100 protein-coding genes and 2 tRNA genes (2 of these 102 running past the window's edge) are annotated in these 115,343 nt (G+C 68.9%); 22 read left to right on the plus strand and 80 right to left on the minus strand.

Annotated elements, in window-relative coordinates; translation table 11 throughout:
* The 8 genes from dprA to AC1C2R_RS18295 form a co-directional block, all read right to left on the minus strand.
* A protein-coding gene (gene dprA, locus AC1C2R_RS18260) for a DNA-processing protein DprA (protein WP_495380840.1) crosses the window boundary here: on the minus strand, nt 1-536 show its 5' end (the start). It extends 751 nt beyond the left edge of the window; only the first 536 of its 1,287 coding nucleotides appear in the window; it begins with the start codon at nt 534-536; its stop codon lies beyond the left edge, outside the window.
* Entirely contained in the window at nt 533-2,074 is a 1,542-nt protein-coding gene (locus tag AC1C2R_RS18265; RefSeq protein ID WP_495353676.1) for a YifB family Mg chelatase-like AAA ATPase, read from the minus strand. The genes dprA and AC1C2R_RS18265 overlap by 4 nt, the downstream gene beginning before the upstream one ends.
* Entirely contained in the window at nt 2,074-2,430 is a 357-nt protein-coding gene (locus tag AC1C2R_RS18270; protein ID WP_495353675.1) for a YraN family protein, read from the minus strand. Before AC1C2R_RS18270 ends, AC1C2R_RS18265 begins: the two co-directional genes overlap by 1 nt.
* Before the next feature lie 105 nt (nt 2,431-2,535).
* Nucleotides 2,536-2,859 (minus strand): DUF2469 family protein, encoded by a 324-nt coding sequence (locus AC1C2R_RS18275; RefSeq protein ID WP_495353674.1) that lies wholly within the window; start codon nt 2,857-2,859, stop codon nt 2,536-2,538.
* 5 nt (nt 2,860-2,864) lie between these two features.
* Nucleotides 2,865-3,545 carry a ribonuclease HII gene (gene rnhB / locus AC1C2R_RS18280; protein ID WP_495353673.1) on the minus strand — a complete coding sequence of 227 codons (681 nt, stop codon included), beginning with the start codon at nt 3,543-3,545 and terminating at the stop codon, nt 2,865-2,867.
* Nucleotide 3,546: 1 nt separating this feature from the next.
* Nucleotides 3,547-4,290, minus strand: a complete 744-nt coding sequence (gene lepB, locus AC1C2R_RS18285) for a signal peptidase I (protein WP_495380841.1) — start codon at nt 4,288-4,290, stop codon at nt 3,547-3,549.
* A gap of 81 nt (nt 4,291-4,371) precedes the next feature.
* Nucleotides 4,372-4,719: a 50S ribosomal protein L19 gene (gene rplS, locus AC1C2R_RS18290; RefSeq protein WP_495353671.1), complete on the minus strand. Its 348-nt coding sequence runs from the start codon at nt 4,717-4,719 to the stop codon at nt 4,372-4,374.
* Nucleotides 4,720-4,929: 210 nt separating this feature from the next.
* On the minus strand, nt 4,930-5,454 hold the full coding sequence (locus AC1C2R_RS18295; protein ID WP_495353670.1) for a hypothetical protein: 525 nt from the start codon (nt 5,452-5,454) through the stop codon (nt 4,930-4,932).
* Between the two features lie 86 nt (nt 5,455-5,540).
* On the opposite strand from AC1C2R_RS18295, the gene map reads away from it, so the two are divergent.
* Nucleotides 5,541-6,308 carry a type I methionyl aminopeptidase gene (gene map, locus AC1C2R_RS18300; protein WP_495380842.1) on the plus strand — a complete coding sequence of 256 codons (768 nt, stop codon included), beginning with the start codon at nt 5,541-5,543 and terminating at the stop codon, nt 6,306-6,308.
* A gap of 21 nt (nt 6,309-6,329) precedes the next feature.
* Here the strand turns inward: map and nirD are convergent, their stop codons facing one another.
* Nucleotides 6,330-6,680, minus strand: coding sequence for a nitrite reductase small subunit NirD (nirD, locus tag AC1C2R_RS18305; RefSeq protein WP_495380843.1), 351 nt, complete (start codon nt 6,678-6,680; stop codon nt 6,330-6,332).
* A gap of 196 nt (nt 6,681-6,876) precedes the next feature.
* Between nirD and nirB the strand changes: the two genes are divergently transcribed.
* From nirB to AC1C2R_RS18335, 6 genes are all read left to right on the plus strand, one after another.
* Nucleotides 6,877-9,504: a nitrite reductase large subunit NirB gene (gene nirB, locus AC1C2R_RS18310; protein WP_495380844.1), complete on the plus strand. Its 2,628-nt coding sequence runs from the start codon at nt 6,877-6,879 to the stop codon at nt 9,502-9,504.
* Nucleotides 9,501-10,274: a uroporphyrinogen-III C-methyltransferase gene (gene cobA, locus AC1C2R_RS18315; protein ID WP_495353666.1), complete on the plus strand. Its 774-nt coding sequence runs from the start codon at nt 9,501-9,503 to the stop codon at nt 10,272-10,274. The genes nirB and cobA overlap by 4 nt, the downstream gene beginning before the upstream one ends.
* Entirely contained in the window at nt 10,274-11,404 is a 1,131-nt protein-coding gene (locus AC1C2R_RS18320) for a uroporphyrinogen-III synthase (RefSeq protein ID WP_495380845.1), read from the plus strand. The genes cobA and AC1C2R_RS18320 overlap by 1 nt, the downstream gene beginning before the upstream one ends.
* 138 nt (nt 11,405-11,542) lie before the next feature.
* Entirely contained in the window at nt 11,543-12,949 is a 1,407-nt protein-coding gene (locus AC1C2R_RS18325) for an MFS transporter (protein WP_495380846.1), read from the plus strand.
* 71 nt (nt 12,950-13,020) lie between these two features.
* Nucleotides 13,021-15,132 carry a molybdopterin oxidoreductase family protein gene (locus AC1C2R_RS18330; RefSeq protein ID WP_495380847.1) on the plus strand — a complete coding sequence of 704 codons (2,112 nt, stop codon included), beginning with the start codon at nt 13,021-13,023 and terminating at the stop codon, nt 15,130-15,132.
* A complete protein-coding gene (locus AC1C2R_RS18335; protein ID WP_495380848.1) occupies nt 15,129-16,760 on the plus strand; it encodes an FAD-dependent oxidoreductase in 1,632 nt (543 codons plus the stop codon). The genes AC1C2R_RS18330 and AC1C2R_RS18335 overlap by 4 nt, the downstream gene beginning before the upstream one ends.
* A 6-nt stretch (nt 16,761-16,766) precedes the next feature.
* On the opposite strand, the gene AC1C2R_RS18340 is transcribed toward AC1C2R_RS18335, so the two are convergent.
* The 8 genes from AC1C2R_RS18340 to rpsP all read right to left on the minus strand — a co-directional run bounded on the left by AC1C2R_RS18340 (nt 16,767) and on the right by rpsP (nt 21,758).
* A complete protein-coding gene (locus AC1C2R_RS18340; protein WP_495380849.1) occupies nt 16,767-17,927 on the minus strand; it encodes a molybdopterin-binding protein in 1,161 nt (386 codons plus the stop codon).
* On the minus strand, nt 17,924-18,160 hold the full coding sequence (locus AC1C2R_RS18345; protein ID WP_495353660.1) for a DUF6457 domain-containing protein: 237 nt from the start codon (nt 18,158-18,160) through the stop codon (nt 17,924-17,926). The genes AC1C2R_RS18340 and AC1C2R_RS18345 overlap by 4 nt, the downstream gene beginning before the upstream one ends.
* Complete coding sequence (locus tag AC1C2R_RS18350) at nt 18,144-18,845, minus strand: NTP transferase domain-containing protein (RefSeq protein ID WP_495380850.1); 702 nt, start codon at nt 18,843-18,845, stop codon at nt 18,144-18,146. The genes AC1C2R_RS18345 and AC1C2R_RS18350 overlap by 17 nt, the downstream gene beginning before the upstream one ends.
* Complete coding sequence (locus tag AC1C2R_RS18355; RefSeq protein WP_495380851.1) at nt 18,842-19,600, minus strand: sirohydrochlorin chelatase; 759 nt, start codon at nt 19,598-19,600, stop codon at nt 18,842-18,844. The genes AC1C2R_RS18350 and AC1C2R_RS18355 overlap by 4 nt, the downstream gene beginning before the upstream one ends.
* Nucleotides 19,601-19,743: 143 nt before the next feature.
* A complete protein-coding gene (gene trmD, locus AC1C2R_RS18360; RefSeq protein WP_495380852.1) occupies nt 19,744-20,433 on the minus strand; it encodes a tRNA (guanosine(37)-N1)-methyltransferase TrmD in 690 nt (229 codons plus the stop codon).
* Between the two features lie 7 nt (nt 20,434-20,440).
* On the minus strand, nt 20,441-21,154 hold the full coding sequence (gene rimM / locus AC1C2R_RS18365; protein WP_495353656.1) for a ribosome maturation factor RimM: 714 nt from the start codon (nt 21,152-21,154) through the stop codon (nt 20,441-20,443).
* Complete coding sequence (locus tag AC1C2R_RS18370; protein WP_022891825.1) at nt 21,111-21,347, minus strand: RNA-binding protein; 237 nt, start codon at nt 21,345-21,347, stop codon at nt 21,111-21,113. Before AC1C2R_RS18370 ends, rimM begins: the two co-directional genes overlap by 44 nt.
* 3 nt (nt 21,348-21,350) lie before the next feature.
* The gene (gene rpsP / locus AC1C2R_RS18375) at nt 21,351-21,758 is read right to left on the minus strand and encodes a 30S ribosomal protein S16 (protein WP_495353655.1); all 408 of its coding nucleotides are present in this window, start codon (nt 21,756-21,758) and stop codon (nt 21,351-21,353) included.
* A 287-nt stretch (nt 21,759-22,045) separates the two neighbouring features.
* On the opposite strand from rpsP, the gene AC1C2R_RS18380 reads away from it, so the two are divergent.
* Nucleotides 22,046-23,215, plus strand: a complete 1,170-nt coding sequence (locus AC1C2R_RS18380; protein WP_495380853.1) for a glutamate--cysteine ligase — start codon at nt 22,046-22,048, stop codon at nt 23,213-23,215.
* A gap of 28 nt (nt 23,216-23,243) precedes the next feature.
* On the opposite strand, the gene AC1C2R_RS18385 is transcribed toward AC1C2R_RS18380, so the two are convergent.
* On the minus strand, nt 23,244-24,677 hold the full coding sequence (locus tag AC1C2R_RS18385) for a GH1 family beta-glucosidase (protein ID WP_495380854.1): 1,434 nt from the start codon (nt 24,675-24,677) through the stop codon (nt 23,244-23,246).
* 126 nt (nt 24,678-24,803) lie between these two features.
* Between AC1C2R_RS18385 and AC1C2R_RS18390 the strand changes: the two genes are divergently transcribed.
* On the plus strand, nt 24,804-25,607 hold the full coding sequence (locus AC1C2R_RS18390) for a spermidine synthase (protein WP_495380855.1): 804 nt from the start codon (nt 24,804-24,806) through the stop codon (nt 25,605-25,607).
* Between the two features lie 28 nt (nt 25,608-25,635).
* On the opposite strand, the gene AC1C2R_RS18395 is transcribed toward AC1C2R_RS18390, so the two are convergent.
* From AC1C2R_RS18395 to ftsY, 7 genes are all read right to left on the minus strand, one after another.
* Entirely contained in the window at nt 25,636-26,196 is a 561-nt protein-coding gene (locus AC1C2R_RS18395) for a hypothetical protein (RefSeq protein WP_495380856.1), read from the minus strand.
* Nucleotides 26,197-26,378: 182 nt separating this feature from the next.
* On the minus strand, nt 26,379-27,956 hold the full coding sequence (ffh, locus tag AC1C2R_RS18400; protein ID WP_495380857.1) for a signal recognition particle protein: 1,578 nt from the start codon (nt 27,954-27,956) through the stop codon (nt 26,379-26,381).
* A 123-nt stretch (nt 27,957-28,079) separates the two neighbouring features.
* Nucleotides 28,080-28,490 (minus strand): hypothetical protein, encoded by a 411-nt coding sequence (locus AC1C2R_RS18405; protein ID WP_495380858.1) that lies wholly within the window; start codon nt 28,488-28,490, stop codon nt 28,080-28,082.
* A gap of 309 nt (nt 28,491-28,799) precedes the next feature.
* Entirely contained in the window at nt 28,800-29,417 is a 618-nt protein-coding gene (locus AC1C2R_RS18410) for a response regulator transcription factor (protein WP_495380859.1), read from the minus strand.
* Nucleotide 29,418: 1 nt separating this feature from the next.
* Nucleotides 29,419-30,492: a sensor histidine kinase gene (locus AC1C2R_RS18415; protein ID WP_495380860.1), complete on the minus strand. Its 1,074-nt coding sequence runs from the start codon at nt 30,490-30,492 to the stop codon at nt 29,419-29,421.
* Nucleotides 30,493-30,679: 187 nt separating this feature from the next.
* The gene (locus tag AC1C2R_RS18420; protein WP_495353646.1) at nt 30,680-31,162 is read right to left on the minus strand and encodes a hypothetical protein; all 483 of its coding nucleotides are present in this window, start codon (nt 31,160-31,162) and stop codon (nt 30,680-30,682) included.
* 13 nt (nt 31,163-31,175) lie between these two features.
* Nucleotides 31,176-32,051 (minus strand): signal recognition particle-docking protein FtsY, encoded by an 876-nt coding sequence (ftsY, locus tag AC1C2R_RS18425; RefSeq protein ID WP_495353645.1) that lies wholly within the window; start codon nt 32,049-32,051, stop codon nt 31,176-31,178.
* Between the two features lie 104 nt (nt 32,052-32,155).
* Between ftsY and AC1C2R_RS18430 the strand changes: the two genes are divergently transcribed.
* Both AC1C2R_RS18430 and AC1C2R_RS18435 read left to right on the plus strand, forming a co-directional pair.
* Nucleotides 32,156-33,124 (plus strand): TIGR03885 family FMN-dependent LLM class oxidoreductase, encoded by a 969-nt coding sequence (locus AC1C2R_RS18430; protein ID WP_495380861.1) that lies wholly within the window; start codon nt 32,156-32,158, stop codon nt 33,122-33,124.
* Nucleotides 33,121-34,785 carry an alpha-amylase family protein gene (locus tag AC1C2R_RS18435; protein ID WP_495380862.1) on the plus strand — a complete coding sequence of 555 codons (1,665 nt, stop codon included), beginning with the start codon at nt 33,121-33,123 and terminating at the stop codon, nt 34,783-34,785. The genes AC1C2R_RS18430 and AC1C2R_RS18435 overlap by 4 nt, the downstream gene beginning before the upstream one ends.
* A gap of 40 nt (nt 34,786-34,825) precedes the next feature.
* Here AC1C2R_RS18435 and smc read toward each other — a convergent pair whose 3' ends face one another.
* Nucleotides 34,826-38,344, minus strand: a complete 3,519-nt coding sequence (gene smc / locus AC1C2R_RS18440) for a chromosome segregation protein SMC (protein ID WP_495380863.1) — start codon at nt 38,342-38,344, stop codon at nt 34,826-34,828.
* A 172-nt stretch (nt 38,345-38,516) separates the two neighbouring features.
* Here smc and AC1C2R_RS18445 point away from each other — a divergent pair, with 172 nt between their 5' ends.
* On the plus strand, nt 38,517-39,587 hold the full coding sequence (locus AC1C2R_RS18445; protein WP_495353641.1) for a GNAT family N-acetyltransferase: 1,071 nt from the start codon (nt 38,517-38,519) through the stop codon (nt 39,585-39,587).
* A 15-nt stretch (nt 39,588-39,602) separates the two neighbouring features.
* Complete coding sequence (locus AC1C2R_RS18450; RefSeq protein ID WP_495380864.1) at nt 39,603-40,688, plus strand: GNAT family N-acetyltransferase; 1,086 nt, start codon at nt 39,603-39,605, stop codon at nt 40,686-40,688.
* A gap of 4 nt (nt 40,689-40,692) precedes the next feature.
* Here AC1C2R_RS18450 and AC1C2R_RS18455 read toward each other — a convergent pair whose 3' ends face one another.
* Complete coding sequence (locus AC1C2R_RS18455) at nt 40,693-41,316, minus strand: TetR/AcrR family transcriptional regulator (protein ID WP_495380865.1); 624 nt, start codon at nt 41,314-41,316, stop codon at nt 40,693-40,695.
* Between the two features lie 102 nt (nt 41,317-41,418).
* On the opposite strand from AC1C2R_RS18455, the gene AC1C2R_RS18460 reads away from it, so the two are divergent.
* The gene (locus AC1C2R_RS18460) at nt 41,419-41,976 is read left to right on the plus strand and encodes a dihydrofolate reductase family protein (RefSeq protein WP_495380866.1); all 558 of its coding nucleotides are present in this window, start codon (nt 41,419-41,421) and stop codon (nt 41,974-41,976) included.
* Between the two features lie 206 nt (nt 41,977-42,182).
* On the opposite strand, the gene AC1C2R_RS18465 is transcribed toward AC1C2R_RS18460, so the two are convergent.
* From AC1C2R_RS18465 to AC1C2R_RS18545, 17 genes are all read right to left on the minus strand, one after another.
* Complete coding sequence (locus AC1C2R_RS18465) at nt 42,183-42,563, minus strand: hypothetical protein (RefSeq protein ID WP_495380867.1); 381 nt, start codon at nt 42,561-42,563, stop codon at nt 42,183-42,185.
* Between the two features lie 57 nt (nt 42,564-42,620).
* Nucleotides 42,621-43,544 (minus strand): bifunctional DNA-formamidopyrimidine glycosylase/DNA-(apurinic or apyrimidinic site) lyase, encoded by a 924-nt coding sequence (gene mutM, locus AC1C2R_RS18470; RefSeq protein WP_495380868.1) that lies wholly within the window; start codon nt 43,542-43,544, stop codon nt 42,621-42,623.
* A gap of 40 nt (nt 43,545-43,584) precedes the next feature.
* The gene (locus AC1C2R_RS18475) at nt 43,585-46,629 is read right to left on the minus strand and encodes an alpha-mannosidase (protein WP_495380869.1); all 3,045 of its coding nucleotides are present in this window, start codon (nt 46,627-46,629) and stop codon (nt 43,585-43,587) included.
* 29 nt (nt 46,630-46,658) lie between these two features.
* Nucleotides 46,659-47,495 (minus strand): carbohydrate ABC transporter permease, encoded by an 837-nt coding sequence (locus AC1C2R_RS18480; RefSeq protein WP_495353634.1) that lies wholly within the window; start codon nt 47,493-47,495, stop codon nt 46,659-46,661.
* Between the two features lies 1 nt (nt 47,496).
* Nucleotides 47,497-48,444: a carbohydrate ABC transporter permease gene (locus tag AC1C2R_RS18485; protein WP_495353633.1), complete on the minus strand. Its 948-nt coding sequence runs from the start codon at nt 48,442-48,444 to the stop codon at nt 47,497-47,499.
* A gap of 3 nt (nt 48,445-48,447) precedes the next feature.
* Nucleotides 48,448-49,800 carry an extracellular solute-binding protein gene (locus AC1C2R_RS18490; RefSeq protein WP_495380870.1) on the minus strand — a complete coding sequence of 451 codons (1,353 nt, stop codon included), beginning with the start codon at nt 49,798-49,800 and terminating at the stop codon, nt 48,448-48,450.
* Between the two features lie 107 nt (nt 49,801-49,907).
* Entirely contained in the window at nt 49,908-51,116 is a 1,209-nt protein-coding gene (locus AC1C2R_RS18495; RefSeq protein WP_495380871.1) for a glycoside hydrolase family 76 protein, read from the minus strand.
* Nucleotides 51,117-51,271: 155 nt separating this feature from the next.
* Nucleotides 51,272-52,501: an ROK family transcriptional regulator gene (locus AC1C2R_RS18500; RefSeq protein ID WP_495380872.1), complete on the minus strand. Its 1,230-nt coding sequence runs from the start codon at nt 52,499-52,501 to the stop codon at nt 51,272-51,274.
* 85 nt (nt 52,502-52,586) lie between these two features.
* The gene (rnc, locus tag AC1C2R_RS18505; protein WP_495353629.1) at nt 52,587-53,297 is read right to left on the minus strand and encodes a ribonuclease III; all 711 of its coding nucleotides are present in this window, start codon (nt 53,295-53,297) and stop codon (nt 52,587-52,589) included.
* Between the two features lie 28 nt (nt 53,298-53,325).
* Nucleotides 53,326-53,529 (minus strand): 50S ribosomal protein L32, encoded by a 204-nt coding sequence (gene rpmF, locus AC1C2R_RS18510; protein WP_495353628.1) that lies wholly within the window; start codon nt 53,527-53,529, stop codon nt 53,326-53,328.
* 2 nt (nt 53,530-53,531) lie between these two features.
* Nucleotides 53,532-54,101 (minus strand): YceD family protein, encoded by a 570-nt coding sequence (locus tag AC1C2R_RS18515; protein WP_495353627.1) that lies wholly within the window; start codon nt 54,099-54,101, stop codon nt 53,532-53,534.
* Between the two features lie 11 nt (nt 54,102-54,112).
* Complete coding sequence (locus AC1C2R_RS18520; protein ID WP_495380873.1) at nt 54,113-56,440, minus strand: transglutaminase TgpA family protein; 2,328 nt, start codon at nt 56,438-56,440, stop codon at nt 54,113-54,115.
* A 3-nt stretch (nt 56,441-56,443) separates the two neighbouring features.
* On the minus strand, nt 56,444-57,811 hold the full coding sequence (locus AC1C2R_RS18525; protein ID WP_495380874.1) for a DUF58 domain-containing protein: 1,368 nt from the start codon (nt 57,809-57,811) through the stop codon (nt 56,444-56,446).
* A 1-nt stretch (nt 57,812) separates the two neighbouring features.
* Entirely contained in the window at nt 57,813-58,817 is a 1,005-nt protein-coding gene (locus AC1C2R_RS18530; RefSeq protein ID WP_495353624.1) for an AAA family ATPase, read from the minus strand.
* The gene (gene coaD, locus AC1C2R_RS18535; protein WP_495353623.1) at nt 58,814-59,305 is read right to left on the minus strand and encodes a pantetheine-phosphate adenylyltransferase; all 492 of its coding nucleotides are present in this window, start codon (nt 59,303-59,305) and stop codon (nt 58,814-58,816) included. Before coaD ends, AC1C2R_RS18530 begins: the two co-directional genes overlap by 4 nt.
* Before the next feature lie 51 nt (nt 59,306-59,356).
* A complete protein-coding gene (locus AC1C2R_RS18540; protein WP_495380875.1) occupies nt 59,357-61,582 on the minus strand; it encodes an ATP-dependent DNA helicase RecG in 2,226 nt (741 codons plus the stop codon).
* A complete protein-coding gene (locus AC1C2R_RS18545; protein ID WP_495380876.1) occupies nt 61,579-62,388 on the minus strand; it encodes a tetratricopeptide repeat protein in 810 nt (269 codons plus the stop codon). Before AC1C2R_RS18545 ends, AC1C2R_RS18540 begins: the two co-directional genes overlap by 4 nt.
* A gap of 48 nt (nt 62,389-62,436) precedes the next feature.
* Here AC1C2R_RS18545 and AC1C2R_RS18550 point away from each other — a divergent pair, with 48 nt between their 5' ends.
* Nucleotides 62,437-63,084: an RsmD family RNA methyltransferase gene (locus tag AC1C2R_RS18550; RefSeq protein WP_495380877.1), complete on the plus strand. Its 648-nt coding sequence runs from the start codon at nt 62,437-62,439 to the stop codon at nt 63,082-63,084.
* Here AC1C2R_RS18550 and thiL read toward each other — a convergent pair.
* Nucleotides 63,054-64,064, minus strand: coding sequence for a thiamine-phosphate kinase (thiL, locus tag AC1C2R_RS18555; RefSeq protein WP_495380878.1), 1,011 nt, complete (start codon nt 64,062-64,064; stop codon nt 63,054-63,056). The genes AC1C2R_RS18550 and thiL overlap by 31 nt on opposite strands.
* A gap of 25 nt (nt 64,065-64,089) precedes the next feature.
* Nucleotides 64,090-65,826 carry a VWA domain-containing protein gene (locus tag AC1C2R_RS18560; RefSeq protein WP_495380879.1) on the minus strand — a complete coding sequence of 579 codons (1,737 nt, stop codon included), beginning with the start codon at nt 65,824-65,826 and terminating at the stop codon, nt 64,090-64,092.
* A 204-nt stretch (nt 65,827-66,030) separates the two neighbouring features.
* Between AC1C2R_RS18560 and AC1C2R_RS18565 the strand changes: the two genes are divergently transcribed.
* Nucleotides 66,031-66,549, plus strand: a complete 519-nt coding sequence (locus tag AC1C2R_RS18565; protein ID WP_495380880.1) for a DUF3515 family protein — start codon at nt 66,031-66,033, stop codon at nt 66,547-66,549.
* A 39-nt stretch (nt 66,550-66,588) separates the two neighbouring features.
* Here AC1C2R_RS18565 and AC1C2R_RS18570 read toward each other — a convergent pair whose 3' ends face one another.
* The 16 genes from AC1C2R_RS18570 to AC1C2R_RS18645 all read right to left on the minus strand — a co-directional run bounded on the left by AC1C2R_RS18570 (nt 66,589) and on the right by AC1C2R_RS18645 (nt 89,743).
* On the minus strand, nt 66,589-67,707 hold the full coding sequence (locus tag AC1C2R_RS18570; RefSeq protein ID WP_495380881.1) for a D-alanine--D-alanine ligase family protein: 1,119 nt from the start codon (nt 67,705-67,707) through the stop codon (nt 66,589-66,591).
* Entirely contained in the window at nt 67,607-68,746 is a 1,140-nt protein-coding gene (locus AC1C2R_RS18575; protein WP_495380882.1) for an NAD(P)H-dependent glycerol-3-phosphate dehydrogenase, read from the minus strand. The genes AC1C2R_RS18570 and AC1C2R_RS18575 overlap by 101 nt, the downstream gene beginning before the upstream one ends.
* Nucleotides 68,736-69,512 carry a lysophospholipid acyltransferase family protein gene (locus tag AC1C2R_RS18580; protein ID WP_495380883.1) on the minus strand — a complete coding sequence of 259 codons (777 nt, stop codon included), beginning with the start codon at nt 69,510-69,512 and terminating at the stop codon, nt 68,736-68,738. Before AC1C2R_RS18580 ends, AC1C2R_RS18575 begins: the two co-directional genes overlap by 11 nt.
* A gap of 7 nt (nt 69,513-69,519) precedes the next feature.
* Entirely contained in the window at nt 69,520-70,890 is a 1,371-nt protein-coding gene (gene murA / locus AC1C2R_RS18585; protein WP_495353613.1) for a UDP-N-acetylglucosamine 1-carboxyvinyltransferase, read from the minus strand.
* Entirely contained in the window at nt 70,887-71,507 is a 621-nt protein-coding gene (gene leuD / locus AC1C2R_RS18590; protein WP_495353612.1) for a 3-isopropylmalate dehydratase small subunit, read from the minus strand. Before leuD ends, murA begins: the two co-directional genes overlap by 4 nt.
* A 2-nt stretch (nt 71,508-71,509) precedes the next feature.
* Nucleotides 71,510-72,973 (minus strand): 3-isopropylmalate dehydratase large subunit, encoded by a 1,464-nt coding sequence (leuC, locus tag AC1C2R_RS18595; protein WP_495353611.1) that lies wholly within the window; start codon nt 72,971-72,973, stop codon nt 71,510-71,512.
* A gap of 164 nt (nt 72,974-73,137) precedes the next feature.
* Nucleotides 73,138-73,641, minus strand: coding sequence for an FHA domain-containing protein (locus tag AC1C2R_RS18600; protein ID WP_495353610.1), 504 nt, complete (start codon nt 73,639-73,641; stop codon nt 73,138-73,140).
* A gap of 43 nt (nt 73,642-73,684) precedes the next feature.
* Nucleotides 73,685-76,198, minus strand: coding sequence for a transglutaminase TgpA family protein (locus tag AC1C2R_RS18605; RefSeq protein ID WP_495353609.1), 2,514 nt, complete (start codon nt 76,196-76,198; stop codon nt 73,685-73,687).
* Nucleotides 76,195-77,511 carry a DUF58 domain-containing protein gene (locus AC1C2R_RS18610; protein ID WP_495380884.1) on the minus strand — a complete coding sequence of 439 codons (1,317 nt, stop codon included), beginning with the start codon at nt 77,509-77,511 and terminating at the stop codon, nt 76,195-76,197. Before AC1C2R_RS18610 ends, AC1C2R_RS18605 begins: the two co-directional genes overlap by 4 nt.
* The gene (locus AC1C2R_RS18615) at nt 77,508-78,476 is read right to left on the minus strand and encodes an AAA family ATPase (RefSeq protein WP_495380885.1); all 969 of its coding nucleotides are present in this window, start codon (nt 78,474-78,476) and stop codon (nt 77,508-77,510) included. Before AC1C2R_RS18615 ends, AC1C2R_RS18610 begins: the two co-directional genes overlap by 4 nt.
* A 25-nt stretch (nt 78,477-78,501) precedes the next feature.
* Nucleotides 78,502-83,817 carry an Ig-like domain-containing protein gene (locus AC1C2R_RS18620; RefSeq protein ID WP_495380886.1) on the minus strand — a complete coding sequence of 1,772 codons (5,316 nt, stop codon included), beginning with the start codon at nt 83,815-83,817 and terminating at the stop codon, nt 78,502-78,504.
* Nucleotides 83,818-83,984: 167 nt separating this feature from the next.
* Nucleotides 83,985-84,701, minus strand: coding sequence for a hypothetical protein (locus AC1C2R_RS18625; protein ID WP_495353605.1), 717 nt, complete (start codon nt 84,699-84,701; stop codon nt 83,985-83,987).
* Nucleotides 84,698-86,446, minus strand: coding sequence for a serine/threonine-protein kinase (locus AC1C2R_RS18630; protein ID WP_495380887.1), 1,749 nt, complete (start codon nt 86,444-86,446; stop codon nt 84,698-84,700). Before AC1C2R_RS18630 ends, AC1C2R_RS18625 begins: the two co-directional genes overlap by 4 nt.
* Entirely contained in the window at nt 86,446-87,690 is a 1,245-nt protein-coding gene (locus AC1C2R_RS18635) for an FHA domain-containing protein (RefSeq protein ID WP_495380888.1), read from the minus strand. Before AC1C2R_RS18635 ends, AC1C2R_RS18630 begins: the two co-directional genes overlap by 1 nt.
* Nucleotides 87,671-88,564, minus strand: a complete 894-nt coding sequence (locus AC1C2R_RS18640; protein ID WP_495380889.1) for a PP2C family protein-serine/threonine phosphatase — start codon at nt 88,562-88,564, stop codon at nt 87,671-87,673. The genes AC1C2R_RS18635 and AC1C2R_RS18640 overlap by 20 nt, the downstream gene beginning before the upstream one ends.
* Nucleotides 88,565-88,705: 141 nt before the next feature.
* A complete protein-coding gene (locus tag AC1C2R_RS18645) occupies nt 88,706-89,743 on the minus strand; it encodes a TerC family protein (RefSeq protein ID WP_495353601.1) in 1,038 nt (345 codons plus the stop codon).
* Between the two features lie 209 nt (nt 89,744-89,952).
* On the opposite strand from AC1C2R_RS18645, the gene AC1C2R_RS18650 reads away from it, so the two are divergent.
* Nucleotides 89,953-90,666 carry a TIGR00645 family protein gene (locus tag AC1C2R_RS18650; protein ID WP_495380890.1) on the plus strand — a complete coding sequence of 238 codons (714 nt, stop codon included), beginning with the start codon at nt 89,953-89,955 and terminating at the stop codon, nt 90,664-90,666.
* 158 nt (nt 90,667-90,824) lie between these two features.
* On the opposite strand, the gene AC1C2R_RS18655 is transcribed toward AC1C2R_RS18650, so the two are convergent.
* Together AC1C2R_RS18655 and AC1C2R_RS18660 are read right to left on the minus strand one after the other, a co-directional pair.
* Nucleotides 90,825-90,897 (minus strand) — tRNA-Glu (locus AC1C2R_RS18655).
* A 98-nt stretch (nt 90,898-90,995) separates the two neighbouring features.
* Nucleotides 90,996-91,898 (minus strand): diacylglycerol/lipid kinase family protein, encoded by a 903-nt coding sequence (locus AC1C2R_RS18660; RefSeq protein ID WP_495353599.1) that lies wholly within the window; start codon nt 91,896-91,898, stop codon nt 90,996-90,998.
* A 60-nt stretch (nt 91,899-91,958) separates the two neighbouring features.
* Between AC1C2R_RS18660 and AC1C2R_RS18665 the strand changes: the two genes are divergently transcribed.
* A complete protein-coding gene (locus tag AC1C2R_RS18665; RefSeq protein WP_495353598.1) occupies nt 91,959-92,594 on the plus strand; it encodes an MBL fold metallo-hydrolase in 636 nt (211 codons plus the stop codon).
* Here AC1C2R_RS18665 and AC1C2R_RS18670 read toward each other — a convergent pair whose 3' ends face one another.
* The 5 genes from AC1C2R_RS18670 to AC1C2R_RS18690 form a co-directional block, all read right to left on the minus strand.
* Nucleotides 92,595-94,064: a serine hydrolase domain-containing protein gene (locus AC1C2R_RS18670; protein WP_495380891.1), complete on the minus strand. Its 1,470-nt coding sequence runs from the start codon at nt 94,062-94,064 to the stop codon at nt 92,595-92,597.
* Between the two features lie 98 nt (nt 94,065-94,162).
* Nucleotides 94,163-96,535, minus strand: a complete 2,373-nt coding sequence (locus tag AC1C2R_RS18675; protein WP_495380892.1) for a transglycosylase domain-containing protein — start codon at nt 96,533-96,535, stop codon at nt 94,163-94,165.
* Nucleotides 96,536-96,735: 200 nt separating this feature from the next.
* Nucleotides 96,736-96,810 (minus strand) — tRNA-Gln (locus tag AC1C2R_RS18680).
* Between the two features lie 96 nt (nt 96,811-96,906).
* Entirely contained in the window at nt 96,907-98,421 is a 1,515-nt protein-coding gene (gene gltX, locus AC1C2R_RS18685; protein WP_495380893.1) for a glutamate--tRNA ligase, read from the minus strand.
* Between the two features lie 11 nt (nt 98,422-98,432).
* Entirely contained in the window at nt 98,433-99,374 is a 942-nt protein-coding gene (locus tag AC1C2R_RS18690) for a LysR family transcriptional regulator (protein WP_495380894.1), read from the minus strand.
* Nucleotides 99,375-99,456: 82 nt separating this feature from the next.
* Here AC1C2R_RS18690 and AC1C2R_RS18695 point away from each other — a divergent pair, with 82 nt between their 5' ends.
* Complete coding sequence (locus AC1C2R_RS18695) at nt 99,457-100,530, plus strand: aminotransferase class V-fold PLP-dependent enzyme (RefSeq protein WP_495380895.1); 1,074 nt, start codon at nt 99,457-99,459, stop codon at nt 100,528-100,530.
* Between the two features lie 109 nt (nt 100,531-100,639).
* Here the strand turns inward: AC1C2R_RS18695 and AC1C2R_RS18700 are convergent, their stop codons facing one another.
* On the minus strand, nt 100,640-101,359 hold the full coding sequence (locus AC1C2R_RS18700) for a helix-turn-helix transcriptional regulator (protein WP_495380896.1): 720 nt from the start codon (nt 101,357-101,359) through the stop codon (nt 100,640-100,642).
* A complete protein-coding gene (locus AC1C2R_RS18705; RefSeq protein WP_495353591.1) occupies nt 101,340-101,810 on the minus strand; it encodes a group III truncated hemoglobin in 471 nt (156 codons plus the stop codon). The genes AC1C2R_RS18700 and AC1C2R_RS18705 overlap by 20 nt, the downstream gene beginning before the upstream one ends.
* Nucleotides 101,811-101,916: 106 nt before the next feature.
* Here AC1C2R_RS18705 and AC1C2R_RS18710 point away from each other — a divergent pair, with 106 nt between their 5' ends.
* Complete coding sequence (locus tag AC1C2R_RS18710) at nt 101,917-102,420, plus strand: hypothetical protein (protein ID WP_495380897.1); 504 nt, start codon at nt 101,917-101,919, stop codon at nt 102,418-102,420.
* Nucleotides 102,421-102,474: 54 nt separating this feature from the next.
* Here the strand turns inward: AC1C2R_RS18710 and AC1C2R_RS18715 are convergent, their stop codons facing one another.
* The 5 genes from AC1C2R_RS18715 to AC1C2R_RS18735 are packed head-to-tail and all read right to left on the minus strand — an operon-like array spanning nt 102,475 to nt 107,601.
* On the minus strand, nt 102,475-103,245 hold the full coding sequence (locus AC1C2R_RS18715) for a fumarylacetoacetate hydrolase family protein (RefSeq protein WP_495353589.1): 771 nt from the start codon (nt 103,243-103,245) through the stop codon (nt 102,475-102,477).
* On the minus strand, nt 103,242-103,769 hold the full coding sequence (locus tag AC1C2R_RS18720; RefSeq protein WP_495353588.1) for a GNAT family acetyltransferase: 528 nt from the start codon (nt 103,767-103,769) through the stop codon (nt 103,242-103,244). Before AC1C2R_RS18720 ends, AC1C2R_RS18715 begins: the two co-directional genes overlap by 4 nt.
* Nucleotides 103,766-104,881 (minus strand): branched-chain amino acid aminotransferase, encoded by a 1,116-nt coding sequence (locus AC1C2R_RS18725; protein ID WP_495353587.1) that lies wholly within the window; start codon nt 104,879-104,881, stop codon nt 103,766-103,768. The genes AC1C2R_RS18720 and AC1C2R_RS18725 overlap by 4 nt, the downstream gene beginning before the upstream one ends.
* Nucleotides 104,882-104,906: 25 nt before the next feature.
* Nucleotides 104,907-105,968: a 3-isopropylmalate dehydrogenase gene (locus tag AC1C2R_RS18730; protein ID WP_495380898.1), complete on the minus strand. Its 1,062-nt coding sequence runs from the start codon at nt 105,966-105,968 to the stop codon at nt 104,907-104,909.
* Nucleotides 105,931-107,601 carry an MFS transporter gene (locus AC1C2R_RS18735; RefSeq protein ID WP_495380899.1) on the minus strand — a complete coding sequence of 557 codons (1,671 nt, stop codon included), beginning with the start codon at nt 107,599-107,601 and terminating at the stop codon, nt 105,931-105,933. The genes AC1C2R_RS18730 and AC1C2R_RS18735 overlap by 38 nt, the downstream gene beginning before the upstream one ends.
* 104 nt (nt 107,602-107,705) lie before the next feature.
* On the opposite strand from AC1C2R_RS18735, the gene AC1C2R_RS18740 reads away from it, so the two are divergent.
* Nucleotides 107,706-108,281, plus strand: coding sequence for a TetR/AcrR family transcriptional regulator (locus AC1C2R_RS18740; RefSeq protein ID WP_495380900.1), 576 nt, complete (start codon nt 107,706-107,708; stop codon nt 108,279-108,281).
* Nucleotides 108,282-108,352: 71 nt separating this feature from the next.
* Here AC1C2R_RS18740 and serA read toward each other — a convergent pair whose 3' ends face one another.
* The 4 genes from serA to AC1C2R_RS18760 form a co-directional block, all read right to left on the minus strand.
* Entirely contained in the window at nt 108,353-109,942 is a 1,590-nt protein-coding gene (serA, locus tag AC1C2R_RS18745; RefSeq protein WP_495380901.1) for a phosphoglycerate dehydrogenase, read from the minus strand.
* Between the two features lie 121 nt (nt 109,943-110,063).
* Nucleotides 110,064-110,435, minus strand: a complete 372-nt coding sequence (locus AC1C2R_RS18750) for a hypothetical protein (protein ID WP_495353582.1) — start codon at nt 110,433-110,435, stop codon at nt 110,064-110,066.
* Complete coding sequence (locus AC1C2R_RS18755; RefSeq protein WP_495380902.1) at nt 110,432-110,893, minus strand: hypothetical protein; 462 nt, start codon at nt 110,891-110,893, stop codon at nt 110,432-110,434. The genes AC1C2R_RS18750 and AC1C2R_RS18755 overlap by 4 nt, the downstream gene beginning before the upstream one ends.
* A 62-nt stretch (nt 110,894-110,955) precedes the next feature.
* Complete coding sequence (locus AC1C2R_RS18760; RefSeq protein ID WP_495380903.1) at nt 110,956-111,279, minus strand: hypothetical protein; 324 nt, start codon at nt 111,277-111,279, stop codon at nt 110,956-110,958.
* Between the two features lie 113 nt (nt 111,280-111,392).
* Between AC1C2R_RS18760 and AC1C2R_RS18765 the strand changes: the two genes are divergently transcribed.
* A protein-coding gene (locus AC1C2R_RS18765) for an nSTAND1 domain-containing NTPase (RefSeq protein WP_495380904.1) crosses the window boundary here: on the plus strand, nt 111,393-115,343 show its 5' portion. The gene runs 285 nt beyond the window's last position; 3,951 of the gene's 4,236 nt are visible here — the first part of the coding sequence; it begins with the start codon at nt 111,393-111,395; its stop codon lies off the right edge, out of view.

Consider the following 115,343-nt stretch of genomic DNA (forward strand, 5'->3'; position numbering starts at 1 on the left):
GATGCCTCCATCGTCACGTGCTCGCCGTAGCCGGTCGCTGCTCGCGCACCCACGAGCGAGATCGAAGCGCTCGCGCTCGCGAGTGCGGCTGCCCGGCCGCGCACCCACAGGCCGATCGGCGCGTGCACGCCGAGTTCATCGACGCCTCGCGGCCAGACCGCGTCGGATGGGAGCACCAGGCGGGCTCCCACGCGCACCGCCTGCCCCAGCGATCGCACGAACGCGTCGTGATCGAGGCGGGGCAGCCAACGCTCGAGCCCGGCGGTCGCCTCACGTTCGTCGATCGCTCCCCCGGCTTGCGCGACCTCGTCGATGAAGCGAGCTGGGCTTGCCCCGCCGAGCAGCAGCTCGGCCGTCGGCGCAGCACCGAGCACTTCGATCGCGCGCCCGAGCACGCCATCGCCGGGTTCGGCCAAGGTGCCGAGCAACGCCCTGGCGAAGACGTCGTCGAGCGCAGTCGCGTCGTCTGGCGCGACGGACCGCACGGCGGAGAGTTCGATGCGCAGCTGGGTTGCCGAGCGGCGGACGATGCTCATTGTGGGAGCCCCTTTCGGAGGAAGAGCGCCCGCCCGACATGTTCGAGTCCGGGCGAGTCCGCGCCGTCGAGGTCGGCGAGCGTCCACGCGACCTTGAGGATGCGGTCGTAGCCGCGCATCGTGATTCCGCCGAGCTCGAGCGAGCGGTCGAGATCGGCCGTCGCGCGGCCGCCTGGGTGCAGCCCGCCGGCGCCCCGGAGCCACGGGCCGGGCATCTGCGCGTTGGTACGCCATGGTGTGTTGCGCAATCGCCTGGCGGCCCGCCCCCGGGCTTCGAGAACCCGCTCACGCGCCACGGCCGTCGATACTCCCGGCTGCTCGGCCGCGATTCGCAGCCCGGCGGCCGTGATGCGCGGTACGAAGAGCTGCAGGTCGAGCCGATCGCGGAGCGGCCCCGACACGCGGGCCATGTAGCGCCGACGGGCCGCAGGCGGGCAGATGCAGTCGCCGACCTTGGAGCCGTGGTTGCCGCAGGGGCAGGGGTTGGCCGCCAGCACGAGTTGGAAGCGGCCGGGAAACGACGCGACGGCGTTCGCACGATGGATCGCGATGGTGCCGGACTCGAGCGGTTGGCGGAGCACGTCGAGCACCGCCGACGGGAACTCCGGCGCCTCGTCGAGGAAGAGCACCCCGTGGGAAGCGCGGGCTGCAGCACCCGGGCGGATCAGCCGGCTGCCGCCACCGACCATCGCCGCCGCCGTCGCCGTGTGGTGGGGTGCCTCGAATGGCGGTCGCAGCGAGAGCCCGGCATTGAGGGGTTGTCCGGCAAGGGATCTGAGGGAGGCGACCTCGAGCGCCTCTTCGGCCTCGAGGTCGGGGAGGAGGCCCGGCAACCGCGAGGCGAGCATCGTCTTGCCCGCCCCCGGCGGCCCGAGGAGGAACATGTGGTGCCCTCCGGCCGCGGCGGCGATGAGAGCGTCGACCGCGCCATCGTTGCCTGCGATGTCGGCGAGATCGCCGGGCGACTCGTCGGCCTGCTCAGCGCGTTCGGGAGCCGGGACTGGCTCGAACACCCGCTCGTCGAATGCCCCGCCGTGCGAGATCGCCGCATCGATGAGCGAAGCGACCCCGATGACCGTGACCCCGGGCACGAGGCTCGCTTCACCCGCATTCGCGGCCGGCACCATGACCGTGTCGTACCCGGCCCGCACCGCGGCGAGAACGGCGGGCAGGATGCCGTCGATCGGGCGGAGCCGACCGTCGAGGCCGAGCTCGCCGAGGTGCACGACATGCTCGATCGACTCGGGCGAGATCTCGCCCGACGCGGCGAGACAGGCGATCGCGATCGCGAGATCGAAGCCCGAGCCGTGCTTCGGCAGCGCCGCCGGCGACAGGTTCACCGTGAGCCGCCGCTGCGGAAGGGGGCAGCCGGCGTTGACGGCAGCGGCGCGCACCCGATCGCGTGCCTCGCCGAGCGCCGCATCGGGCAGCCCGATGATGATGAATGCCGGCAGCTGCGACGAGAGATCGGCCTCGACCTCGACGATCGAGCCCGTCAATCCGAGCAGCGCAACCGAGCGCGTGCGAGCGACGGGCATCAGTTGATCCCCTCGAGGTGCTCGATGAGCGCGGGCGCCTCGGTCGGGGCGAGCACCGCGACGGCGTCGATGCGAATGCGCGAGACCGGGGCATCCGTCGCCTCGCACCAAGCGATCGCAAGCCGCCTCATGCGCGCGAGCTTCAGGGGCGTGATCGCCTCGAACGGATGCCCGTAGTCACCCGACGTTCGTGTCTTGACCTCGACGAATACCGTGTCTCGGCCGTCGCGCGCCACGATGTCGATCTCGCCGATGCGGCAGCGCCAGTTGCGCTCGAGCACCTCCATACCGCGTGCCTCGAGATGCTCCACCGCGAGCTGTTCGCCGTGCCTGCCGAGTTCTGCGTTGTGCGCCATCCGCACCACCTCCGCGTCCAGCGTGGCGGTCGGCCGCACCTGCGGAGGCCCGGAACGGCGAAGTCACGAAGGTCGATCGAGAAGCGCAGCTGTGGAGGAACAGTGCTATTCGTCGAGTGCGAGTTCTTTCGGCAGCTCGAACTCGCGCGAGGCGAGCTCTTCGACGTTGACGTCTTTGAAGGTGAGCACGCGCACCGACTTCACGAAGCGGTCGGCGCGGTAGACATCCCAGACCCAGACGTCTTTCATCGTCAGCTCGAAGTAGAAGTCGTGCTCGGTGTCGCGGCGCACGAGTTCGACCTCGTTGGCGAGGTAGAACCGTCGCTCGGTCTCGACCACGTATTTGAACTGCGACACGATGTCGCGGTACTCCCGATACAGGGCCAGCTCGACCTCGCGGTCGTAGTCTTCGAACTCGTCCTCATCCATCGCACTCATCCTACGCCGAGGTCGAACAGAGTCGGTGCCGCCGCCACCCGATCGTGCAGCCAGGTCGTGCGGTGCAGCTCGCTCGGCCCGTGCTCGTCGATCGCCGCGAAGTGCGCCCGGCTCGAATACCCCTTGTTCTCGTCCCAGGCGTAGAGCGGCCGCTCGTCGTGCGCACGGCGCATGCCACGGTCGCGATGCACCTTCGCGATGACGGATGCCGCGGCCACCGAGGCGCAGTCGCGGTCGGCCTTGATTCGGGTGACGACGCGTGCCCGATGCTCGATCGAGACGCTGAGCCAGTCGTGGTTGCCGTCGAGGAGCAGCGGCACCTCGACGGCGAGCTCGTTGGCCGCCGACAGTTCGGCGAACGCCCGCGCACCGGCGAGCCCCAGGCAGGCCATGATGCCGAGCTCGTCGATCTCGGCGGCGCTCGCCTCGCCGACGGCGGATGCCCGCACCCAGGTGGATGCCTTCGGCGCCATCGCCTCGCGGCGCGGTTCGCTCAGCAGCTTCGAGTCGCGCAGGCCCGCCGGCATGCGTCGCACGCCCGAGTCGATCAGCACCAAGCCGACGGAGACCGGGCCGGCGAGCGCACCGCGACCGACCTCGTCGCAAGCGAGCAGCATGGGCGCACCGGCGAGGAACTCGCGTTCGGTTCGCAGGGTCGGCACGGCGACGGGCGTCATGTCAGTGATCCGCTTCGCCGACGCCGTCGAAGACCTGCGGGTAGTTGTCGAGCCACGCCCAGTGATCGATGGGCCAGCTGACCACGAATGCACGCCCGACGACGTTGTCGATCGGCACGAAGCCCTTCAGCGGAGTGTCGCCGTTGTAGCGCGAGTCTTTCGAGTTGTAGCGATTGTCACCCATGACCCACAGCGAGCCATCGGGTACCACAACGTCGAAGTCGTCGCGTGAGACCTTCGTCTCGCCCGGGGGCAGGGCGACGTACGGTTCGTCGAGCGGAACGTCGTTGACGCTCATCTGGCCGAGCGCGTTGCAGCACACGACATGATCGCCGGGCAGGCCGATCAGGCGCTTGACGAGGTGGTCGTTCGAGTCGGGCGCCGAGAGCCCGACGAATGCGAGGAACCAATCGACGGCGGCCACGAGGGGCGGCTGCTCGGTCTCGACGCGAGCCGGCAGCCATCCGCCCGGATCTTTGAACACGACGACGTCGCCGCGGGTGAGCGGTGTGACCTCGGGAACCAGCTCGTTCACGATGATGCGGTCGTCTTTGACGAGCGTCTCCTCCATCGACTGCGACGGGATGAAGAACGATCGGATGAGGAACGTCTTGATGAGGAATGAGACGAGCACCGCCACCACGAAGATGATGAGCAGATCCCGTAGGAACAGCAGGACGCTGCGTCTTCTGCTCGGCGATGCCGAATCCACGCGATCTGATCGCGTGTCTGTGTCTTCTGTCATTTAACCGCCCGAGCTCCCCACCCAGTCTAGGGGTGAGGAGCTCGTGGAAGAGTTCGCGTGGCACGCGATCCGCAGAGCGGATCAGGCGTCGCGCTTCTCCTTGATCTTCGCCTTCTTGCCGCGGAGCTTGCGCAGGTAGTACAGCTTCGCGCGACGCACGTCACCGCGGGTGACGACCTCGATGTGGTCGATCACGGGCGAGTGCACCGGGAACTTGCGCTCGACCCCGACCTGGAAGCTCACCTTGCGGACCGTGAAGGTCTCGCGCACGCCTTCGCCCTGGCGGCCGATGACGACGCCCTGGAAGACCTGGACACGCGCACGCGTGCCTTCGATGATGTTGACGTGCACCTTGACGGTGTCGCCGGGGCGGAAGTCGGGGATATCCGACCTCAGGCTCGCGGCGTCGACATGGTCGAGGATGTGCATGATGGTTCGCTCTCTGCGCCCGCAACCGGTCGAACGCTGATCATTGAATGGAAGTGTCTGGTGCCGCCTCGCACGATCACTCGTGCGTGCGCGCTCCCCGGAGGCAGAGTCCTACGGCGGCACAATCCTCTATTGTGCCATGCCGGTGGGCAGTGGGCAAAAGCGGGCGACGGATGCCCCGTGCCGGCACGCTGCCCGCAGCCGCCTGCGTTACTCGTGCACCTCGTGGATGATGATCACGTCGTCGCCGCCGTCGTCGAAGGGCGGACGTCGTGCACCCGGTGCGGCCGATCGGGGCGGGCCGCTCTGGGCACCGCCTTGCTGCTCGGCCGCGAGCCGTTCGAACTCGGCCATCGAGGCCTTCACCCGGCTGGCGCCGTCGGTGATCAGCTGCCATACGGCGAGCCAGAAGGCGGCGATGGCGAGCAAGATGGCGAGGACGCCGAAGAGCGTCGCCGACGCACCGTAGAACCCGGTCGCGATGATCGCGAGGTGCCATGCGGTGAGCACGCCGAAGTCGGTCCACGAGACGGCTTGCTGCTGGCGCACGGTCGGGCGAACGCTCGTGAGGAGTGCGACGATGCCGAGCACGACGAATGCGACGGGGACGACGACGACCAACCCGAGCGTGCCCCAGCCACCGCCACCGAAGATCGCCCAGCCGACTGCGAGCCAGACGGGCAGCACGACGAACGCGATCATCTGCCATCGATAGAACACGCGCCGCAGGAGCATGTTCTCAGCGTAATCCGCCGATGCTGCGCGCGCGCCGGGTGTTCACTCAGGGCGGAGCCGCCAGAATGGACGCGGAGAGGATGAGCGTGATTGAACTTCGAACCCCTGCCGAGATCGAGGAGATGCGGCCCGCCGGCCGTTTCGTGGCGAGTGTGCTGGAGGCGACCTCGGCTGCAGCAGCCGTCGGTGTGAACCTGCTCGAACTCGATGCCCTCGCCCACGAGATGATCCGTGCGGCCGGCGCTGAGAGCTGCTACATCGACTATCACCCGTCGTTCGGCGCGAGTCCGTTCGGCAAGGTCATCTGCACCTCTGTCAACGACGCGGTGCTGCACGGACTCCCCCACGACTACCGACTCCGCGACGGCGACCTGCTGAGTCTCGACTTCGCAGCGTCGGTGAACGGATGGGTCGCTGATTCCGCCATCTCGATCGTCGTCGGCACGCCCCGCGCCGAAGACCTGCGCCTCATCGACACGACCTCTCGCGCGCTCGACGCCGGCATCGCTGCTGCGCGCACCGGCAATCGCATCGGCGACATCTCACGAGCCATCGCGGATGTCGCGAAGGCCGAGGGCTACTCGATCAACACCGACTTCGGCGGCCACGGCGTCGGCCGCACCATGCACGGTGACCCGCACATCCCGAACAACGGCCGCCCAGGCCGTGGACTGCCGTTGAAGCCCGGCCTCGTGGTCGCGATCGAACCGTGGTTCCTCGCGACGACCGATCGGATCTTCACCGATCCCGACGGCTGGACCCTGCGCAGCGCCGACGGTTCGCGTGGCGCGCACTCGGAACACACGATCGCGGTCACCGAGGGCGACCCGATCGTCTTGACGCAGCGCGACTGAGCGCCGAGGCGCCCTTCTCGGTCAGCGCTCGAGCTCGACCTCGATCATTCCGCCGACGATGCGGGTGCGGTAGGTGCGCAGCGCGAGGGCGGCGTCGGTGAAGCACTCGCCCGTGCCGAGGTCGTAGACCTCCTTGTGCAGGGGCGAGGCGATCGTCGGGCGATCGCCGCGCGAGCCGACGATGCCCCTCGCCATCACGGGGGCGCCTGTATGCGGGTCGCGGTGGTCCACGGCGTACACCTCTTCCTCGTCGAGCCGAACGAGCGCGACCTGGCGTTGCCCGATGAGGGCGACCTCGCCCCAGCCCGGTTCGAGTTCGGCGACCTCGCACGTGCGCACCCAGATCGTGGTCTGCTCCATCGTCAGCGACATGCCGGCTCCTCTCAAGTGCTTCGAAGTTACGTTCGGGGTGTTTCCCCTCTGGCCCCCGCGTGTTTCGAGAGCGTGAAAGTGTCCTCACAACGGAGGAGACGGATCGTGCGGCAGAGGACGGTTGCGGTTACCCGCACGAAACAGGGCGGAAACCGGCCGGTCGTACGCTCGCCTCATTCGAGTCCCGGAGGCAGCCATGACCCTGACCACTCATGCCGAAGGCGTGCGCGACGTCGTGATCGTCGGCGGAGGGCCGGCAGCGCACCGACTTGCCGACAGCCTGCACGCTCGCGATGCCGAGCGCACCCTGCGCGTGACCGTCGTCGGCGAGGAGATCCACGAGCCCTACGATCGCGTCGCGCTCAGCACGAGACTCGCGGATGCCGCGGCCGACCTCACCCTCGAGCCCTCTTCGATGTGGGACGACGGTCACATCCGCCTCATCACCGGCGAGCGCGTCGTCACCATCGACCCCGCCGCGCACACCGCGACGACCTCGGGAGGCCAGGCGCTGCACTGGGACGAGCTCGTGCTCGCCACCGGTTCGAGCGCGCCCGTCCCCGAGATCCCCGGCCGCGAGCACGGCCGTGTCTACCGCACGATCGACGATGTCGACGCGCTCGTCGCCGAGACCCGTGAACTCGCCGAACGGCACGGTCGCCCCGCGCAGGTCGTCGTCGCCGGAGGCGGCCTCCTCGGCCTCGAGGCGGCGGGCGGGCTGGCGAAGCTCGGTGCCCACGCCGCGGTCGTGCACTCGGGCGGCTGGCTCATGTCGGCGCAGCTCGACGAGGGCGCAGGACGCGCCCTCGGTCGCATCATCACGGGGCAGGGCATCGGATTGCACCTCGGTACTCGCCCCGCCGCGGTACTGACAGGGCACGACACACGCACCGAGCGCGAGGCGGTCGTGGGCGTCGAGCTCGCGAACGGCCGCCGCATCGACGCCGACCTCGTCGTCTTCGCAATCGGCATCAGCCCTCGCGACGAGCTCGCACGGGCGCTCGAACTCGAGCTCGGACCGCGCGGCGGCGTGGCGATCGGCACGAGCTGCGCGACATCCGCCGACCATATCTGGGCGATCGGCGAGGTGGCGAGCTTCGAGGGCCGCTGCACCGGTCTCGTCGCCCCGGCCAACGCCATGGCCGAAGTGGTGGCCGATCGACTGCTCGGCGGTGCAGCCGAGTTCACGAGCGTCGACGACGCCACCAAGCTGAAGCTCTCGGGCGTCGACGTCGCGAGCTTCGGCGACGCACTCGCCCGAACCGAGCAGGCGCTCGAGATCGTCTACGCCGACCCGGCACGCGGGCTTTACCAGAAGCTCGTCGTGACCTCCGACGCGAAAACCCTCCTCGGTGGAATCTTCGTCGGCGACGCCTCGCCGTACGCCTCACTTCGCCCGCTGCTCGGCACGCAACTGTCGAGCGAGCCCGCCGCATACCTCTCGGCTTCGGGCATGGAGGCGCCAGCCGGTGACGAGCTGCCGGCCGGCGCACTCGTCTGCGCGTGCAACAACGTCAGCGCCGGCACGATCCGCGACGCGGTCGCAGGCGGGCACGCCGACCATGCAGAGGGCTGCACCGAGCTCGGCGCGCTGAAGGCCTGCACCCGCGCCGGCACCCAATGCGGCTCGTGCGTGCCGCTCGTGAAGAAACTGCTCGAGGCCGAGCTGACGAAGTCGGGCATCACCCCCTCGCGGGCGTTGTGCGAGCACTTCGAACTCTCGCGGCAGGAGCTCTTCGAATCGGTGCGCGTGCTCGAGCTCACCTCGTTCGACGCGATCATCGCCCGCCTCGGCACCGGCCGCGGCTGCGACGTGTGCAAGCCCGTGATCGGTTCGATCCTCGCGACGCAGCACGGCTCGTACATCCTCGACGGCGGCCGCGGCGGCCTGCAGGACACGAACGACCGAGCCATGGCGAACATGCAGAAGGACGGCACCTACTCGGTCGTGCCCCGCATCCCCGCGGGCGAGATCACACCGGCCAAACTCGCCGTGATCGCGCAGGTCGCGACCGACTACGGGCTCTACACGAAGATCACGGGCGGCCAGCGCATCGACCTGTTCGGCGCGCGTCTCGACCAGCTCCCCGAGATCTGGAAGCGACTGGTCGACGCCGGATTCGAGTCCGGACAGGCCTACGGCAAGGCCCTTCGCAACGTGAAGAGCTGCGTCGGCTCGACCTGGTGCCGCTTCGGGGTGCAGGACTCGGTCTCGATGGCCGTGCAGCTCGAGCTGCGCTACCGCGGCCTCCGCTCGCCGCACAAGTTGAAGTTCGGCGTCTCGGGGTGCGCCCGCGAGTGCGCAGAGGCGCGCGCGAAGGACGTCGGCGTGATCGCCACCGAGCAGGGCTGGAACATGTACGTCGGCGGCAACGGCGGTTTCCAGCCCGCGCACGCCCAGTTGCTCGCGAGCGACCTCGACGACGAGACGCTCTTGCGCTACATCGACCGCTACATCATGTACTACGTCCGCACCGCCGACCGCCTGCAGCGCACGGCCCGCTGGATCGAGGACATCGAGGGCGGCCTCGACCATGTGCGCGACGTCGTCGTGCACGACTCCCTCGGCCTCGCCGAGGAGCTCGAGCAGGCCATGGCCACGCACGTCGACACCTACGAAGACGAGTGGGCCGCGACGCTCGCCGACCCCGAGCGGCTCCGGCGCTTCCGCTCCTTCGTGAACGCACCGAATGTTCCCGACCCCTCGATCGCCCGGGTGCCCGAGCGCGAGCAGTTCCGGCCGGCGACCGCCGAAGAACGCGAACGGGGCGAGGCCGTGCTCGTCTCCGGCCCCACCATCCCGGTGCGCGGAGCCGACGCATGATCGGCCGCGTCACGCTCGTCGGTGGCGGGCCGGGCCGCGAAGACCTCCTGACCCTCGCGGCTGTTCGCGCGCTCGGCGAGGCCGATGTCGTGCTCTACGACCGCCTCGCACCGCACGAGGGGCTTCCCGCGCTCGCCCCGAACGCCGAGCTCGTCGACGTCGGCAAACGGCCGGGCCACCACGCCGTGCCGCAGTCCGAGATCGAGGCGCTCCTCGTCGAGCACGCGCGCGCCGGCCGTCACGTCGTGCGCCTGAAGGGCGGCGACCCGTACGTGCTCGGGCGCGGCAGCGAAGAAGTGCTCGCCTGCCACGCTGCCGGCGTGCACGTCGAGGTGATCCCCGGGGTCACGAGCGCGGTCGCGGTGCCCGGCGCTGCCGGCATCCCCCTCACTCATCGTGGTGTCAGCCACCTCTTCACCGTCGTTTCGGGTCACGCACCGCTCACCGACGCCGAGCTCGTGCACTTGGCCGGCCTCGGCGGCACGATCGTCGTACTCATGGGCGTGAACTCGCTGCCCTCGCTCACCGCCGGGCTCGCGCGTCACGGCATGTCCGCGCAGATGCCCGTCGCGATCATCGAGCGCGGATTCGGCGCCGAGCAGCGCACGACGATCGCCGACCTCGACGGAATCGTGCTCGCCGCAGGCCGCGCACACGTCACCTCCCCGGCGGTCGTCGTGGTCGGCGAGGTGGTGCGGCTGGCGCACGACGGCGACGCGAGCGCTGCCGAGCTCATGACGCGCGCGGCGGTCGTCGGGGCGGTGAGCTGATGACGGATGCCTCGGAGCTGCCACCCGGCTTCCGGCCGGATCAGCTCGAGGGCTTCCGCATCGGCGTGACGAGTGATCGCCGCTCAGCCGACCTGATCGACGCCCTCGCGCGTCGCGGCGCGCAGGTGCTGCACGCGCCGACGCTGCGCATGGCCAACGCGGTCTCCGACGATCCCGTCATCGACGACACCCGCGCGATCATCGCCGCCCGGCCCGACGTGCTGCTCGCCACGACGGCATACGGGGTGCGCCGCTGGTTCGAGGTCGCCGATTCCGCAGGGCTCGGTGAAGACCTCGTCGACGCGCTCTCCGGCACGGCGATCCTCGTTCGCGGGCCGAAGGCACGCGGAGGCATCCGTGCCGCGGGGCTCAACGACGTCGGCATGAGTGCCGAGGAGACCACCGAGTCGCTCATCGACGAGGTGCTCAGGAGCATGCCCGGCGGCCTCACGGTGGCGGTGCAACTGCACGGATTCCTGAACCATTCGCAACTGGATCGACTGCGAGACGCGCACGACCGGGTGCTCACGGTCGAGCCGTACCGATGGATCGAACCCGACGAGGGCGATGAACGGGTCGACCGGCTCATCGAGGCGGCCTGCACGGGCGGTCTCGACGCCATCACCTTCACGAGTGCCCCCGCGGCGCACGCGCTCTTCGCCGCCGCCGAGGTGCGCGGGCGATACGACGACCTCGTCGATGCGATGTGCGGCCCCGTCGTGGCCGCGGTCGTGGGCCCGGTGACCGCTGCTCCCCTGATCGCCGCCGGGATCACTCCGATCCAGCCCGAACGCTTCCGCATGGGCGCGCTCATCCGGCTCGTCTGCGAGCACCTCGAATCGACGCGCGTGCTGCGCCTCGATACCCGGCACGGCCCGCTCGAACTTCGAGGCGCCGTCGTCGACGTCGATGCGCGTCGCGTCGCGCTCGCCCCCGTCGCTCTCATGATCCTTCGCGCGCTCGTGCTCGCGCGCGGTTCCGTCGTCGGCCGCGAACGCCTCGCGGCGGGGCTGCCCGGAACGAACGACGAGCACGCCCTCGAGGTCGCGCTCAGCCGGTTGCGCCAGACGATCGGCGTCCCCGGTCTCATCGCGACCGTCGTCAAGCGCGGGTACCGGATCGATGTCTGATGCGACCTCACACGCGCTGCCGCGGCGGGTGAGCAGGTGGAGACGCAGGGTTTACGACCGGCACGTTCCGCGGAAACACGTCGCGAATAGCGTCGGGTGGACCAGCTCGACCCCGTGATCGACACCCCGGAGGCACCGATGACCGATACCGTGAGCGCCGCTCCCCCGCACGTCGCAGCACCCGCCGGCACCGAGACTTCGGCCGCGCCGCCGCTCGCCACGAGGCCCGGCCGATGGATCGAAAACTGGAACCCCGAAGACGACGACCAGTGGGAGACCGAGGGCCGGGCGATCGCCCGGCGCAATTTGAAGTGGTCGATCTTCGCCGAATTCCTCGGCTTCATCGTCTGGCAGCTCTGGTCGATCGTCGCCGTGACCCTCCCGGCCGCGGGCTTCGACCTCGACACCGGCGAGGTCTTCTGGCTCATCTCGATCCCGAGCCTCGTGGGCGCGACGCTCCGCATCCCGTACTCCTTCCTCGTGCCGAAGTTCGGCGGCCGCAACTGGACGATCATCTCGGCCGGCCTGCTGCTCATCCCTGCGATCACGCTCGCAGTGTGCGTCTCGAACCCCGAGACGCCGTTCGGCGTGCTGCTCTTCGCCGCGGCGCTCGCGGGCTTCGGCGGCGGCAACTTCGCCAGCTCCATGTCGAACATCACGTTCTTCTACCCGCAGCGGGAGAAGGGCTGGGCATTGGGCCTCAATGCCGCCGGCGGCAACCTCGGGGCATCCGTCGCGCAGTTCGTCGTGCCGATCGTCATCACGATCGGGGCCGGCGCCACGTTGAACCTCCCGCTCGCCGGCTGGATCTGGGTTCCGTTCATCCTGCTCGCGATGTTCGGCGCGTTCCGCTACATGGACAACATCTCGAGCGCGAAGGCCGACTTCGCGGGCTCCGCCGCCGCGCTGCGCGAGCCGCACCTCTGGGTGCTGTCGCTGCTCTACATCGGCACGTTCGGCTCGTTCATCGGGTTCGCGAGCGTCTTCCCGAAGCTCATCGCCGATCAGTTCCCCGAGTTCTCCGCCATCGCGATCGGCGGCGCCTCGATCTCGCTCGCGTTCCTCGGAGCGCTCGTGGGTTCGCTCGCCCGCCCATACGGAGGCCGACTGTCCGACCGCTTCGGTGGGGCGCGCATCACGATGCTCGCCTTCGCCGCGATGGGCGCGATCACCCTCGGGGTGCTGTTCACCCTGCCGCTCGGCAACTTCTGGCTGTTCCTCGGCCTGTTCCTGCTGCTGTTCGCGGCGGCGGGCATCGGCAACGGTTCGACCTACCGCATGGTCCCGGTCGTCTTCGCCGTGCGTGCCGGAACCGAGGCCGGCGACGTCTCGACGCAGCGCAAGTCGGCCGCGGCGCTCGGCCTGATCTCGGCGATCGGCGCGTACGGCGGGTTCCTCATCCCGCAGGTGCTGAACCTGTCGTTCCAGTCGACCGGCGGGTACGCGGGCGCATTCCTCGGCTTCGTCGGCGGTTACGCCGCCCTCCTCGTGCTCACCTACGTCGTGTACGTGCGCTCGGGCCGCCTCGGCGAACACAAGATCTGAATCATGCTCACCGATGCCGTCGACGTGCGCTCGGGCCGTCTCGGCGAACACAAGATCTGAATCGAGACCAGATGAGTCGCTCCGCCGCCACGCATTGCCCGTACTGCGCTCTGCAGTGCGCGATGACCCTCACCCCGATACCGGCTCCGGATGCCGCGGCCGCACCGGTGGCCGTCACCGGACGTGACTTCCCGACGAATCGCGGCGGGCTCTGCAAGAAGGGCTGGACGTCTGCGGAGCTCCTCCGCGCGCCGTCACGCCTCGGCGCTCCGCTGCTGCGGGGCGCCGACGGGGCGTTGCACGAGGTGAGTTGGCAGGAAGCGCTCGATCACGTGGCGACGTCGCTGCGCGGCATCCGTTCGACCCACGGCGCCGACGCCGTCGGCGTGTTCGGCGGCGGGGGCCTCACGAACGAGAAGGCGTACCTGCTGGGCAAGTTCGCGAGGCTCGCGCTCGGCAGCAGCCGAATCGACTACAACGGGCGGTACTGCATGTCGTCGGCCGCGGCTGCCGGCAACCGCGCCTTCGGCCTCGATCGCGGCCTCCCGTTCCCGTTGGAGGACCTCGACGAGGCGGCAACGGTCCTCCTGCTCGGCACGAATGTCGCCGAGACGATGCCGCCGTTCATCGGTCATCTGACCGGCGCGCAGGCCGCGGGCGGGCTCGTCGTCGTCGACCCGCGGCGTACCGCGACCGCCCGGCTCACCGAGGAAGGCCGCGGCCTGCACGTGCAGCCGATGCCCGGCACCGACCTCGCGCTGCTCCTCGGGCTCATCCACATCGTGATCGCCGAGCGGCTCGTCGACCTCGACTACATCGCGACCCGCACCGTCGGATTCGAGTCGGTGCGGCGCAGCGTCGCAGCCTGGTGGCCGGAGCGGGCGGCGTCGGTCACGGGCGTCGCGGCCCTCACCCTGCGCCGCCTCGCCCGGCGACTCGCCTCGGGCGGCAACACCTACATCCTCACGGGCCGAGGCGTCGAGCAGCACGTCGACGGCACCGACACCGCAACCGCGGCGATCAACCTCGCACTGCTGCTGGGCCTGCCCGGGCGGTCCGGCAGCGGCTACGGCACGCTCACGGGGCAGGGGAACGGCCAGGGCGGCCGCGAGCACGGCCAGAAGTGCGACCAACTGCCCGGCTATCGCAAGATCACCGATCCCGATGCTCGAGCGCACGTCGCCCGCGTGTGGGGTGTCTCGCCGTCCGAGATCCCCGGTCCGGGCATCCCCGCCGTCGAACTGCTCCAGTCGCTCGGCGAACCGGGTGGCGTGCGCGCACTGCTCGTGCACGGATCGAACCTCGTCGTCTCCTCGCCGAACGTCACTGCGGTGCGCGAGCGACTGGCCGCGCTCGACCTGCTCGTCGTGTGCGACTTCTTCCTCTCCGAGACGGCGGCACTCGCCGACGTCGTGCTGCCGGTCACGCAATGGGCCGAGGAGGAGGGCACGATGACGTCGCTCGAGGGCCGCGTCCTCCGTCGCCGCCGCGCGATCACCCCGCCCGACGGCGTGCGCGACGAGCTCTGGATCCTCGCCGAACTCGCCCGGCGACTCGAGTGCACCGCGACGTTCGACACCGACCCCGAGCTCGTCTTCGAGGAGTTGCGGCTCGCCTCCGAAGGCGGCATCGCCGACTATTCGGGCATCGACTACGCCCTGCTCGACCGTGGCGAGGCCGCGTTCTGGCCGTACCCGCGTGGAAGCGAGGGCACACCGAGACTCTTCGCCGAACGATTCGCCCACCCCGACGGGCTCGCGCGACTCGTGGCCGTGTCGGTGCGGGAGTCCGCGCATCCGAACCCGCAGCCAGGCGAGCTGACGCTCGTCACGGGCCGGCTCCTCGAGCACTACCAGAGCGGCGCGCAGACTCGTCGAGTGCCCGAGCTCGACGAGGCGCAACCCGAGGCGCTCGCCTCGATGCATCCGTCGACCGCCGATCGTCTGGGGGTCGCCGACGGCGATGTCGTCGAAGTCTCGAACGCGCGGGGCCGGGTGCGTTGCCGGGCGCGGCTGACCGCCGACATCCGTCCCGATGCGGTGTTCCTGCCGTTCCACTACGGCGACGAACAGGCCGCGAACCTGCTGACCGGAGGCGCGGTCGACCCCATCTCGTCGATGCCCGAGTTCAAGACCAACATCGTGCGCGTCGAACGCCTCGTCGAGGCCGGGGCGCTCGCATGAACGCCGACCCGAACGCGCGCATGAACGTGCTCAGGGTCGTCCTCGTCGGCTACGGACCGGTCGGCGCCCGCTTCGTCGAAGAACTGCTGCCCGCCGTGCAGAGTGGGTCGGTCGAGCTGACCGTCATCGCCGGTGAAGACGTCGAGGCGTACAACCGCGTGCTCGTCGCCGAATACGCGGTCGGCAACACCGAGCTCGACTCGATGATCGTCGGTGACCGCGCGGCTGCAGAAGCTGCGGGTGCACGAGTGCTCCTCGGCGTCGCGGCGACCTCGATCGACCGCGCGGCCCGACTCGTGCACCTCAGCACCGGCGAGGAACTCGGGTACGACCGGCTCGTGCTCGCGACCGGCTCCCGAGCGAACGTGCCGACCCTCGACGGCGTGGAGCGGAATCGCCGCGACCTCGCCTCGCTCGAGAAGTACTCGCGGCAGCTCGTCGCCAGAGACGATGAGCTGCCCGAGGGCATCACCGCGCTCCGCGATCTCGCCGACGCCGAACGCGTGCTCGGGGCGGTTCGCGATCGCAAGCGCATCGTCGTGCTCGGCGCCGGCGTGCTGGGGCTCGAGCTCGCACTCGCCGCCGCCCATGCAGGCGCCCAGGTGTGCGTCGTGCACCACGGCCCGCACCCGATGCCGCGCAATCTCGATCGCGGCGGCGGGCAGGTGCTGCGAGCCGCTCTGCGCCGCACGGGCATCACGGTCATCGCACACAGCCGGGCCGAGGCCGTCGCGTTCCGCACCGGCGCCGACGGCACGCGCCGGTTCGACATGCTCGTCACAGCCGACGGCAAGCAACTGCGGGGCGACCTGCTCGTGCTCTCGTGCGGGGTGAGCCCGCGCAACGAGCTCGCGACGCTCGCGGGTCTCCGCACGGCCGTCGGCGTCGTCGTGCACCCGGGTCTCGCGAGCTGGACGGACCCGCAGGTCTACGCCATCGGCGACTGCGCCCAGGTCGTCGAGCGCACCGACGAGCTCGCGGGCAAGCGAGTGCTGCCGGGCGCCCCTTCTGGTCTCGTCGGGCCGGGCTGGCGTCAGGCGTCCTGGCTGGCCGCCGCGTTCACGACCGAGGCCGAAGGTGCGGTGACGGATGCCGCGGCCCCCGCCGAACGCGACGCCATCGTGATGCTGAAGGCCGAGCACATCGATGTCGTGGCGGTCGGCGAGATCGCCGCCGATCCGTGGGAGGACGACGCCGTGCACCCCCGGCGACGGGTGTCGCAGTGGGCCGACCCCGAGCACCTCCGGTACGTCAAGATGGTGACCGAAGACGGCGCGTTGACCGGGTTCGTCAGCGTCGGGATGCCGCGCACCGCTGCTGAACTCACGCTGCTGTTCGAGCGACGCGGTGAACTGCCGGCCGACCGGTCGTTACTGCTGCGCTTCGATGGGCCCGACTACGACCCGAGCGCCGACGCCGACGCATTCGCCCCGGGCTCGACCGTGTGCTGGTGCAACGGGGTGACCGTCGGGCGCATCGAGGAGTCGGCCGCGTGCGGGATCACGACCGTCGAGGGTGTGGGGCGAGACACTCGCGCCGGCACCGGCTGCGGCGGCTGCAAGGGGCGGATCGCCGAGATCCTCGCCCGGGCCGCTGAGGCCGACGGGACGCCGACGCTCACCACGTGAGGGGTCTCACCACGGGAACCGCAGTACCCGTGCGGCGCCCTCGCCGATCGGGGAGACGAGCAGGCCGTCGGCGCCGGCGAGTCCTCGCAGCATCGCCGAACCACGCCAGCGGCTCGGCTCCGGCACGCCGTCGTGCCACTCGAACGGCGTCAGCAGGCGCTCCCGGGTGCGACGCGGGGGCACGGGAGCCGCGACCTCCTCGAGCGCGGCCAGGGGGCGGCCCGACGCCCCATCGAGCCAGGGCGGGAAGAAGCTGAGCAGGCAGGTGAATGTCGCGAGCGGATTGCCCGGTAGGCCGAGCACCGGCACCCCCGCGCTCGTACGGGCGAACAGCACCGGATGACCCGGGCGCATCGCGACGCCGGCGAACTCGACGGTGCCGCCCTCCGCGACGATCGCGCGCCGCAGGAGGTCGCCGCGGCCTCCGGCCGTGCCGCCGGTCGTGACGAAGACATCGGGACGACCGTCGGCGAGCACTTCGATGAATGGCCCGAGCTGATCGGGGATGCGTCGCGTCGCAGCATCCGCCCCCAATCGATCGAACAGCGCCGGCAACGACGGCCCGAACGCGTCGCGGACGGTTCCGGGTGCCGGGAGTCCGGCCGACGTCACTTCGTCACCGGTCACGACGAGGTCGACCCGCGGCTTCGCGAGCACCTCGAGGGTGTCGTGGCCCGCCGCCGCAGCGAGGGCCAGCTTCGGCGGCGTCAGGAGCACGCCCGCGCGGACGAGGGGATCCCCCCTGCGCAATTCTTCGCCGCGCCGGCGGATGTCCCGGCCCTCGTCGAGCGGTCGTTGCGAGACGGTTCGCAGCAGCTCGGGATCGCCGGGGAGCGGCACGCCGTGTTCGGCCCGCAGCACGCCGAGCGTTCCAGGGGGCACGGCTGCCCCCGTCGTGATGACTCGCGCGGTGCCGGCACGCAAGAGCTCAGTCGGCGGCGCGCCCATCGTGACGGAGCCGTCGAGCCGCCACGGCCCGTTGCCCGCCACCGCCCAGCCGTCCATCGCGCTGACATCGGCGGTCGGCAGGTCGACGAGGGCGTGCACCGCCGCGGCGAGCCGGCGTCCGTCGGCATGTTCGACGCGAACCGCCTCGACAGCGAGCGGCCGGGCGGCACCGGCCATCCAGGCGACACGGCGCGCTTCGTCCCAGCGGGTTGCGCTCACCCGTCGTCCCCGGCGAGGCGGCGTTCGACGTCGGCGACGATGTCAGCGAGCGGGATGCCTCGAGCGACCGCGTACCCCGCGATGAAGGTCGTCAACGGAGCCGCCGGGCGCGCGACGCCATGCGCGGCGATGCGTGCCAGGTCGAGCACTGCGGCCACGTCGGGCTCGAAATCAAGACCGAGCGCTGCAGCGAGCTCGCGAGACCAACTCTCGACGTCACGCGACGCGGACACGGCGCACCTCCCCGATCGGCAACACGATGCCGTGTCGGGCGGCATCGGCCGGGGTGTCGACGTCGGCGCACCAGGTCCGGCGAAGCGCCAGCCCGCGCACGTCGAGCCGTTCGAGTACCGCGCGCATCGACGCCCCTCGTCCGCGCGGCTCACGTCGCGCAGCCTCGATCGCGGCATTGACGGCGCTCGTGAGCGAGGATGTGCGGTAGACGGCGAGCAGTGGTTGGTTGACGCCGTCGGGGTCGACCCCGACGAGGCCGTCGTGGGCGTCCGTCACTCGGGCGAGCAGCGCGGCGACGGCCGGCGCCGCATTGACAAGATCACCGGCGAGCACGACGGTGAACGGCTGCGGGTCGTCGGCGAGGCCATCGAGACCGGCGGCGATCGCCGCGACCGGACCGCTCCAGCGCGGCTCTTCGGCGGCGACCCGGATGCGCCGATCTGCGTCGACCCATCGCGGAGCGGCCGCATGCGAGACGTAGGCGACCGCGCGGGCGCCAGCCGCAGCCCGAATCGTGAGCGAGGCGAGGCTCACCCCGTCGATCGTGAGCGTCGTCTTGTCGACGCCGCCGAGCCGCGAGCCGCGGCCACCCGCAAGCACGATCGCATCGTGCGCGACGACCGGTACAGCACTCGTCACGGCCGATGCACGCGTCACGCCCGATGCACGCGTCACGGCCGTCACGCCCGCTCCAGGCGAGCCACGTCGACATCGCCGTATCGCTCGAGCACGAGTTCGACGAGGGTACCGGGCGCGGCTTCGTCGGGAAGCAGCAGCGGCTCGGCGATGGCATCCGCGCCGGCCGCGGCCGCTGCGTCGTAGAACGCTCCGGGCGCAAGAAGGTACGTGCCGACGACGACCCGCGCTCCGGGATGCACCTCGCGCACCATCTCGATCGCGTCGGGCAGGCGCGGGATCCCAGCGGCGATGAATCCGACCGTCACCGATCGGCCGAGGCGTTGCCCGAGCCGACGGGCGGTCTCGAAGCACTCCCTCACGGCCCGCGGATCGTTGGATCCGGCCGCGGCGAGCAGTACCGCATCGCCTTCGGCCAGCAGCGGGTCGAGCCGCGTCGCGAGCACGTCGACGATCCGATCGTCGGGTCCGAGCTCCGCTGCCAGGCGTGCGCCTCCGCCGAGATGTTCCAGCCCGAGCGAGAGACCGGTGCGCACGTGGAACCCGGCGGAGAGCACGAGCGGCACGATGATCGCATCCTCTTCGGCATCCGAAGCGAGTGCGGCCGTAACCTCCGACCGACTCGCATCGACGAAGCTGATCGTCACGTCGAGGTCGGGCCGGGCCGAAGCCACACCGTCGACGAGGCGGATCACCGCCTCGCGGTTCGCGCTCGACGGCGCTCCGTGCGTGACTGCGACGAGGCGGAGCGGATGCGCCACGATGTCTTCCGCCGAGGTGCCGGCACCTCTGGACCCGACCATCTGCAGACCCGCGCTTTCCGGCGGAATCCGGTCTCACCCGCCGGTTCGACGCTAGGCAGAGCGTGTTTCGCGCACCGCACCCGCGTGTTTCCGGCAGGTGAAGAACGGCTCACGCCCCGAGATCTGGGTGCGGCGCGGGCCGGCTACTCGCCGAGCAGTTCGGGTCGAACGCGCCGGGTGCGCTCCAGCTGCTGCTCACGGCGCCACGCGGCGATCGCCCCGTGGTTGCCCGAAAGCAGCACCGGCGGCACCTCGAGTCCGCGCCACGCGGCGGGCTTGGTGTAGCTCGGATACTCGAGCAGGCCGTCTTCGTGGGACTCTTCGACGAGGCTCTCGGGGTTGCCGACGACCCCGGGCACGAGGCGTGCGGCGGCCTCGATCATGGCCATGACGGCGACCTCGCCGCCGTTCAGCACGTAGTCGCCGAGGCTGATGAGTCGTACACGCATACGCGTCTCGTAGTGGTCGACCACGCGCTGGTCGATGCCCTCGTAGCGACCGCAGGCGAACACGAGGTGCTCTTCAGCGGCGAGCTCACGGGCGATCTGCTGGGTGAAGGGCTCGCCTGCGGGCGACGGCACGATGAGCAGGGCATCGGATGTCCCGGTGCCCACGATGCCGTCGAGCGCTTCACCCCATGGCTCGGGCTTCATGACCATGCCCGCCCCGCCGCCGTAGGGGGTGTCGTCCACCGTGCGGTGCCGGTCGTGCGTGGCGTCGCGGAGGTCGTGCGCCGTCACCTCGAGGAGTCCGGACTGGCGGGCCTTGCCGAGGAGTGACAGATCGAGCACCGAGAAGAACTCGGGGAAGATCGTGACGATGTCGACGCGCATCGGCCGATTACTCGTCGCGGTCGGCCTCGGCGGGTGCCGCGGCATCCGCTTCGGCAGCTTCGACCGGCGACTCGGATGCGACCTCGGCCGTCTCGGCCACCTCGACCTCGGCCACCTCGACCTCGGCCACCTCGACCTCAGCCACCTCCTCGAAGAGTCCGGGAGGCGGCGTCACCGTCAGTGTGCCGGACGCGAGGTCGACTTCGGGCACGATCGCGGACACGAACGGCACCATGACCTCGCCGCCCGGCGTCTTGACGATGAGCAGGTCTTGCGCGGGGAAGTGGTCGACATGTGCGACCTCGCCGACATGTTCGCCGTCACGGATCACCGCGAGGCCGATGAGCTGGTGGTCGTACCAGGCGTCGTCTTCGGGCGCCTCTTCTTCGACGTGCGTGACCCAGAGGATCGCCTTAGCGAGGCCCTCGGCTGCGGTGCGGTCGTCGACGCCGTCGAAGAACCCGACCGCATGCCCGTTGTACCAGCGGAGTTCACGGAGCGTGAGGTTCTTGCCGTGCCACGGCGACGTGTCGGGCACCTGCAGCGAGAACTCCGCCCCCGGCACGAAGCGCCGGTCGGGGTCGTCGGTGTAGAGCTCGACCTTGATGGCGCCTTTGAGGCCGTGCGCCTTCAGCAGGCGACCGACCCGAAGCTGCGTGCCTGCGGTGTCGGCCACGTCAGTCGTCGGTGTCGACGACGTCGACGCGAACGCGTCGACCATCGGCGAGCGCGGTGACGAGGGTGCGCAGCGCCTTCGCGGTGCGGCCGGCGCGACCGATCACGCGACCGAGGTCCTCGGGGTTCACATGAACCTCGAGGACCTCGCCGCGTGCGCTCGACGCGGAAACGACCTTGACCTCGTCAGGGTGATCGACGATCCCTTTGACGAGGTGTTCGAGCGCGGACTGGAGCAAGGTTTACGCCTCGTCCGTCGCGGTTTCGGCGGGAGCCTCTTCGACCTTCGGCGCGGGCTTGTCGGCCTTGGGCTTCAGCACCGGCTTCTTCTTCTCGTCGGCGACGAAGGCGGCCTTCGGCTCGGCGACCTGAACGGTCGAGACGGCATTCTTGTCGCCCTTGAACTTGCCCCAGTCGCCCGTGAGCTTGAGGATCGCGGCGACCTGCTCGGTCGGCTGGGCGCCGACGGAGAGCCAGTACTGCGCGCGGTCCGAGTCGACCTCGATGAACGAGGGGTTCTGGGTGGGGTGGTACTTGCCGATCTCCTCGATCACACGACCATCGCGCTTGGTGCGCGAGTCGGCGACGACGATGCGGTAGTACGGCGCACGGATCTTGCCGAGGCGCTTGAGACGGATCTTGACAGCCACAATTCTCCTGAAATGTTGTGAGTTGGCGAACTGACAGCCGTGAGCGTGGGGTGCACACTCGGCGGAAGCTCAATAGGTTCTGCGCGTCGGATAGAGGGTCGGACGATACAGAACTCGACTGACCATTCTTGCAGATCTCACGTCGCAACGGTAATCGCCCGGATGTCGGCGTCATCGATTGCACCATCGCCTGCGACATCGGATGACGCGGCGACCTCACCGACCGCGGCCATCATGTCATGATGTCTCCACGCCGGCGCACGCGCCGCAGGAACGGGGGCGCTCACATGGACATCGCATTCGCGGACTCGCCGCGGTCGAGCGTGGGCCTCGAGTGGGAGATCGCGATCGTCGATCGGGTCACCGGTGAACTCGCCTCGGTCGCCGACCGGGTGCTCGAGGTGCTCGACTCGTCGAGCGAGGGCCCGGCACATCCGTTCATCACCTCGGAGCTCCTCACGAACACCGTCGAGCTCGTGAGCGGCCCGCACGCGCGGGTCGCCGACGCCGTCGCCGACCTCGAGACCCAGCTCGACGAGGTGCGCGGCGTCATCGACGGCCTCGGCGACTACGAGCTGGTCTGCGCGGGCTCCCATCCGTTCAGCCAGTGGTACGACCAGCACCTCACCGACAAGCCGAGGTACCACAAGCTCATCGAACGCACCCGTTGGTGGGGCCGCAACATGATGATCTGGGGCGTGCACGTGCACGTCGGCATCGAGGAGCGCGACAAGGCGCTGCCGATCCTCGACGGCCTGCTCGCCTACCTCCCCCACCTGCAGGCGCTCTCGGCGTCGAGCCCGTTCTGGGCCGGCGTCGATACCGGGTACGCCTCGAACCGTGCCCTCATGTTCCAGCAGCTCCCGACGGCAGGACTCCCCTATCCCCTCGCCGATTGGCCGGCTTACGAGCGCTACGTCGACGACCTCGTTCGCACGGGCGTCATCGAGGATCACAGCGAGGTGCGCTGGGACATCCGCCCCTCGCCGAAATGGGGCACGGTCGAGGTGCGGGTCTGCGACGGCCTCTCGACGGCAGCCGAGATCGCCGCGATCGGTGCGCTCGTGCAGTGCCTCGTCGAGTGGATGAGCACGACGCTCGACGAGGGCGGCACACTGACGGTGCTGCAGCCCTGGTACGTGCGCGAGAACAAGTGGCGGGCGGCGCGATACGGGCTCGCGGCCGAGGTGATCACGGATGTCGCGGGCACCGAGCGCCCCGTCGCCGACGACCTTCGTGCACTCATCACGACGCTCGTGCCGATCGCGGAGCGCCTCGGCTGCGCTGTCGAGCTGCAGGGTGTGCGCGGCATGCTCGACTCAGGAGCGAGCTACGCCCGCCAGCTGCGTGTCGCCGAGGCCGCCGGCGGCGACCTCAGGGCTGTGGTGGCACACCTCGCCCGCGAATTGCGCGACGGTATCGAGAGCGGGCTGCCTGCGGCATCCGCTGGGCCCTGAACCTGCCGGTTGCGCGACCCACCACCCGCTACCCCGGGATGCGCCTCGTGCGGATCAGCTCGGCGTACCAGAGCGCACTGTCTTTCAGCACGCGCTCGAACGAGTCGTAGTCGACCCGCACGATGCCGAATCGCTTGGAGTAGCCGTAGCCCCACTCGAAGTTGTCCATGAGCGACCACACCTGATAGCCGCGCAGGTCGACGCCGCGCTCGATCGCCCGGTGCGCGGCCGTGAAGTGGCGGCGCAAGTAGTCGATGCGGTCGACGTCGTGCACGGCGGGGCCGTCGGGCTCCTGCACGAGCACGTCGTCGAACGCTGCCCCGTTCTCGGTGACCATGAGCGGGAGATCGGGGTAGCGCTCGCTCAGCGAGACGAGCAGGTCTTCGAGGCCCGAGGGGTCGATGTTCCACCCCATCGCCGTGTACGGCCCCGGCTGCTCGAGGAACTCGACATGCTCGGAACCCGGCCACGGCGTGCCGCCCATGTCTTTGTGGCCGTCGGCGTTGGAGCGTGACGAGACGCCGTCCCACATGTCGACGGTCACGGTCGAGTAGTAGTTCACGCCGAGCAGGTCGATCGGCTGGGCGATCAGCTCGGTGTCGCCCGGCAGCAGGAACGACCAGTCGGTGACGGCCGCCGTATCGGCGATCACGTCGGCCGGGTAGCCATCGCCGAGCAACGGCCCGAGGAAGACGCGGTTCGCGAGCCCGTCGATGCGCCGAGCCGCTTCGGCACCGCCCTCGCCAGAGGGTCTGATCACGTGCAGATTCAGGGTGATCGAGTAGCCCGGGTCGTTGGTCACGACCTCGCGCAGGGCGGCGACCGCAAGCCCGTGCGCGAGATTCAGGTGGTGCACCGCGGCGAGCGCCTTCGCGCCGTCCATGAGCCCTGGGGCGTGAGCGCCGGAGCCGTAGCCGAGGTACGCGCTGCACCACGGCTCGTTGAGCGTCGTCCACACTGCGACGCGGTCGCCGAGCCGCTCGCCGACGAGGCGCGCGTAGTCGGCGAAGGCGAACGCCGTCTCGCGGTTCGTCCAGCCGCCCTCGTCTTCGAGCGCCTGCGGCAGATCCCAGTGGTAGAGCGTCGCAATGGGCCGGATGCCGCGGGCGATGAGCCCGTCGACGAGACGCTCGTAGAACGCGAGCCCGGCCTCGTTGGCTGCGCCCCGCCCGGTCGGCTGGATGCGCGGCCAGGCGATCGAGAACCGGTACGCCTCGAGACCAAGCCGGGCCATGAGGTCGAGGTCTTCGTCGAGGCGGTGGTAGTGATCGCACGCGGTGTCGCCGGTGTCGCCGTTCCACACCTTGCCCGGGGTGTGGCTGAAGGTGTCCCAGATCGACGGGCCTCGGCCGTCTTCGTGCACCGCACCCTCGATCTGGTACGAGGCAGTGGCCGAACCGAAGAGGAAGTCATCACCGAATTCGAGGCCGCCGTCGCGGTAGTCGGGGGTGCCGATCGTCATCTTCAGTGCTCCAAGTCGTCTCGCGCGTTTGCCGCCGAATCACTGTATCGCGGTCGCCGAACCGTTCACTGACCGCTCGGTGAGCGACCCGCGGGTCTGCGCGACCGGATCGCCTAGGGTCGAGGGATGGACACGTCGCCGACACTCGAGACCGCCGCGTTCAGGGCCGAGCTCCAGCCCGACCGCGGCTCGAACGGCGGCTACTCGCTCGTCATCGACGACGTCACGCAATCGCACGTGAACCCCGACGACCCCCGCGACCTGCAACTTCCGTACGTGCGCCGCATCGCCGCCGTGCTCGCGACGCTTCCGGGCGAGTCGCCGTCGGTGCTGCACCTCGGCGCGGGAGCCCTCACGCTCCCCCGCTACGTGCACGCCCTGCACCCGTCGAGCCGTCAGCGCGTCGTCGAGCTGTATCCCGAGCTGCTCGAGTTCGTCACGCAGCACGTGCCGCTGCCCCCCGACGCACCGATCGAACTCGCGATCGGCGATGCCCGCGCCGAGGTGCAGCGACTCACGGGCGACGGCGACGACCAGTGGGACCTCGTGCTCGTCGACGTCTTCTCAGGTGGCGCCGTGCCGCGCCACGTCACGACGATCGAGTTCTTCACCGAGCTCGTCTCGCTCCTGTCACCGGGCGGCGTGCTCATCGTCAACTGCCTGAACGGCGCCGAGCCGCAGGTGACGGGCGACACCCTCGCCGCGGTGCTCGAACTCCTGCCCGACGTACTCGTGATCGGCTCCGAGGCCGTGCTCAGGCGGGTGGCGCCCGGCAACACGATCATCGTGGCGTCGCGGCATCCGCTCGACCCGGAATCGGTCGCGCAGTGGCTCTCGACCGACCCGCTCTCGGTCGCGACCGGCGCGACGGTCGTCGACGGGCCAGCCCTCGAAGAGCTCTCGGGAACGGTGCGTCACGACGCTCGGTAGGAACCCGGAGAGTAGCAGCTAGCAGCCATCAGCCGGGTGAGCGCGTCGACCGATCCTCGCGGAGCACGGCTGCGAGCTTGATCCGGTAGACCGCGAGCACTGCGAAGAACGCGCTCAGGTCGACCTTCTCGGAGTTGGGATCCTCGAGCTCCTTGAGCCGGATCGGACGGATCTTCGCGACCTCGGCGACCTGCTTGTGCGTCGCATTACCGCGGCTCTTGACGAGGAAGTCCGCGAGCGCCGCCCGGTCGCCGAGGACGCGATGCGTCTCGGTCGCGAGGTCGATGCGACTGTGGCCGATGTGGAGGTGGCCGCAGTGCTGGCAGGTGTACCAACTCGTCGACGGGTCCTCACGGAGCTTGCCCGGAATCTCGATCTCGCTCCGATACCGGCGCTTGAACTCCCACCGTCCGCCCCGCTCGGTCTTGCACTCGCGGGGCGCGTTCGCAGCATCGAGCACCAGCTCTGCCATTCCTGCGCACCGAGGCGTGCAGTACAGCCCCTGGTAGACCGGAACCCCGGGTCCGCCGAGCTTCTGCGCGCACTTCCTGCAGCGCTGCCGCTCGGGGAAGAGCTTCTCCTGGACCATGGCCCTCCTTGGATCTCGCCGCCGGGCATGGGACCTACCGGTGCGGCCGGCCCATCGTCGGACAGCACCCGCTCGACGGCGACGGGTTCTCGCCCCACGTCGGTTCGGTTAGGACACCCGGAAGGAATCGGCGGAGGACGAGATCGACCAGCCCCATCCAGGATCTGACGGGCGAGCCGACGCTAGCGGCGCAGCATCTTCTGCAGGGCCGCGAGCTCTTCCTCGCTCGGTGCGGCCTTCGCCCCGCCACCGCCCAGGCCGAAGCCCGAGCCCGCAGGTGCGGTCGACTCGCTCGGCGTCGCCCCTGACGCGATCGCCGCGTTCTCTGCAGCGCGCTTGGCCGGGTTGCCCGAGCGCGACGAAGTGGACTTCTTGCCCTTGCCCGCCTGTCGCTTGCCGCCGCCGTGGCCGCCGCCACCGGGGATCGGCCCCATGCCGGGGATCTGCGGCATTCCGCCACGAGCCACCGTCTTCATCATCTTCGCCGCCTGTTCGAAGCGGGAGACGAGTTGATTCACGTCGGTGACGGTCATGCCGGAGCCCTTCGCGATGCGGACCCGCCGCGATCCGTTCAGGAGCTTCGTGTTCGTTCGCTCGGCGGGCGTCATCGACTGGATGATCGCCTCGGTGCGCACGATCTCGCGCTCGTCGAAGTTCTCGAGCTGCTGCTTCATGCCGCCCGCACCCGGCAGCATGCCGAGCATCTTCTTGATCGAGCCGGCGCCGCGCAGCTGCTGCATCTGCCCGAGGAAGTCGTTGAGGGTGAACTGGTCGGTCGCGAACTTCTCGGCGACCTTCATCGCCTCGTCTTCGTCGAAGGCCGACTGCGCCTGCTCGATGAGGGTGAGGATGTCACCGAGGTCGAGGATGCGGCTCGCCATGCGGTCGGGGTGGAAGGGCTCGAAGTCGTCGAGCCCTTCACCCGTGGAGGCGAAGATGATGGGGCGACCGGTGATGGATGCCACGCTGAGCGCCGCGCCGCCTCGCGCGTCGCCGTCGAGCTTGGTGAGCACGACGCCCGTGAAGTCGACGCCCTCTTGGAAGGCCTTCGCGGTCGTGACCGCGTCTTGGCCGATCATGGCGTCGATGACGAAGAGCACCTCGTCGGGGTTCGTCGCGTTGCGGATGTTCGACGCCTGCTTCATGAGCTCGGCGTCGACGCCGAGCCGGCCGGCGGTGTCGATGATGACGACGTCGTGCTGGGCTCGCTCGGCTTGCTTCACGGCGTCTCTCGCGACCTTGACCGGGTCGCCGGTGCCGTTGCCCGGCTCGGGGGCGTAGACCGGCACACCGGCCTGCGCACCGACGACCTGCAGCTGGTTCACGGCGTTCGGGCGCTGGAGGTCGGCCGCGACGAGGAGCGGGGTGTGCCCGTCTTTCACGAGCCACTTCGCGAGCTTGCCGGCGAGCGTCGTCTTACCGGCGCCCTGGAGGCCGGCCAGCATGATGACCGTCGGCGGGTTCTTCGCGAACTGCAGGCGCCGCTGCTCGCCGCCGAGGATCGCGATGAGCTCGTCGTTGACGATCTGCACGACCTGCTGCGCCGGGTTCAGCGCCTTGTTGACCTCGTCGCCCAGCGCGCGCTCGCGCACATGCGCGGTGAACTGCTTGACGACGTCGAGGGCGACGTCGGCGTCGAGCAGCGCGCGACGGATCTCACGAACGGTGCCGTCGACGTCGGACGCCGAAAGCTTGCCCTTGGTGCGGAGACTCTTGAAGGTCTCGGCGAGGCGGTCAGACAGGTTTCCGAAGGTAGCCATGGTGCCTTCGATTCTAAGCGATGCCGGATGCCTCGGCCCGCGCGCTTGCGAACGCTACAGCGGTCGCGATGACCGTGAACGTCGTCGGCCGGTGCAGGAGATCTCTGGAGCAGAGACTCGTTGTCACCCGACCGGGCCGACCGGGCCGACCGGGCCGACCACGATCGTCCAGGTGACGATGAATGCGACCACGACGGTCACGGCACCCAGTCCGCCCATCGCGATGCGACCGAACGACTTGGACGAGTGGCGACCGATCGCCTGACCGGCGAAGGCGATTCCCACCAGCAGGGCCGCGATCACCAGTCCCGAGAGCAGCGCGCCCAGTGGGTTCCCGCCGGTGCACTCGGTGGATTCTGGACCGCAGGAACGGAACGGCCCGCCCTGGCCGCTCGAATCGTAGTTCCTCAGGCTGGTGCTCAACATGAAGGCGGCGAGCCCGAAGGCCGGTAACGCGAGCACCGAGAGTACGAGCGTCGCAACACTCGCCCAGACGGGATGCCTCCATCCGTCAGGTTCTGCCTCGCTCGCCACGCTCACGCGGTCGGTTCGCTTTCCGCCGATGGCAGGTACGCGGTGATGTCGATCGACGTGAGCGGCACAGAGATGTCCGCCGGGTCCACGCGCGGCCGATCCTCGTCGGGAACTCGGGGGTCGTGATGGTTCACGTCGCCTCATCTCAGATCAGGTGCCAGAAGGGAGTACAGGCAACGTATGTCGCAGCCGGTGTGGGTGGCGATACGACCTTCGGGGCATTCTCGTGCGTCTCACTGCTGTGCTGGCGGATTCCGCCGCGAACACGCCCCGGTGGCCCTCCGCGCGCGACCCCTCCAGGCCGCTCGCTCATGCGCGCGGCGCTTCGATCTCGCCGAGCCGTGTCGCGTTCCGCACGGCGCCGGTGCGCGACGTCGCTCCGAGCTTGGCGAAGATGTTGGTGTTGTGGCGTTTGACTGTGCCGACCGAGATCGACAGCGCCCGACCGATCTCATCGTTGGACAGACCCTCGGCGATCAACGCCATCACCTCCTTCTCGCGCAGCGACAGGATCGATGCGACGAGCTCCGGTCGGCCACGACCGTCGTGCGCCCCGATCGCTGAATGGATCGCTTCGACGAGCTCGCTCGCCGGAGCCGACTTCGACACGAACCCGGCGGCGCCGGCCGCCAGCAGGTGATTCGCGAGAATCCGGTCGCGGTGCATCGTGACGACGAGGATCCGCGTGTTCGGGGCCTCAGCTCGGACCCGGCTGATCGTCGACAATATTGGAATCCCAGGCATTTCGACATCGAGCAGCAGTACATCTGGTCTCGTCGCGATCGCCTGCTCGTACGCCTCGTCGTGCGTCGCGGCCTCGCCGACCACCCGCACCCGCCCGGAGGCGATGAGCATTGCCCGCAGACCGTCCCTGAAGAGCTCGTGGTCGTCCGCGATGACGACGGTGACGGATGTCGCGATCGTCATGTCATGGCCCGCCGATGAACGGCAGCGTCACCCGGATACCGACGGCACCAGGGGTCCTGAGGAACTCCACGGTTGCTCGGATTACCCCGGCTCGCTCCGCAATGCCTCTCAGCCCGAGCGAGGTCAGACCTCGCTCGGCGTCGTCGTAGCCCTGTCCGTCGTCGGTGACTGTGACCTGCAACTCGGTCAGCGACCACTCCAGCCGCACTTCCACCGAGGTCGGATGCCGTGCATGGGTGCGTGCGTTCCTGGTCGCTTCGGTGACGATCGTGAACAGCTCCTCCCGGGCGAGGTCGCTCAAGGGCCTCACCGCCCCGACCTGCACGACATGGACGGGGAGCGTGTCTCGTCCACCCGTCGCGTAGGCGTACTCCTCGAGGGCTTCTGCCAGTTCGCTGTCCCCGACCTGTGCCCTGAGGTCAACGGCGATGTCTTGCGTATCGCGGAGCGAATCACGCAGAATCGCGATCGCCCTGGCGACCTCCTCATCCGGTCGACGAATCTGGGCCGCCTCCAACCGCTGGACGCTGGCAGCGATGCCGTGCGCGATCCGATCGTGCAGCTCACGTGCGAGCCCCAGCCGCACCTCACGGTCGGACGACCGGAGCTGATCCCGGAGCACCGCCACATAGGCCAAGGCGCCGGGCGGGAATCGCCGCCAGATCGCATGATGCAACGCCCGTGCGACGTCAAGATCCCGCCGTCGATCCCCTGCCTCGGCGACCGCATCGGCAACGATCGGCAACGCCACGTCGAACAGCACCTCTGCCGCCATCAGCGGTTCCGATGGATCGATGTCCATCGCTGCGGCACGCTGCCCGTGCGCCATCAGCATCTCGGGGTCGCCATATTCGACCTCGACGAGTCGCGAAGCGAAGGTATCACCGCCCAATTGCGAGATGGTCTCGGCGAGGATGGACCGGGCCTGGATCTCCAATCCACCGTCGAGCGCTTCGGCGGTCGCCAACGCACTGCCGCGCTGCACCAGCCGCGCGTGCAGCTCGCCGACCACCGCGCCGGCCACCGCGGACCCTTCACTGCGCATATCGGTTCCCCACTTGCCGTTCTCCTGCATCGGCCTTCGAGATGCAGCGCTCTCAGAGCGCCTCGGCGGCTCACTCGATCGGCTGCACGTGACGCGCGGGATCGCGCACCTCTGGACGGTACCCCGAACTCGACCACGAATCGATACGACTTCGGGCACATTCCACGCCCGATCCCCTCAACGATCGGAAGGCCCTGCCCGGCTCCGTGCGGAGTGCTCAGGCGTCGAAGCGGAGGTCGACGACGTCGCGGCCGATGTCGATGGACGCGACGAGCCGCGTGTCGATGTCTTCGGGTGCGAGCCCGTATTCGAACTCGGCGAACGTCTCGCCGTCGCCGTCGGCGTCGGGCCTCAAGTCGACGCGCACGAGGCTCAGTGAGCGGAGCGCATCGATGTGCCGGTCGCCCGAGTCGCGAGTGATCGCCTCGCTCGCGGCCTCTGCATCGTCACCATCGAGCACCGCGACGAGGAACTGCGAGACGACGCTGCTGCCCGAATCGAGCTGGCCGACGAAGACGCCGCGGATCTCATCGTCGATGAGCTCGAGCTCGCCGACCATCGTCGCCGCCGCGTCGAGCGACGGGGTGGAGACCTCGTCGGCGTCGGCATCGAGCACGACCTCGACATCTTGGTCGCCGTATTCCTTTCGCTCGGCCCAGTAGTCGCCGATGAGTCCGAAGTAGTCGTGTTCGATCGCCATGTCGTTCTCCTTCTCAGCCGACGAGCTTCTGCGCGAAGACGTGCGGCGTGAATCCTGTGAGGTCGCCAATGGCCTCGCCTTGGCCGATGAGTTTGATGGGCAGCCCGGTCTTCTCCTGCACGGCGAGCACGAAACCGCCCTTGGCACTGCCGTCGAGCTTCGTGAGCACGAGGCCGGTCACCCCGCCGTGCTCGATGAACGCCTCAGCCTGCGCGAGCCCGTTCTGACCGGTCGTCGCGTCGAGCACGAGCAGCACCTCGCTGATCGGTGCGAGTTTCTCGACGACACGCTTGATCTTGCCGAGCTCGTCCATGAGCCCGCCTTTGGTGTGCAGGCGCCCGGCCGTGTCGATGATGACGATCTCGGTGCCGTCGCGCTTGGCCTGCTCGACCGTCTGGAACGCGACGGAGGCAGGGTCTTGCCCCTCGCGCTCGGGCCGCACGATGCCCACGCCCGCGCGTTCGGCCCATGTCGCGAGTTGGTCGACGGCTGCCGCGCGGAACGTGTCGGCTGCGCCGACGACGACGCTGCGGTCGTAGCTGCGCAGAAATCTCGCGAACTTGCCGATCGTCGTGGTCTTGCCGACGCCGTTCACCCCGACGACGAGCACGACCGCGGGGCGCTCGGTGAGCTTCAGGGTCGGGTCGTACTTCGCGAGCCGCTCCTCGACGATCTCACGGAGCATCCGCTGCACGTCTTTCGGGTCGGTGGTCTTGTACCGCTCGACCTGCGCCCTGATCTGCGCGACGATCTCCTCGGTCACCGAGGGGCCGAAGTCCGCACGGATGAGCGCCGACTCGAGATCGTCCCATGTGTCGTCGTCGATCGTCTTCGCGCCGAAGACCCCGCGAAGGGCCGCGCCGAGGGACCACGATGCACGTTCTGCCATGCATCCAGCCTACGGCGCGCGAGTACAACCGATCTGCGCGCGCCTGCAAGGGGTTGCCGCCGAGCCAGCTCCGGGGCACGGTCGAAGAGTTGGAAGGAGCACAGATGACGATCGTGGGATTCCACGCCTCGCACGAACAACTCCCACCGAGCCGCCTGCTCGAGGCGGTCAAGCATGCGGAGCGGGCCGGCTTCGACGCCGCGATGTGCAGCGACCACTTCGAGCCGTGGAGCGTGCGCCAGGGCCATTCGGGATACGCATGGAGCTGGCTCGCCGCCGCGCTCGAGGCCACCCGGTTCTCGCTCGGTGTCGTCACGGCGCCAGGTCAGCGCTACCACCCGGCGATCGCCGCACAGAAGATCGCGACCCTCGCCGAGATGTACCCGCGGCGATTCTGGGCGGCGATCGGCAGCGGCGAAGCGATCAACGAGCACGTGACCGGAGACCCGTGGCCCGAGAAGGACGAACGAGACGCACGGCTCGCTGCGACCGTCGACGTCATCCGTCGGCTGCTCGATGGCGACGAGGTCTCGACCGATGGACTGATCCGAGTCGACCGGGCGCGCGTGTGGAGTCTTCCAGCCACTCCCCCGCCGCTGTTCGCCGCCGCCGTGAGCACCGAGACGGCACACGAGGTCGCGACGTGGGCCGACGGCGTGATCACGATCGATCGACCCGACGACGCGCTCCGCGAGTTCATCGACGCCTACCGCGATGCCGGTGGTCGCGGGCCGGTCGCCGTGCAGGTCCATCTGAGCTGGGCAACGACGGATGCGGAGGCCCTCGCGATCGCGCACGACCAGTGGCGCCAGAGCCTCGTGCCGGCGAATGTCGCGTGGGAGCTCGACCGACCGCAAGACTTCGACGAACGGACCGCCGACGTCACACCGGGACAGGTGTCCGAGACCCTGCTGTGCTCCGCCGACCTCGCCCGCCACCTCGCGCACCTCGCCGCCATCGCCGAGCTCGGTGTCGATCGCATCTACCTCCACCACGTCGGCACAGAACAGGACGCCTTCATCGACACATTCGGCGAGCACGTGCTGCCGGCCCTGAAGGAGGTGGGCAGATGAGGATCACCGACCGCAGCGATCTCTGGTGGAAGACCGCCGTCGTCTACTGCCTCGACGTCGAGACGTACATGGACTGGAACGATGACGGCTTGGGCGACTTCGAGGGCCTCGCGCACCGGCTCGATCACCTCGCCGAGCTCGGCGTGACGTGCATCTGGCTCATGCCCTTCCAGCCGACCCCCGACCGCGACGACGGGTACGACATCACCGACTTCACCGGCGTCGATTCCCGGCTCGGCTCGCTCGGCGACGTGGCTGAGTTCACCCGCACCGCCCGCGATCGCGGCATGCGGGTGATCATCGACTTCGTCATGAACCACACCTCCGACCGGCACCCTTGGTTCACGGCTGCGCGCCGGAGCCGCAACTCGCCGTACCGCGACTACTACGTCTGGCGTGACGAGCCGCCGAAGAAGCAGGCGAAGACGGTCTTCCCCGGCGAGGAGGACAGCGTCTGGGAGCTCGACGAGCGCAGCGGCCAGTACTACCTGCACAGCTTCTACCGCCACCAGCCCGACCTCAACATCGCCAACCCGGCCGTGCGCGACGAGATCGCGAAGACCGTCGGCTACTGGCTCGAGCTCGGCATCTCGGGGTTCCGGGTCGACGCGGTGCCGTTCCTGATCGAGCCGCCGGAAGGGGTCGACATCGGCGACCCGCACGAGTTCCTCCGAGACATCCGCCGCTTCCTGCAGCGCCGCTCGAGCGAAGCCGTGCTGCTCGGCGAGGTGAACCTGCCGTACGACCAGCAGGTCGAGTTCTTCGGCCGGCCCGGCAATCCGCCCGAGCTCACGATGCAGTTCGACTTCCTCGGCATGCAGGCGCTCTACCTCTCACTTGCGAGGGAGGACGCCCGGCCCTTCGCCGCGTCTCTCGCGAAACGGCCCCAGCTCGAACCCGAGGCCCAGTGGGCGAACTTCGTGCGCAACCACGACGAGCTCACGCTCGACAAGCTGAGCGACGCCGAACGCGAAGAGGTCTTCGACGCCTTCGCCCCCGAGGAGTGGATGCGCGTCTACGATCGCGGCATCGCGCGGCGGCTGCCGACCATGCTCGACGGCGACCCGCGCCGAATCCGAATGGTGTACAGCCTGCTCTTCTCGCTGCCGGGAACCCCAGTGCTCTTCTACGGCGAGGAGATCGGCATGGGTGAGAACCGCGATGAGGGCGGCCGGATGACCGTTCGCACCCCCATGCAGTGGACCGGTGGAAAGAACGGCGGCTTCTCGCGCGCCGCCGCGGGCCGGCTTCCCGCGGCACCGCCCGGCGACGGCTACGCGCCTGAACATGTCAACGTCGAGGCGCAGATGCACGACCCCGATTCGCTGCTCAGTGTCATCCGAAGCTTCGCGGTGCGCTACCGCAGCTCGCCCGAGATCGGCTGGGGCCGCCACGAGGTGCTGTCGAGCGGGCAGGACGCCGTGCTCGCACACCGCATCACCGCGGATGTCGGCCGGTTCGTCGCGGTGCACAACTTCGCCCCCACCCCGACGGTCGTCTCGCTCGAACTCGGCGCTGTCGCAGCCGACTCGGTGCTCTCCGACCTGTTCGCGCCCGACAGGTTCGACCTCGACGAGCGCGGGCGCATCGACGTGCACCTCGACGCGTACGGCTACCGTTGGTTCCGCATCGTCGAGTCCGACGATCGCCGGCTCACCTGAACGACACGGCGCCGACGACGAGCGGATGCCGCGGCATCCGTCAGCTCGCCTTCGCCTCACGCTCCTCGCGCACGCGCTGTCCGACGACCGCTGAGACGCCGTCTTGCCGCATCGAGACGCCGTAGAGCGCGTCGGCGATCTCCATGGTGCGTTTCTGGTGCGTGATGACGATGAGCTGCGAGTCTTCGCGCAGCGACTCGAGCGTCGTGAGCAGTCGACCGAGGTTCGCGTCATCGAGCGCCGCCTCGACCTCGTCCATGATGTAGAACGGGCTGGGCCGGGCCTTGAAGATCGCGATCAGCAGCGCGACTGCTGCGAGTGAACGCTCACCGCCCGAGAGCAGCGAGAGGCGCTCGATCTTCTTGCCCGCGGGCTTCACGCTCACCTCGATGCCCGTGGTGAGCATGTTCTCGGGGTCGGTGAGCGTGATGTTTCCTGCGCCACCCGGGAAGAGCACCGGGAAGACCTCGGCGAACGCCGCCTTGGTGTCTTCGAAGGCGCTGCGGAAGATGGACTCCATCTTGCCGTCGATCTCTTCGATGATCGTCAGCAGGTCTTTCCGTGTGTTCGCGAGATCGGTCAGCTGCTCGGTGAGGAACTGGTGGCGCTGCTCGAGCGCCGCGAACTCCTCGAGCGCGAGCGGATTCACCCGGCCGAGCTGGGCGATCTTGCGTTCGGCTTGCGCGAGCCGACGCTGCTGCTCCTCGCGCCGGTACGGGCGGGGCTCGCCGTCTTCGTCTTCAGCGGGGATCTCCTGGTCGGGGCCGTACTCGTCGACGAGCACCTCTTCGGTCAGGCCGAGCTCGGACTCGGCGCGCTCGACGAGCCCGCCGACGTGAAGCTTCTTCTCGTAGATGCGCAGTTCGAGCCCGTGCACGTCTTCGGTGACCGAGTGCAGGCGCTCACGCACGGCGGCCTCGTCGCGGCGCACCGCCTGCAGCTCTTCGTTGCGGCTCGCCCGCTCGGCTTCGGCACGTCCGAGTGCGACACGCGCCTCGGCGACCGAGGCGTCGACCGAGGCGAGTGCCGCGGGCAGCACGTCGGCGACCCTGGTGGCCGCCTCGAGCTGGGCACGACGGATCACGGCCCGCCGCGCGGCATCCGCTGCAGCCTGCCGTTCTGCTTCGAACTGCGCTTCCATGGCGCGGATGCGGGCCTCTTCGGCACGCACACGCTCTTTCGCCGTCTCGAGGCGCAGCTTCGCCTCGACCTCGGCTTCGCGTGCCGACTCGAGCGCGGCGAGCGCCCCATCGCGCGCGCTCGTCTCGAGCACCGGCCGCGCCTCGGCACGTGCTGCCTCGAGCGCCGTCTTCGCCGCGGCGGCGAACTGCTCGGCCTCGACCACGCGCTCTTCGGCGTTCGCTGCGGCCTGCCGCAAGCGTTCGCTCTCTGCGTCGGCGGCTTCGGCCTGCACGCGTGCACGATTCAAGCGCTCGGTGCGCTGGGCGAGCTGGGCGTCGAACTCGCGCAGCGCGGCGAGCGCACGCTTCGCCTGGTCTTTGGACTGCTCGACGATCTGCCGCTGCTCGGTGAGCTCGAACCGCGCCCGCTCGATCTCGGCGCGCACCTCGTCGAGTCGAGCAGCAGCCCGATCGCGTTCGGCGATGAGTTCGATGCGGCTCTGCTTGCGGCCGGAGCCCCCACGCAGCACGAATCGGCCGACGACGGTGCCGTCTTTCGTGATGACGGTGGCCGGTGTCGCCCGCTTCGCGAGGGCGGATTCGGCGGCGCGCACGGCGTCGAGGTCGTCGGCGATCAGCACGTCGGCGAGCAAGCCGAGCACGCCGGCGGGTGCGGTGACGATGTCGGATGCCGCGGTGAGCCCCGCGATCGACGATGAGGCCGGGGGCGTGACACCGGCGTCGGCGAGCGTGAGCGCGACCCGGCCGAGTTCGCCGCGCTCGGCATGCTCGAGGGCGCGGAACGCCGCGTCGCGGTCGTCGACGAGCACCGCGTCGCTCAGCGAGCCGAGGGCGGCGGCGATGGCCGGCTCGTAGCCGGGCTCGACCTGGAGGGCCTCGGCGAGGAGACCGCGCACGCCGCGCACGCCAGCGGCGACGAGTGCCGCCGAGCCGTCCTTCTGGTCGAGTGCGAGCGAGAGCGCCTGGGTGCGGGCGCCGAGTGCGCCGTGTTCGCGTTCGCGTCCGTGCAGCTCTTCACGGATGCGCTCGATCTCGGCCTCGGCCTCGAACACCGCCGCCTGAGCAAGCTCGTACGCCTCGTCGAGGTCGGTCTCCGCGGTCTCGCCGCTGTCGGCGTCGGCTTCGGCCGACGCGAGCGCGGTGGCGGCGGCAGCACGGCGTTCAGCCGATGCCTCGAGCGCATTCGCATGGCGCAGCACCTCGCCGCGCGCGCCTGCGAGCTTCGACGCGGCGGTGTCGGCCTGGCCGGTGAGCTTGGAGAGCTCGAGGTCGTACGCGGAGACCAACGCGCTCTGGCGCGCGATGCCCTCGTCGACGGTGTCGAGCTCGGTCCGCCGTCGCATCGTGGTCTCGTGAGCGTCGTCGAGTGCGGATGCCGCGGCGCCGACGCCGTCGCGAATGCCAGTGAGCTCGGCCACGGCCTCGTCGATCATCGCGCGGGTCACGCTCGGCGAGGCATCCGTCTGCTCTGCTGCACTGCCGAGCAGGGCGATGCGCTGGCTGGCGAGCGAATCGAGGGAGCGAAGGCCGCTCTGGGCCTGCTCGAGGGCGAAGGTCGTCGACCTGGCCCGGTCGACGGCGTCGCCGATCTGCGCCTGCTCGAGCCGGGTCATCTTCGCCTGGTGCTGTTCGAGCTGGTCTTGCAGCACGAGACGCTCGGCGTGGCGCTCGTGCTCGCTCTTGCCGTGCTCGTCGAGCGCCCTGCGGAGGCCGACGACCTCGTCGGCGAGAAGTCTCGCCTTCGCATCGCGTACGACGGCAGCGATGGTCGCGGCCTCGCGCGCGACCTCGGCCTGACGACCGAGCGGTTTCAGCTGTCGACGGATCTCGCCCGCGAGGTCGGAGAGGCGCGTGAGGTTCGCCTGCATGGCATCGAGCTTGCGCAGCGTCTTCTCTTTGCGCCGACGGTGCTTCAGGATGCCGGCGGCCTCCTCGATGAAGCCGCGCCGATCTTCGGGGGTCGCGCGCAGCACCTGGTCGAGCTGGCCCTGCCCGACGATGACGTGCATCTCACGGCCGAGCCCCGAGTCGCTGAGGAGCTCCTGCACGTCGAGCAGCCGGCAGTTCTCACCGTTGATCGCGTATTCGCTCGCGCCGTTGCGGAAGAGCGTGCGCGAGATCGTGACCTCGCTGTACTCGATCGGCAGTGCGCCGTCGCTGTTGTCGATCGTGAGACTGACCTCTGCACGGCCGAGCGGACCTCGCGTCGAGGTTCCCGCGAAGATGACGTCTTCCATCTTGCCGCCGCGAAGCGTCTTCGCCCCCTGCTCGCCCATCACCCAGGCGAGCGCGTCGACGACGTTGGACTTGCCGGAGCCGTTGGGACCGACGATGCAGGTCACGCCGGGCTCGAACGCGAACGTCGTCGGCTGCGCGAAGGACTTGAAGCCCTTGAGCGTCAGGCTCTTCAGGTACATGGCCCCCCGTGCGGCTCAATGGTGCGGATACCTCGGAAAGCGTACCCGAGCGGATGCCCCGCGCCGTGTCGCCCTCGCCGCCGATGGGCGATCGCGGTTGCGGCCGAAACAGCGCACCGATAGCCTGATCGGCTGCCCGCGCGGATGCGGGCCGGAAAGTGCAGTTCTTCAGATGAACGTCGAGATCCGTCAGATCCCCGTGCCCGAGGCCCTCGGGACCCCTGAATCAGCCGACTTCGAGGCATTCGCAGCGTTCGCCGAGACGTTGGTGGTCGAGGTGCACGACACCGATGACCTCAGCTACGGCGCCGATGAGTTGCTCGTGTTCTCCAGCGACGGACAGTACACCCGACGGCGCGCGTTCGGCGCGTGGGACGGCGACCGTCTGATCGGTGCGGCGAACGTGATGTGGGAAGTGGATCCCGACGCGACCACTGCATTCTCGACGGTGCTCGGGGTCTCGCCGGAGCAGCGCCGCAGTGGTCTCGGCAGCCGGTTGCTCGCCGAACTCGAGCAGACTGCTCGCGATGCAGGCCGGCCCACGCTCGTGCTGCGCGCGACCCATCGCTTCGGCGATGAGCACGAGGGCGAACGGCTGCGTGCACCGCAAGGCGATACGAGTATCGCGGCAGACGAGCCGGCCGCTCGCTTCGCGCTCGCTCACGGCTACGAGCTCGGCCAACTCGACCGGATGAGCGCGATGCCGGTGACCGGGAGAGCAACGGAGTTCCGCGAGCGGCTGGCACGCCACGAGACGTCGTCTCCCGACTACCGGCTCGTGAGCTGGCACGATCGCACTCCCGAAGAACTCGTCGAGGCCATGGCCCACGCGCGCGAACGGATGTCGGTCGACGCACCGAGCGGCGAGATCGACTACGAGCAGGAGACCTGGGACGCCGACCGGGTCCGATCCGAGGAGCAGCGCACGCTCGACGCCGGACGACGCACGATCTTCACGGCCGCGCTCACCGATGACGGCGCAGTGGCGGGCTACACGCAGTTCGTGCTCGCACCGCGGAAGCACGTCGCCTACCAGGACGACACGCTCGTGCTCGCCGACCACCGCGGCCACGGGCTCGGCATGCGCATGAAACTCGCGAACCTGATCGAGCTCGGTGATGCCGCCCCCGAGCGTGAGCGCGTGATCACCTGGAACGCCGACGAGAACGCGCACATGCTCGCGATCAACATCGCCCTCGGATTCGAGCCGGACGCGGTCGATTCGGTGTGGCAGAACGGCTGAGCGAGGAGCAGGATGATGGCCGTGGACATCCGCCCGGTGCTCGTGCCGAGTGCGCTCGGCACGGTCGAATCGGTCGAGTTCGAGGCGTACGCCGAGCTCGGCTTCCGACTCGAGCGGGCGAACTGGGGTCACGATCATTTCGCGGAGACCGCGTCGATGCTGCTCGGGCAGCACCGGAACGATGCTCATCGCGGACATGCGCTCTTCGGCGCCTGGGACGGCGAGACGATGGTGGGCAGGGCGGGTCTCGGTTGGGAGCGGCATGCACGAGCGGCGACGATCGAGCTCAGCCTCGGCGTGCTCCCCTCGCACCGCCGACGACGCATCGGGTCGCGGCTCCTCGCCACTGCCGAGGACGCGGCTCGCGACCTCGGACGCTCCACGGTGGTCGCGTACTCCGACCATCCGGATGCGCCGGCACCTCCCGCCGACGAGCGGATGCTGCACGCCCCCGACGGAGACGCCGGGCTCTCGGCATCCACCCCTGCCGCCGGGTTCGCCTCGGCCCACGGCTACTCGCTCGAACAACTCGAACGGGTGAGCAGCCTCACCGTGGCCGGCCGCGCCGACGAGTTCCATCGTGAGCTCGAGTCGCGTGCGGCTCGTGCGATTGCCCGCGGCTACCGGGTCGCGTGCTGGACCGATCGCACCCCGGCCGAGCTCGTCGACGCCTACGCGGCCGCTCGAGAGCGCATGGTGCTCGACGTGCCCGCGGGCGGCGTCATCATCGATGAGGAGCGATGGGATGCGGCTCGAGTGCGCGATCGCGAGACCGAGTCGCTGGGCGGCGGCACGAGCCTGCTCGTGGCGGCGGCCGTGACCGGCGACGGCGACGTCGCGGGCTACACGGAGCTCGAACTCCCGATCGGGCGCGAGTTCGCCTACCAGTACGACACCCTCGTCGTCGGTGCACATCGCGGCAACGGGCTCGGCATGCTCGTGAAGCTCGCGAACCTGGTGCGGCTCGCCGAGACCGCACCCGAGCGCACCGTCGTCTACACGTGGAACGCCGACGAGAACGAGCACATGCTCGCGATCAACATCGCCCTCGGTTTCCAGCGGTGCGGCCTCGAGGCGATCTGGCAGCGCGAGCTCCGATAGGGCGTCAGGCCACGCCGTACCGTGCGACGATCGTCTGCACGGCTTCGTCCACCACGTTGCGCGTCTCGTCCTCGCTGAGCGACCAACCGCCATGGATGAGGCGAGGCCAGAAGACGATGGTGGAGATCATGCCGAGAAACTGCGCTGCCGCGGCATCCGGATCATCGATGTGTGCGGATCCAGTGGCGTCCTCCGCGCGGAGGTACCGCCCCAGTGCCGCGAACACGGGCAATGTGCCGAAATCGAACGTGCGCTCGCGCAGCTCGGGGAACCTCTGGGACTCGCCGATCAGGGTGCGGATCAACTGCTCCATGCGGGGGCGGTTCAGCAGCTCCACGTACGCGCTGCCCAAGGCGGTCAGGCCCGCGCTGAAGTCCCCGGTCGGCGGGTCGACGACCTCTCCGGCAGGTGCATCGCCGGCCGCGAGCACCATCGCCTCGAAGAGCTCGGCCTTCGTCGGGAACTGCTTGAACAGGGTCGCCTTGGAGACCCCGGCGCGCTCGGCCACGCGCGTGAGCGAGGTGCGGTCGTAGCCGTGCTCGAGGAACAGGCCTGTGGCCGCGTCGACGATGGCCGCACGGTTCGCTGCGGCGATCCGGCGGTGATACGCGGAGAGTTCGCGGGGCATGCGCCCAGTATGCCAGAGAGGTGAGTCGCTTGACTCATGACTTGGTTTGGATTACTTTGCTAGTGGTGAGCCGCTTGACTCACCTCAAGCAAAGGAGCTGAAATGGGCAAGCTCATCTACTCGATGATCACCTCGCTCGACGGGTACGCCAAGGCGGCCGAGGGCGACCTCGGCAAGGGAGCCGAAGACGAAGCGGTGCACACCTTCATCGGGGAGACCTTTCGCAACGTCGGCACCTTCCTCTACGGCCGGCGCATGTACGAGACGATGGTCTTCTGGGAGACCGCCGACGCATTGCCCGACGTGCCGCCGTACATTCTGCAGTACGCCGAGGAATGGAAGGCCGCGGAGAAGGTCGTGTACTCCACGACGCTCGAGGCGGTGTCGAGCGCGAAGACCAGAATCGAGCGCACGTTCGACCCCGACGCGATTCGCAGGCTCAAAGCCGAATCCGACCACGACCTCAGCGTCGACGGCCCGAACCTCGCGGCCCAGGCGATCGCCGCCGGGCTCGTCGACGAGTATCACCTCTTCATCACCACGAGCGTGGTCGGCGGCGGCACCCGATTCTTCCCCGACGGCGTGCGTCTCGATCTTGAGCTGGTCGCGGAGCGGGTGTTCGACAACGGACTGATCTATGCGGGCTACCGCGCCCGGTGAGCCCGCCCCACCCGCTGGCACTTCGGGCAGAAATGCGACCCCCGGTTCATGAACTGCTCGCCCACCCTGCCCGGCTGGGCACCGAAGCTATTCAGCAAGTCCCTATCACCGGCATCGTCCGCGCGCTGCTGTTATGTCTCAGGACATCGGTGACAGTTCGTCGGCGCTTCGGGCAGAAGCGTCCGCGGCCTGCGAGTTCGACAATCTCAAGGGGATGATCGGTCGTCTTCCTCGGGCTCGACGGCGTCGAAGAGGCTCCATCCATCGACTTCGCGCTCTCCCTCGGCCGGGAACATTTCGCGGAGCAGCGCCTGATCGAGGAGCGATCGCACCACTCCGGGCTCGTGAAGGTTGAGATAGGCGCGATCCGGCAACCGGATCACGGCACCGGACTCGTAGACACCATCAGAAACGACTCGATCGTTCGCCGGCGAGAAGACCATCCGCAACCTCGCTGCACGGTCGGAACGTCGCACGGCCACTTCGCTTGGGCCGCCGTCGCTGCGCCCTTCGTCATATCGGTGCCTGAAGGTCCAGAAATAGACGGTTTCACCAACCGTAAGTTGACGGAGCCTGCGACGCGTCATTTCCAGATCCTCACTCCAGAGCCACAGGCCCTCGCCGACGGGCAGGTGGCCCCGACCTCACCGCCGCCGCTGGCACCGCGGGCAGAAATGCGACCCCCGGTTCATGAACTGCTCGCGCACCATGGGGGTACCGCACCGCGGGCACGGCAGTCCGGCGCGCCCGTACGCGTTCAACGAGTGCTCGAAGTAGCCGGAGGCCCCGTTGACGTTGACGTACTGGGCGTCGAAGCTCGTGCCGCCCTCGGCGAGCGCCTTGCCGAGCACCTCTCGCACCGCGCCGAGGAGTTCGCGGGCGCGCGGCCGGCTGAGCGACGACGCCGGTTGCTCGCCGTGCAGGCGCACGGCCCAGAGTGATTCGTCGGCATAGATGTTGCCGATTCCACTGACGACGCCCTGGTCGAGCAGCACGCGCTTGATGGCTGTGTCGCGTTTCGCGAGTGCCGCGAAGAAGGCGCGCTCGGAGAACGCAGGGTCGATCGGGTCGCGCGCAATGTGAGCGACCTGGGCGGGCACCTGCCGCGCCCACTCCCCCGACACTCCGTCGGAGAACCCGCCGACCTCGCCGTCGATGGTCGGTACGAGCCGATCGACGGCGAGCGAGCCGAAGATGCGCTGGTCGACGAAATCGACCCGCAGCTCGCCGAGCTCGGGATGCTCGAGATGCAAACGCACTCGGGCGTGGGCGTCGTCGCCGGGGTGGTCTGGCGTGCGCAGCAGCATCTGCCCGCTCATGCCGAGGTGCCCGACGATGGCGCGTCCGTCACGTAGACCATCGCCGGCGAGCGGCAGCCAGAGGAACTTGCCCCGGCGCACGGCCGCCTCGATGCGAGCTCCGGTGACGAGCGCTTCGAAATCGCCGGATGCCGCGTCGTGCCGTCTCAGCGATCGAGGCTCGAGCACCTCGATCGCCGAGACGACGGCGCCGGTCACGGCCGGAGCGAGTCCGGCCCGCACGACCTCGACTTCGGGCAGTTCAGGCATCCCTCGAGACTACTGCGGCCAGCTCCTCCGGCCGCCGTGATCAGCCGCGCGCGAACCGGAGCGTCACGAGCTGGAAGGGGCGGAGTCGGAGCTCGGCGCTCGCGCCGCGGGCCTCGGCCAGCGCCGACGGCTCGGCGATCGCCCGCTCGAGCAGGTCGGCCTCCACGATGCCTTCGACGGCGCACTCGGCCGTCACCATTCCCTGTGCTCGAGCGCCACGCGCCTCGTAGAGTCGCACGATGAGGTCGCCTGAACGATCTTCAGCCAGCTTGACCGATTCGATGACGATGCTCGGCGAATCGCTGCGCACGAGCGCGGGCACCGCGTGCGCGCCGTCGATGGTTCGGAGCGGAAGGTTCAGCCGATACCCCTCCTCCGCCGCGTCGAGCACATCCGTGCCGATCGCAACCGAAGTGCGCAGCCGGTGGCGCCCCTGGTCGCTCTGAGGGTCGGGGAAGAGCGGGGCGCGCAACAGCGACTGGCGAACGAGGGTCGTCGTGCCGCCACGCGGCCCGACGATGCGCGTGATGTCGTGACCGTAGGTGGAGTCGTTGGCGACCGTCACGCCGAAGCCCGGCTCGGCGACGTGCACCCAGCGATGCGCGCACGTCTCGAAACGGGCCGCATCCCAGGAGGTGTTGACATGAGTCGGCCGGTGCACGTGACCGAACTGCACCTCCGACGCCGCGCGTTCGGCGTGCACATCGAGCGGGAACGCGAGTTTCAGCAGTTTCTGCTTCTCGTGCCAATCGACCGTCGTCTCGATCTCGAGCGCCGTGGCGTCTCCGGTCAGCGTGAGCAGTTGCGACACCGTCGAGGCACCGAAGCGACGCTCGACTCGCACGGCCGCCCGCTCCGGGGCATCCGTCACCAGTTCGACCGACTCCGCTTCACGCAACTCGGTGCCGGATCGCTGGTAGTGCTCGTCGATGTCCCAAGCGTCCCACTGGGTCGGAGTGTCCCGGAACAACTGCAGGAGGTTGCCGGGCTGCCCGGCCGGGATCGCGTCGCGGCCCGTCGCGACGTCGACGAGCGAGGTGAGCAGACCATCGGCGTCGATGACGACGCGTACGCGAGCGTTCTCGAGCACGAAGCCGTCGAGTGTCCGCTCGGCACGCACCGCCTGCGACGAGTCGACCGGCCCGGCAGACAATGCCGCGATGCCGGATACGGCGAACGGCGAGGCGTTGAATGCAACCCTGCCGCCGTCGACGGACTCGGCGCTGGCATCATCGCCGCCGAGCGCCGCGATCGCTGCGCCGATGATCTCTTCGAGCTCGGCCGCGACGCGCGCGTAGCTCGCCTCTGCCTCACGATGCACCCAGGCGATCGAACTGCCGGGCAGGATGTCGTGGAACTGCAGCAGCAGCACCGTGTGCCAGAGCTCGGTGAGTCGCTCGTACGGATACTCGGCCCCCGTACGCACCGCCGCGGTCGCCGACCAGAGTTCGGCCTCGCGCAGCAGATGCTCGCTGCGCCGATTGCCCGACTTCGTCCTGGCCTGCGAGGTGTAGGTGCCGCGGTGGAACTCGAGGTAGAGCTCGCCCGACCAGACCGGCGGGTTCGGATAGTCCCGCTCGGCTTCCTCGAAGAACGCGAGCGGCGAGGCGACGCGCACCGTGGGCGAGCCCTCGAGCGATGCGGTCCGCGCAGCGGCCGCGAGCATCTCGCGCGTCGGCCCGCCACCGCCGTCGCCGAAGCCGAACGGCACGAGCGACACGTTCGATGCGCCCTTCTCCGCGTACTGCCGTTGCGCCCTGGCCAACTCCTCCCCCGAGAGCAACGAGTTGTACGTGTCGACCGGCGGGAAGTGAGTGAAGATGCGCGAACCGTCGATGCCCTCCCACGAGAACGTGTGATGCGGCATCGTGTTGGTCTCGTTCCAACTCGTCTTCTGGGTGAGGAAATAACGGGAGCCTGCGGCGGCCGCGATCTGCGGCAAAGCGGCAGAGTAGCCGAATGAATCGGGCAGCCAGACCTCGAGCGGCTCGATGCCGAACTCGCGCATGAAGAACGCCTTGCCCGCGAGGAACTGTCGCACGAGCGCTTCACCGCCCGGCATGTTCGTGTCCGACTCGACCCACATGCCGCCGACGGGCACGAACCGGCCTTCGACTGCGCGCACCCGGATTCGTTCGAACAGGTCGGGGTAGAACGCCTTCATCCACGCGTACTGCTGGGCCGAGGAGGCGGCGAAGACGAAGCCCGGGTCCCGATCCATCAGGTCGAGCACGTTCGAGAAGGTGCGGGCGCACTTGCGGATGGTCTCCCGCACGGGCCACAGCCACGCCGAGTCGATGTGGGCGTGACCGACCGCGACCACCCGGTGCGCACTCGCGTACGCGGGTTGCGCGAGCACCGGGGCGAGAAGAGCCCGGCCGAGCGGTGCGGTTCCCGCCACGTCGTCGGGGTCCATCCGGTCGACGACCGACTCGAGCGCCCGCAAGATGTCGGCGGTGCGCGGCAGGTCGCTGCTGAGCTCATTCATGAGGCCCGTCAGCGTCCAGATGTCCATCTGGAGTTCCCACACCTCCGTGTCGCGCAGGGCGACATCAACCCGTCGAAGCCGATAGATCGGCTCGATGCCTGCCGTGGCCTTGTCGCCGACCGGGGTCGGCCGGAAGCTCCAGTCACTACCGACATCCGGATTCGACGCCGCCTCGATGTAGACGTCGATGCGACCGCCCGGCTGGGCCTCGACCGGCACGTGATCGTTGAGCGGCTCGATCGCCTTGACGATGTGCCCCGCGGGATCGAACACGAGCCCCTCTGCCTGGAATCCGGCCTGGCCCGAGAGGAAGCCGAGATCGACGACGAGTTCGATGGCGCCGGCGCGCCCGGCCCACTCGACGGGAACCTCACCCGTGACGTGGAACCAGGTCGTGCCCCACGGCTTGCCCCACGGCGAGCCGACGTCGAACGGTTCGAAGGTCTGCGCCACGGCCTCCGCGAACGGCACCGGCTCGTCGGGCACCTCCCATGCGGTGAGCGTGAGTGGAGTGCTCGCGGCGTGGATGGCGGGCTTCACACGTTCTTCCACGAACCGGGTGATCCTGGCGCGGACGAGGGTGGAGTTGTCGTGCATGGAGCGTGTTTCCTATCGAATCGGTGCGGTCAGCCCTTGACGGCGCCCGCGAGTGCGGACGAGCCGCCCAGCACTCGAGAGACGAGCACGTACAGGGTGATCACGGGAACGGAATAGAGCAGAGAGAACGCGGCGAGCTGGCCATAGGCGACCGACCCGTACTGGCCGAAGAACGCGAAGATGCTCACTGCGGCGGGCAGCTTGTCGGGCGAGAGCAGCAGCACGAACGGCACGAAGAAGTTGCCCCACGCTCCGATGAACACGAAGATGAACACCACCGCGAGGCCGGGCCGCATGAGCGGCACGACGATGCGGGTGAGTGTCGTCATCATCGAGGCGCCGTCCATCCAGGCCGCCTCCTCGAGCGTGACGGGCACGCTGTCCATGAAGCTCTTCGTCATGTAGATCGCCATCGGCAGACTCGTCGCGGCGAGGAAGAGGATGGTGCCGCCCATCGAGTCGATCAGGTTGAACGCGACGAAGAGGCTGTAGACGGGCACCATCATCGCGGTGATCGGCAGGCAGGTGCCGAAGAGCACCCCGTAGAGGAACGGCTTGTTGATGCGCATGCGGTACCGCGACAACGGGTACGCCGCGAGCACTGCGACCACGACGGTGATGATCGCGCAGCCGGCAGAGAGGATCAGGCTGTTCAGGAGCGGGATGAAGGCTTTCTCGGGCGTCATCACGTCGACGAAGTTCTGCAGCGAGAGTGCGTCGGGCAGCTTGATCGACAGGGTCGCACGTTCGTCGACCGACGCGAGCACGAGCCAGACGAGCGGCAGGGCGAACGCGATGCCGACGAGCAGCAGCACGCCGTTGGACACCGTGCGGAGGCTGCGCCGGCTGGGAGAGGTCAGGCCCATCTCAGTCCACCTCCGGCTTGAGTGCGCGCAGGTACACGATCGAGAACAACGCCCCGACGAGCAGCAGGATCGTGGCGATCGCCGTGCCGAACCCGAGTTTGCCGAACTGGAACGCCTCCTGGTATGCCAGCACGGGCAGCGTCGAGCTGTCGGTGCCGGGTCCGCCGCCGGTCATGACGAAGATCAGCGTGAACACCGAAAGCGTCTGCAGGGTCGTCAGCATGAGGTTGGTCGAAATGCTGCGCCGGATCATCGGCACGGTGATGAACGCGAGCCGCTGCCATCCGCGTGCCCCGTCGACCTCGGCCGATTCCGTGATCTCGGGCGGCACATCCTGCAGTGCCGCCGAGTAGACGAGCATCGAGAAGGCCGTGCCCCGCCAGATGTTCGCCAGGATCACCGCGAGCATCGGCGTCGCATACAGCCAGTTCGTGCCCTCGAGCCCGATGGAGGCGAGCAGGGTGTTCAAGGTACCGGTGTCGTTGAAGAAGGCGTACGCGGCGAACGCGGCCACGATCTCGGGAAGCACCCACGCACTGACCACGAAGGTACCGACGACTCCTCGGGCGAACCCGTTGGACGATCGCATCAGGATCGCAAGACCGAGGCCGATGACGTTCTGGCCCACGATGGCCGACGCGACCAGGAACAGCAGCGTCAGCATCACCGATTTCGGGAAGTCCGGGTCGGCGAACAACGCCACGTAGTTGTCGAAGCCGACGAAGGACGAACCCCGAGCGGCCGACCCCGTGAGGGATGCATCGGTGAACGATCCGTAGAACGAACTGATCACCGGCCCCAGCAGGAAGATCGCGAGGAGCACGATCGCGGGCACCAGTGGGATGCTGCGCACCAACGACCTGCGGGCGCCGACCTTCGACCGGCCGGGCCGGGGAGCAGGTCCCCGGCCCGGCGGGGCGTCCGGTCGCACTTGGGCGAGCGTGGCCATCGGCTACTTCGCGCTCGTCGTGTTCTCTTCGCCCACGATGGCGACGACCGCCTCGTCATAGGCGGCCGCGGCGTCGGCCGGACTCTGCTGTCCGGTCATGACCGCCTCCATCGCGATCGTGATCTCGCTCGAGATCTGGCCGTAGTCGCTCGTGGCCGGACGGAAGTTGGTGACGGATACGATCTCCGAGAAGAAGCCGAAGCTCGGATTCGCGGCCTGGTAGTCGGCGTCTTCCGACACGTCGCCGCGCACCGCGATCTGGCTGGCGGCGATGTCGTAGGACTGCGAGTTGTCCTTGTCGAGGGCGAGCGCGATGAACTCCCACGCGGCATCCTTGTTCTGCGACTTCGAGCCCATGGCGAGGGTCCAACCGCCCGACATGCTCGTCGCGCCGGGCTCGTCACCGTTCTGCGTCGGCATCGGCGCCTGCGCCATGACGTCGCTCCACTCAGGCCACGGCGCGGTGCCGGTCTCGAGCCAGGTGCCGCTCAGCCACGAGCCGTCGAGGCCGATCGCGAGGGTGCCCTGCGGGAACCACTCGGCCGCGACGAGGTTGCTGACATTCTTGTCGAGTGCCTGTTCGGGAGTCGGGCCGAGGCCGCCCTGGTAGAGGTCCTCGATGAAGGTCAGCGAGTCTTCGAAGCCCTGCGAGCCCGTCACCCACTTCTTCTCGTCGGTGTCGTAGAGGGTGTCGCCGGTGCCGTAGAGCAGCATCTCGAACCCCTGCATCGCGGCTGCTTCGCCCTGGGCCTTGCCCGAGTAGACGTTCAGCGGCACCACGTCGGGCAGCTCAGCCTTGACGGTCGCAGCCGCATCGAGCACGTCTGCCCAGGTCGTCGGCTCCCACGGCACGGGGATGCCCGCCTGCTCGAACACCTCGGTGTTGTACCAGAGCGCCCGGGTGTCGGTGCCCATGGGGATGCCGTAGGTCTTGCCGTCGCCGCCGAGACCGGCGCTCTTCGCGTTGTCGTAGAACGCATCCCAGTCCTCCCACGACTCGGTGTACTCGTCGAGCGGGGCGAGATACCCGGCGTCGGCGTCGGATTCCACCATGAACGTGTCTTCGTACATCACGTCGGGCGCCGTCGATGCCGACTGGTTCATGAGCGCGAGCTTGGTGAAGTAGTCGTTCTGCTGCGCCTCGATCGGCACGAGCTCGACCGTCAGACCCTCGTTCTCCGCCTCGAATGCGGCCTTGACCGCCTTCATGTGGTCGTCGAGCTGGGTGAAGGTGCCGAACTTCTGGTACGCCACCTTGATCGTGTCGGACGATCCGCCGTCGTCGGCCGAGCATCCTGAGAACGCCAGTAAGCCCGCCGCGGCGAGCGCGACGGCTGCTGTGAATGTGTGCTTCATCGAATCTCCTTGTGATTTCCTCTGGGCTCGCCGCGGCTTCGGTGCCGCGGCGCGCTCCCGAACAGTCGAACTGAATGGTCGAACGGATGCCGGTGGCATCCGCTGCCCTAGTACAGGTCGCTCCACTGGCTCGGCGTCCAGCTGAGCACCGCGAAGATCTGCGTCATTGCGGCCTGCTCGAGCAGCTGGGTGTGCCCGTTGAAGACGAACAGCCCGGTTTCGGCGTCTCGGTTGTCGGCCCAGACCTGGTCGGCGTAGTCCTGCATCGCGTCGCGATACTTCGAACCACGGGTCTCCGACTCGAGGAGGAGCAGGTTCTTGAAGAAGATCGAGTTGAAGAAGGCGGGCTGGTCGGCCAGTCTTCCTTCGGTGACGTAGTACCGGTAGGCGGCGTCGGCGATCCGCTTCGCCTCAGCGAGGTAGCGACGATCGTGCGTCTCCTGATAGAGGAGTACGTTCACGCCGACCGGCACGCCCTGGTTGTACGACCAGACCGTCGGCTCGATGGTGCCGGCGAGGTCCACGTGGTCGGAGTACAGGCCGTCGGGTCGCTGCAGGTTCTCGTTGGTCCACTCGTACATGCGCACCGCCCAGTCGAGGTACGCCTGCTCTCCGGTGATCTGGTGCAGCCGCAGCCCCAGTTGGGCTCCGGGCATGTTCGAGACGGTGTTCCGGTCGCTGCTCCACGGCGCTTGCGTCCAGAAGACGCCGCCGGGGTTCGGATGGCTCTGATCGGTGTCCCACCCCGAGACGACGAGGTCGAAGATCTGCTCTGCGCGTTCGAGCGCCGCCTCGTCACCGTCGGTCAGGTAACGCTGCACGTCGAGGAGGCCGACCCATTCGTTGTCGTCGTAGAAGTAGTCGCCGCCTTCGCCGTACTCCCCGACCGGGTACGAGGCGTAGCCGGGAAGCCCCGTCGTTCCGCCATCGGCGTCCCAGTAGTGCTCTTGCGCGGCGGCAGCGCTCGCCAGGGCTTCGTCGTACCGACGGCCGTTCGATCCGTGCTGGTTGGCGAGGTCTGCGATGGCGATGTGCGCCTGGGAGAACGGCCACTCGAACGCAGAGGGGCGATCGCCGTCTTCCACCGGGTACTGCTCGCGGAAGAGGCCGCTGCCGTCGTCGACGGCGAAGTGCTCCTGCAGCGCCAGGAACGATGAGTGCGCACGTGCGGAATTCTGGTGACGGGTGGCCGGGTGGTGCCGCTCATCGGAGTGGCCGGGGGGTTCGGACGTGGCCGCCAGGGCGGGCGCGGATGCCGAAAGCAGGAGTGCCGACGTCGCCGCGACGGCGAGCGCTGCAGCAAGTGTGCTCTTCATGGATCTCCTTTGATTCCAAGTTTCTCCCACTGCGGCGTCGATGCCGAGGGAGCCCATCTCGTATAACTAAAAAGCATGGACTAATTCTTGTCAACCGTTCGGGGGTCACGGAGCTTCGACGAGCGCCGGCGCTTCGGCCCCGCGGGGTGACCGCCTCAGCCCGAGATCAGCAGCGCCGACGGGCGGGGCGACAGCACGTCGTCCAGCACGAGGCATGCGGCGCCGACGGCCGCGACGTCATCGCCCGTCTTCGAGACGGTCATCGCGATCGGATGCGTCGTGACGAGCGCGCTCGACGAATTGACGAGCTCGGAGACTCGCAGCAGCAGCAACGGCGAGACACGATTCCAGTACGGCCCCCCGAACACCACGGTGTCGAGGTCGAGCAGGTTCGCGACCGTCACGACGGCGACGGCGATGCGGTCGGCCATCACCTCGAGCAATTCGGATGCCGCTGCGTCGCCGCCACCCGCAAGTGCCGCGATCTGCGCGAGACCGGCATCGACCTCCCGACCACCCAGGCGGTCACCGGGCGCGACGATCAGGCCGGACGCGATGGCCGAGCCGACGACAGCTCGCGGCATGATCGCGTCGCCGAGGCATCCGCGACGCCCGCAGCTGCAGAGCGGACCGTCGGGATCGACGATGATGTGGCCGGCGTCGCCCGCGTTGTTCGTCGCACCCCGCACTGCTTCGTGCGCGATTGCGAGGCCGACACCGACCCCGGTGCCGTAGTAGAAGAACATGAAGTCATCGCGCTCCTGCGCTGAACTCATCCAGAGTTCGGCCACCGTCGCCGCGGTCACGTCCTTCTCGAGCAGCACCGTCAACCCCGTCGACTCCGCGAGGGCGTCCCGGAGCGCGACCCCGTGCCACCCTTCGAGCAGCGGTGGGTCGAGGACCACCCCGCGTTCGAGGTCGAGCGGCCCCGGGGCTGCGATGCCGACGCCGAGAATGCGAGCACGATCGACGCCGGCCTCAGCGATGATCGCCTCGATCGAGTCGTGCATGCCGGCGATCACCCGATCGGGCGCCACGTCGGACGGTGTTCTCGTCGCGGAGTGGGCGACCACCCGGCCGTCCAGGTCGAGCACGACATAGGTGATCACGGCCGGGTCGAGGTGGACGCCGATCGCGTAGCCCCCCGCGGGATCCAGCTCGAGGATGATGCGCGGCTTGCCGACACCGAGGATGCGCTGCCCAGCCTCGCGGATGATGCCCTCATCGAGCAGGCGGCGCGAGACGTTCGACACGGTCTGCGCACTCAGCCCAGTCTGCTCGGCGATCTCCACTCGGCTCAATCCGTCGCGAGTGCGCCGGATCGTGTCGAGGATCACGATCTGGTTGAACCCTCCGAGCGCATGGACGTTCGTGCCTCGTCGCATGCATACCCCCTCGAGCCGTCTCTGCCACCAGTATGCCGTTCGGCGTTCGGGCAGCGCCTGGTCGAGCAGGAGCGGCTCGCCGGGGTCAGCGCGTGTTCAGGCGGGTCCACGCCTCGAGCGCGGCGGCCATCTCGGCCTGCTTCTTGCTCGACCCCTCGCCCTTCGCCTCGACGAGGTCGCCGACGACGACGGTCGCGATGAAGTGCTTGTTGTGATCGGGACCGCTCTCGGCGACCCGGTACACCGGGGCAGCGGCACCCCGCCGGGCTGCGATCTCCTGCAGGCTCGTCTTCGGATCCATGGCCGCGCCGAAGCGGGTGGGGTCTTGCATGAGCGGAGCGACGAACTGCAGCACGAGCTCGGTTGCGGCGTCGCCGCCGGCATCGAGGTAAACGGCACCGATGATCGCCTCAACGGTGTCGGCGAGGATCGAGGGCTTGTCGGCACCGCCGGTCATCGTCTCGCCGCGGCCCAATCGCACGTACGGCCCGATGCCGATCGCACGGCCGACCTCGGCCAGCGCGACGCTCGAAACGAGGCTCGCACGCCGTTTGGCGAGCTCGCCCTCATCGAGGTCGGGGTGGTCGCGGAAGAGCTTGACCGTCACGGCCTGCCCGAGAATCGAGTCGCCCAGGAATTCCAGGCGCTCATTGGTCGGGATTCCGCCGTTCTCGTACGCGAAAGACCGGTGCGTGAGCGCGAGGCCGAGCAGGGCCGGATCGATCGAGATCTGCAATCGCTGCTGCAGCGCCTCGAGTGTTCGATCCTCTGCCCCGGTGAGCTCCGTTCGCGTCACGACCGGTCGTTCGGGAGTCTGGGGCCGACTAGACGTCGGCGACCTTGCGGCCCTTGTACTCGAGGAACAGCGGGGTGCCCGCAGCATCCTCGACGACCTTCGCGCGGTGCGGAAGGCTGTAGGTGACCTTGCCGTTCTCGACGGTCTTGACGAGCGTGGGGACCTCGGCCTTCCACTGCGCACGGCGCATGTGGGTTCGGGCGCGTGACTTCTTCCGCTTGGGAACAGCCATGACTATCTCTCTTCTCTCTGCTGGTCGGCGCCGGATGCGGCATCCGAGCCGTTGTCTTCGGAAGCCTCGAACCCCGAGAGCGCGGCCCAACGTAGGTCGCTGTGCTCAGGGGTGACGAGTTCCGGATGATCGGCCAGTCGGAGCCCTGTCTCGGGGTCGAGACCCGGGCAATCCGGTCGGCACACCGGCTGGAACGGCAGTGCCAGCACTACCGCATCGCGGATGAGTGGTTCAAGATCCACGTGGTCGTCTTGAACCTCATACTCGATGGCTTCCCCAGAATGATACCCGAAGAGCTCCTGGAACTCGACTTCGACCGGAAGGGCGATGTCGATGAGGCATCGACCGCACTCCCCCTCGGCGACGGCGTCGATCTCGGCTGAGACGAGGATGCCCTCGTGCACCGACTCGAGGCGCACCTCGAGATCGAGCTCCGAGCCGGGGCGTACCGCCACGAGTCCCTCGCCCATCTGCTCGTCGACAGCGACGATGAAGGGGTGCTCGCGCATCTCGCCGGGACGGTTGACGAGGTCGCGCACGTTGACGCGATAGGGGGAATACTTGATGGCCACGATCGACGATTCTACGCGTCGGCGGATGGGCGTTCGCCGAACGCGCGCCGCGCCCCCTCGAAGAGCGACCTCGGTGCGAGCACAGCCCGCACACGCGCGCCCGGTGTCGAGTCGGTCACGAGTGCCGCGCGAACGAGCAAGAGGTCGTCGAGCAGCGTGCTGCCGGATGCCGCGGTCTCGCCGCCAGGCCCGTATCGCTCGCGTTCGACCGCGTCGCGCAGCGCGACGAGTGCGGCCGCGGATCGGGGATCGGCGAACCCGTCACGCTCGGCGAGCGCCGCCGTGAAGGCTCGTGGCGTCTCGGCGGTGTCACCTCCGACGCGGAGATCACGCGCGGTGGCGATCACCTCGTCCCACGCGGCATCCGCCGGTCGCTCACCATTGGCCACGCGACGGCGTCGGCTCCAGCGCTGGCCGAGCCTCAGCGCCGCGGGCAGGAGCAGCACGAGCGCCACGACGAGCGCGACCGGCGCGCCGCGCTGCCACCATGAGTTCGCAGCGAGCGCGTCGCCACCCTGCCCGGCCAGATCGCGGTCGGGGTCGAGTTCGGGACGACCGCTCGCGCCCGGGGTGGACGGTGCGACACTCGGCGCCGTCGCGCCCGATTCTTCACCCGCGCCCGGCCGCGAGTACTCAGGCACGCTGCCTCGCCCTGGCGTCGGCTCGAAGGGCACCCAACCGACACCCTCGAAGTACAGTTCGGGCCAGGAATGCAGGTCGTGGGAGTCGACTTCGACTCGCTGCACACCGTCGACCCGCTCCTGCATGGGCGTGCCCTGGGTGTAACCGAGGGAGATGCGCGAGGGGATGCCGACCTCGCGAGCAAGCACCGCCATGGTCGAGGCGAAGTGCACGCAGTAGCCCGCCTTCGTCTCGAGGAATTCGGCGATGACGGCGAACCCGCCGCCGTCGTACCCGTCGGCCACCGGCGCCTCGGTCGAATAGTCGAACTGGCTCGACCGCAGGTAGGCCTGGATCGCCACTGCCGCGTCATAGGGCGAGGCCGCGTTCGACGCGACCACGGCCGCGGTCTCGGCGATCACCGACGGAATCTCATCGGGCAGCTCGAGATACCGGTCGATCTCGGGCGGCAGCTCCCGCTCCGCATTGCGCAGCTGATCGACCGTGGGGTCGACCTCGAGTCTCGTGACCCGGTAGCGCTGGCCGCCGGTGTTCGCGTCGACGCTGCGTACAGCGAGGCTGTCGGCGTCCCAGAACCACGAGCCGCTCAATCCCTCGATGCGAGCTGAAGGATACGGCACCGGCAACCACGTGGTGCGCACCTCGTCGACGACCACCTCGATCGGATGCTCCGAGGTCGCCACGTCATCGGAGAGACCGTCTGGGCGCGGCATCGCGTCGACGGTGTTGTCGCCGTCGACGGCCGCATCGGTCGCGCCCCATACCTCGCCCTCGAAGCGATCGAGGGTGAGAAGGGTGAAGTACGGGCGGTCTGCGTCGCGTGCGAAGTAGTGGAACGCCGGCCGCGACTCTGGGCGCCGGAGGTCTCGCCCGAGGTCGATGAACGGGCTCACCCCGCGGGCGAAGAGGGTGCCCTGGCTCGGCGAGCCGAGCAGCAGGCTCGTCGACACACTCGGGGTCGACGCGGCCAGCACCGAGGCGGCGAGCAGGCCGACGGCCGCGAGTCCGAGGGAGACACCGAACGTCGAGACGATCGGCACGCGCTTCGGCGGCACGATCGTTGCGACGTTCTCGCCATCGTCGACCGTCATCAATCGAGCCCGGCGCCGCACCCGCACATCGACGCGGAGGAGGAACAGGTATGCGGCCGCCGTGAGCACGAGCGTCGGTGCCTCGGCGCCCGCCTCGATGATGAAGCCCGGAACGAGGATCGGTACGAGCACGGGCGCCGCGGCGAGCGCCGGCATGCGGAGTGTCTGCACGAGCACGTCGGTGAGTACCGCCAACCCTCCGACGCCGAGCGCCAGTGCGAAGAGCAGCGGGGGCACGGGAACGGCGGGCACCGACTGCTGTTCGATGGTTCGCTGCGCGCCTGACAGGAGCCCTCCGAAGGTCTCGAAGGTGCCCTGCGTCGGAACGATGAGCGCGATGCTCGTGGATCCGCCGAAGACGAGCGTGAGCAGCAGCAGGAGCACCACGAGCTCGAGTACCGGCACGAGCGAGGCAGGGGTGCGCACTGCGCGGAGCGCGGTGCCGGAGAAGAGCGTGCCCGCCGCGATGAACGCGCAGAGCCACCACCAGCCGCTGCCGGCGATCAGCGGACCGAGCGCCATCGCGGCGATCGCGAGCAGCAGGAACGATGCTGCGGTCAGCGCGAGCCGCTGCGCCCGCGACAGGGGAACGGGGTCAGGGCGCATCGTTCACCCCCAACCCTTCACCGTCGCGCCGCTTGCCGATCGGCTCGGGCCGGACCGCGCCGGGAGCGTCGTGCCCGACCATGCTGCACCGATGTCGGCGGCCCGTCGCACCCGTACAACGCGCCAGTCGGCCTTCTCCAACGCATCGGTGATGCCGGCGCCGACACCCTCGGTGACGAACACGACGGCCGGCTCGAATGTCGTTCGGAGTGCCACGAGGGTACGCGCATCATGCTCGTCGGGGTCGACGAGCACCGCGAAGCCCGGCATGCGCGCGTCACGGCCCCGCGGCCCCGACTCCGACGACGACGACTGCGCCGCCTCGCGTGCGTTCGTATGCCTGGGCGGACCGTCGAGACGCGCCAAGTCTTCGAGCAGCATGCGATCGCCGCCCGGCATCCGGTACCCGGCCCCGGATTCCTCGGAGAGCAGGCTGCGCTCGGGGTCGTCGACGCGATCGCAGCGCACCCGGAACCCGCGCTCGAACAGATGCATCCCGATCGAGGCGGCGATCTCGACGCCGAGCTCGAATCCGAAGTGCGGGCCGACGTCGCCGTCGCGCCGGAGTACCGACGTCTTCGGCCGCCCGGCGAGCGTCGTATCGAGGATGATGCGCGCTTCGGGATCACCGCGCTGCTCCTCTTCGCGCACCATGAGCTCGCCGCGGCGTGCGGTCGCAGCCCAGTTCACCCGGCGAAGCGGATCGCCGTACCGGTACTCGCGGGCGATGAGCTCGTCGGAGTTGGGGTGAGTGCGTCGCTGCAGGCCGTTGAGCACGCCGTCGACGCTCGCCGCCGAACCGAGCGCGGCGTCGAGCGGGGTGACCCGCGGCGTCACGGCCACCTCGTGACCGTTGCCCACGTCTCGGTCGATGCGCGCGAGGCCGAACGGGTCGGCGATGACGACCCGCAACGGGCCGATCTGGTACACGCCCCGCCGCGGCATCCGGAGCCGGTATTCGAGACGAACCGTGTCGTCCCCGGCCGGCAGCATAGACTCATGCGGCCCGATCGCCGGGAGGATCGCCTCGGCCGGTGCGGTCAGCATCGCGGGCACACCGTCGCGCCAGTGGGCACCGTCGAACGTGCGGCGCGAGCGGTTCTTCACGACGAGCGACACCAGCGTCGACCCCCCTGCGGCCACGACTGGCGGCGTGAATCGCCGGGTGACGGCGAGTCGGGGCTTTCGCATCGTGACGAAGAGGGCCGCGACGACCGGCATCGCGATGCCGACGAAGGCGAGCACGAGGATGTCGCGCAGGTCGAACCACAGGGACACGGCGAGCAGCAGCACCCCGACGATCACGAGCGTGGCGCCCCGCGGAGTGAGTCGCGGCCAGGTCGCGACTCGAACGGAGCGGGGGCGCCACATGTCAGTTCCTTCGCGCGCTGCCGACCGGAACCGGCGTCTCCCCCACGATGCGGCGCACGATGGCGTCGATGAGCGGCCCGCTGTCACGGTCGTGCGCCCCGATCGCGCGGCTCGTCGGCACGAGACGGTGGGCGAGCACGGGCACCGCGAGCGCGTCGACGTCGTCGGGCAACACGAAGTCGCGACCGTGCATCGCGGCGTGCGCCTTCGCGGCGCGGATGAGTTGCAACGTGGCCCGCGGGCTCGCGCCGAGCCTCAGCTGACGGTCGTCGCGCGTGGCTCGCGCGAGATCGACGGCGTATTCCTTGACCGGCTGCGAGGTGAACACGTGCTGCACTGCCTCGATCATGCCGCGGAGCTCTACGAGCGTCACGACCGGCTCGAGGTCGTCGAGCGGACTCGACGTCTCGCGGGTCGAGAGCATGGCGAGTTCATCGGCCGACGACGGATACCCCATGGAGATCCGGGCCATGAACCGGTCGCGCTGGGCCTCGGGCAGCGGATAGGTGCCCTCCATCTCGACGGGGTTCTGCGTCGCGACGACGGTGAACGGCGGTTCGAGAAGGTAGGTCGTGCCGTCGGCGGTGACCTGGCGCTCCTCCATGCACTCGAGAAGTGCAGACTGCGTCTTCGGACTCGCCCGGTTGATCTCGTCGCCGATCACGATGTTGGCGAACACGGGCCCGTGCTTGAACTCGAACCGCCGGCTCGCCTGATCGAACACCGAGACGCCGGTGACATCGCTCGGCAGCAGATCGGGGGTGAATTGGATGCGGCTGACGGTCGCGTCGACCGAGCGGGCGAGGGTCTTCGCAAGCATCGTCTTGCCGACACCCGGAACGTCTTCGATGAGCAGATGCCCCTCGGCGAGCAGCACGGTCAGCGAACTGGTCACGGCGTCGCGCTTGCCGGCGATGACCGTCTCGACGTTCTGCACGATCGTGGCGGCGCGCGCGCCGACCTCGTCGATGCCCATCTTCGCCGCGACGGCGGTGGTTTCGGTCATGGTGTCGTCGCCGCCTGCAGGTAGTCGGCGACGACGGCCGGCACATAGGGTGCGACGTCGCCGCCGAGGGCCGACACCTGTCGCACGAGCGAACTCGACACGTGCGCGTTCGCGGGGTCGGGCAGGAGGAAGACCGTCTCGACCCCGGCGAGATGCCGGTTGACGATCGCCATGGGCGTCTCGTACCCGACGTCGAGTTGCGATCGCACGCCCTTCACGAGCACCGATGCGCCCACGTCGGTGCAGTAGTCGACGAGGAGGCCCATGCTCCACGACGCCACGACGATGCGGCCCTCGATGCCGGCCTCGGTGATCGAGCTCTCGATGAGCGCGACCCTCTGCGCGATCGGCAGCAGCGCCGTCTTGTCGGGGTTGTGCACGACGACGACGTGCAACTCGTCGTAGAGCCCAGCCGCTCGCCCGATGACGTCGAGATGGCCGAGCGTGACGGGGTCGAACGATCCTGGGACGACGGCGATCCGCTGCATACGCAACAGCGTACTGCCCGGATGCCACTGCGTGAGGGGCTGTGGAGAGTCTCAGCCCTTGCTCAGGTAGCCGCTCGCCTCCTCGTCGAGACGTCGGCGAACGGCGGCGGCGAGCGCAGGATGGTCAGCGAGTCCGTCGCTGCTCGCCAGCAGCTCCTGCGCGAGTTCTCGCGCCTCGGCGATGAGGTCGCCGTCGCGGGCGACCCTGAGCAGCTTCAGCGACGAACGGCCGCCCGATTGCGTGGCACCCAGCACGTCGCCCTCCTGCCGCAGTTCGAGGTCTGCCTGGGCGAGCTCGAAACCGTCGAGGGTCGCCGCGACCGCCTCGACACGCTGCAGTGCGAGCGACCCCGGCACGGCCGACGTCACGAGCAGGCACAGCCCGGGCACGCTGCCACGGCCGACCCGGCCGCGCAGCTGGTGCAACTGCGAGACGCCGAAGCGGTCGGCGTCGACCACCACCATCGCGCTCGCGTTCGGCACGTCGACGCCGACCTCGATGACCGTCGTCGCGACGAGCACGTCGAGCTCGCCCGCTGCGAATGCACGCATCGTGGTGTCTTTCTCCTCGGCCGACATGCGACCGTGCAGGGGTGCGATGCGAACGTCGGCGAACCGGGGGTCGGCGCGCAGTTCTGCGAGCACCGCGGTGACGGATGCGACGGGCCCCGCGGCATCCGCAGAGCCCTCGTCGCCCTGCCCCTCGGCACCGGCGCCCGCCTCTTCGACGACCTTCGCCTCGATCGCGGGGCACACGACGAAGGCCTGGCGCCCCTGCCCGATCTCTTCGGCGAGCCGTTCCCAGATGCGCGGGCGCCAGGTCGGCCGGATCGCGAGCGGCACGACCTGCGAGGTGATGCCTGCGCGCCCGGCCGGCAGCTCGCGGATCGTCGACACGTCGAGGTCGCCGAACACCGTCATCGCGACGGTGCGCGGAATCGGCGTCGCCGTGAGCACGAGCACGTGCGGCGGGTTTCGGCCCTTCAGGCGCAACGCCTCACGCTGCTCGACGCCGAAACGGTGCTGCTCGTCGACCACCACGAGGCCGAGATCGGCGAACGAGACGTTGTCTCCGAGCAGGGCGTGCGTGCCCACGACGACGCGCGACTGCCCTGCCGCGGCGCGGAGCATGGCCTTCTTGCGCTCCGCGACCGGCAGTTGGCCGGTGAGCAGGGTCGGCACGAGTTCGGCGGCGAGGTCTGGGCCGAGCATCTTCGCGATCGAACGCAAGTGCTGGCCGGCGAGCACCTCGGTCGGTGCGAGCAGAGCCGACTGCCCACCGGAATCGGCGACGGCGAGCATCGCCCGCAGGGCGACGACGGTCTTGCCCGAGCCCACCTCGCCCTGCACCAACCGGTTCATCGGCACCGGTTCGCCGAGGTCGTGCGCGATCTCGGCGCCGACCTCGTTCTGGTCGCCGGTGAGAGTGAACGGCAGCGCGGCGTCGAAGCGCTCGAGCAGCCCGCCGGGCACCGGATGCCGGGCTGCCGTCGTGTGCGTCCGGAGCTCTGCACGCCGCTCGAGCAGCGCCGTCTGCAAGACGAACGCCTCGGTGAAGCGCAGGGTGCGCCGTGCGTTCTTCCAGTCGCCGTCGCGTTCGGGTCGATGCACCGATTCGAGTGCGTCACGATGACCGAGCAGCGACTTCGCCTGCCGCACGCTCGACGGGAGCGGGTCGTCGAGCGGTGCGAGTCCGTCGAGCACGAGCGCGACGGCCTTCGCGATCTGCCAGCTGGCGATGGTGCCCGTCGCAGGGTAGATCGGGATCGGCGCCTCAGCCCATCGCTTGGCCGCGGCGTCGCCCGCTTCGACCGGCGTGGCGTCGTCGAACAACTCGTAGTCGGGGTGCGCGAGCTGACGCTGGCCCTTGTAGTCGCTCACCTTGCCGGCGAAGATGCCCCGCCGCCCGGGGCGCAGGTCGGCGGCCCGCCAGCGCTGGTTGAAGAACGTGAGGGTCAACACACCCGTGCCGTCGGTGATCTTCGCCTCGACGATCGAACCGCGCCGTGCGCGCATCGAACGCTCGCCGACCTCGATCACCTCGGCGATGATCGTGATGTTCTCGTCGAGCGGCAGCGACTCGAGCGCGGTCAGCTCGCCGCGCATCGCATACCGACGCGGGTAGTGGGCGAGGAGGTCGCCGACCGTGCGGTGGCCGAAGCCGCGCTCGAACGCCTGCGCCGTGCGACCGCCGAGCGCTCCCGAGAGCTTGGAGTCGAGGGTGAACGCGCCCGGGGCGGCCTCGCCGCCCCCGGTCACAGCTGCACCATCGGTCATGCCTCGATCGTAGGCTCCGCCTCCGTCAGCGCGGCGAGCTCGGCCTGCACGTACGGGTCGGCGGGGCGGGCCGCCCCGAGTTCGCGCTGCATCGCGAGTGCTTCGTCGGTGCGACCGACGCTGCGCAGGCACCGCGCGACCGACCAACGGGCGACATGGCGCTGCTCGGCCGTGCCGTAGCGATCCGCCGCCTCGACGGCCTGCTCGAAGTGCGAGAGCGCCGCCTCGGCGCGTCCGCCGTCGTGCAGGGTCCAGCCGAGGTTGTTGTGCAGTGCGACCCCCCAACGGCGCACTCGGGCGTCCCGCACACCGGCGAGCACGTCGAATCCCTCGGCTGCCCACTCCTCCTCGTGCCCGACATCGTTGAGGGCGAGCATGTGCAGCGCGTCGAGCACGAGGAACGGCGAGCCCGCGAGCGCGGCCTCGCGAACGCCACGGGTGAGCTCGGGCACAGCGTCGGCAGGGCGGGCATCGGATGCCGCGAGCCGGCCTCGCTCGATGGCCACCCGCGCCCGCAACTCCGCGGCATCCGCCTCGGCATCGTCGGAGGGGAGACCGGACGCGACCGTGTCGAGCACGGCGAGCGCCTCGGCGAGCCGCCCTTGGATGCCGAGCGCCCGCGCAAGCTGGGTCGTCATCACGGCGCGCACGTGCGCGGAATTCCCCTCGTCGTCGTCGGCGGCCTCCCGGAACCGCTCTTCACTGGCCACTGGGTCGCTGAAATCCCAGAGTCGGTCGATCATCTGCTGTTCGGCGCCCCGGTGTCGGGACGGTTCGGCGGGCACCTGGTCGGTCGAGTCATCCACCCTCCCATCATGGCAGCGCAATGGGGCGCCCGTTATGCTGCCGAGAGCATGACCCGCATCATCGCCGGATTCGCCGGCTCCCTGACCCTCCGGGTGCCGCGTTCCGGCACCCGTCCGACGAGCGACCGGGTGCGCGAGGCGATCTTCTCCGCCCTCGAGGCACGAGACGCCCTCGAGGGCGCACGAGTGCTCGACCTGTACGCCGGATCCGGTGCGCTCGGGCTCGAGTCGGCGAGCCGTGGCGCAACAGACGTCGTGCTCGTCGAACGCGCCAAACCCGCCGCCGACGTCTGCCGCGCCAACGCCGAAGCACTCCTGAAGGCGACGCGCGGCCACCACGCCCCGCACATCCGGGTCGTCATGCGCGCGGTGGCCGCCTATCTCGACGGCGCGCCGGCGGGCGTCGACATCGCGTTCATCGACCCGCCCTACGAGCTCGACGAAGCCGCGCTCGCTCGAGATCTCGAGCTGCTCGCGCCCCTGCTCGCCCCGGACGCGATCGTGATGGTCGAGCGCAGCTCCCGCTCGCCCGAGCCTCGGTGGCCGACGGGCGTCGCCCCTGAACGCCGACGCGACTACGGCGAGACCACCCTCTGGTGGGCGAGCACGGCTGACCCGGCTGACCCGGCTGACCCGGCTGACCCGGCGAACGGAGCAGGTGCCGGTCAGCCCGATCGGCCATCCCAGCCGGAATAGGGATCCCACCCGGCTGCGTCGATCGCGACTCCGTCGACGAAGAGTTCCCCGGCGGCAGCTGTGACCCGGCCGATGCGCTCGAACGGCTCGGGCAGCGCCGCGTCGGGCGAGAACGTCGCGAGGAGCCCGTGGTCTTCCCCGCCCGCGAGCGCGAGCCGCACGTCCGGCCCGAGGGCGGCCGCCGAGAAGTCGAACCCGACGCCGCTCGCCACGGCGATGCGCCGGGCATCGCGAGCGAGCCCGTCGGAGACGTCGAGCATCGCCGTGGCCCCCGCCTCGGCTGCGACGATCCCGGCCGCGACCGGCGGGGAGGGCGCGAGCTGCGCGCCGATGAGCTCTGGATACCGGGCGCGGAGCGACTCGGCCAGCTCGGCATCGGGCGCGCCCGCGGCATCCGTCGCCTCGGCGAAGAGCAGCGCGAGCCCGCGGGCGGCGTCGCCGCGCGCGCCTGCGTGCGCCACGACGTCGCCGGGGCGGGCGCCGCTGCGGGTCACGGGTGCACGACCCTCGAGGTCGCCGAAAGCGGTCACCGCGATCGTCAGCACCGCCGAGGCCGACAGGTCGCCGCCGACGACGCCCGCACCCGGCGCGAGCACCGCGAGCGCCTCGCGGAGGCCATCCGCGATGCCCTCGAGCACCGACGCCTCCGTCGACGGCGGAGCGGCGATCGCCACGACGAGCGCGGTCGGTCGGGCACCCATCGCCGCGACATCCGTGAGGTTCGTGGCCGCCGCCTTCCACCCGAGCTCGAACGGGGTCGACCACGCGAGACGGAAGTCGGGCCCGTGCACCATGAGGTCGGTGGTCACGACGAACCGCCCGTCGGCCGCAGCGACGACCGCTGCGTCATCGCCGGCGCCGAGGAGTGCGGCGTCGCCCGCCCGCAGTCGCGGCAGGATCAACCCGAGCACCGCGTCTTCGCCGAGCGCGCCGACGGTTCGAGGGTGCGCCGCGGCGTCCGATGGCTGAGGCTCGTGCATGCTCCTCACGGTAGCGTGCGCGCCGTCAGCAGTTGGGTCGGCAGGCCCGCTGCGAGAGCGCGTCGGTGAGCACCACGCTCAGGTCTTCGGGGCGGGCGGCGGAGTACGCGGCACCGCCGGTGGCCTCGGCGATCCTGCGCATCGCATCGATATCGGTATCGGGGCCGATGCCGATGAGCACCACGGGCACCGGCTTGTCAGGGTCGTTCAGGGCTGCGAGTTCGGCGAGCAGCTGTTCGCCCGTGATGCCGACCTCGTCTTCGTTGCGCCCGTCGGTGAGCAGCAGCACCGAATTGACCTTCGCGGGGTCGTACGTCTCGAGCACGCTCTTCACCGCCGCGAGCGTGGTGTCGTAGAGCCCCGTCGCGCCGCCCAATCGTGCCGGCAGTGAGGCGATGACCTCGTTCATGTGCTGCTTGTGGGCGTCGTTGGAGAGGCGATCGATCGGCGCGAGCTCTTCCCAGTCCTGCTCGCCGACTCGAAGTGTGGAGAACCCCCACATGCCGAGGTCGACCTGCTCCGAGAATTGGTCGATGGTGGTCGCTGCTGCCTGCTGGAGCACATCGATGCGACGCTGACCGGACACGGTCGGCTCCTCCATCGACCCCGAGAGGTCGACGACGGCGAGGATGCGCGACCGCACGCTCACGACGCCCCAGGTGCGCAGAATCGCGACCTGAGCGGATGCCGCGGCCGAGCTCACCTCGATCGGCGTCTCGATCACGCCGTCCTGCTCGAGTTTTCCGCCGCCGCTGCCGTCGCGGAAGCCGTCGGTCGCGAATTGCGTGCTCGCCTCCCAGAGGGCGATCTTCAGTGCACCGAGCTCGCGGGCACGGAGCTCGAGCGCGAGGCTGTCGGCATCGGGTTCGGCGCGTGCCTCACCCTCGGCGGGCAGGTTCTTGGCGAGCTCGCTCTCGTCGAGGAGCCGAAGGAACGGGTAGCTGAGTGCGAGGCTTCCATCGCTCGGGTACAGCGCGACGAGCGGGTCGGCGCCCTCCTTGCGGTTGTGCAGGGCCACTTGCTGCTCGCTGGCGATCGCCACGGTGCCGGGCTTGCTCACAGTGAGCGCGGCGAACGCCGCGTCGGCGTTCGCGGGAACTTCCCCGTTGAGCCTGAACATCGCGTCCTGGAACTGCCGCGGCTGAGTGATGTCCACCTCGCCCTGAAGCGACTGCAGCGCGTTCAGGCTGGCCGACGATGCCTCGGGATCGGGCAGCAATGCGTCGAACTGGTCGATCAGCAGCCCTTTCCAGCTGAGGTCGACGCCGGTGAACTCCTCGGCGCGGCTCACGGGAGCGGCGAAGATCACCGGGCTCGTCGCGATCGAGCGTTCGAGCGCGATGTCGGGCACGGGGCGACCGAGGGAGCGCGCCATGCTCGACATGCGCACGAGCCAGACCGGCGAGTCCGGAATCCACGCGTCGACCGCGGACGCGTTGCCGGAGGCGAGCACGGCAGCAGTGTCGGCCGACGCCTGCGCCTGCACCTCGGTGTGCGAGCACGCCGCCTCACTCGCGTCGTACTCGGCCGCGACGGCTTGCACCGTTGCCGCGATCGCCGGGTCGGCCACGACGGTCAGTTCGGCCGGCTCGGTGCACTCGACGACCGGATCGAGCCAGGCACCGAGTCCGCCGGTGGCCCACGCGGTGCCGACGGCCCCGACGCCGCCGACGAGTGCGATGGTCGCGACCGCCGCGACGATGACGGTGTTCGTGCGTCGCCGCCGCTTCCTATTCTGCTCTCGCTCGCTTCGACGACTCACTCGTGCTCCATTGCTCGTCGGTGAGTAGTTTCGGTCACCGCGCTCGGGATCACCGCGATCGTTCAGGGGGTCCAACGGGGTGGGGCATCGCGGCGTGCTGGTAAGCATCATGACATTCGATCGCCCGAAACGCATCTTCCGCGTCTGTCTGGAGCTGGGCGGCACCCGGTTTCCGGCCGGCTCAGTCGCGATATCCTGAGCAGGATGTCTCTGTCAGCCCAGTCCGCCCGACCGCACCTGCGGCTCCGAGTACTCGCTTCGGCGGCCCTCACCGCGGCCTCGGTGCTCGTGCTCGCCGCGTGCAGCCAGACAGTACCGGTCGAGACCGCACCCGAGGCGAGTGATGCCGACTGCGCCGCCGTCGTGGTTCGACTGCCCGACTCGCTCGCCGAGGGCACGGATGCCGAGCAGGTGCAGCGCGAGACGAACGCCCAGGGCACCGGAGCCTGGGGCACGCCCGCTTCGGTGGTGCTGCGCTGCGGGGCGGAGGCACCGGGCCCGACCACCGACCGCTGCGTCAGTGTCGACGGCGTCGACTGGGTCATCGACGAGTCGGAGGCCCCGCAGTACCTGTTCACGACCTACGGGCGTACGCCCGCCGTCGAAGTGCTCGTCGACAACGACGTCGTCTCGGGCACGACGGTGATCACCGAGCTCGCCGCAGCGGTCTCCGTGATCCCGGCCGATGGTGCGTGCACGACCCTCGACGATCCCGTCGACTGACGTCTGCGGGTTGAGCCTGCCGAAACTGAGGTCTGCGGGTTACCGGCTTCCGCGAGCGTGGCCCCCATCGATCAGTTCGGCGATCAGATCGGTGTAGCTGAGTCCCGACTGCTGCCAGCACGTCGGGAACATCGAGATCGGAGTGAAGCCCGGCATCGTATTGATCTCGTTGACCACGTACCCCTCACCCGTGAGGAAGACGTCGACACGTGCGAGTCCCTCGGCGCCGATCGCCTCGAACGCCCGCCGCGCGATGCGCTGCAATTCGAAGAGCTCGCCGTCGCCGAGATCTGCCGGGCAGATCAGCTCGACGCCCGGGGCGTCGAGGTACTTCGCGTCGAAGTCGTAGAACTCGCGGCCGCTGACGACGACCTCGCCGGCGACGCTCACACGAACGGATGCTCCGCCGGCGCCGCCGAGCACACCGCACTCGATCTCGCGGCCGACCACGGCAGCCTCGACGAGCACGGTGCCGTCTTCGGCGAAGGCGACCTCGAGCGCGTCGTCGAGGCCCGCCCAGTCGCTCACCTTGGTGACGCCGACGGATGAGCCCGCACGGGCGGGCTTGACGAACACGGGCAGGCCGAGCGCCTTGGTGCGACGCTCCCAGAGCTCACGGTCCTCGTTCCATGCCGGCCGGGTCAGCGTGACCCACGGGGCCACGGCGATGCCTGCGCCCTCGAGTACGGTCTTCGTGAAGTGCTTGTCCATGCCGATCGCCGAGGCGAGCACGCCGTTGCCGACATAGGGCAGACCGAGCAGCTCGAGCAGCCCCTGGATCGTGCCGTCTTCGCCGAACCGCCCGTGCAGGATGGGGAAGACCACGTCGACGTCGCCGAGAGAGCGTTCGCGTGAAGAGGCGGCTCCACTGAGTCCCGTCGAAGTGTCCGTCACCCGCAACTCCCTCGACGATGCGCTCTCGGGCCAGTGCACGCGGCTGCCGTTGTCGGCGACCTCTGGCAAGTGCGCCGGGTCGAGCGCGAAGCGATCGGGGTCGTCGGACTCCAGTACGAACGCCCCGTCACGGGTGATGCCGACCGGGATCACCTCGTAGCGACTACGGTCGATCGCCCGAAGCACTCCGCCCGCCGTGGCGCAGCTGATCGAGTGCTCGCTGGAACGCCCGCCGAACAGGAGAACCACCCTGAGCTTGTCCATCGATCGTCCTTTCGCCTTGCGGCTCGTCATCGGTCGTGAGGTGGGGCGCGATGTCCTTCGGGTCGAGGGTGCCCGCGAGCACCTGTCGCACCTGTTCGACGATGGGCATGTCGACGCCCATCGCTCGCGCCAGTTCGAGGATCGGCCCGACGGATGCGAGCCCCTCTGTGGTCTGCTGCATCTGATTGACGACGTCGTTCAGGTGATAGCCCTGGCCGAGCAGACGGCCCGCCGTGTTGTTTCGCGAGAGCGGCGACTGGCTCGTCGCGATGAGGTCGCCGAGCCCCGCGAGCCCCGACAGCGTCTCGGGGTGGGCGCCGTACGCGACCGCGAAGTCGGTCATCTCGACGAGACCTCGAGTGATGATCGACGCCTTCGTGTTCTCGCCGTAGCCGACGCCGTCGACGATGCCGATCGCGACGGCGATGAGGTTCTTCAGCACCCCGCCGAACTCGGTGCCGATCACGTCGGTGTTCACGAACGAGCGGAAGTAGCGGTTCGTCGCGACGGATGCCACGGCCTGCGCCGTCTCGAGGCTGCTCGATGAGACGACCGCCGCCGTCGGCTGCTCCTTCGCGATCTCGAGTGCGAGGTTCGGCCCCGAGATCACGGCGATCTGCGAGGGTTCGATGCGCAGCACCTCGGCGATGACCTCGCTCATGCGCTTGCCCGTCGACTTCTCGACGCCCTTCATGAGCGAAACGACCGTGGATGCCGCGTGCAAGTGCGGCTCCATCGTGGTGAGGTTCTCGCGCAGCGACTGGCTCGGCACCGAGATGTAGACCTGCTCGGCACCGGCGAGTGCGAGGTCGAGACGGCTCGTCGCCCGCAGGCCGAGCGGCAGGTTCACCCCCGGGAGGTAGTCGCTGTTGCGCTTAGCCTCTTGGATCTCCCGCGCGAGTTCCGGGCGCCGGGCCCAGATGACGACGTCGGCGCCGCCATCGGCGAGGATCTTCGCGAAGGTGGTGCCCCAACTGCCCGCGCCGAGTACGGCGACGCGCTTGCCTGCGGTCTTCCCGGCGGGAGTTCTAGTCTTCAATGCGACCCGTCTCCTTCTGGCCGTGTGCCGTCGGGTCCCAGCGCTGCGCGGGAGCGGGTTCATCACGCACCTCCGAGAGGAGCATCGCAATGGCGTTCATCAGCTGCTCGGTCGCCGCGAGCAGCGTGCGCTGATCGAGCGGCTTGCCGCGGTACGCACTGAGGTCGAGCGGTTCGCCGATGATGACGTCGATGGTCTTGCGGGGGAAGACGCTGATCTTCTTGCTGTACCGCGGCATGAGCCGCTGAGTGCCCCAGTGCGCCGCGGGGATGATCGGGATGTCGCGTTCGAGTGCGATACGCACCGCGCCGGTCTTGCCCCGCATCGGCCACAGCTCGGGGTCGCGAGTCAGCGAACCCTCAGGGTAGACGACGACCAGCCGCCCCTTCTCGACGAGCTCTTCGGCCGCGCGCAGCGCCGTGTGGCTCTTGCTGCCCGCGCGCTCCACGGGGATCTGCCCTGAGGTGCGCAGCAGCCAGCCGAGCACCGGGTTCTTGAACAGCGACGCCTTCGCGAGGAAGCGCGGCGCGCGGCCGAGCTTCCATGCCGCGGCACCCATCACGAGCGGGTCGATCTCGCTGTAGTGGTTGGGCGCCAGCACGAAGGCGCCGGACTGCGGCATCCGCTCGGGGTGATGGAACCGGAAGCGGGTCGCGAGGTTCAGCGGCGGCAGCGCGATACCGGCGAGGAGCCAGAAGAACGAGGGGCGGCGGGTCTCCGAACGTGCCTTCACCGAGGTGTTCGAAGACGGGTCGTCGTGTAGCACTCCCCCATTATCCTTCGAGTTCGAAATCCGCCCCGAGCAACTCGAGCTTCGTGATGAAGTCCTCGTAGCCGCGCGCGATGATTCCGACGTTCGACACGGTCGACCGGCCTTCGGCGGTGAGCGCCGCGATGAGGTGGCTGAAGCCGCCGCGCAGGTCGGGCACCTCGATGTCAGCTCCGGTGAGCTTCGTCGGGCCCGAGATGACTGCGGAGTGCTTGAAGTTGCGCTGACCGAATCGGCACGGGCGACCGCCGAGGCACTCTTTGTGCACCTCGATCGATGCGCCCATCTCGACGAGCGCGTCGACGAAGCCGAAGCGCTGCTCGTAGACCGTCTCGTGCACGATCGAGACGCCCTTCGCCTTCGTGAGGGCGATCACGAGCGGCTGCTGCCAGTCGGTCATGAACCCGGGGTGCACGTCGGTCTCGATGATGACGGGCGAGAGCTCGCCGCCGGGGTGGAAGAAGCGGATGCCGTCGTCTTGGATTTCGAAGTCGCCTCCGACCTTGCGGAAGACGTTCAGGAAGGTGAGCATCTCGGCCTGGCGCGCACCGCCGACGAAGATGTCGCCGTCGGTCGCGAGGGCTGCAGCGGCCCAGCTCGCGGCCTCGTTGCGGTCGAAGAGCGCGCGGTGCGTGTAGCCGTCGAGCTTCTCGACTCCCTCGATGCGGATGACGCGGTCGGTGTCGACCGTGATGATCGCACCCATCTTCTGCAGGATGTTGATGAGATCCATGATCTCGGGCTCGATGGCCGCGCCCGAGAGTTCGGTGATGCCGTCGGCGAGCACCGCAGTGAGCAGCACCTGCTCGGTCGCACCGACGCTCGGGTACGGCAGCGACACCTTCGCCCCGTGCAGTCCGCCGGGGGCGGACATGCGGATGCCGCTCGGCAGCTTCTCGACGATGGCGCCGAAGTTGCGCAGCACCTCGAGGTGGAAGTCGATCGGACGGTCGCCGATGCGGCAGCCTCCGAGGTCGGGGATGAACGCCTCACCGAGCCGGTGCAGCAGCGGGCCGCAGAACAGGATCGGGATGCGCGATGAACCCGCGTGCGCGTCGATGTCGGCCATGTGCGCCGTCTCGACCGCCGACGGGTCGAGGATGAGCTCGCCTTCGACGGGGCCGTCGGTGACGGTCACGCCGTGCACCTCGAGGAGGCCTCGTACGATGCGCACATCACTGATGTTCGGAACGTCTTTCAACACGCTGGGGGTGTCGCCGAGGATCGCTGCGACCATCGCCTTGGTGACGAGGTTCTTCGCGCCCTTCAACTCGATGCGTCCGCGAAGCGGTTTGCCTCCGTTGATCGTGATCTTGTCGACGTTCAACCCGACTGCCGTTCCATGGTTCTTTGCATCCTGCCCGATCGTGTTCACAGACTCCCTGATTCCGCCGGCTCCCGGATGGGGAGCGTTTTCGGCCGCCACGATTCTCGATGAGACTCGAATTCGGCGATTGCTGGTTCATCTCTGAGGGTGAGCCCGATGTCATCGAGCCCCTCGAGCAGCCTCCACCGAGTGTAGTCGTCGAGGTCGAACGGCACTCTGAGCGACCCTACGGCCACAGTTCGCTCAACGAGATCGACCGTCACGGCTATTCCCGGATCGGCCTCGACGACCTCCCAGAGCCGTTCGACGTCTTCGTAGGCGACTTGCGCTGCGAGGAGGCCCTGCTTGCCCGAGTTGCCACGGAAGATGTCGCCGAATCGCGAGCTGATGACGACGTCGAAGCCGAAGTCGCGCAGCGCCCACACGGCGTGCTCGCGGCTCGAGCCCGTGCCGAAGTCGGGGCCCGCGATGAGCACCCTCGCTCCCTGGAACTCGGGGCGGTTCAGCACGAACTCGGGGTCTTGACGCCAGGCGTGGAAGAGCGCGTCTTCGAAGCCGGTCTTCGTGACGCGCTTCAGGAACACCGCGGGGATGATCTGGTCGGTGTCGACGTTCGAACGGCGCAGCGGGGCTGCAGTGCCCGTGACGGTGGTGATCTTCTCCATGGTCAGCGCTCCTCCCCTGCGGTCTGCAGATCCCATGGACTCGAGAGTGTTCCCCGGATCGCCGTGGCCGCGGCGACGAGCGGTGACACGAGGTGGGTGCGACCGCCCTTGCCCTGGCGGCCCTCGAAGTTGCGATTCGAGGTCGATGCGCAACGCTCGCCGGGAGCGAGCTGGTCGGGATTCATGCCGAGGCACATCGAACAGCCCGCGAAGCGCCATTCCGCCCCGAACTCGGTGATGATCTTGTCGAGGCCCTCTGCCTCGGCCTCGAGGCGAACGCGGGCCGAACCCGGCACGACCATGACGCGCACGCCGTCGGCCTTCTGCTTGCCCTGGATGATCGAGGCGAACGCACGCAGGTCTTCGATACGGCTGTTGGTGCACGAACCCATGAAGACCGCGTCGACCTTGATTTCTTTGAGCGGCGTGCCCGGCGCGAGCGCCATGTACTCGAGCGCACGCTCGGCTGCGGCACGTTCGTGCTGGTCGGCGATCGCCGCGGGGTCGGGAACCGCTTCTGAGAGCGAGACGCCCTGGCCGGGGTTCGTGCCCCACGTGACGAACGGCTCCAGCGCGTCGGCGTCGATGAAGACCTCGGCGTCGAACTGCGCACCCTCGTCGGTCGCGAGGGTCTCCCAGTACTCGACGGCCTCGTGCCAATCCGCACCCTCGGGCGCGTGAGCGCGGCCCTCGAGGTACTCGTAGGTCGTGGCATCGGGTGCGACCATGCCGGCGCGTGCGCCCGCCTCGATCGACATGTTGCAGATCGTCATGCGCCCGTCCATCGAGAGGGCGCGGATCGCGCGTCCCCGATACTCGAGCACGTACCCCTGCCCGCCGCCGGTGCCGATCTTCGCGATGACCGCGAGAATGATGTCTTTCGCGGTGACGCCCGGGCGCAGCGTGCCCTCGACGTTGATGGCCATCGTCTTGAACGGCTTCAAGGGGAGGGTCTGGGTGGCGAGCACATGCTCGACCTCGCTCGTGCCGATGCCGAACGCCATCGCGCCGAATGCGCCGTGCGTCGAGGTGTGGGAATCGCCGCACACGACCGTGATGCCGGGCTGCGTGAGACCGAGCTGCGGCCCCACGACGTGGACGATGCCCTGCTCCTTGTCGCCGAGCGAGTGCAGCCGGATGCCGAACTCGGCCGCGTTGCGTCGCAGGGTCTCGATCTGCGTACGGCTCGTGAGGTCGGCGATCGGCTTGTCGATCTCGAGGGTGGGCGTGTTGTGGTCTTCTGTCGCGATCGTGAGATCGGGCCGGCGCACCGGGCGACCGGCAACGCGCAGGCCGTCGAAGGCCTGGGGACTCGTGACCTCGTGCACGAGGTGCAGGTCGATGTAGATGAGATCGGGAGTGCCGTCTTCGCCCTGCTTGACGAGGTGGGCGTTCCAGACCTTCTCGGCCAGGGTGCGCGGGCGCTCGCCCGTCGCGACGGCACTGTTCGAGCGTGCTGCATTCATGCGATCTTCTTCCTCAGTTCAAAGGTCAGCCGACGACGAACTCCGCGACGGGGAAGGCCTTAGAACGAGGCCCCGTCGCGGCACCGAAGGAGAAGAAGTCGTCGTGCGCGCACCACTTCAGGCTAACACTTCGGAATCGGCGGGCTCGCCACGCATCACCCCGGTCATGCCCGGTCGACCACCACCGCGAACGACCCGAGATCGACGCGGGCACCCGGCGCCAGCACGACGCGTTCGCCGGGAGCGAGGTCGTGTTCGACACCATGCGGGTCGGTGACGAGTACGCCGTTCGTCGAGTGCAGGTCGGTGATCGAGAGTTCGGCACCCTCGAGGTCGACGATCGCGTGCGTCTTGGAAACCGACTTCGCGGGATCGACGACGGGCACGAGCGCAGCGTGCGGCCGCACCGCGACGGGCGACGGGTCACGGCCCAAGACGAGCGATCCACCGACCTGGAACCGTTGCCCGTCGGCGAGGCTGAGCACCCACGGCCCGTGCGGAGTCGCCTCGGCGGCGGGCACGACCGGGTCGGGACGCGCTGCCGGGGCGCCGGCCGGGACGAACACGGGGAACTTCGCCGACCGCACGGTCTGGGCAGGATCGGGCGCAACCTCGACCGGGGCGGGTATCAGACCGGGAGGCGGAACGATGAACCCCTCGTGTTCCACGACACCACTCTAAGCGAGCGTGTCAAGCCTCCCGGCGAGCATTTCAGCCTGTTGCGGGCGCAGCGGGCGGTGGCGTCGCGGGTTTCGCCGCCCTCGCACCGTCCGCGGGCTTCGCGCCAGAGATGTCGACTTTGGACCAGTCTCGCTTCGAGCGGATGCGGAACCGGCTGAAGAACCGGCGCAACCGGCCGGATGCCGCGCGCGCGAGTCCGACCGATTCGAGCGCCTCGTTCCAGCTCTGCTCCACGACGGCCTCGTCGACGACCTGACCGCCGAAGACGGCGCGATCGGTGGCGTCGGCCAACGGCGTGACCCGGATGCTGCTCGCCGGTGAATCCGCCCGCACCACACGCACCGGACCCGTGTCCGTGTGTGCTGCACGCGCATCGCCGAGGCCCTGCTCTCGCAATTGCAGTTCGATCGAAGCAGCGACCTGCCGGCGACTGCCGATGCGCGGCACCTCGAAACCGAGCTCGGCGAACTCATCGGTCAGTTCGTCCCACGCACCCGCGGCGCGCCGGTCACCCGGCCCGCGAGTGCGACGACGGCGACGACGGCGTGCTTTGATCGCCGCGATGACGAACATCGTTCCGAAGAAGAGAAGGAGCGGGATGCCGACGGCGCCGGCGGTGACCCACGCCCACGCCGGGATCACGAAGCCCTGGTCCTTCTTCTCGTCGTCGCTGTCGTCGATCTCCACGGCCGTCAGCAGGTCTTCATCCTCGTTGTCGCTGCGCGGGGGCTGGCGCACCTGCGGCTGCGGCTCGGACTTCGGCTTGGGCGTCTGATCCTGCGGAATGTCGGTCTCATCGGGCGTCGGGTGGAATGCCACCCAGCCGGTCTCATCGAAGGCGACCTCGACCCAGGCGGTGACGTCGTCGCCGACGACCTCGACCGATTCGGCGTCTTCGCCGACCTCGGGGGCGAACCCCATCACCACGCGCGACGGGTATCCGAGATACCGCGCCATGAGCGCCATCGCCGAGGCGTACTGCTCTTCGTCGCCGACCATCTGCGATCGGGTGAAGAGTTCGATCATGCGGTCGGCGCCATGGCCGGCGCGCGACGGCACCGAGTCCGATGCGAGGCCGTGGCTGAGGAATCCCTGCGTCTTCAGGGCGGTCTCGATGGCACGGAGCTGCTCGATCGGCGTCTCGGCCGTGCCGGCGAACTCCTGGGCCTTCGCGACGACGACGTCGGGCGTGTTCTCGATGGGCGGGAGGTCGATCTGCGCGGGTGGCGTGTCGATCAGGTCTTCATCGTCGATGCTCCGCTGCACGGTCGCGTCGATCGAATACCGATAGCCCTCGGTGACCCCGCTCGTGAGCACCGCCGTTCCCGTGGCCGGGTTGTACCGGAGGTCGCCGGCCCGGTCGGAACTCGTGCGATCGTCGAAGACCAGTCGGGTCGGGTACCCGACCCCCGGCAGCCAGACGTCGTCGTAGGAGCTGACCTCGACTTCTGCCCGACGTTCGCCACCCGCCCGCATGAGCCCCGGCAACGGGATGCTCTCGCCGACGAGCGAGAATCCACCATCGCTCGCGGCCATGTCGTCGGGTCCGGCGACGTTCCAGAGCTTGCCGTCGTAAGAGTCCATGCTCGCGAGTCGGATGACATCACCGGGTTCGAGACCGGTCACCGTGAAGAGCGGCGTGTCGGCGAGGTCCTTCGTGTACGCACGGAAGCCCGCGAGCGGGCTCGGGAAGGCCAGCGGGTCGAACGGGGGCGTGATCTCCTCCCTGAGCACGAAGCGGTCAGGCTGCGTCGGCGCGAGCGCCGTGCCGGCGAGTGCTCCGACGAGCACGGCGCCCGTGACGAGGATTCCCGTTCCCATGACCTTGCGCCGGCGAAGCCGGGCGGCACCCTCTTCGCTCGCCGAAGGTGCGGCCTGCCGCCGCCATCCGAGCCAGATGAGTGCGATCACCGCGAACGCGACACCGCGAACGCCCGCGAAGTACGCCTCGTCGGTGCCGAGCAGGATGCCCGACAGGAAGAGCAGCGCCGGGCCGATGAGCAGCACGCTCGCCCGAAGCGGCGTGCGCCGCACGACGAGCCAGCGGCTCGCGAGCATCGTGCCGACCAGCGCGACGAGCCAGGTCGCGAAGTAGGGCACGACCGGAATGTAATAGGGCGCCTCGACCGGTGTCTGCAGGGTGACGATGTCGGCCCAGCCCCAGACCGCGCCGAGCGCGAGACCCGCGAGGCTCTCGACGCTCGGTACGAAGCCGATGATCGATTGGCCAGGCATCGTGAGCACACTGCCGAACAGGAAGTAGCCGAGCAGCGCCGCGAGTACGTTCGTGACGACTCCGAGTCGCAGCATGTAGCCGAGCACGCCGAACGCGGTGCCGACGACGAGTCCGCCGATGCCTGCGACGAGGAAGTTGTGGTCGCCGAACGACGTCTCGTAGCCGATGACACCGAGGAGCGAGAGGATCGAGAGGATCGCGACGTCCGGCCAGGCACGCACCGGGAACGCACGGGTCGCCTGCTCGGTCGAGGGCGCCGGCGAGGGTGCGACGGGTGCGGGCGACGGCGGGGTGAGGGTCTCGGTCACGGCCGTACCCTCCGCAGCACCCGAGGCAGATCGCCGATCTGTCCGATCGTGACGACCGTGAGCCCCGACACCTTCGCGATGCGCGACGGTGCGCCGAACTCGGCACGGAACCCGATGGTCTGCGTGTCGAGTCCGAAGACGGTCTCCGCCGCGCGGAAATCGGCCAGCGGCACCGCAGAGCCCCCCACGATCATCACGACGCTCGGCGCAGGCAGTCGCTTCGTCGAGTCGCGCGCGAAGTCGCGGAGGTTCGGGTGGTCGCCGGATGTCTCGGTCAGTCGTGACGAGTCGTCGAGCAGTGCCATCGGGGTGGCGGTGGAGAGAGGCATCCGTTCGCTCACGATGCTCATGTTCGTGCCGTCGCGCACCACCTGCACGCCGATCGACGCGGTGATCGAGATGGCGAGCTCGAATTCGTCTTCGGAGGCGTACGCCGCGCGATCGGTCGTGTGCACGATCGTGAGCTGCGAGCGGCGCGTCTCTTCGAACTGACGCACCATGAGTTGGCCGGTGCGCGCCGAGGTGCGCCAGTGCACGTTGCGCAACGCGTCTCCGGGCTCGTAGGAGCGCAGCGCGTGGAAGGAGATGTCGTCATTCGTGATGGTCTTCGTGATCTCACCTTCGAGGTCGCGCACGAGGCCCGACGCGCTGGGGGCGAGGCGCGCGGTCACGGGGTGAACGAAGAGCTCGACTTCATCGGTCCAGCGCACGGTTCGGCGCAGCAGCCCGAGCTGGTCGCCGCGAACGGTGATCGCCGGTCCGGCGACGATGACGGCGCGCCGGTGCGTCGGCACGGCGAAGAGCTCGTCGTGCTCGGCGTTCGGGGCGAGCACCGGGATGACGAACTCGGCGGTCGCGCCGCCGACCGGCAGTTCCATGCGCGAGGGGATGGACGGTTTCGCGGCCACATTGGTCACGACCATTCGGCCGAGTGCCCGCTCCCCCGCGACCACGCGGTGCGGGTTCAGCTCGATGCGCACCCCGAAGTTGGTGCGGCCGAAGACGAAGACGACCGCCACGAGGAGCGCGGCGATGAGCGTCGCGCCGACGTAGCCGAACTCGACCCAACCGAAGATGCGGCTGAGAGCGAATGCCACCACCGCGCCCGCGAACACCAGCCAGCCGGTCGGTGAGACCACCCGGGTGACGGGCGCGGCGAACCCGAAGACGCGCGTAAGCGCCTGCCCCGCGAGGCGAAGGGCGTTGCGCGTTCCCCCGATGACGGCGCGCCACAGACCTCGCACCGCGATGGCGGTCTGCGAGGGCGTGCGCGGAGTGGCGTCCGGGCGTTCGGCGGCGGTCGTACGGCTCATGCCGCGCGGTACGCCGGGGGCTCGATGTCGACGAGCACGCGGCTCACGATGTCTTCGGCGGTCACCCCGGCGAAGTCGGACTCGGGATCGACGATGATGCGGTGCGAGAGCACGGGCACCGCGAGCTCGCGTACGTCGTCGGGAGTCACGTAGGTGCGCCCCTGCGAGAGCGCCCAGGTCTTCACTGCACGTGCGAGGGCGAGGGCACCTCGCATGCTGACGCCGAGGGTGGAGTCTTTATGGCTCCGCGTCGCGGTCACGATGTGGTTCAGGTAGTCGAGCACGGATGCATCGACGAACACCTCGGAGGCGAGTTGCGCCATCGCCGCCACTGAACCGGGCGCGATGATCGGCGACACCTTCGACGCGCGGGCGCGGTTCGAGGAGTCGAGGAGCAGGGCGACGGCGGTGTTGTGATCGGGATAGCCGAGCGAGGTCTTGATCAGGAAGCGGTCGAGCTGGGCTTCGGGCAGCGTGTACGTGCCGGCCTGCTCGACGGGGTTCTGCGTCGCGATGACCATGAAGGGGCGGCCGACCTCGTGGCTCACGCCGTCGACGGTCACTCGAGCCTCCTCCATGACTTCGAGGAGCGCCGACTGCGTCTTCGGGCTCGCCCGGTTGATCTCGTCGGCGAGCACGATGGAAGCGAAGATCGGTCCCTTGTGGAACTCGAAGACGCCCTTGCCCTGGTCGTAGATCGTCACACCCGTGACATCGGAGGGCAGCAGGTCGGGGGTGAACTGGATGCGCGAGTTCGTGCCGTCGAGCGTGTTCGCGAGTGCCTTGGCGAGCACGGTCTTTCCGGTGCCCGGCACATCCTCGAGCAGCACGTGGCCGTCGCTGAGGAGTGCCATCACGACGAGCCGGATGACCTCGCGCTTGCCGAGGATCGCCTGGTCGACGTTGTCGACGAGCTTCGCGAAGGCGTCGGAGAACCAGTCTGCCTGTTCCTGTGTCACTGCCATCGGGTCATCTCTCTGTATAGGGGTATCAGGGGTTGCCGCCGCGAACGGGAAGCCCGTCCCAGTTGCTCGTGCTGTCGGAGTACTTCGTCGCGCCGCCGCCGACAGGGCTGAATCGGACGCGGATCGAATCGCTGTTGCGTTGGCCGAGCCCGTTCTCGAGCACGAGCGAGCCCGAGCTGCCGAGGTTGTAGCGGCCGATGTAGAAGCTGCCGTCGCTGCCGTTCACCTCGGTGACGACGTCGTAGGTGCCCGCGGTCAGATTCGAGAAGTCGACGCCGACGTAGTGGCACCCGGAGCAGTACGGCGCCGAGCCGGCCTTGAACACGTCCGCCGAGAACTGCGGCGGTGGCTTGCTCTCAACACCGAACGTCGTACTTGCAACTGGGCCCGTGTTGCCGCTGCCGTTGTTCTTCGCCTGCACTTCGACGGTGTGATTGCCTGCAGCGAGACTGCTGAAGGTCTTCGATTCACCGCTCTGGTAGCCCGACCAGCCGCCACCGTCGAGATTGGTCCGGTACACCACCGCGCCACCGCCCGTGTCGGACGGCGCATTCCAAGTGACGCTGACGTCGGCCGGCGCATAGCCGATCGAACCGTGACCGACGCTGCGCGGCGCGGTCGGTTTGCCATACGGCGTCTCGCTCTTCGAGCTCGACGCATCGGATGTGCCCTTCTCGTTCACTGCTCGCACCGTGAAGCTGTACGCGGTGCCGTTCGTGAGCCCATCGATGGTCTGAGCGGTGCCCGCGGCACCTTCACCGAAGTTCCACGGTCCGCCTGCCGCCGGCGAAGCCGACACGATGTACCCGGTGATCGGTGAGTTGTTCGTGGCGTTGGCCTTCCACGCCAATCTCACGGAGCCGTCGCCGCTCGAGATGCTCGTGATGCTCGGCGCGTCGGGCCGGTCGCGAACGATCACCGTGACCCTGCCCGTCACCTCGCGCAACGGGTCTTTCGTTCCGTCTTGCACACGGTAGACGACGCTCAACTCGCCCGTGAAGCTCGGGCCGGTCTTCACGGTGATGCCCGTCGACGTGAAGGTCACATTCGCCGTCGAACCCACCGACTCTTGGTCGATCTGCGCGTCGATGACCCGCAACGGCGTGCCCTCGGCCTCGAACGGGTTGATGTCGTTGGCGAGCACATCGATCAGCTTCGACTTCACGGGCTCCATCTCGAACGGACCGTCGGCGCGAGCCTGCGCCTTCGGCCGCGACGAGCTCACGACCTCGACGTCGATCGAACCGGGCACCGAGAACTCCTTGTAGTCCACCGTGAACGTCAGGGTCGTCTTCGTACCGGGTTGCACGCCGAGCGGCGAACCCACCGTCAACGTCGAACCGCCGATACCGGCGTTGAAGTCGGCGCTCTGCCCCTGCAGCCCGTTGTACGAGAGCTCCTGCAGCACCTTGTCGCTCGGGTGGCCGCTCGATTGACGCAGATCGATCTCTTGCGCGGCCTCGCCGGCCTCGACCTTCACCGTGCGCGGAGTGAAGGTCGGCGGCACGTCTTCGAAGTTCGGATCGCCGACCGTGACCGGAATCGTCAGGAACGCCTTCCTGCCCTTCGGGTCGTTGGCGTTCTCTCCGTCGGTGACCTCGAACGTCACTGCGGATTGTCCGCGGAAGTCCTTCGCCGGGGTATACGTCAGCGTCGAAGCATCCGTCATCGGGGACGACCCGTCGCCGTTGGTCGAGGTCGCCGAGAGGATGCGGGCGGGCTTGCCAGACGGCACGATCACGATGTCGCCCACGCTCCACGAGATCGTGCCGTTCATGCGCACGATCTGCGGGCCGAGCTCGGCGAGGTAGGGCGGCGGGAAGGCCTCCTCCTCGGCCTTCTCGTCGTCGTCGGGGTCGGTGCTCGGGGGAACGATGATGAAGGCCATCGCCGAGAGTTCGTCGATTTCGTTCGTGAGACGGTAGGCGATCGCCTGGCGCTTCGAGGTCGGCGTGACCTTGACGGTGCCGTCGGTCTTGACCTCGGCATTCCCGGCATTCGGCCCCTCGAGGCTCACCACGAGATCTTCGACGAGCCCGCCGGGGTTCTGCGCGTCGCCCAAGGGGTCGACGGTCACGGTGGCCTTGTCGACGACCTGTTTCGGCTCGACGACCTGATCGCGCGCGGTCGGCGGTTCGATCTTCGCATCTTCGGTCACGAGCACCTGGATGAACGCACCATCGGCACCGCCGTGGCCGTTCGTGATCTCGTAGCGCACCGAGTTGCCGCCCTCGGCGTCGGGTGCCTCGACCAGCACTCGGTTGTTCTTCACGCTCGCGGTGAGGCCCGCACCGACCTCGGGCAGCTTCTTCTGCACCTTGATCGGGTAGCCGCTCGGATCGGAGTCGTTCGCGAGCACGTCGATCGCCGCTCGCCGACCCGGACGAAGCTCGACGACATCATCGACGGCGTTGGGCGGAAGCGTCTCCGTCGGTCGCGGGATCACGCCGATGCGGATCGTACCCGTCGCCGATTTGCCGCCCGTGTCGGCGACCTCGTATGTGAACGACTCGGTGCCCGCCGAACCGGCATACGCCTCGTAGCTGATGTGGGTGCTGCCGATGTCGACGATCTTGCCGAGCGACGGGGGCGTCGTGATGCCGACGAGCGAGACGGAATCGCCGTCGGGGTCGAGTCCGTCGAGCGGGATGTCGATCTTCACCGCTGCGCCCTCGAAGGTGCGCGAGGTCAGCGGGAGCGGGAGAGGCGCGCGGTTGTTCTTCGCGTCGGGAGCCACGACCGTGAAGCGCACCGCGGCAGTCGCCGACTGCTCGTAGTCATCGGTGACGCGGTAGGAGACGGAGTACACGCCGGGTTCGTCGGGCGCCTGGTAGCGCACCGTGTCATCGGCGGTGAAGGCGAGGCCACCGGCGCCGCTGACCTCGACGAGCTCGGGATCGAGGGTGAGCGGAGCGGCGTCGGGGTGGTAGTCGTTGTCGAGAACCGGCACGGTCACGATGTCACCGGCGCGCACCGTGACCGCGTCTTCGGTGGCGACGGGCGGTTGGTGCTTGACGAGCGGCGGCACGGGCACGACCGTCACGGTCGTCGTCGAACTCGCGATGCCGTCGGAGACGGTGTACCCGAACTGGAGCTGCTCGGTGAGCGCCTCTGACGCCGTGATGCGGGCGACCGAGTTGTTGAGCACCTCGACCGAGAGCAGGTCACCGGATGCCTCGGTGTCGACTGTTTGCACGGCGAGCACTCGCCCGCTCGGCGACACGTCGTTGGTCAGCATCGCGAGCGTCGTCGGCTCGCCCGGGCGAAGGTACGCGGTGTCTTTCACGGCGATCGGCGGCGGCGATTCCTGCGGCACCTCTTTCACGTCGACCCGTACGAGACCGACGCTCGTCGCGGCCCCGGCACCCAGGTTGTAGATGAAGATGTGGCTCCCGACCTGGTCGGAGGAGAAGGCGATGGCACCGCGCTCGAGGTTCGGCGTGACCGATGCCCCCGTCGGCGTCTGCTCGATGCCGAGCAGCGCCAATGGTTCGCCGGAAGGGCTGAGGTCGTTGACGAGCGGCTCGATCATCACCGCCTCACCGGCGAACACCTCGGCGAAGTCCGGTGTGCCGACCGGGTTCAACGCACCCGTCTCTTTGACATCGACCGTCAGTACCCCGGCAGACGTCACTATGCCGTCCGAGACGACGAACTGCACCTCTTTCGTGCCGAGTTCGCCGGTCTTGTGCTCGAAGGTGACGAAGCCGTCGGGCGCGAAGCGCACCGAGTCGCCGCTCGTCGGTGACGCACTGACGAGGTACACGTCGTCGCCGTCGGGGTCGAGCCAGTCGCTGAGCACGTTGTAGCCCATCGACTTGCCCTGCTCGACACTGATCGCACCCGCACGCAGCGCAACCGGGGCATTGTTCTCGGCGGTCGGCCGGATCGTGACGTCGACATGTGCCTGCGCGACGCCGAGACGGCCGTCGTCGGCCGTGTACTGGAACGACACCGTGCCCGCAGCATCCGGCGCCGGGGTGAACTGCAGTGCACGGCCACCGTCGATGACCTCGAGTCGGCCCGACTGCTCACCGATCTCACTCACGTTCGTCACGGTCAGCACGTCACCGTCGGGGTCGGTGTCGTTCTCGAGCACCTCGAGCAGGGTGGTGCGACCGGGCCGCACTCCGAAGGTGTCATCGCGCGCCGTCGGCGGACGATTGGTCTCGCTGCGTTCGGCGAGCGTGTCTTCGAAGGTCTGCTGCGAGGCCTTCTCTTCGCCCTCTTCGGTCTCGGTCTCATCGGGCGGAGTCACCTCGTCCCAATTGTCGACGAGACGCATGTTCGAGTCGACGAGCCAGACGTTGCCGTTCGACAGGTTGTTCAGGGCGATCACGTTGCGGTTCACCCGGAACTCGAGATGCGAACCCTTGGTGGCTTGCTCGATCGACTGGGCCGATGGCTCGCCGTCGTCGCACGCGTTCACGTACTGGCCCGCCCCTGCCCACGCGCCGTGGGCGCATCCGTCGAGCCAGACGGGACTCGACACCTCATCAGGGGAACTGATGGGCACGTCGATGTCGGCCGGGATGAACTCAGGGTCGCCGCCAGCGAATGGCACCTGCAACAGCCCGGCACCCGTGGCGAGCAAGACGGAGTCGTTCTCGGCGCCGACCTGCTGGAGTCTCAGCGCGTTCTCGGTGAGTTCTCGCGGCGAACCGTCGACGATCAGCCGGTTCTGGTCGAGATCGAGCACGACGGGTTCGTCGCCGACGACCGAGAGTTGGTGCTCGTCGATCGAAGGGAGGTCGCTCAGCTCGGGTTTCGCACCGGGCGACGCGATGCGCGCGAGCTGATCCTCTTTCATCGAACTCGCGTACACGACGCCGTCTTTCGACACCGCGACGTGCGAACCCTCACCGAGCTTCGCCGAGGGCTTGGTATCTGCCGGGTTCAACTGCAGTTCGCCGGCGGCGCCCGTGACCCAGAGCTCACCCTTCGGCGACAGGATCGCGAGCGTGTCACCGCCGTACGCCACCTCTGAACCGGGCGGCACTGCAATGCCCTGACCGAGCGTCGTGAATGCCGGATCGATGCGCTCGATCGACCCGAGGCTCTCGTCGTAGAGGAAGACGTCATCGCCATCTTGCAACACGTCGAACGAGTTCGAGGCGGTGTTCACCGCAGCGTTCAACTCTTCGATCTGCCGGTTCAGTCGACCCGCGAGCAGCTCTTTGCCGTTGGTGACCCACACTTCACGAGCGTCGAGATCGACATCGGTGACCGGAAACCCCTGATGCAGCACCGCGAAGGTGAGCGGAATGCCGGCGAGCAGAGTGATGGCGACAATGGATGCGGCGGCCTTGCGCGTGCGCACCCACGATGTGAAGGTACCCAAACCGCCACTCCCCTGATTCTGGTCGACTCATGACTGGCGCCGAGCCTGACCCCACACCGGGGTACACGGTAACACGATCGACCTGCGACGACACATGGGGAGAACTCCCCGTGACGCTCCGTGGCGTCGGGCGAAGACGTGGCGTCCTCAGGCGAAGACCGGTGGCGTCACTCGCCGGTCTGCTGCTCGGCATCGCGTCGAGCAGCATCGAGAAGAGGGAGGTCGTCGGTGGTCACGAGCCGCGTCGCGACCGCATACTCGACGAGTCGCGCGCGACGGTTGGTAGCGAGCTTGCCCCGCCCACCGCGCAGGCCGTCGACACCGATGCGGTCGAGCTTCTCGCAGACGTTGTCGAGTTTGCGGTTGAACGTCGTCATGCTCCAGCCGAGTCTCGCGGCGGCTGCAGCCGAGCTCGGCACGAGCGCACGCCCGCCGGCGGGCTGGGCCAGCACGTTCTCGGCGAGCGCGACGACGAGCAGCCGCTGACTCGAGGTGAGGGTCACGGGCAGGATCGTCGTGCCGCCGTCGGCCGCTGCAGCGGTGAGCGAGGTGTTGTAGAAGTCCTCTTCGGCATGCACCGTGAAGTCGTACGTCGTCGCGCCGGCGCTGAACATCACGTGAACCGTCTGGAAGACGAGCGGCAGCTTCGCGCCCGGGGCGAGCCACGCCTGCACGCTGCCCGTCGCGTCCGAGATCGTCGCCGAGAGGATCTGGCCGACGTTCGAGAGCCACCAGAGGCCGAACTCCGAGGAGAGCGTGAGAAAGGTTCGATGCAGGTACGGATTGTCGTCGATCGTGAGGTCGGATTCGCGCCCGATCGTGAAGGGGGCGCCCACCTCGACGGTGTACGACTCCCCGCAGTACTCGACGCGAAGCGGCCTCATGGGGTGCAGCCCCTCGTGGGGTCGGAGGTCTTGCTGCCGCGCTGCACCTGCACGTCGATGCATGTGCGTGCGCCGGCCACGACGTCTTCGACGACGATGGACGGACCATCGGCGACCTGCGGATCCCCGGACCCGTCGGACAGGGTCCAGCGGTACCTGTCGCCATCGACCGATCCGCTGTGGGAGACCTGGAAGGTCACGCTCGTGCCGTCTGCACTCGCGACACCGGTCGAGACGACCGCGGCTGGTACGGCCCCCGGAATCAGCGCATTGCCGCCACCCGGATTCGACGACTCGACGACCGGCGGAGTGTTCACCGTGCCCGACAGCGCGATCGCGATGCCGATGACCGCCGCGATCACGACGGCGGCGGCGATTCCCACGATGATCCCCAGTCGATTCCGGCGGGTCACCGCCGTGGCGGCAGGCTCGCGCGCGGCACCGGTCATTGCATCGGGCGGCCGCACGATCGTCGACTCCGCACCGCTCAGTTGACGACTCGCAGTCGAGCCCAGGGCACCGGTCGGTCGCACGATCGTCGAGTCGGGAACGACATCGCGCACGACGCCGCGCACCACGGTTCCCTCATCGGCCACGTCGCCGGCCGTACTCATCGCGGCGCCGCCCGACGGCGCCTGGGCGTTGATCCGCTGCGGCGAACGAGCGCGGGTCGCATCGTCGTCGTCGGCGGCGACGGCCGGCGCGCCGCGAACCGGAGCGGGACTGACCGGCGTCGCCGACCGCGACGCCTGCGCGTCGACCGTGCGCACCGAGCGCGCCCGCGTCGCATCGTCATCGTCGGGTTCCGCCTCGCTCGGAGCGCTCGCGAGGTTCGGCACCTCGATCGTCGTGGCGGCGTACCCGAGTTCGAGCTCGACCCGCTGCAGCGCGCGAGCGAACTCGACGGCGCTCGGGTAGCGGTCGTCACGGCGTGTGGACATGCCCTTGGCGAGCACCGCGGCGAGACTGCGCGGCACGTCCGAGCGGTCCATCGGCGTGATCGCACCACGTTCGATGCGGCCGATGAGATCGAGTGATCCGTTCGAGCGTCCGGGGATCTCGAAGGGCGTGCGACCTGCGACGAGCGTGTGCACCGTGGCCGCGAGCGAGAACACATCGCTGCGAGTGTCGGGCCTCGGGTCGTCTTCGAACATCTCGGGTGGCGACCACGGCACGCTCATGCCCACGGCCGACTGGCCGGAGGCGGTCGACGACGACTCGGACGGAAACGTCATCGTGTGCACGGGCAGCTCGCCCTCGAGGTTCGAGGAGATGCCGAAGTCGGTCAGCGCAGGCCAGCCGTAGTCGTTGGTGAGCACGTTCGCCGGCTTGATGTCGCGGTGCAGGATGCCCGCCGCGTGCGCAGTGGCGATCGCGCCGGCCAGACGCACGCCCGTGCGCAGGGCGTCTTCGATCGAGAGCGGCTGGCGCTTGTATCGTTCGGCGAGGCTCGGCCCAGAGCAGTACTCCATGACGAAGTACGGGCGGCCGTCGCCCGAGACGTCGGCATGGAAGATGGTGACGATGAACGGATGCGCCGACAGCTGGGCCATCAGGTTCGCCTCGGCGACGAACTGCGCCTTGGTGTCGCGACCGAGGCCCTCGGCGAGCAGCACCTTGACGGCGACCTTGCGCCTCGGCAGCTTCTGTTCGAAGAGGAAGACGTCGGCGAAGCCGCCTGATCCGAGCAGGCCGAGCGGGGCGTAGCCCGGCAACTCGGGCGGCGTCGATGGGGCTCGCCGCATCAGCCGCCCACGATCTGGATGGTCCAGCCGCCGCCCAGGTCGACGACGGTGCCGGTGAGTACCGGGGTCGGTTCGCCCGAGCGCAGCTTCACGGGCGGCTTGCCCGGCGCCACGACATGGGTACCGTTGCGCGAGTGCAGGTCGGTGATCACCACGGTGTCGCCTTCGAGGGCGAGTCGCACATGGCTGCGTGAGATGTCGGGGTCGCCGAGGCCGATGGTGATGAGGCGCGGGATGCGGCCACCCGACACCTTGCTGACACTCGGCGCACGCCCGAGCACGACCTCGTGGCCGATCGATTCGAGCGTTCCGTCCGGCATCCTGATGCTCGCCTCTGCCTGTGCTGACGATGCGGCGGGGGCACCTCCAGCGGGAGTCGCGACCGCCTCACGGCCCGCACGCGCCTCGCGGAGACGGCGGATGTCGATGCTCGCCACCGTCATGCCGTCGTGGTCGCCGTCGACCTCGGCGACCGGCATCACCGGGGCCGGCATCACCGGGACCGGCGTCATCGCGGCCGACATCACCGGGGCCGGCGTCATCGCGGCCGGCACAGGCGGCAGGCCTGCAGGGCGCGGGCCGGCGGGCAGGCCCTGCGCGAACGAGGACGACGCACCGGCGACGGTCTCTTCGTCGGGCACCATTGTGAGCTCGACGGGCGCGGTCACACGTGCGGGTGCTCCCGAAACAGCCGGGGCAGGCAGCGGGAGGTCGGGTTGCACTTTCGGCGCAGCACTCGTGGCGGGGCCGGGAACAGGGCCGGCTCCGGATGCCGCCGCCGGAGAGACGCTCGGCTGCTCGGGGGCGACCGGCTCGATGCCGTCGGACACCACCGATCGCACAGGCACCACGGCCTCGATGACGGGCAGCGGCTCCGACGAGGCATCCGTGCCGCCCTCGACGACGATCGAGATCTCGGATGCCCCGTCGAGAACGCGCTCGACCCAGGTGGACACTCCCGCATCGTGGATCTCGCCCGAGGCCGAGCGCACGGTGATCGGTCCGCGCACGACGACGCGTGCCGAGCCGGTCGATTCGTCTCGCACCACCAGTGCGAACGACGGGGTCGCCGCGAGTCCCTTCGCGGTGAGGCGATCGAGCACGAGTGGTGTCGGGTCGCCCGTACCGAACCCGGGCCAGAGCTCGGCGAGCTGCCCCGCGGCATCGGCGGGAACGACGAGGATCACGCCGCCACGAACTGCAGCGAACCACTTGCCCGCTGGATCATGCCGGTACGTCGCCATCTCCGCCTCCCCCGGTGCGCGGCCGCGTGTCTTCGGCCGCCCTCGAAAGTCTGCCGCGCCGGTCGCGCGTCGTCTCGTCATCGTCGTCGTCGGATCCGAGCACGGACTCGACGACGATCGCCGTCACGTTGTCACGACCGCCGTGGGCGAGGGCCGCGTCGACGAGTTCGCCTGCGAGGCCCGCCGCGTGGCCCGTGTCGCCCGCGAGGATGTGGGCGATCGACTGGTCGTCGACTTCTTTGGAGAGGCCGTCGCTGCACACGAGGAAGACCTGCCGGCCCGCCGCCGGGATCAACCACACGTCGGGGTCGACGAACTCGTCGGCTCCGAGCGCGCGCGTGATGACATTGCGTTCGGGGTGGCGTTCAGCGTCTTCAGCTTTGATGAGACCGGCATCGACGAGCTCTTGCACCGCCGAATGGTCGACGCTCAGCTGCTCGAGGGTGCGGCCGTCCCACGCGTAGACCCGCGAGTCGCCGATATTGAAGACCATCCAGTGGAACCCCGCACCGTCACCGGCGTCGACCAACGCAATGCCCGAAAGTGTCGTGCCCGCGACCGCGGTGCCCTCTTCGCCGGCCTCGCTCAACGCGCGAACCGCGTCATTGGAACTGTGGATGGCATCGAGCACCTGCTCGGGCGACGACGGCACACCGAACTCGAGATGACGCGAGAAGGTGTCGATCACCGCACGACTCGCCGCGTCACCGCGGGCGTGGCCGCCCATGCCGTCGGCCACGAGGTAGACGGGCGCTTCGGCGAGGAACGAATCCTCGTTGACACTGCGCACGCGCCCGACATCTGTGCGCGCGCTATGCGCGATGAGCGCAGCGCCGCGCGTCAGGGCGACGACGCCCTCGCCATCACCTGGCACGGTTCTCCTCGATCGAGTGGGAAAGCGGGCGGCGGCCGCGACGAAGCATCCGGACGCCGACTCTCAACGCTAGCAACTCCCGCGCCATCGTGACGACGCCTGTGGATACCGCTCGCCCGGCTGCGGCCCGGGGCGATCGTCTCAGTGACCGTCGGGGTGCGAATCCTCGGTGAAGTGCGGCACCTCGTCCATGAGCTTGTGGCCCCGCGACTTCGCATCGACGCGGGCCTTGATGAGGCTCGCGACCGTCGCGACCGCCATCGCGGCGAGGATCACGCCGAGCGACATCCAGGTGGAGATCTCGGGTGCCCACTCGATGTGCTCACCGCCGTTGATGAACGGCAACTCGTTGACGTGCATCGCGTGCAGCACGAGCTTGACGCCGATGAAGGCGAGGATGAACGCGATGCCGTACTTGAGGTACTCGAGGCGCTCGAGCAGACCGCCAAGCAGGAAGTACAGCTGACGCAGGCCCATGAGCGCGAACACGTTCGCCGTGAATACGATGAACGGGCTCTGGGTGATGCCGAAGATCGCGGGGATCGAGTCGAGCGCGAAGAGCAGGTCGGTCGTGCCGATCGCGACGAAGACGATGAGCATCGGCGTGAAGAACCGCTTGCCGTCGATGACCGTGCGGAGCTTGACGCCGTCGTACTCGTCGGTGATCGCGACCCGCCTGCGCAGGATGCGCACGATGAAGGTGTCGCTGTCGTCGTCTTCGTGGCTGTCGCGCACCTGCTGGATCGCGGTCCAGACGAGCCACGCGCCGAAGATGTAGAAGATCCACGAGAAGTTCTCGATGAGCGAGGCACCGAGGAGGATGAAGATGCCGCGCAGCACGAGGGCGATGATGATGCCCACCATGAGCACCTCTTGCTGCAGTTTTCTCGGCACCGAGAACTTCGCCATGATGATGACGAAGACGAAGAGGTTGTCGATCGAGAGGCTGTACTCCGTCAGCCAGCCGGCGAGGAACTGGCCACCGTGCTCTGCGTCGCCGAGCACGAACATGAGCCCGGCGAAGACGAGCGCCAGCGCGACGTAGAACGCGACCCAGAGCGACGACTCCTTGACCGAGGGCACGTGGGGTCGCTTCAGCACGAGCAACAGGTCGCCGACGAGGATCAGCGTCAAGACGACCAGGGAACCGACTTCGAACCAGATGGGAAGATCGAGCACGTTGTGCCTTTCGGAATGCGGGGACAGCGGAATCCGAAAGTCTCTCCCACTGCTGCTCTCGCAGGTCCCACGCCCGGAGCGGCGACGACGGCGCTCGTACTGACGATCGTGGGTCGAGGCCGGGCCTCGCGGGATACTCCCCTTCGCTTCGGCGAGTCTAGCCGACACGAGTGCGCCGTAGACTCGAACCCCCGATCCGAGGAGAGACCTTGAGCGCCACGAAGACGCCACCGCCCGCCCGGTCCGAATACCGCATCGCCCCGTGGTCGAGAGCCGTCGGCCTGCTCATCTTCACGAGCAGATGGCTGCAAGCCCCGCTCTATCTCGGCCTCATGGTCGCACAGGCCATCTACGTCGTGGTCTTCCTCAAAGAGCTGTGGCACCTCGTCGAAGGGGTCTTCTTCGACCCGCATCCGCTGACCGAGGCCCAGATCATGCTGCTCGTGCTCGGACTCATCGATGTCGTCATGATCGCGAACCTGCTCATCATGGTCATTATCGGCGGCTACGAGACGTTCGTCTCACGTATCAAGGTCGACGGACACCCCGACCAGCCCGAGTGGCTGAGTCACGTCAACGCGAACGTGCTCAAGGTCAAGCTCGCAATGGCCATCGTCGGCATCTCGTCGATCCACCTGCTGAAGACCTTCATCGAGGTCGGCGGCATGACCGCCAGCGGAACGACCGAAGACGGCGAGAAGTACACGCCCACGGGCGTCATGTGGCAGGTCATCATCCACTGCGTCTTCATCCTGTCGGCGCTCGCCCTCGCACTCATCGACCGGATGTCATACCACCAGGTCCGCCTGCACGAGGTGCACGACGGCGTCGCTGTTCCCGAGCCAGCCCCCGAGCCCGACGCCCGTCTCGGGCTCGACGACGACGCGGCGCCCGAGCTCGTCGGCAGCGGCATCCGCCACTGAGCAGCCGCTGCGGTGCGGCATCGAACGGATGTCGCACCGCAGCGCCGTTCGCGTGTCCGTGCCCGCGCAGACGACCCCGCGCAGCGGAACGACGCCGGAAACGCCGAATGCCCTCGCGGAAGCGAAGGCATTCGAGTGGTTGTCGCTTGTCACATGCGTGACCCCAGCGGGATTTGAACCCGCGCTGCCGCCGTGAGAGGGCGGTGTCCTAGGCCGCTAAACGATGGGGCCGAATCGACAACTTGAAGAGTATGACACAGCTTCAGGGCCGCCGCAAAATCGCGGCAGCGGCGACATCCGCGCGCTCGAGGGGGTTGTTCGCGGCTCTCTCAGGCGAAGACGGAGACCGCGCCGGGCACGATCTCGATGTCGATCGGCAACGGCCCGATGCGCTCGCCGTCGGCGTAGGCGACGATGTCGTCGGCCTCGATGCGCACGGCGCGGGCGGTGAGGAACTCGACCGCCGGATGATCGGTGTGCCGGCCCGCGAACACCTTCGGGAAGACGGCGACGAGCCCCGCCCGCGACAGCGGATGCACGATGAACACGTCGAGCAGTCCGTCGGTGAGGTCGGCGTGCGGCACGATGCGCATGCCCCCGCCGATCGAGGAGTTGTTCGCGACGGAGACGAGCATCGCGCGTTGCTCGCGGCGCACTCCGTCGACCGTGATCGCATAGCTGCGAGGGCGGAACGTCACGAGTTCGCGCACCATCGCGAGCGTGTACCGGCTCGGGCCCCTGGGCCGGACCATCCCGTTCGCCCGCTCGTTGACGACGGCGTCGAAGCCGGCCGAGACCACGCTGACGAACCAGGTGGTCAACTCGCCGTGGCGGATGACGCCGGCGTCGATCGCCCGGGGTTCCCGGCCGAGGGCGGCAACGAGCGCCTCGGTCGCCGCGGCCGGGTCGTCGACTGCGAGTCCGAGCCCGCGTGCCAGGTCATTGCCCGTGCCGGCGGCGACGATGCCGAGGGGCACGCCGGTGCCCGCGATGAGGTTCACGCCGAGCGACACCATGCCGTCGCCGCCGACCACGATCACGCCGTCGGTGCCGAGCGCGAATGCCGACTCGACCTCGCGGCGAAGCAGTTCGAAGTTGGCCTCGCGGAGCTCGGAGACCTCGTACCCCTCGCGAATCAGCCGCTGCGCGACCGCGGGCCCGACGGCGCGATTGCGACCGAACGAGGCTGCTGGATTGATCGCGACGATGAGTCGCTTGGGAGCGCTGGGCATGGAGAGATTCTGGCAGGCGCACGGCTTGCGCGCAGACCGCGCGCGGTGTTGGCTCGGAACATGCGTCTCACGAAACTCGAACATGCCGCGCTCGTCATCGAAGACTCCGGCGACAAGCTCTACGTCGACCCGGGCAAGTTCACGACGCCGATCACCGAGTCGGCCGGCACCGTCGCGGTCGTGATCACGCACCAGCACGACGATCACTGGACGCCCGAGCAACTCACGCGCATCATCGAGGCCGATCCCGAGGTGCGCATCTTCGGCCCTGCGGGCGTCGCCGCGGTGGCCGCCGACTTTCCGATCGAGGTCGTCGCTGCGGGCGACACGATCGAGGTCGGGCCGTTCCGGCTGCGGTTCTTCGGCGGGCGGCACGCGCTCATCCATGCGTCGATCCCGCTCGTCGACAACCTCGGTGTGCTCGTGAACGACGCCCTCTACTACGGCGGCGATTCGTTCACCGTGCCCGGCGTGCCCGTCGAGGTGCTCGCCGCGCCGGCCGGCGCTCCATGGATGAAGATCGGCGAGGCGATGGACTACGTCGTCGAGATCGCGCCGCGGCGGGCGTTCCCGACCCACGAGATGGTGCTCTCGCGCGCCGGCAAGGCGCTCTCGAACGCACGACTGGCCTGGGCGACCCAGCAGGGCGGCGGCGAGTACCTACCGCTCGAGCCGGGCGACACGCTCGACTTCTGATCAGGCGACGGATGCCTCGGGGTCTTCAACCCGAACGATGAATGTCTGCGCCCTGGGCGCGGCGAGCGGGGTCATCCGCGCCTCGACCCTGAGCCGCCCGGTCGCGCCGGGTAGGAACCACACGAGGTGATCGGGCGAGTCGCACGTCGCATCGACGGGCGTCGTGCTCGCCTCGGTGCGCCCGCCGACAGCGGCCCAAGCAGCTTCGATCGCGGCGCGGCGCTCGTCGTAGGGCACGTCGAGCCCCACGTTCACCGCGAGCACGGCCGAGGCCGCGGCATCCGACCACTCGTTCACGAGCCGGCTCAGCGCGACGGATGCCTCGTGGGTCTCGGGCCACGGAACGGGGGCCGCCGACACGGGGCCGCTGCGCTCGGCCGCCTCGAGCACGATCGCAAGCGCGACCTCGGCGCCCTGGGAGACCCTGGCGTACGTCGCGTTCTCGAATGCGACGACCCCCAGGCCGGATGCGGCGTGCCAGCGCATGTGCGCACTGAATCCCGGATAGCCGCCCGAATGCGACACGATCGCGCCGAACCGCTCATCGAGCTCGACGAAGAGCCCGAAACCGTAGCCGTACACCGTCGGCGTCGGCGCGACCTGCGTGCCCGGCATCGCCGGAGGGCCGTGACGTTTCGCGGCGACTCGCGTGAGCTGCTGCATCTCGCGCCGGCTGGCCGCGCTGAGCGGGCCGCGTTCATCGCCTTCCCAGGCCGACGCGAGCCAGGCCGCCCACGCCGCGAGGCTCCTGGCCGAGGCGAAGAGTCCGCCGATGGCCGAGAAGACGCCCGGCCCGGTGAACGGGAGCGCGCGCCACCCCTCGCCCTCGACCTTCCGGTAGCCGATCGCGACCGACGGCTCCGCACTCTCGGGCCGCTCGAATCGCACGTCGAGCCCGAGCGGGTCGATGAGTTCGCGTGCGACGAACTCGGTGAACGCGACCCCCGAGACCCGCTCGACGACCTGACCGAGCACCGCGTAGCCCAGGTTCGAGTATTCGAGCGCCGTGCCGGGGATCGTGACGCAGCGGATGCCCGCGGCGAGCGTCGCACGGAACTCCTCGGGCGTCATCGACTCCTCGCGGTCGGCCCACGGGTCATCGGTCGGCAGCCCGCCCGACATCGTCATGAGCATGCGGACGGTCGGCGCGACGTCGAGACCACCCGGATTCCGGGGCGAGAACTCGGGTACGAATGCGTTCGCCGGCGTGTCGAGGTCGAGGAGCCCCCGATCGCGGAGCAGCAGCAGTCCGGCAGCGGTGAAGCTCTTGGTGCAACTCGCGATGCGGAAGAGCGTGTCTGGGCCGGATGCCTTCGTCCCCCCGGCGAGCTCCGCGGAGCCCGAAGCCCCGGCTTCGATCAGGCCATCACGATCGAACACGGCCCAGCTCGAACCTGGCGCGGTGCCGTCCGCGAGCCGCTCGGCGAAGACGGACTCGATGGCCCGCACGGTGTCGGCGGCGACGCGCATGTTGCTCCCTCGTGATCGTCCCGCCGACGCGGGGCCTCCCCCAGCGTACAAGTCGGTTTCACACGAACCGGCGAATGGCGCCGGGAGCGCACCGGCTGTCAGCCGCGACCGCGGTCGCCGCCGCGATCACCGTCGTCGCGATCACCGCGGCCCGGGCCGCCGTCACCATCGTCACCGGGCCCGTCGTTCGGCGGCTCGACCGCAGGTGCCGGCCCGTCGCTCTCGGCCGGAGCGCTCTTCTGCGGCGCAGCCGGCCCGGGCGCCGCCACCGTGAAGGCATCGCCGCCGTACTTCGCCGCCGCAACCGACATGACCATCGGCCACATCCGGTGCCGGGCAGTGGCCGCTTGGCCGCTGTCGAATGAGATCGCACGCTGGTTGGCATCACCCGTGAGGCTCACCACACCGGCGACCGTCGCGACCTTCGAACTCGCCCCCGCCATCCAAGTGTCTTTGCTGCCGTCGGTCGTGCCCGTCTTGCCGATCATCGGCACGTGGGGTTGCACGCCACCGTTCGACACGGTGGCGGTACCGCTCGTCATCACGAGCTGCATCGCATAGTGCATGGCTGCGGCGACCTCAGGTGACACGGCGGGAGTACAACTCGACGCCGGCACGGCAACCTCGTTGCCATCGCGGTCGGTGATGCGATCGATCGCGATCGGAGTGCAGGCCACACCGTTGTTCGCGATACCGGCGAAGGCGATGGCGAGGCTGAGCGGAGCCACCTCGTTCGTGCCGATCACGCTCGACGGACCCTGTTGCAGCGGATCGCCATCGGCGCGGTGCATCCCGAACGCCTCCGCGGTCTTGCGGATGCCGCAGAGGTCGAGCCTCTTCGCCATGCCGATGAACCCGGTGTTGATCGAGTTGACCGTCGACTCGAGAGCCGTGTAGTTGGCGCCGGCCTCGTTCGCATCGTTCCTCGGATTCCACGGCCCGGCATTCTGCGGGCCGAAACAACTGTCTCGGAAGGTGCCCCAGTTCGACTTCGGCTTGGAATCGACGCGCTCGGAAAGCGAGTGGCCCTCGTTGAGCCACTGCGCGAGGGTGAAGACCTTGTAGGTCGACCCGGGCTGGAACCCGCTCGAGCCGCCCTGCGTGTAGTCGGTGTTGTAGTTGATGCTCGTGTACTGCGGGCCCGTCTCGAGCACCTTGGGGTCTTGGCTGTACTGCTTGTTCTGCGCCATGGCCAGCACACGCCCGGTGCCGACCTGCACACTCGAGATCACGCTCCCGACGTCCCAACCGGGGTAGGTCTGCGGCACGTTCTGGGCGATCGCGTTCTCTGCTGCCACCTGCAGGTCGAGGTCGAGCGTCGTGTAGACGTCGTAGCCGCCGCGCCGGAAGTTCCGCATGCGCGTCTCCGCGTCATCCCCGAAGGTCGGATCGGTCTGCAGGATGTTCTTCACGTAGTCGCAGAAGTACGCCGACCCGTTCGCGGTCTGGCACCCGGTGCTCGGCTCCTTGATGGCGGGCTGCACCGGGGTGGCCACCGCCGCGTCGTACTCCTCTCGGGTGATCTTCTTCTCGTCGAGCATGTGGAAGAGGATGTAGTCGCGGCGAGCCTGGTTTCTCGCGTACCCGTTCGCTGCGCCGTTCTCCTCGTTCTCAGGCCTGTCGAGCTGGAACTCCACGGGGTTGTTGACGATCGCCATCAGCGAGGCCGCCTGAGCGAGCGTGAGGTTCGCCGCGGAGGTGCTGTAGTAGTAGTTCGCTGCCGCCTCGACACCGTACACGGTGCCGCCGAAGCCCGCGATGTTCAGGTAGCTGAGCAGTATGTCGTTCTTGGAATACCGCTTCTCGACGCCGATCGCGAGGCGCATCTCTTTCAGCTTGCGTTCGATGCCGGCGTTGCCGGTGGATTCCGTCGCGGAGTCGTAGCACTCCGCCTTCTGCTCGTCGATGAGGGCACGGCGTCCGTCGATGCCGAGGGCCTCTGCCTCTTCCTCCGACATGCCCTCGAACGCCGTCACGTTCGCCTCGCCCTCGCACTCCTGCACCCGCACGTTCTTCACGTACTGCTGCGCGATCGACGACCCGCCCTGGGTCTCCCCGCCGGTAGCGGTCGTCACCGCGGCCCGGAGCGTGCCCTGCAGGTCGACGCCCCCGTGTTCGTAGAACCGCGGATCCTCACCGGCGATCGCGGCATCCTTCACGTACTGACTGACGGCGTCCCAACCGACCTCGACCCGGTTCTGGTCGTAGAACGAGGCGAGCAGCACCGGGCTGCCATCATTGGCAAGCGCGTAGATGTTGCTCTTCTCGGAGAGCTCGTCGATCTCGAGATAACCGGGGAGCTTGTCGAACATTCCGATGGTTCCGGATGCCGCGATGCCGACGGTCGCGAGTGCGGGCGTGACTCCGGCGACGACGAGCAGGGCGGCGCCGACGCTCGCCGCGATCAATCCGATGAAGCCGCCGATCACCCCGAGGGTCGTCCGCGTCTCTTGGAAGTCACGACTCCGCATGTTCCGAGAAACCATGGCCCACCAATCCCCTGTCGACGTCTCTCGATTCACCAGGGAGCCTGTAGGGAGGCTCGAACGGCGCCGACACTCAATGCAATCGCAGCGCGCCGCCGAAGTCCAGCCCACACGACGACCACTTCACGGCTCGGTATTCGGGAAAAGAAAAAGGCCCGCGTGACCGGGGCTTTTTCACAAAATATTGGCTGGGGTACCTGGACTCGAACCAAGAACAACGGTACCAGAAACCGCCGTGTTGCCAATTACACCATACCCCAATGGCCGAAACCGAAGTCCCCGGCCGACATGTAACTCTAGCCTACGAGCACACCCCCGCCAAACCGAGCTGCGCTCAGCGGGAGCCTCTCGGCTGCTCAGGCGATGAGCGCCGTGAGCCGGTCGATGCGCTCGAGCGAGTCGACCTTGCCGAGGATCTGCATCGACTCGAAGAGCGGCGGCGAGACCCGTCGACCGGAGATTGCGGTGCGGACGGCACCGAAGGCCACTCGGGGCTTCAGGGCGAGGCCGTCGACGAGGGCGGCGCGTAGTGCCTCTTCGATCTGCACGTGCGTCCACTCTTCGGCCGGCAATCGGTCGAGCGCCTCGCGGGCAGCCGCGAGCACGGTGGCTGCATCAGCCGTGAGCGCGGCGACGGCTGACTCCTCGAACTCGAGCTCTGCGGCATCCGTGAAGAGGAATCCCAGCATGCCGGGAGCCTCGCCCAGCAGGGAGATGCGCTCCTGCACGAGCGGCGCGCCCTCGGCGAGCACGGCCTCTTCGCCGGGGGTGATCGGTGTCGAAACCGCACCGGCCGCCTGCAGGTACGGCACCGTGCGGGCGGCGAAGTCGGCGACGTCGAGCTGGCGGATGTGGTCGCCGTTGATCGACTCGGCCTTCTTCAGGTCGAAGCGGGCAGGGTTCGGGTTCACGTTCTCGACATCGAAGGCCGCGACGAGCTCGTCGCGGCTGAACACGTCGCGGTCGGCGGAGTAGCCCCAGCCGAGGAGCGCCAGATAGTTCAGGAGCCCTTCGGGAATGAAGCCGCGGTCGCGATGGTGGAACAGGTTCGACTCGGGGTCGCGCTTGGAGAGCTTCTTGTTCCCCTCGCCCATGACGTAGGGCAGATGGCCGAAGCGCGGCACGAACGCGGTCACGCCGATGTCGATGAGCGCGTGGTACAGCGCGATCTGACGAGGCGTCGACGACAGCAGGTCTTCGCCGCGCAGCACGTGCGTGATGCCCATGAGCGCGTCGTCGACGGGGTTCACGAGCGTGTACAGCGGTGCGCCGTTCGGGCGAACGACGACGAAGTCGGTCGTGTTTCCGGCCGGGAAGGTGATCTCGCCGCGCACGAGGTCGTCGAAGCCGAGGTCGACCTCGGGCACCCGCAGTCGCAGCGCCGGCTCGCGACCTTCGGCGCGGAACTCCGTACGCTGCTCGTCGGTGAGATCGCGATCGAAGTTGTCGTAGCCGAGCTGTTTCGGGCGACCGGCCGCCTCGTTGCGGGCGTCGATCTCTTCAGCGTTCGAGAAGCTCTCGTAGACGTGGCCCGAGGCCTTCAGCCTTTCAATGACATCGGCGTAGATGCCGGCGCGCTGCGACTGCCGGTAAGGCTCATGCGGGCCGCCGACGCCGACGCCTTCATCCCAGTCGAGGCCGAGCCAGGTGAGCGCATCGAGGATCTGCTCGTAGCTCTCTTCGCTGTCGCGCGCGGCATCGGTGTCTTCGATGCGGAACACGAACGTGCCGCCGGTGTGGCGCGCGTACGCCCAGTTGAAGAGGGCGGTGCGTACGAGGCCGACGTGCGGCGTGCCGGTCGGCGAAGGGCAGAAGCGCACACGGATGTCGCTGCCGGTGGCCTGGGTCGTGGGGTGAGCTGTCTCAGACATACCCCTCAATGCTATCGAGGCGCGAGGGTCGCGAGTACGGCGAGTGTCGCGGCCACGGCCGGCACGCGTTCGGCGCCGCGCGCCGTGACGAGATGGAGCGAACGCACATCGGCCCGAGCCGTGGGCCTGGCGACGACGTCGGCATGTCGCGGCGCTGCGGCGAGCGCGAGCGCCGGCAGCAGTGCCACCCCGAGGCGTTGCGCGACCATGCCCTCGACCGCGACGAAGTTGTCGGTTTCGAACGCGATGCGTGGCGTGAACCCGGCGGCGCCGGTGAGCTCGAGCAGGTGGCCGCGGCACCGAGGGCAGCCGGCGATCCAGGGCTCGTCGCGCAGCGTCTCGAGCGCGACGACGTCGGATGCCGCTGCGGGATGGCCGGCCGGGAGCACGAGCCGCATCGGCTCATCGCCGAAGCAGCGCACCTCGAGCCCGCGCGCGCTCGCCCGGTGCGGGTCGTCGCGGTCGCCCGGGTAGCTGAACGTGATCGCGAGGTCGGCGCCGTCGACACGCACCGCCTGAACGGCTTCGGGCGGCTCCGCCTCGACGTAGGTGACGTCGATGCCGGGGTGCGCGGCGGCGAGCGCCGCGATCACGCGCGGCACGAGGGTCGCCGACGCCGAAGGGAAGGCGACGAGACGCACCCGGCCGGCTCTGAGCCCTCTGATCTCGGCGAGTTCGCCGGCCGCGGTCTCGAGCACCGTCGCGACCCCGTGCGCATGCCGGGCGAGTACTCGACCCGATTCGGTCAGGCGGATGCCACGGCCCACGCGCTCCACGAGTGCGATGCCCGTGCGCTCTTCGAAGCGGCGCAACTGCTGGCTCACCGCGGGCTGACTGTAGCCGAGGGACTCGGCGGCGGCCGTGAGCGAACCACGCGCGGCGATCTGCTGCACGACCCGCACGGTCTGCAGGTCGAGTGCAGCGGCAAGAGCATCGATCGCGGCATCCGGCATGCTCGAATCATAACCGAATGGCATGTATATGATCGCTCGCTTGATCTTGTCGAATGAATTCGTGCGGTCGAGACTGGACCGTATGCACCGCACGCACCCGACTCGTGATCGCTTCGCCGCCGGACGCGGCTATCTCGCCGCCTGCACCCTCGGCCTGCCCGCCGACGTCACTCGCGACGCGGTGCGACGCGACCTCGCGTCCTGGTCGTCGGGCACTGCGAACGGTGCCGACTACACGGCGGTGCACGAACGCGCGCGCGGCCATGCCGCTACCCTGCTCGGCCGCACAGCCGCCGACATCGCCACCGGGTCGCAGGTCTCCGTGTTCACCGGCATGGTCGCGGCATCCGCGCCTGCCGGCGCCGAGGTGATCTGCGTCGACGGCGACTTCTCTTCGGTCGTCGCACCGTTCCTCGCCCGCGGTGACCTCCGGGTGCGGCACGTTCCGCTCGCCGAGCTCGCCGACGCCGTCAGCCCGTCGACGTGGCTCGTCTCGTACTCGCTCGTGCAATCGGCCACCGGTGAGCTCGCCGACGCGGCATCCGTCACCCGCGCGGTCCGCGAGGCCGGCGCACTCAGCCTCGTCGACACCACACAGGCGACCGGGTGGATGGCCACCGACGCGCTCGAGGCCGACGTCGTCGTCTGCCATGCGTACAAATGGCTGTCGGCACCGCGCGGTGCCGCATTCGCCGCGTTCTCGCCGCGCGCCGTCGAGGAGATCACCCCGCACGCCGCCGGTTGGTACTCGGGCGCGGACCCGTGGGCCTCGTGCTACGGGCCGGGCCTGCACCTCGCCGACGACGCGCGGCGATTCGACGTCTCCCCCGCCTGGCACGCCTGGGCCGGCGCTGAGGCGGCGCTCGAATTCGCCGCCTCGCTCGACATGACGGGTGTGCGCGACCACGACGTCGGCCTCGCGAACGCGTTCCGCGAGCGTCTCGGGCTCGCGGCATCCGACAGTGCGATCGTGGCCTGGCCCGACGCCGACGGCGCCTCGCTCGCCGCGCTCGCCGCTGCGGGCATCACGGCGTCGGGGCGGGCCGGCCGGGCCAGGGTGGCGTTCCATCTCTGGAACGACGACGAGGACGTCGAGCTCGCCGCCAGCGCCCTCGACATCGGCCGCACCCGATCGCCGCTCAGCGCACGGCGCTGACCGCAACGGGCCAGCGCCCTCGACATCGGCCGCACCCGATCGCCGCTCAGCGCACGGCGCTGACCGCAACGGGCCAGCGCCCTCGACATCGGCCGCACCCGATCGCCGCTCAGCGCACGGCGCTGAGCGCGACGAGGCACCGGTCGGGCGCGGCGAACGGCAGCAGCCGGGCTTCGACAGCCGATTCCGATGCCTCGCCTGAGAGCACTTCGCGGATGAGACTCTCATGCACGGCGCAGATGACATCGCGGTGACGTCGCGCCGCATCGCGGAACGGGCAGGCATGGAGCGAGAGCCCTTCGGGCGCCGGTTCGGGAGCGAAGCCGAGCTCGTCGAGCACCCGGACGAGTCGTTCGGTCGACGATGCCCGGGTCGACGCGATCTCGTCTGGCGAGGGTTCGACGGGCGAAACGCCCTCGTCGGGCGGGATCGACAGGCTCGAGGCCCAGCTTCGGCCCGCTTCACGAGCGAGCATCGCCCGCGTCTCGACTCCCTGCCCCTCGAGTGCGGCCGCGAGCAACTCGATCAGCCGTTCGCGGGAGTGTTCGTCTCGTGCGCGTGTCGCAACGGTGTCGACGAGCGCGTAGCGCAGGCGCGGTCGCCCTCGACGCGAGCGACGCTGGGCCGTCGTGGCGACGACGCCAGCCCCGACGAGCTGGTCGAGGTGGAAACGCGCGGTTGTGATGTGCACACCGATCGATTCGGCGAGCTCCGCGGCCTCGACGGGCTCTCCGGCCAGATGCAACGCGTCGAGCACCCGCCGCCTGGCCGGTGACGCGAGTGCGAGTGCCCAGCGGTCGGTGCCGGACTCAGCTTCCGCCGATTGCATCGATCGCCCCTTCCGCCTCGAGCCGAGCGCGCGTCGAGATTGTCTCGAACGCGCTGCCCGAACCGCCCGACAGCCGAAGGCCGATCGATCCGGCGATGCGGCGCGCCTGGATCTTCGCGCGCTCGGCCGACTCGCCGGCGAACTGCGCGTCGACGTTCGCGACCCAGAGTTCGAGCCATCGGTTGAAGTGCGCCGCGCCGAGCGGGGACTTCGCGTGAAGTGCGACGTGCATGGCGAGCGCGTTTCGACGGTAGCTGCCGGTGCGGAAGAGTACCGTCTCCCAGAAATCGCACATGATCGGCAGGTGGTGATCGAGATTCATGTGCGCGACATCGGTGAAGATCGGTCCGATGAGCGGATCGGCGAAGGCGCGACGGTAGAAGGAGTCGACGAGCCGCCTCACGTCGACACGGTCACGGATGTCGCGGAGCTCTCGCGGGTGATCGGCCATGCGCCCACGGTACCCGTCCTGCCAAATAAACCGCAATCTGTTACGTTCAATTCGACGGTCTCCGCCCAGGCGAGTGTCCGGGCGAATCGACGTCGAAGGGATCGAAATGGGTTCGGGCTATCAGATCGTCGCCGCAGACGGACACCTCCGCGACGCGGGGCCGGCTCCGAGGATCGGACCGACCACCGTCGGCAACGCCCTCGGCATCGCGTTCATCGTCATCGGCGGACTCGTTGCCGCACTGACCGGGCCGCTGCAGCTGGAACGGGGCAGTTGGCTCGCGGCCTATCTCGTGCTCGTGGGCGGCGCCACCCAGTGCCTCATCGCCCGCGTGCTCGAACACGCCCCGTGGGCCACCGGCCGTGGCGGCTGGTTCACCTTCGCCGCTTGGAACCTCGGCAACCTGCTCGTCGTCGTCGGGGCGCTCGCACGGGTGCCGCTCATCGCCGACTCCGGCGGTCTGCTGATCGCGGTGCCCCTCGTCCTGGCATTGCGGACTCCCGGCGGATCGGGGCCTGCTCGGCGTGCTGTCACGGCGCTCGCGCTCATCGTCGTGCTTGTCGGAGTGCCGGTCGGGCTCGTGCTCACCCACCTCCGTTCGGTGGGCTGACCGGGCGCGTTCGAATGCCTCGCCGCGCCGCCACGCCTCGACTCCCCCGCCGGCTCAGGCGGAACGCACCGGGTTCGACAGGGTGCCGAGGCCTGAAATGGTGACTTCGACGGTGTCGCCGTCGATGATCGGGCCGACACCCGCCGGAGTGCCGGTGAGGATGACGTCGCCCGGCAGCAGGGTGAACACGCTCGATGCGTAGGCGATGATCGCGGGCACCGAGTGCACGAGGTCGGCGAGCCGGCCCTGCTGCTTGCGCACCCCGTTGACGCTCGTCTCGATCGTGCCGTTCTCGAAGTCCACTTCGGTGTCGATGACGGGGCCCAGAGGGCAGAACGAATCGAAGCCCTTCGCCCGCGCCCACTGCCCGTCGCGCTGCTGCAGGTCGCGGGCCGTGACGTCGTTGGCGATCGTGTACCCGAAGATGTACTCGTCGGCATCGGCTTCGGCGACGTTCTTCGCGATGCGGCCGATCACGACGGCGAGTTCGCCCTCGTGCTCGACGCGCTCGCTCTGCTTCGGCAGCACGATCGTGTCGTCGGGGCCGATGACCGAGGTGTTCGGCTTCAGGAACAGCAGCGGCTCGGCCGGCGCTTCGCCGCCCATCTCGGCGGCATGGTCGCGGTAGTTCTTGCCGACCGCGACGACCTTCGACCGTGGGATCACGGGCGCGAGCAGCTTGGCCTCGGTGAACTTGATGCGCTCGCCGGTCGGCTCGAAGCCCGCGAACATGGGGTCGGCCTTCAGTACGACGAGCTCGTGCTCCTCTTCGTCGACGATGCCGAACGAGATGGTGTCGTCGTGGCTGAAACGCGCAATCTTCATGCCTTCAGCCTACCGGCGGCGTGTTCGCGATCAGGAGCAGCCGGGGCATCGGGGATGAGCCGCTTGCCGAGGCTCACCGCCTCGTCGACGCCGTAGCCGAGGTGGCGGTAGAACTCGATCACCTCGGTGTTCGTCGAACGTACCTGCAGATTCAGTTTCGGGCAGCCCCGCTCGGCGAGGAGCCGTTCAGCCTCGGCCATCAGCCGCACACCGAGCCCTTCGCGGCGTCGCGACTCGTCGACGGCGAGGTAGTTCACCCAACCGCGATGCCCGTCGTACCCGACCATCGCCGTGGCGATGACCGTGGCGCCCGACTCGCCCACGAGGCCCGACGCCCCCACGAGGAAGAGGTCGGGCTGCACCGTGAGCTTGCGCTCGATGTCGAGGTACGGGTCGTTCCATGGCACGACGAGGCCGGTCGATCGCCAGAGCGCGACGACCGACTCCGTGTCGGCGATCTCGAAGGGACGGATGCGCACCTCGGCATCGCCGACGGGTGCCGCCGGCGCCGCGATCGTCGTCATGCGTCGAGGCGCGTCAACCAGCCGTGGCGGTCTTCGACGCGACCGTACTGGATGTCGGTGAGCTCCTGACGCAGCGCGAGGGCGAGGGCGGATGCCTCGGCGCCGGCGTGCACGATCTCGAAGTCTTCGCCGAGCAGGCGCCCGATGGGCACGACGACCGCAGCGGTGCCGCACGCGAAGGCCCCGACGATGTCACCGGATGCCGCGCCGGCACGCCACTCGTCGAGCGAGACGGTGCGTCGCTCGACCACGTGGCCTCGATCTGTCGCAAGCTGCAGGACGGAGTCGCGCGTGATGCCCTCGAGGATCGACTCCGACTCCGGCGTGACCAGGGTGCCGTCGCGCCGCACGAGCACGATGTTCATGCCGCCGAGCTCTTCGAGGTTGCCTTCGCTGTCGAGGAACGCGACCTGCTGGCATCCCTTCTCATATGCCTCCGCCTGAGGCAACAGGCTCGACGCGTAGTTGCCGCCGGTCTTCGCAGCGCCCGTGCCGCCCTTGCCGGCCCGCGAGTACTGGGTCGAGAGCCAGATGCTCACGGGCTCCACCCCGCCCGGGAAGTAGGCACCCGCGGGGCTCGCGATGACGTAGTAGTTGACCTTCTTTGCCGGGCGCACACCGAGGAACGCCTCTTTCGCGAACATGAACGGCCGCAGGTACAGGCTCGTCTCGGCGGCGCTCGGCACCCAGTCGGCGTCGACGGCGATGATCTGCTTCAGCGATTCGATGAAGTACTCGCTCGGCAGTTCGGGCAGCGCCATGCGATGGGCCGAGCGTTGCATGCGAGCCGCGTTCTCGTAGGGCCGGAAGGTGTGGATCGACCCGTCGGCGTGCCGGTACGCCTTCATGCCCTCGAAGATCTCTTGGGCATAGTGCAGCACGGCGGCAGCGGGGTCGAGCGCGATCGGGCCGTAGGGCGAGACGCGCGGGCGGTGCCAGCCGCCCTTCTCCGACCAGCAGATGTCGACCATGTGGTCGGTGAAGTGGGCGCCGAAACCGGGGTCGGCGAGGATCGACTCGCGTTCGGCGGGCGTCTTCGCCTGCTCGTTGCGGGTGACCTGCCAGATGAGTCCGGCTGCGGACGGGGCCTGGAGCGGGAGGTTGATCGTCATGATGTGTGTCCTTCGATGCGCTGGATCAGTCGAGTGCGCCGATACGGTCGGCGATGGCGTCGCCGACCTCGGAGGTCGTGCGCCGGCGGTCACCGCGTTCGGCCACATCGGCGACGACGGCCCGCTGCACCTTCGCCGCGGCATCCGCCCTGCCGAGGTGGCTGAGCAGCAGTGCAACGGAGAGGATCGCGGCGGTGGGGTCGGCGATGCTTTTGCCGGCGATGTCGGGTGCTGAGCCATGGACCGGCTCGAACATGCTGGGGAATCGGCCGTCGGGGTTGATGTTGCCCGAAGCCGCGAGCCCGATGCCGCCGCTGATCGCGCCGGCCAGGTCGGTGAGGATGTCGCCGAAGAGGTTGTCGGTGACCAAGACGTCGAACCGCGCGGGGTCGGTGACGAGGAAGATCGTCGCCGCATCGACGTGCAGGTAGTCGACGGCGACGTCGGGGAATTCGGCGGCGACCGCGTCGACGGTGCGCTGCCACAACGAGCCGGCGAAGACAAGCACATTCGTCTTGTGCACGAGGGTGAGCTTCTTGCGCGAGCGAGCGGATGCCGCGGCGAACGCGTAGCGCACGACCCGCTCGACCCCGTAGGCGGTGTTGACGGAGACCTCGTTCGCGACCTCATGCGGTGTGCCCGCACGGATCGCGCCGCCGTTGCCGACGTACGGACCTTCTGTGCCTTCGCGCACGACGACGAAATCGACCTCGCCGGGATCGGCGAGCGGGCTCGCGACCCCCGGGTAGAGCACCGACGGGCGCAGGTTCACGTAGTGGTCGAGTTCGAAGCGGAGCTTCAGCAGCAGGCCGCGCTCGATGTTCGCGCCCGCGAGTCGCGGGTCGCCGGGGAGCCCGCCGACGGCGCCCAGGAGGATCGCGTCGTGGCTCTTGATCGACTCGAGGTCGTCGTCGGTCAGCACGTCGCCGGACTCGAGATAGCGGGCGGCGCCCAGTGAGAACTCAGTCTGCTCGAACGAGACACCCGTGCCCTCGGTTGCGGCGGCGAGCGCTTTCAGCGCCTCGCCGACGACTTCGGGCCCGATCCCGTCACCGGGAATCACCGCGAGTTTGACCGTGTCCACCATGAATGCTCCTTCGTGCGCCAGCCCTCCCAGCGTACTGGCCGCACCGCCCGGTGACACCCGGCGCGTCACGGCGATCGGGTCTGTCGACGGCGACTGGGGCGGGGTTGCGCAGCGCGACCGCAGCGACGAGCGCGGCGGCGACCATGAGTGCGACGCCGATGAGCGAGGTCACCACGACCCCCTCGTCGAAAGCGAGCGCGGCGGATGCCGCGAGCTGATCGCCGATCGAGGCTGGCAGCTGCTCGGCGACGGTGACCGCGCCGGCGAGCGTCTCTTGCGCGGTGGAGGCCTGTTCGGTGCTGAGCACGGCGGGCAGCTCGATCGCAGCCCGGAAGTGGGCGGCGAGGATGGAACCGAGCACCGCAGTTCCGAGCACCGCGCCGAGTTCGTAGGCCGTCTCCGACACCGCCGATGCTGCGCCGACCTTCTCAGGCGGCGCACTCGAGAGGATGAGCTCGTTGGAGACCGTCTCGGCGGCGCCGATGCCGACGCCGAGCAGCACGAACGCGATCACGACGGGGGCGATCGACTCGGCGGTTGCGGTGAACGCGATGACCGCGTACCCCGACGCCGAGAGCAGGAGCGCCACGGGCACGAGCACCCGGGGTCGCACCCGGCGTGCGATCGGCACGACGACGAGGCCGGCGATGATCATCGCGACGAGCCCCGGCAGCAGGGCGAGGCCCGCAGCGACCGGAGTGAGGCCCGCGATGAGTTGCAGGTGCTGCGACACGAAGTACAGGAACCCGACGAGGGCGATGACGCTGAAGAGGTTCACGAGCACGGCGCCGCCGAACGATCCCTGCCGGAACAGTCGCACGTCGAGCATCGGAGAGCTCGCCTTCAGTTGCCGTCGCACGAACCAGACACCGCAGACGAAACCGAGGATGATCGCCTGGATGCCGAAGCCCGAGACCCCCTCGGTGGCGATGGACTTGATGCCGAAGACGACGGGCACCATCGTGGCGAGCGAGAGCAGCGTGCTCGGCGCGTCGATGCGCCCGGGCGCGGGGTCGCGGCTCTCGGGAATGAGGAGCGGCACGAGAACCAGCATCGGCACGAGCACGGGCACCGCGAGCAGGAACACAGCGCCCCAGTGGAAGTGCTCCAGCAGGATGCCGCCGACGAGCGGACCGAGGGCGCTGCCTGCGGCGAAACCCGACGCCCAGATGGCGATCGCGAGCCTGCGTTGTTCGCGATCGACGAAGACCGTGCGGAGAAGCGACAGGGTCGACGGCATGAGCATCGCGCCGAAGAAGCCGAGCGCCGCGCGAGCGGCGATGAGTGCTTCGGCGGTCGGTGCGAACGCGGCGACGATCGAGACCACGGCGAAGCCGACGGATCCGATGAGCAGCATACGGCGACGCCCGAAGCGGTCGCCAGCGCTGCCCATGGCGACGAGGAGGCCCGCGAGCACGAGCGGATACGCGTCGATGATCCAGAGTTGCCCGGCCGCGCTCGGTTCGAGATCGCGCGAGATCGCAGGCAGCGCGAAGCTCAACACGGTGTTGTCGACCGAGACGAGCAGCACGGGGAGCATGAGCACGGCGAGTGCCGCCCAGGCGCGGCGAGGCGTGCGGGTCGTGACGTGCGTGCTCGTTGGGATCTGGGCGGTGTCGTTCGTGTCAGTCATCTCTGGCTCGTTCGTCTGAGACGATTTCTATACCGTCCAGCTGGTATAGTAACAGATATGCCACGACCCTCGTCACTCATCAGCTCCTCGACCGCGCCGGCCTCATGAGCCGCCCGCCCGCCGCCCGCGTGGCGGTGCTCGACGCCTTCGAGCGCATCATCATCGCCGACGGCGAGCGCACCGCGACCCTCGACGCCACCGCTCGTGGCGCCGGCGTTTCCAAAGGCGGACTGCTCTACCACTTCGGCTCACGGCATGCGCTGATCGCCGGGCTCATCGAACGGCTGCACCGACTCGTCGACGACGACGTCGCCCGCATCCACGCCGCCCCCGAGGGCGCGATCTCCTACTTCGTGCGCTCGTCGGTCGACCTCGCGTCACCGCTCGACCACAGCTTCGTCGCCACCGTGCGGCTCGCACAGGGCGGCGACCGGCAGGCGGCGCAGGCGATCGACGCCGTGCGGTCGCGCTGGCTCGAGGTGATCGGCCGGCACGTCGACGACCCCTCGCTCGCCCTCGCGATCACGCTCATCGGCGACGGGCTCTACTACCATTCGGCGCTTCGCGCCGGGGTCGACGCGAGTGGCCCCGACGACGACGACGCCGCCGACATCGGCCCCGCCGAGATGGACGGGCTCGTCGCACTGGTCGAACGCATCGCCCAGACGCCGGCCGAGTAGCGACCGGCACAGCGGATGCCCCGGCACGCGCTGCAGGGCAGCGTCACGCCGGGGCATCCCTGTGACAGTCGTTACTCCGTGATGTCGACCTCGACGAACAGGCTCGCGTCGATCGCCGACCGCACTCGCTCGAGCACCTCGGCCGGCACCGGCGAGTCGACGGTCAGCACGCTGAGCGCGTGGCCGCCGGCTTCGCGGCGTGCGATCTGCATGCCGGCGATGTTGATGCCCGCCTCGCCGAATTCCTGTCCGTAGACGGCGACGATGCCGGGGCGATCGGCGTACTCCATGACGATGTGGGTCGTCGCGATCGGCACCTCGAGTTCGTAGCCGTTGACGCCGACGAGCTTCTCGATCTGCTTCGGCCCGGTGAGCGTGCCCGACACCGACACCTGGCGGCCGTCGGCGAGCGCACCCGTGAGGGTGATGACGTTGCGGTACTCGGGCGATTCGGGCGCCGTGATGAGGCGCACGTCGAGACCGCGCTGCTCGGCGAGGAGCGGGGCGTTCACGTACGACACGGTCTCGCTGACGACGTTCGTGAAAACGCCCTTCAAGGCCGCGAGCTTCAAGGCGCTCACATCGAAGTCGGCGAGCTCGCCACGCACCTCGACATCGAGACTCGTGAGGGGGCCGTTCGCGATGCCGGCGAACAGTTGGCCGAGCTTCTCGACGAGCGGGATGCCCGGGCGAACGTAGGGATCGATGACCCCGCCTGCGACGTTGACTGCGTCGGGCACGAGCTCGCCGGCGAGCGCGAGCCGCACCGACTTCGCGACCGAGACGCCCGCCTTCTCTTGCGCCTCGTCGGTCGAGCCGCCGAGGTGCGGCGTGACGATGATGTTGTCGAGCTGCAGCAACCGCGACTCGGTGGGCGGCTCGGTGACGAAGACGTCGAGCGCCGCACCGGCGATCTCGCCGGTCGACAGCGCGTCGAAGAGCGCGTCTTCGTCGATGAGCCCGCCGCGCGCGACGTTCACGACGAAGGCCGTCGGCTTCATGCGCCGCAACTGCTCGACGCCGATCATGCCGAGCGTCTCGGGGGTACGCGGCATGTGGATCGTGATGAAGTCGGACTGCTCGATGAGGTCGTCGAGGGTCACGGTCTGCACGCCCAGCTGCTGGGCGCGAGCGGCGGTGATGTACGGGTCGTACGCGATGACGTTGGTGCCGAAGGCCTGCAGGCGAGCCGCGATGAGGGCGCCGATTCGGCCGAGGCCGATGATGCCGACCGTCTTCTCGTAGAGCTCGACGCCCGTGTACTTCGAGCGCTTCCACTCCCCCGCCCCGAGCGACGCGCGCGCCGCGGGAATGTGACGGGCGAGGCTCAGGATGTGGCCGACGGTCAGCTCGGCGGCGGAGATGATGTTCGATGTGGGCGCGTTCACCACCATGACGCCTGCGGCGGTCGCCGCCTTGACGTCGACGTTGTCGAGGCCGACGCCGGCACGGGCGATGACCTTCAGCTTCGGGGCCGCCGCGATCGCCTCTGCATCGACCTTCGTCGCCGACCGCACGAGGATCGCGTCGGCATCCGACAGCGCCGCGAGCAACGCGGGACGATCGGTTCCGTCGACGGACCTGACATCGAAGTCGGGGCCGAGGGCCTCGACAGTGGCGGGCGAGAGTTCTTCGGCGATCAGCACGATCGGCTTTGACACGAACGATTCCTTCGGGGGCGACGCGCGACGGGTCACGCTGAGGGGAGCGCCTACGCCAGTGGGGGCGCCGTTATCCCGTCAACCCTAATGGAGCAGGGCCGTCGCCTCGTGCCGTGTGACCTCACACGACGACTCCGCCGAGTCGGCCGAGCAGCACCGACAGGCTGAGGAAGAGGGCGGCCGAGACGCAGAGCCCCGTGAAGTACAGGGCGATGCCCACGAGCAGGCGGCGAGATCGGCCGAGCACGAACGCGGCCGCGAAGCAGCCCAACGGCGCGAGGAACGCGACCGCGACGACCGCCCAGCCGGCCGCGGTGAACGAGAGGCCGATGCCGAGCAACTGCACGACGCTCTCGACGACCTCCCACACGTCATAGGCGTAGAACAGGCCGAACACGACCGCGAGGGTGACGGTGAGCCACATCGGCAGCTTCGAAGTGCCAGAAGCCTCGGTGACGACGGATGCTTCGGGCTCGGTGTACTCCGCGCTCATACGGCTACCCCCAGGATGAACGGTACGGGCGCGAGCGCGACGACACCCACGATGAGCCAGACGAGACGAGAGCGTATGCCCGTCGTGGCCCGCAGCGCGAGCAGGAACCAGCACGGAGCGGCGAGCACCGCGAGCCACAGCCCCAGCGCGTACATGAAATCGCCGACGACACTGGTGCCCGGCGTGCTCGTACGCAACGCGGTGATGATCCACCCGATCGTGTAGAGCAGGTAGACCCCGCCCAGCACCCCGAGCACGACGAGCTCGACCGAGCCGGTCTGCCCTGCGGCATCCGGCGCCTCGTGCTGCTCGTCTGCCTCGCCGCCGTTCGCGTCAGAGTCGTCGTCAGCACCGGACTCGACGGCCGCCGGGCCACCGACGGCCTTCCAGCCGGGCGCGAGGGTCGGGTCGTCGTCGCCCTCCCAGCGCAGCGCATCATCGTCGGAGTCCCGGGCCATGGCTCCAGACTAGCGATCCGTCGACGGCGATCCCGTGTCGAGCAGCCGGACTCGCCGAGACGTCAGCGATGCAGGAGGTAGCGGCGTTCGACCTGGTCGGGGGCATGGGTGTCCGACCCTGAATCGGGTGCGAGTCCAGCTCTGCGCTCGGACTGGTCCCGATACGCGGAAGCGTCAGGGGCGGGCGTCTGGAGATCGCGTTCGGGAGCGAGGTCGAGCCGACGCTCGGACTGGTCCCGATACGCGGGAGCGTCAGGGATACTCGCCTGGCCGTGCGCGGCTCCATCGGACTCCACCTGGCCGGCGCATCCACCCAGTCCGACGCCGAGCGATGCGGCGAGCACGGCCGCGAGGATGATGCTTCGGGTCTTCTGTGTCGTGTTCATGACGAGAGCGTCCCGCCTGCCGGTATTGGTCCGTGGAGAGAGCGGTATGGACTCGGTATGGGCGCAACCCACAATTCGTTGACAACGGTCATCGCCGCGCCCACACTGCAGGTGTGGAGATCCGAGTGCTCGGTGACCTCACGATCGACGGCGGGCGACTCAGTCCGAAAGAGCGTTCCCTGCTCGCCGCCCTTGTCCTCCGGGCCGGCAATGTCGTCACACCCCATGAATTGGCCGATGCGGTGTGGGGCGACGATCTGCCGACGACCTGGCCGAAACAGGTTCAGGCCTTCGTCGTCCAGATCCGACGTGCATTGGGCGCGACCTCCATCGCCACGACACGTGCCGGCTACCGACTCCGGGTCGACCCCGACTCGATCGACGCCGTCCGCTACGAACGGCTCCTCGAAAGTGCCCGCGTGCACCGCGCCAGCGGCGATGCTGCCCGTGCCGTCGACATGATCGAGCGTGCAGCATTGCTCTGGAGCGGGATGCCCTACTCCGATCTCGGCGAGTGGCCGCCTGCAGTTGCGGAGGCGGAGCGCCTCGGCGAGATCGGCAAGTCCGCAGCGGAGGACCTGCTGGCAGCGCGGCTGGAGTTCGGCGAGCACCGTGTCGTCGTCCCCGACGCAGAACGCCTGGTGCGGGCCGAGCCGCTTCGCGAACGCCGTTGGGCGATCCTCGCCACAGCGCTGTATCGGAGCGGTCGGCAGGCCGATGCCCTCGCCACGCTGCGGAGCGCGCGGGATCGGCTGGCGGACGAGCTCGGCATCGAACCCGGCACGGAACTCGTTGCGCTCGAATCAGCGATCCTGCACCAGGATGCCTCGCTCGACGCACCACCGGAGCTCCAGCTGGCGAGTGCGGAGTGCCCCTATCGCGGCCTGCAGCCGTTCGGCACGGATGATGCCGAGGAGTTCTTCGGGCGTGACGCCGATATTCAGGCTGCACTGGCCCGGCTCTCCGGGTCTCCGTTCCTCGCGGTCTCCGGGGCATCCGGCTGTGGGAAGTCCTCGCTGGTGCTGGCCGGTCTCGTCCCCGCGCTCCGGGCTCGCGGTGACACCGTAGTCGCCCTCGGCTCGGGGACCACGCCGATCGCCCGGCTCCGAGACGCGATCTCCGGTCGAGGCCACGCCGACGTCGTCGTCATCGATCAGTTCGAGGAGCTGTTCCACTCCGGCCTCCCGGACGCGCACGTGGCGGAGTTCTCCGCGCTGATCGCGGGAGCCGTCGCTGCGGGACAACGAGTGATCGTCGCCGTACGCGCCGACTTCCTCAGCGCATGCGCAGCCGAGCCGAGCATCGGGCCGCTGTTCGCCGCGGGTGTCCACCTCGTCGGGCCGCTCGGTCCCGACGGGCTCCGCAAGGCCATCGAGGAACCGGCGCGCCTCGCCGGCCTCCGGATCGAGCCGGGACTCGTCGAGCTGATCCTGCGAGATGCCGCAGGCGCGCCGGGCGTGCTCCCCCATGTCTCGCACGCCCTCGTTGAGACGTGGCTGCGCCGTGAGGGCGCCACGCTGACGGTCGCCGGCTACGAGGACTCGGGCGGCATTTCGGGCGCGATCGCCAAGTCGGCCGACCAGCTCTACCTGTCGCTCGATCCCGATGCGCGGGCAACCTGTCGCGCCACGTTCCTGCGACTGGTCGAGGTCAGTGCAGACGGGGCGCCAACACGTCGACGCATCCCGATCACTCCGATGCGTCAGGACGCCGCACACGACCGAGTGCTCACAAGTCTCGCCCGCGCCCGGCTGGTGAGCACCGAGGAGGACTCGCTCATCGTTGCGCACGAGTCGCTCGCGACGGCGTGGCCGCGCCTCCGAGGCTGGCTCGAGGACGACGCCGAGGGCCTCCGCGCGATGGGTGCGCTCGCGAGTGCGGCGAACACGTGGGAGGCGGATGGTCGGCCCGATGAGGATCTGTACCGCGGAGCCCGCCTCAACGCCGTCCTCGCATGGCGCGATACCGCAGACCCCGAACTCACCGAATCGGAAGTCGCCTTCCTCGAGGCATCCGCAGCGCAGGAGCGTGCTGCCGTGGACGAGATCGAGCACCGTGCCAAGCACGACCGCAGGCAGAACCGTCGGCTGCGCGTGCTGCTGGCCGCTGCCGTCACGCTGTTCGCCGTCGCCGTCACCGCGGGCGGCTTCGTCGCAGCCGGCTCGAACGAGACCGCGCACCAGCGGGAGACGGCCCAGATCGAAGCGCTCACGAGCACGGCGCTGTCGCTTCGGGGAACGGACCGGGATGTTGCCGCCCTGCTCGCCGCAGAAGCCCACCGACGGTGGCCCGACGACTCTCGCACGCGCTCCGCGCTCATGGGCGCGATGACGAGTTCCCACGGCCTGCTCGCGACGACGCATCTCGAGGGCGTTGACGGCATGTCGGGCACACTCATCCCCGGAACGCGGCGCGCGGTCGCGGTGACCGCCGACGGCACCGCGGTGTTCGACATCGACTCCGGTGCGCGCTTGTACACCGTCGATCTGCCCTCTGAGAGTCGCGACTTCAACAGTCGATACGGGCCGGCGGTCAGCGGAAATGGAGCGCGGGTCGCGAATGCTGAGCGGATCCTCGATGACACCGATACACCCGTGGGGATTCGGTTGTCCATCGCCGACCTTTCAACCGGCGCACTGATCCGGCCGACGATCGAACTCGACTTCCCGCTCAGTTCCATCGCGATGAACCACGAGGGCGTCTTGATCGCCGCGATCGACGAGATCGGTACACTGCGGCTCATCGACGCGGATTCGGGCCTCATACGGCTGGTCGCCGGCACCTCATCCCACGCGGCGCAGGAGATGACGGATCGCGCCGGGGCCGTGCGCTTCACGCCCGACGGACTCCTCGCGTACGGCACCGTAGAGGGGCCACTGCACGTGGTGGACCCGGACACGGCTGCCGTGGTCACCACGTTGCCGATGCCCGCGGAGTCGACCAACGTCTCCATGACAGTCGTCTCCGACACACGCGTCATCACGACGGGCGACCAATGGATCTCGTCCGTGGATATCGCCGCGGGCCGGGTCGACTGGTCGCAGCAGTTGGTGACCACTACCGACGACCCGTGCCCGTGGGTGACGGCATCCGTCGAACTCCGGACGGTGTATTGCGGTGACCTGTTCGGTCACATCGACGAGCGGAGCCTCGACACCGGAGCGCCGACCGAGCGCTCATTCGACCCACAGCTCGGGTTCGTCGGCCTCATGTCCGTCGTGGAGGACCGTCAGGAGCTCGTGGTCGTCGGCCGCGGCACGGCGATCACGCGCTGGAAGCTCGACGGGTCTGGTGCAGTCACCCGGGTCCTCGCTCCGGGGTGGGTGCTTCGTGACGCGTACTCGCAAACCGGCTCGAGCCTCGTCGTCGCCCGCCGCATCGATGGGGTGGAGACCTGGGAGGACTACCGCGAATTCGCAGTGCTCGACACGCGAACGGAGGAGCTGCTCCTCCGCGTTCCCACGCCCTCGTATGGTGTCATGTGGGCGGGCAAGACAACCCTGGTTGGCGATTTCGGCGGCGTCGGGCCGCACCGAACGGGCTTCCTCGACACCCGCACCGCTGAGACCTTTGCGGGAGACCCGCTCCCCGACGACACGGTGGGCGTCTGGATGAACGCCGGTGGCGACCGGATGTACGTCGGCCGGCAAGACAGCGAGATCTGGACGATCGACCCGACGACCGGCCGCCGCGTCGCACCGACGATGCAGACGGACGGCGGCGATCCGGTGCTCATCACGACGAGTCCCGATGGCAGCCGCGTGCTCGTGACGAGCTGGAACATGAAGTTCATCCCCGATTCGATCCTCTTCGACGGAGAGACGGGCGAGCGGGTCCGAGCCGGGCTCGTAGGAGTCGGCTTGGCGGCTCTGACGGCGCGGGGCGAGGTCGCCGGTGCATTCGACTACCAATCCATCGTCCGCTACGACGCCGACACCTTCGAGCGGATCGGCGCCCTCCCAGGCGCCTCCGGCGGCCTCGACACCGTGAACGTGAGCGCCGACGGCCGCCTCCTCAGCACGTATTCCTTGAACAACACGGTGACCGTCTACGATCTCGTGGGC

The organism is Agromyces sp. Y182 (assembly GCF_059445385.1).

Coding starts and splice junctions, on each gene's coding strand:
- AC1C2R_RS18265 (WP_495353676.1), bottom strand. CDS start 2,074: ATGCCCGTCGCTCGCACGCGCTCGGTTGCGCTGCTCGGATTGACGGGC.
- AC1C2R_RS18270 (WP_495353675.1), bottom strand. CDS start 2,430: ATGGCGCACAACGCAGAACTCGGCAGGCACGGCGAACAGCTCGCGGTG.
- AC1C2R_RS18275 (WP_495353674.1), bottom strand. CDS start 2,859: ATGGATGAGGACGAGTTCGAAGACTACGACCGCGAGGTCGAGCTGGCC.
- rnhB (WP_495353673.1), bottom strand. CDS start 3,545: ATGACGCCCGTCGCCGTGCCGACCCTGCGAACCGAACGCGAGTTCCTC.
- lepB (WP_495380841.1), bottom strand. CDS start 4,290: ATGACAGAAGACACAGACACGCGATCAGATCGCGTGGATTCGGCATCG.
- rplS (WP_495353671.1), bottom strand. CDS start 4,719: ATGCACATCCTCGACCATGTCGACGCCGCGAGCCTGAGGTCGGATATC.
- AC1C2R_RS18295 (WP_495353670.1), bottom strand. CDS start 5,454: ATGCTCCTGCGGCGCGTGTTCTATCGATGGCAGATGATCGCGTTCGTC.
- nirD (WP_495380843.1), bottom strand. CDS start 6,680: ATGTCGCTGACGATGGAGCAGACCACGATCTGGGTGCGCACGTGCGAG.
- nirB (WP_495380844.1), top strand. CDS start 6,877: ATGACCCTGACCACTCATGCCGAAGGCGTGCGCGACGTCGTGATCGTC.
- cobA (WP_495353666.1), top strand. CDS start 9,501: ATGATCGGCCGCGTCACGCTCGTCGGTGGCGGGCCGGGCCGCGAAGAC.
- AC1C2R_RS18320 (WP_495380845.1), top strand. CDS start 10,274: ATGACGGATGCCTCGGAGCTGCCACCCGGCTTCCGGCCGGATCAGCTC.
- AC1C2R_RS18325 (WP_495380846.1), top strand. CDS start 11,543: ATGACCGATACCGTGAGCGCCGCTCCCCCGCACGTCGCAGCACCCGCC.
- AC1C2R_RS18330 (WP_495380847.1), top strand. CDS start 13,021: ATGAGTCGCTCCGCCGCCACGCATTGCCCGTACTGCGCTCTGCAGTGC.
- AC1C2R_RS18335 (WP_495380848.1), top strand. CDS start 15,129: ATGAACGCCGACCCGAACGCGCGCATGAACGTGCTCAGGGTCGTCCTC.
- AC1C2R_RS18355 (WP_495380851.1), bottom strand. CDS start 19,600: ATGGTCGGGTCCAGAGGTGCCGGCACCTCGGCGGAAGACATCGTGGCG.
- trmD (WP_495380852.1), bottom strand. CDS start 20,433: ATGCGCGTCGACATCGTCACGATCTTCCCCGAGTTCTTCTCGGTGCTC.
- rimM (WP_495353656.1), bottom strand. CDS start 21,154: ATGGTCGACGCGTTCGCGTCGACGTCGTCGACACCGACGACTGACGTG.
- AC1C2R_RS18380 (WP_495380853.1), top strand. CDS start 22,046: ATGGACATCGCATTCGCGGACTCGCCGCGGTCGAGCGTGGGCCTCGAG.
- AC1C2R_RS18385 (WP_495380854.1), bottom strand. CDS start 24,677: ATGACGATCGGCACCCCCGACTACCGCGACGGCGGCCTCGAATTCGGT.
- AC1C2R_RS18390 (WP_495380855.1), top strand. CDS start 24,804: ATGGACACGTCGCCGACACTCGAGACCGCCGCGTTCAGGGCCGAGCTC.
- AC1C2R_RS18395 (WP_495380856.1), bottom strand. CDS start 26,196: ATGGTCCAGGAGAAGCTCTTCCCCGAGCGGCAGCGCTGCAGGAAGTGC.
- ffh (WP_495380857.1), bottom strand. CDS start 27,956: ATGGCTACCTTCGGAAACCTGTCTGACCGCCTCGCCGAGACCTTCAAG.
- AC1C2R_RS18410 (WP_495380859.1), bottom strand. CDS start 29,417: ATGACGATCGCGACATCCGTCACCGTCGTCATCGCGGACGACCACGAG.
- AC1C2R_RS18415 (WP_495380860.1), bottom strand. CDS start 30,492: ATGCAGGAGAACGGCAAGTGGGGAACCGATATGCGCAGTGAAGGGTCC.
- AC1C2R_RS18420 (WP_495353646.1), bottom strand. CDS start 31,162: ATGGCGATCGAACACGACTACTTCGGACTCATCGGCGACTACTGGGCC.
- ftsY (WP_495353645.1), bottom strand. CDS start 32,051: ATGGCAGAACGTGCATCGTGGTCCCTCGGCGCGGCCCTTCGCGGGGTC.
- AC1C2R_RS18430 (WP_495380861.1), top strand. CDS start 32,156: ATGACGATCGTGGGATTCCACGCCTCGCACGAACAACTCCCACCGAGC.
- AC1C2R_RS18435 (WP_495380862.1), top strand. CDS start 33,121: ATGAGGATCACCGACCGCAGCGATCTCTGGTGGAAGACCGCCGTCGTC.
- smc (WP_495380863.1), bottom strand. CDS start 38,344: ATGTACCTGAAGAGCCTGACGCTCAAGGGCTTCAAGTCCTTCGCGCAG.
- AC1C2R_RS18445 (WP_495353641.1), top strand. CDS start 38,517: ATGAACGTCGAGATCCGTCAGATCCCCGTGCCCGAGGCCCTCGGGACC.
- AC1C2R_RS18450 (WP_495380864.1), top strand. CDS start 39,603: ATGGCCGTGGACATCCGCCCGGTGCTCGTGCCGAGTGCGCTCGGCACG.
- AC1C2R_RS18455 (WP_495380865.1), bottom strand. CDS start 41,316: ATGCCCCGCGAACTCTCCGCGTATCACCGCCGGATCGCCGCAGCGAAC.
- AC1C2R_RS18460 (WP_495380866.1), top strand. CDS start 41,419: ATGGGCAAGCTCATCTACTCGATGATCACCTCGCTCGACGGGTACGCC.
- AC1C2R_RS18465 (WP_495380867.1), bottom strand. CDS start 42,563: ATGACGCGTCGCAGGCTCCGTCAACTTACGGTTGGTGAAACCGTCTAT.
- mutM (WP_495380868.1), bottom strand. CDS start 43,544: ATGCCTGAACTGCCCGAAGTCGAGGTCGTGCGGGCCGGACTCGCTCCG.
- AC1C2R_RS18475 (WP_495380869.1), bottom strand. CDS start 46,629: ATGCACGACAACTCCACCCTCGTCCGCGCCAGGATCACCCGGTTCGTG.
- AC1C2R_RS18480 (WP_495353634.1), bottom strand. CDS start 47,495: ATGGGCCTGACCTCTCCCAGCCGGCGCAGCCTCCGCACGGTGTCCAAC.
- AC1C2R_RS18485 (WP_495353633.1), bottom strand. CDS start 48,444: ATGGCCACGCTCGCCCAAGTGCGACCGGACGCCCCGCCGGGCCGGGGA.
- AC1C2R_RS18490 (WP_495380870.1), bottom strand. CDS start 49,800: ATGAAGCACACATTCACAGCAGCCGTCGCGCTCGCCGCGGCGGGCTTA.
- AC1C2R_RS18495 (WP_495380871.1), bottom strand. CDS start 51,116: ATGAAGAGCACACTTGCTGCAGCGCTCGCCGTCGCGGCGACGTCGGCA.
- AC1C2R_RS18500 (WP_495380872.1), bottom strand. CDS start 52,501: ATGCGACGAGGCACGAACGTCCATGCGCTCGGAGGGTTCAACCAGATC.
- rpmF (WP_495353628.1), bottom strand. CDS start 53,529: ATGGCTGTTCCCAAGCGGAAGAAGTCACGCGCCCGAACCCACATGCGC.
- AC1C2R_RS18520 (WP_495380873.1), bottom strand. CDS start 56,440: ATGCGCCCTGACCCCGTTCCCCTGTCGCGGGCGCAGCGGCTCGCGCTG.
- AC1C2R_RS18525 (WP_495380874.1), bottom strand. CDS start 57,811: ATGTGGCGCCCCCGCTCCGTTCGAGTCGCGACCTGGCCGCGACTCACT.
- AC1C2R_RS18530 (WP_495353624.1), bottom strand. CDS start 58,817: ATGACCGAAACCACCGCCGTCGCGGCGAAGATGGGCATCGACGAGGTC.
- coaD (WP_495353623.1), bottom strand. CDS start 59,305: ATGCAGCGGATCGCCGTCGTCCCAGGATCGTTCGACCCCGTCACGCTC.
- AC1C2R_RS18540 (WP_495380875.1), bottom strand. CDS start 61,582: ATGACCGATGGTGCAGCTGTGACCGGGGGCGGCGAGGCCGCCCCGGGC.
- AC1C2R_RS18550 (WP_495380877.1), top strand. CDS start 62,437: ATGACCCGCATCATCGCCGGATTCGCCGGCTCCCTGACCCTCCGGGTG.
- thiL (WP_495380878.1), bottom strand. CDS start 64,064: ATGCACGAGCCTCAGCCATCGGACGCCGCGGCGCACCCTCGAACCGTC.
- AC1C2R_RS18565 (WP_495380880.1), top strand. CDS start 66,031: ATGTCTCTGTCAGCCCAGTCCGCCCGACCGCACCTGCGGCTCCGAGTA.
- AC1C2R_RS18570 (WP_495380881.1), bottom strand. CDS start 67,707: ATGGACAAGCTCAGGGTGGTTCTCCTGTTCGGCGGGCGTTCCAGCGAG.
- leuD (WP_495353612.1), bottom strand. CDS start 71,507: ATGGAGAAGATCACCACCGTCACGGGCACTGCAGCCCCGCTGCGCCGT.
- leuC (WP_495353611.1), bottom strand. CDS start 72,973: ATGAATGCAGCACGCTCGAACAGTGCCGTCGCGACGGGCGAGCGCCCG.
- AC1C2R_RS18610 (WP_495380884.1), bottom strand. CDS start 77,511: ATGAGCCGTACGACCGCCGCCGAACGCCCGGACGCCACTCCGCGCACG.
- AC1C2R_RS18615 (WP_495380885.1), bottom strand. CDS start 78,476: ATGGCAGTGACACAGGAACAGGCAGACTGGTTCTCCGACGCCTTCGCG.
- AC1C2R_RS18625 (WP_495353605.1), bottom strand. CDS start 84,701: ATGAGGCCGCTTCGCGTCGAGTACTGCGGGGAGTCGTACACCGTCGAG.
- AC1C2R_RS18630 (WP_495380887.1), bottom strand. CDS start 86,446: ATGCGGCGAGCCCCATCGACGCCGCCCGAGTTGCCGGGCTACGCCCCG.
- AC1C2R_RS18635 (WP_495380888.1), bottom strand. CDS start 87,690: ATGGCGACGTACCGGCATGATCCAGCGGGCAAGTGGTTCGCTGCAGTT.
- AC1C2R_RS18660 (WP_495353599.1), bottom strand. CDS start 91,898: ATGCCCAGCGCTCCCAAGCGACTCATCGTCGCGATCAATCCAGCAGCC.
- AC1C2R_RS18665 (WP_495353598.1), top strand. CDS start 91,959: ATGCGTCTCACGAAACTCGAACATGCCGCGCTCGTCATCGAAGACTCC.
- AC1C2R_RS18670 (WP_495380891.1), bottom strand. CDS start 94,064: ATGCGCGTCGCCGCCGACACCGTGCGGGCCATCGAGTCCGTCTTCGCC.
- AC1C2R_RS18675 (WP_495380892.1), bottom strand. CDS start 96,535: ATGCGGAGTCGTGACTTCCAAGAGACGCGGACGACCCTCGGGGTGATC.
- gltX (WP_495380893.1), bottom strand. CDS start 98,421: ATGTCTGAGACAGCTCACCCCACGACCCAGGCCACCGGCAGCGACATC.
- AC1C2R_RS18690 (WP_495380894.1), bottom strand. CDS start 99,374: ATGCCGGATGCCGCGATCGATGCTCTTGCCGCTGCACTCGACCTGCAG.
- AC1C2R_RS18695 (WP_495380895.1), top strand. CDS start 99,457: ATGCACCGCACGCACCCGACTCGTGATCGCTTCGCCGCCGGACGCGGC.
- AC1C2R_RS18700 (WP_495380896.1), bottom strand. CDS start 101,359: ATGCAATCGGCGGAAGCTGAGTCCGGCACCGACCGCTGGGCACTCGCA.
- AC1C2R_RS18705 (WP_495353591.1), bottom strand. CDS start 101,810: ATGGCCGATCACCCGCGAGAGCTCCGCGACATCCGTGACCGTGTCGAC.
- AC1C2R_RS18710 (WP_495380897.1), top strand. CDS start 101,917: ATGGGTTCGGGCTATCAGATCGTCGCCGCAGACGGACACCTCCGCGAC.
- AC1C2R_RS18715 (WP_495353589.1), bottom strand. CDS start 103,245: ATGAAGATTGCGCGTTTCAGCCACGACGACACCATCTCGTTCGGCATC.
- AC1C2R_RS18720 (WP_495353588.1), bottom strand. CDS start 103,769: ATGACGACGATCGCGGCGCCGGCGGCACCCGTCGGCGATGCCGAGGTG.
- AC1C2R_RS18725 (WP_495353587.1), bottom strand. CDS start 104,881: ATGACGATCAACCTCCCGCTCCAGGCCCCGTCCGCAGCCGGACTCATC.
- AC1C2R_RS18730 (WP_495380898.1), bottom strand. CDS start 105,968: ATGGTGGACACGGTCAAACTCGCGGTGATTCCCGGTGACGGGATCGGG.
- AC1C2R_RS18735 (WP_495380899.1), bottom strand. CDS start 107,601: ATGACTGACACGAACGACACCGCCCAGATCCCAACGAGCACGCACGTC.
- AC1C2R_RS18740 (WP_495380900.1), top strand. CDS start 107,706: ATGAGCCGCCCGCCCGCCGCCCGCGTGGCGGTGCTCGACGCCTTCGAG.
- AC1C2R_RS18750 (WP_495353582.1), bottom strand. CDS start 110,435: ATGAGCGCGGAGTACACCGAGCCCGAAGCATCCGTCGTCACCGAGGCT.
- AC1C2R_RS18755 (WP_495380902.1), bottom strand. CDS start 110,893: ATGGCCCGGGACTCCGACGATGATGCGCTGCGCTGGGAGGGCGACGAC.
- AC1C2R_RS18760 (WP_495380903.1), bottom strand. CDS start 111,279: ATGAACACGACACAGAAGACCCGAAGCATCATCCTCGCGGCCGTGCTC.